Here is a 115,343-nt window from a genome sequence, read left to right on the forward strand (position 1 = left end):
ACCATCCTGCTGCTTCCCGTGGATGAGACGACGGTCTACGGCTGGGTCGCCGTGAGCTCCCCGAACGTCGCAGGCGACGACCTCAAGCAGCTGGACCACGCGTTCCGCAACTTCCCCGAGCGGGTACGCAAGGCACTCGCCTGGGCGCTGGCTCATCCGGAGTCGCTGTACCACTCGCCGATCGAGGAAGTGCGCCTTTCCCGTTGGCACGAAGGCCGCGTGATCCTTCTCGGCGACGCGGCACACGCCACGGCGCCTGTCTGGGCCGAGGGCGCTGCCCTGGCGATGGAGGATGCGCTTGCCCTCGCCGCTTTCGTTGCCGAGACCGACGATGTCGCAGCCGTCGGGCGCCGCTTCGAACAAGCGCGCCAGCCGCGCGTGGCGCATGTGCAGGCCATGACCGATCGCCTGTCGAAGTCGGCGCGACTGCCCTATCCGCTTCGCCGCTTCATCATGCCCTTCGTCGTCCCGCGCAGCTATCGGGCCACTTACTCGCCGCTCAAGCCGACCGACGCCTGAGCGGACGACTCACCGCACGCCGGCGACCACCAGATACAGCCCGACGATCACACCCGTGGCCAGAAGATTGGCGGCCGAGGCCGTGGCCACGGCTTTCCACCACGAGATCTTCAGGATCCGCACGTAGATGGCCGTCTGCGCCCAGGCGTACCAGAGGCAACTGAGGAGCAGCAGCGCCCCGCCCAGCAGGATCCAATGACCTTTCGCGAAGGTCATGACGGTCGACGCAACGGCGAGGCCAAGGGCGAACGGCGCGAGCAGGTAGCAGTGGATATAGAACGGCTTCCGGAGCGAGTCACGGTTCGTCGGCTGGCGCTGATGCCTGAGCATGCTCATGGCACCGAACAACCCGAAGAAGCAGAACACGACGCTGCGCGTCGCGATGACCATCTGCTCTGAGGAGAACAGCTCCTTACCCAGCACGGTGTCGATCGTCGAGGTGCCGTTCCGCGTACCCAGTTCGACAAGGTGCGCGAGGACGATCGTCAGGATCAGCATCAGCGGCGGGCTCACCATCTCGGTGAACTGCTCGTCCCGGGGCTGTTTCAGCTGCTCACCGGTGTAGACCGCGACGGCGACCGGGCGGGTGAGCGTCCTCCATAGCGCGCGTGGATAGAACACCAACCAGCCCATGATCTCGTAGAGGAACTCTTCGAGCGACTGCAGAATGCGCATGAAGTCCATCGGACACCCTCGCCTGACTTGCCGGAACAGTGGCTCGGACTGTACCGCTATGCCGGCCTGCGCGTTCCGATATAAAGTCGCCAGGCACTGACAGGGGAGCGCGCACGATGCGGGCAGGTCGCAGGTGGATAGCTGGCATAGCCGGCCTGTTTTTTATCGTGGCCGCCGCAGCGCAGATGCCGCCGGAGCCGACGACGAAGGGCGACTATGGGAACGGCGAGGATTTCCGTTTGACCCCGATCGTGGCCAAGGACGGAGCCGGCAAGCCGATCACCGATATTCCCGCGTTCGAGCTGGGGTTTCGCGACACCGATGGCGCCTGGACCGAAGGCGGTCCGCCCGTTCCGTTTACCGGCGTCATTCCCGACGCACTTCGCGGCAGGGTCATGCTGGTGCTCGATGGTGACTGGTCCCTGGTGCCGCGCGGCTGGAAGATGTCGTACGCCATGCTCACCTCGGACACGACCCTCGCCGTGGGCTATGAGGCTCCGGGCGGCAAAGCGTCCGGGTGGATGAACTCGGGCATGGTCGTTTGCGCCGGTTGCGCCCTGGAGTACGCGGCGCCCTACTTCCCCCGGTCGATGCAGGATTGGCGTGCCGATGCCGACGAGGATTGGCCGCGGCCTCGCGCCGAGCATTCTCCACTCCACCTCTCCCGCCCGGACGGATGCACCGTCGTCTTCGACTACCAGATGCCGCACTCACCGCCGGTCCATGAATGGATGAACTACATCGGTGTCCGATATGGCGTGCTGCTCTCGTTCGAGATCGCCATGCCCGACGCCGACAAGGACCTGCGTGACCTGATCTTTGCAGATCACACGAGTGATCATCAGAAGTGCGTGGTGCGACAGGATCGCGTCAAAGGAAAACACCATGGCAGAAGTCGCAGACGAAGTACTGCTGCGTGAACGACATCGGTGCGGACCGCACGGAGCCATTGGTCGTCGAGGGCATCACCTGCAATCTGGTCGCCGACGCAACGTAGCCAGAGACCGATCGCGTCCGATGGGCGTTCGACAGAGGGGCGGGCGCGGGTTAAGATTAATCGGTAAACGTTTATATATAAACGGGTGACCGATATGGCTGAACCGATCAAGCTCGAAAACCTGCGCGATCTCATTTCTATGGGCGCCGTGAAGACGGCGACCATCCTCGGCCAGAAAGGCGGCTTTGCCGTGTTGGCGAGCACGGGATTGCAGGAACGCATCCTGGCGAACAAGGTAGGTCAGGTGAAAATGTTCGCGACGACGGACACCGCCGTGAAGGAGCTGGCGCGACTGGGCCTGTCTTCCTTCCTCGTAGACATCTCTCACTACGAGAAAGGGCTGCTCCGCGCGCCGCGAACCGATGTGACCGAACGCGCCAAGCGCGCCGCTGCCGCACTGGAACACGAGCAATGGTTCCGAGCACAGGTCGATGAAGCCATACAGCAGGAAGAGTCGGGTGTTGCTACTTTGCACGCTCACGACGACGTGTGGGCGGAAGTGAAGAAGGCCACCGCGGCAACGCTCGCCCGGAGGAACACGGGTCCAGCGGCGCGCGCCCCGCGAAATACCGCCGCACCGTCGCGGGGGCGAAAGAAAGGATTGTAAGAGTGGCGCTGATGCAAAGATCTATCGCGTGCTTCCGTCGGCGAAAATGAAGGTATCCCGCCCGAGAATCCTAGGTGGGCTCCTCCGGTGGTCGTGAGCTAGAGTAGGTTCGATTCCACCGGGGCGGGAGTGACAAGCGTGGCGGGATTCCGATGGACTCGCTGATCACCGCAGCGGCGCGGGCCCTCGCCGCGGGCGATCCCTTGGGTGCCTTGAAACGGGTCGCCTTGCGCGACGACGCGCCTGCCCTCGCCCTCCGCGGGATCGCCATGGCGCAGTTGGGTGATTTCGCCAAGGCGAAGGTGCTCGTCCGGCGCGCCGCCCGGGCCTTCGGATCGAAAGAGTCCATCGCTCGCGCCCGTTGCGTGGTGGCCGACGCAGAGATCGCCCTCGCATCGCGTGACCTGGGATGGCCGACCGAGACGCTCGACGCCGCACGGATAACCCTCGAAAACCACGGCGATCGCACGAACGCCGCGCATGCACGCTATCTGGAAAGCAGGCGATGGCTTCTCATCGGCCGGCTCGACGAGGCCGAGCGTGCCCTCGCAACGCTGGCCCTGGACACCCTGCCGCCTGCCTTGATGACTGCATGCGAACTCGTGACCGCCGGGGTGGCGATGCATCGCCTGCGCGCAGGCGATGCGCGTGCCGCCCTTTCGCGCGCCGAGTGCGGAGCACGTCTCGCGGGAATCCCCGCACTCATCGCGGAAGTCGAGAGTGCATGGCTCACGCTCGACACGCCCGTGGCTCGTCTGCTGGCGCGTGGCTCGGAGAGAAACCTTCTGCTCGATGATGTCGAAGCCTTGATGGCCTCGCACGGCCTCATCATCGATGCCTGCCGAAACATCGTGCGCCACGCAGGCGTCTTCACCTCCCTGGCGACACGACCCGTCCTGTTCTCTCTTGCGCGTGCGTTGGCGGAAGGCTGGCCCGCCGATGTTCCTCGCGAGGCGCTGATCGCCCTGGTGTTTCGTACGAAGCATCCGGATGACTCCCATCGCGCGCGGTTGCGCGTAGAGATCGGTCGGTTGCGTGACCTGCTGCGACCGCTCGCCGACGTGGAAGCGACGCCACGTGGCTTCATCCTGATACCGCGCGACGCCGACGAGGTGGTCGTGCTGGCCCGTCCCGTCGAGGAAGTGCACGCCAGCCTGCTCGCCTTCCTGGCTGACGGTGAGGCCTGGTCGAGCTCGGCCCTCGCGCTCGCGCTCGATACCAGCCAACGGAATGTGCAGCGCGGCCTCGAGTCGCTTCACGCGTCGGGCAAGGTGCAATCGTTCGGGCGCGGGCGGGCGCGCCGGTGGATCGCGCCACCCATGCCGGGATTCACGACGAGCTTGTTACTCACCACCCCGCTACCGGGTGACTAGGATGAGCCCATGAAGACGAAAACAGCTCAACTCATACGCGAATACGGTCCCTTCCCGGGTGTCGACAAAGTCGCCGGCGTGACGTTCGACGGCAAGCAAGTGTGGCTCGCCTCCGGCGACCATTTGCGAGCCCTCGACCCCGACAGTGGCGAGATCGTGCGATCGATCGATGTGATGGCGCATGCCGGCACCGCGTTCGACGGCACGCATCTCTTCCAGATTGCCGAGGACCGCATCCAGAAGGTCGACCCGAAAACCGGCGAAGTACTGGCCTCGATCCCGGCGCCCGGTAACGGTGGCGACTCCGGCATGGCATGGGCCGAGGGCACGCTATGGGTCGGCGAATACCGCAACCGGAAGATCCATCAGGTCGACCCCGAGACCGGCGCCGTGCTTCGCAGCATCGACTCCAATCGCTTCGTCACGGGCGTCACCTGGGTCGACGGCGAGTTATGGCACGCCACCTGGGAAGACGATGTCAGTGAGTTGCGGCATGTCGACCCTCGATCCGGCGAGGTACTCGAGAGCCTGGACATGCCGACCGGGGCGCACGTGTCCGGCCTCGAATCCGACGGGAAGGACGGCTTCTTCTGCGGTGGCGGCAACAGCGCCGTGGTTCGGGCGGTGAAGCGCCCGCGATAACCTCCGGGCGCTAGGCGCCGGCGTCCAGCTCCGCGGCGATGAAGTCGACGAAGGTCCGCGCCGCCATGCGCGTGGCACGGCCCAACGGGAAGTACGCATGGACCGGCAAGTCGGCCATCTTCCACTCCGGCAGCAGCTGCGTGAGCGCACCACGGTCGAACTCCCGGCGGCAGGCCCATGAGGTGGTCGAGGTAATGCCGAGGCCACCCACCGCTGCCGCCAGCGCCCCTTCCGTGTCATTCGTGGAGACGTTCGGCTGCACGTCGATCGAGGTCGATTCGCCATCGCGCTCGAACTGCCACGAGGTCACGGCCATGCCTGCCGGCCCACGAACGATGCGATGGCTCACGAGATCCTCGGGCCGCTGCGGCGTGCCGCAACGAGCCAGGTAGGTCGGCGAGGCGACGATGACACGATGCATCTTGCCGATCAGCCGGGCGGTACCACCCGAGTCGGGAAGAGGCCCCACGCGGATACCGACGTCCACCGCCTCGCGGACCATGTCCTGGCGCTTGTCGTCGAGCAGCAACTCGACCTGGAGCGAAGGGTGGCGCTCGGTGAAAGTGGACAGCCGCGGGATCACCACGCGAATGGCCAGCGTCGACGGCATGCCGACCCGCAGCACACCACGCAGCTCACCGGTCTCGCGCACGCTGTTCTCGGCATCCTCAATGGCCGCAAGGATCGGCTCCATGCGCGCAAGAAATTCCAGGCCAGCCTCGGTCGGCAGGACGGCGCGGGTGGTCCGCGATAGCAGGCGCACGCCGAGGCTGGCTTCCAGCTCGGCCACCATGCGCGAGACCTGCGATTGCGCCAGGCCACTCTCGCGCGCGGCCGCGGAAAAGCTGCCGAGCCGGGCGACGCGGGTATAGAGCCGGAACGTAAGGATGTCCTTCAAGCGGCCCCCGGCATTTATGCTCAACCAGCATGGATGCTAGCGGGCGCACGTCCGCCTTGCCAAGTCGAATATGCAATTTCGGCAAGGGCGAACGAGCGTGCTTCTGTCGCAGAACTTCGCCTACTATCACAAGATGAACACACCTCTCGTGGCACCTCCGAAGGATACGCGCCAAGGCAGCCTCGCCGTCGTCGGCATGGGCATGACCCTGGGTTCCCATCTCACCCCGCTGTCGCGCAGCCACATCGAACAGGCTGACGTGATCTTTGCCGGGCTCTCCGACAACATCGTCGAGCAGTGGCTCCAGCGCATGAACGCCGACGTGCGTAGCCTGCAGCCCTATTACAAGGAAGGTAAGTCGCGCCGGAAGACCTACGAGGAATGGGTCGACCTGATGATGACCGAAGTCCGCGCGGGCAAGCGCGTCTGCGGCGTCTTCTATGGCCACCCGGGCATCTTCGCCTGGTCGCCGCACAAGGTCATCGAAGTCGCCCGTGCCGAAGGCTTCCAGGCTCACATGGAACCGGGCATCTCCGCCGAAGACTGCCTCTACGCCGACCTGGGTATCGACCCGGGCACCGTCGGCTGCCAGCACTTCGAAGCCGGCCAGATTCTTTTCTATGAACGCCGCATCGATCCCAGCGGTTATCTCGTCCTGTGGCAGGTCGGCCTGGTCGGCGATCGTTCGCTCGCCCGCTTCACCACCAGCGGCGCCTACCGCCAGGTGCTGGTCGACGTGCTGAGCAAGGACTACCCGCTGGATCACGAGATCATTCTGTACCGCGCGGTCACCCTGCCGATCCAGAAGCCGCGCATCCGCCGCATCGCCCTGCGCGACCTGCCGTTTGTGGACGTGCCGACCGAAGAGACGGTGATCCTGCCGCCGGCCGCCACGCTCAAGCCCAACCACGAAATCCGCGAGCGCCTGGCTGCGCTGGACAAGCTGGAAAAAGAAGCATCCGTGGCATAAGCCACTCATTCAACTACCACATCAACAACCGCAGGAAGGGGAAGGTCATGCTGGACACGATTGATATGTTGGAAGCCATCGGCAGCGATGCGTCGTTGCGCTATGCGTCGACGGTGGAACTTACGACTGTGCTCGAGCAGGCCAAGGCCTCTGATGCACTGACGGCGGCCGCGATCACCGGTGATGCCTCTCATTTGGCGCAGGAATTTGGTAGCCGGAGAATGTACGACCCTCAGGCTACGCAGAGTTTCTTCTCTGCGGATCAAACTCCGTTCTCCTGACGGACTAGCTTCGCAGGTAACGACCTTGGTGTGACGCCAAGGTCGGCACTTAGCCAAATCGACAAGCGCAGGAGACCCAAGGTCATGCTGGACACGATTGAAATGTTGGAAGCCATCGGCAGCGACGCCTCGTTGCGTTATGCGTCGACGGTAGAGCTCACTCACGTTCTCGAGCGCGCTCAGGCCACCGGCGCCCTGACGGCCGCCGTGGCATCCGGCGATGTTTCTCACCTGGCTCCCGAATTCGGCCATGCGAAGAATTTTGCGCCTCAGGCCACTCAGACGTTCCTTTCGTCCGACCTGGAGTGATTCCTCTGCTCAATAAGTAAGCAGCACGCGACCATCCAGGTTGAGCCGGATCGTCATCATCGCTTTACCGAACCCACAACCACAGGAAGGGCAAGGACATGCTGGACACGATTGAAATGCTGGAAGCCATCGGCAGCGACGCCTCGTTGCGCTATGCGTCGACGGTGGAACTTACGAATTTGCTTGACCAGGGTCAGGCAACGACGGCCCTTACGGCAGCTGTTATGTCGGGCGATGCCTCCCACCTGGCACGGGAGTTCGGTGACATGACGAACTTCGTGCCTCAAGCCACGCAGAGCTTCGTTTCGTCGGATCTCAACTAAGACGTCTACGCAGACGATATTGTCTCTTTAGGCGGCCCCAAGCGGGTCACCCGGTCGACGAGCGAGTCCAATGTCGACCGTCTACGCGATAACCACAGGAAGGGAACTGTATGACGGACACACTAGATATGCTGGAAGCTATCGGAAGCGATGCCTCACTGCGTTACGCGTCCATGACAAACCTGGCGAGCGTGCTGGACAGAGCTGACGTTTCTGAAGCTCTCGCGGCAGCGGTCGCATCTGGGGACTCCTCCCACTTGGCCCGAGAATTCGGCCACAGGCAGATGTTTCTACCTCAGGTCATACAGAGCTTTTCCTAGTTGATCCAGACCTGTCCCACCCTTCACGACGAGTTACCGCTGGCACACAGTTAGAAACGACACCCAAAAGGGGAATAAAGATGGACACGATTGAAATACTGGAAGCCATTGGCAGTGATGCCGGCCTGCGCTACGCGTCGACCGAAGAACTCACGAATCTGCTTGAATCGGTGCAGGCCACCGACGCCCTCACCGCGGCCATCGCATCTGATGATACGTCACTGTTAGCACGAGAATTCGGTAACAACACAATGTTATTGCCACAGATCGTCCAAACTTATTCCTAGTCGAAGACAATCTGGTCGTGTCGGTCTGTGAGAGGATTCACCGTCATGCGGGTTGACAACGACCACCGGTAGAGGACGAATGATGGACACGATTCAGATGCTCGAAGCGATTGGCGGTGACGCCTCGCTACGTCATGCACCATCGAACGAACTCAGCACGGCCCTTCGACGAGCGAGTGCGTCCCCAGCACTGACCTCCGCCGTTGCTACTGGCGACAGCTCCCGATTACTGGCAGAGCTTGGGCATAAGCCTATGTGGGCACCTCAAGTTGGACAGTTCTTCTCCGATCTAGAGCTCTGAGGAAGTCCACCGGACGCCAAGCGTGCCATCGCGACCTGGAACACAGTCCACCGGGAGCAGCATACCGCTCCAAGTGGACTGCGAAGAATCTGAGGAGTGGCAGGATGCCTCGACAGGACGCCTCAAGAAACGGCGGCAGCTGCCGTTACCATGCCTTATACAATCACGCAAACAGGGGACTACATGTCAGACACCATTGAACTGCTTGAGGCCATTGGCCGCGATGCATCTCTACGACACGCCTCGTCGGAGCAGTTGGCAAACGCTCTCCATCATTCGCAGGCCTCCGACGCCCTGACGGCTGCGGCAGCCTCAGGGGACAGCTCACTCCTCGCAAGAGAGTTCGGTCAGAGCCCCAACTATCTGCCTCAGGCCATTCAGACCCCGGGCCATGAGGAAGACGAGACCGATCAAGACGACGACAAGTCAGACGTCCCCTCGACGCCCGATGACGGGAAATCGCCGACCGAAAAGCCGAACAAGTAAAGATGGCCTGGCTGCCAAGCCGCCTCGTGTCACGGGCTGTAGGAACGGCCCTGACACTTTGCGTGCTTGTGCAGCCCTCTATCGCTGCAGATTTGGGCGATCATGCTGCGTTTCTCGACGTGACCGAAAGGCTACGCGCGAAGGACCACCCGCAGTTTGTTGAGCGACTTTCACAGATTCGACAGGACGCCGCCAACCTTACCAATACCGAGAAATGGCATTTGCGTTATCTCGAAGCGTGGGAAGCGATGTTTGAGGGCGGTTACGCAAAATCAGAAGAGCAGCTTAACGAAGTCATCAAACGCTCTGGCGATCCCGTCCTCGCGACAAAAGCGTCGGCCCTCCTCTTAAGCAACCTGGCATTCAATCGACGCTACGAAGAAGCGTTCGCATTGGCCAATCGGCTGGCAACCACTTTGCCTTCGGTGACGGATCCGTTAGCCCGATCGATGCTTCTGACGAATCTCTCGCAGATGATGAATTTTGCGGGCCAGACCGATCTCGCTCTCAAATATGCGGACATGATCGAAAGCGATTCCCCAACAGGCGAGGCGGCGTGCCAAGCCGTTTGGCTTAAAGCCGCGACCCTCTACAGCGGAAGTCGCCTGAAGTCATCCAGCCCTGAGCTCACGCGAGCCGTGGATACGTGCGTCGCTGCGCGGGAAACAGTGATCACGAACAGTGCGCTCCTCCTAATGGGAAGCTTATTCCTAAAGGAAAGCCAACCACTGAAGGCAATGTCGCTTTTGGATCGAATCGATCCAAGCATACGTATTAACCATTATTTTCCTCACGTGGAATTGGCGCACCTGGAACGCGCTCAGGCCTATGCCCAACTTGGAAACGATGTCGAAGCAAAGAAGGCTGCGCTATCCGTCGTAGCGATGAATAAGCCAGACGACATAAGCGATTGGCTAAAGGATGCTTACGAAGTTCTTTACCGTGCTGAGAAGCGCCAAGGCAACGCGCTAGCCGCTCTTTTGAGCTATGAACACTTTGTGGCGCAGGACAAGGGCTATCTCAACGACATTAGTGTCAGGAGCCTCGCCTACGAAGTGACCCAGCAGCACGAGATGGTGGAGAATCTCGCAACGGAGAGCCTAAGCAAGCAGAACAGAATTCTTCGCTTGCAGCAGGCGCTCGACGCCGGCGCAGTCGCAACGAGCCGACTCTATATCGCGCTTCTTACGGTGGTCCTTGCATCTATCGGCCTGTTGCTTTTCCGCGTAAAACGCTCGCAACTCCGCTTCAAACGAATGTCCTCCCTGGACGGCCTAACCGGCATCCTCAACCACCAGCATTTCATGAGCGAGGCCGAACGCGTTCTTCGCATCCAGGAGAAGAAACTCGGCAGCGCCTGCCTGATCTCCATCGACCTCGATCACTTCAAGCAAGTCAACGACACACATGGCCACGCCATGGGCGACGTCGTGCTCAAGCGCACTGTAGCGATCCTCAAGCAATTCCTGCGCCCGATCGACCTGTTCGGTCGCCTCGGTGGCGAAGAGTTCGCCATTCTCCTCGTCGGCTGTTCAAGCAGCCAGGCAGTGGCGACAGCCGACCGTCTGCGCGTCGCCATCGAAGCGACACCGGTCGAAGACGACGGGCGCATCGTGTCGCTGTCGGCCAGCGTAGGCGTCGCCTCGACGGATCGATGCGGTTACGAACTACAGCGCCTCTGTCGTGAAGCCGATGCCGCGCTCTACCGTGCGAAACGCGCCGGCCGTAATCGCGTCATCGCCGACTCCGAGAACGACACCGCTACGGCGGCCTGAGTCGCGCTAGAGCTTGCTGTGCTCCACCTGGCGCTCGCGTTGCATCAAGGTCCACTCCGCATGTTCCGTCAACGCCGCATCGCCCAGCGACAGCAGGATCGCACGCTGTTGCGCGGGGTCCTGGGTGCGGTCGAGTGCGGCCCGCGCGCTGGCGAAGATGCGTTGCATGAAGCGGTACTGACGAATCAGCTCGCGGTCGGCTTTGCGATAGGAATAGGCCTCGCGCACGGCGGCGATGATCGACAGCACGGCCATGATGGTGACCAGGACCACCTTGGCTTCCTCGCCCAGTTTCAGGGCGAAGGCGGCGAGGAATACGCTGATGGTAATGCCGCCCCACAGACTCACGCGCCCGATGGTTTCCGTCATGTGGTGCACACCACTGCGTTCGGCACTCTTGCGCTCGTAGTAGTAGAGCTGCCCCGATGTTCCGGATTCGCCCACCCATTCGGCGATGACAGCGGCGAGATCCTCGTTGGTCGGGACATCCGGATGGGTCGACGGGTGGAGGCTGGCGGCGCGCATCACATTGCGTATCCAGCCGAGCTCGATGTTCTGCTTCTGCAGGAAGTTGTCGTGCGCGAACTCGTGGTCCGCACTCGCGACGATGCCCGCACGGCGCCAGCAGGACTGGATACGCAGGCCTTCCGCCAGCGCGCGATAGTCGAGGTACTTTCGATGCCAGCCGTGGCGATGCGCGAGGATGGCGACAGCGCCGCCCGTGGCAAACATGACGAGGAACAGGTAGATCAGGAAGTTGTTTCCCGGCAGGTGCGCGTAGAAGGTAAAGGCGATACCCATGAGACCGGCCAGCGTATAGGTGAGGCGCATGGCCATGATGACGCGACGGCGGAAGTGCACCGCCAGCCAGTCGGCGGCGTGAAACAGCTGGTCGATCTCGGCCGTCGAGCCAGTGGGTGCGCCTGCCATCTCGCGCGGTGCATCATCGATCGCCGCTGCGTGACGGGCGCACTCGTCGTTGAATTCCGCCATGCGCGAGAACATCAGCCGGAAGTCGTCCGGCAGCTTTGTCTGGAACGCCATGTTCTCTGCGCTGCGCCAGCCTGCCTGCAGCGGTTGGAGGCCCGACGCCGGTCCCTCGTCGTCGCGCGAGCAGACGATGTGATACAGCAGGCTTTCGTCGCTTCCCGTGAGCACGTGACGCGAATGCGCGTGTCGCAGCACCAGGCCCGGCGGTGTGCCGGTGAGGTGGTAATGCACGATCTGTGCGGTGCCACCGAGCCCGGCGGCTCCGTTGCCGTCCCAGATGGTGAGCAGCACGTGGCAGTGACTGGCGATGTAGACCCCCGCCTTGGCGTACTGACGGTCGCGCGCGGCGCCGCGGGATCCGATCACGTGATGAGGCTGTGCCATCAGACGGGGAAGGAGCACCACCTCGGCATGGCTACACAGGACGTCGAAGTTGGCGCGGACAGCCGGCGTCGAGAAGTCGTCGACGTAGAGCGCAGGAGGTAGAGGCAGCGGGGCAATCAAGCGTGCGCCGCAAGACAGGGCCTCCTCGGCGATCAACTGGTCACCTCCCTCGGCCAGCGCCGAAAGCACCACCAGCGGCAGTTCGGGAAATTCCTCGCGTACCTGGGTAAAGAAGGCACGCACGCGCTGCCGGATCGGCTCGAGTTCGTCGGCGGGGATGTCGCGGTGGCCCGTAACGCCGATGACCAGTGGGGTCATGGCGGATTTTGCGTGTACATGCTCCCCAGGCGGCGACCGTCGCCGGTCACCACCGAAGGAACCGATCGGGTCCCTGCCGCCTGGATCGGTGTGCTGTCGCATGGGCTCAGGTGTTCTTGATGCCCGGGTTAGTGGTCACCCTGGACGGGCCGCCTCCCCGCTCTTCGTCGGCGTCGTGCTCGCGCGAGGTCTCGGTCTCTTCGTCGAGGGGGTCGTTCGGTTCGTCCTGGTCTTGCGGGTTGCCAAGCTTGGACATGACGTACTCCCGTTGAGTGCATGGTGATGTGGGACGGCCCTGTTACTCCTTCTCTTGCGGTGGCCCGCCGCCGGTGGCCACGAGTAGTTCGTGTTGGAACGCCTGGTTGACCGGGTAGTCGATGTGCTCGCGCCGGAGTACGCGCAATAGCCCTGCGTCGCGGTACCCGCTGGCCCAGAGGCGTTGAATGACGGGTGTGGCATCCGGCCTGCGCGTCAGTGCCAGCAAGGTTTCGGCGCGAAGCGCCTGCAGGCGCGGATCACCCTGGCCACTCTTCGCTGCCTGCACCCTGTCCAACGCTTCCGTACGGAGTTGCCGGGCAGCCAGCGTGTCCGTGGTCACGGCTGCGAGCGAGAGTCGTGCGGCGACACCCGCCAGTAGCGTCGAACGGTCGTCAGGCAGTTTTGCCATCAGCGGATCGAGGGCACGCAATGCCATCGCTGCGTGGTCGCGCGCGTCATCTTGCTGCCCGGCGTCACCCAGTTGCGCCGCGTGCTCCAGCTGGGCTTCGGCGTATTCACGCTGCCACGCGGCGTTATCGGGGTCACGCCGAGTCAGCTCGGCATAGATTGAGAGCGCCTTTGAGGTAAGCGCGTTGGCGGCGGGAAGATCGCCCGTGAGGCGACGAAGGCGCGCCAGCTGCGTCGCATACAACGCCGCGTGATCCTGGAAGTCGGTATTGCTCGGGTCGAGCGCACCCAGTTGCGTCGCCATATCCACCGCTTGCTGCAAACGCACCATCCCCGCGGCCACATCGCCGGTGAGCGCCTGTGTGCGTCCGAGGATGGCGTGGACGGTGAGCAGGTTGTCGCGGCGGCTCATGTTCTTCGGATCCGAGGCCGAGAGCCCGGACTGGATGCGCTCGTCCGCGCCGTACTGGGCAACGGCCTCGGCGAGGTCACCGCGCATGAGGGCGAGTTTGCCGAGGTTGTTGTAGGCGGAGCCGAGATACTCGAGCCAGTCGGGGTTATGCGGCTGGCCCGTCACAAGATCCTGCATCTGGGCGAGCATGTGCCGATACTGGGTGGCGGCCTGGTCCAGCTCGCCACGCGCTTCCATAACGTGGCCGATATTGTTGTCGAGCGTGGCCCGCTGGAAGGCCAGCTGTGTCTTTCCCGGCGCATGCACGGCGGCCCGCTGCAACGTGGCCTGGGCGCTGGCGAAGCTTCGCTGGGCGTCATCGAGCTTGCCCTGTCGCCACTGCGTCATGCCGATGTAGGCCCAGACATCGGCGAGCGCCAGCTGCCGGTCGACGTTCGTCGGCGCGGCGTCGCCCAGACGCGTGGCCACGGCAAGCGCAGCCCGGTACGAGGTCATGGCGGCGGCCAGTTGGCCCTGGTCGAGACGTACGCTGCCGATCTTCTCCAGTGCCGAGGCACGCTGCTCCAGGGCCCGCTCGGTCACTTCGTCGAGCGGCTGGGCCTGGAAATACTTCATGGCCTGGTTGTCGACGGCTTCCATGATGTCCAGGCGCGATACCTGGGCCAGCTTGTCGTTGAGGTCGCCGAGCATGAAGCTGACCAGGTCCTCCGCTTCTTTCTGGCGACGTTCGGCGACATGGCTGGCGACCACCGCCGCATGCCGCGAGATGAAGGCGCTGATCGCCAGGCCCGTGGTCACGGCCATCACAACGAGGGCGACGGCGGCGAGGATCGTGACGCGGCGCATGCGTCGGTGCATCTCGCGTTGCTTAAGGTCGTCGAAGCCGAGGCAGAGCATGCCGGCGACGAGTTTGATGAGGGCGTTGAGCTTGCCGTCGCTACCCTGACGCACATCTGCCGCGATGGGCTCGATGGGCGCGCCATCCAGTCGATGGCGCAACGCCGGGACCAAGCATTCCTCGGCTTCGCGTCCCGGCAGGTCACTGGCGTTCGGTTCGCCGGCGACGATAAGACAGAAGATCCGCTCGTCGCGGCCGAGGCGCTTGAACGAGAGCACTTCCTCGTTGACCCAGCGCGAGGAAGCTGCGTGCGGCGAGCAGATCACCAGCAGGCATTCCGATTGCGCGAGTGCGGCGTTGACCGTGCGGCCGAGGTCGCCGGCACTGGCCAGTTCGTCGCGGTCACGGAACACAGGCGTAAGGCGTCGCGGGATGACACCTGCCGCCGTGAGCTGGCCGACGAGATGGTCCGGTATGGCGTAGGTTTCCAGGGCGCGGTGCAACCACGCCGCCCAGGGGGTGTCCTGGTGGCTGTAGCTGATGAAGGCGCGGTACCGGTAGTCCGGTCCCATGAAACCTTCGGTCGACACGCGCAGTACCCCGCAGGTCGGAAGCAGCCTCCCCCAGCGGCCCGAAAACACACGCTAGCACCGAAGTGTGACGTAGCGCACATTTTCACGTCGACTGAACAACCCGGACCGTCTCCCTGCTTCCACGCCTTCGTCACGCAGCACCCTTCGCCAAAAGCCGGCCGAACCCTGCTAGCCGGCCCCCCATGGCCGTCTGACACTCAGGTTGCCGTTGCACCCTCGCGACGGGGCGGAGTGGGGAACGCAACATGGTTGGCATACGTCTCATCTTTCCGGTGGCCTGCGCCCTGGTTCTCGCCGCCTGCAGCGGACACGGCGCGGCACCCGCTGCCGGCCCGGCGGAGGTCGACGCGGCCGTGGTGGTCTACAAGCCGATCACCGACTGGCAGAGCTACTCCGGCCGCCTGCAGGCGATCGATCACGTGGACATCCGGGCCCTGGTCCCGGGCACCATCATGGCCGTCTATTTCAAGGACGGGCAGATGGTCAAGAAGGGCGACCCGCTCTTCCTGATCGATCCCCGCACGTATACGGCCGCGGTGGACCGCGCCTCCGCGCAACTCGCCGCGGCGCACGCCCATGAGAAGTTCACCTCGGCCGATTCCCAGCGAGCGCAAAAGCTCCTGCAAGGCAACGCGATCTCCAAACGCGACTTCGACGACCGCTCCAATGCCGCCCTCGTCGCCACCGCCGACGTCAAGGCGGCCGAGGCCGCCCTCGAGGATGCCAAGGTCAACCTCGGTTACACGAGAATCTTCGCGCCGGTCGATGGGCGCATGTCGCGTGCGGAACAGACCGTCGGCAATATCGTCGCGGCGGGCTTCAGCTCGCCACCGCTGACCACCCTGGTCTCGGTCAATCCCATCTACGCCGGCTTCGACGTGGATGAGCAGACCTACCTCAAATACCTCAGCCGGGCGGGCGACCACGATGTCGCGGTGCGCCTCGGGCTTGCCAACGAGACGGGCTTCTCGCGCACGGGCAAGATCTCCTCCGTCGACAACCAGCTCAACAGCACCACGGGCACCATCCGTGTACGTGCCTCCTTCGATAACGCCGATGGCGTGCTGCTTCCGGGCATGTTCGCCCGCGTCGCCGTGGGCGGTGGCGCGGCGCATCCGGCCGTCCTGATCGACGACCGCGCGATCTCCACGGACCAGGCGAAGAAGTTCGTGCTGGTACTCGACGACAAGGACCACGCGCAGTACCGGGAGATTTTCCCTGGCCTGATGGTGGATGGCCTGCGCGTGGTCGATTCAGGCCTCAAACCGGGAGAGAAGATCGTGGTGAACGGCCTGCAACGCGTGCATCCGGGCGATCCGGTACACGCCAAGGTCGTTCCCATGGCGGGCGAAGATGCCGTGGCGAGTAGCCCCTGATGAATATCTCCCGCTTCTTCATCGACCGGCCCATCTTTGCCGGGGTGCTCTCGACGCTGATCCTCCTGGCCGGCGTGATCGCCATGTTCCAGCTGCCCATTTCCGAGTACCCGGAAGTGGTGCCGCCCTCCGTCGTGGTCTATGCCTCGTACCCGGGCGCCAACCCTAAGGTCATTGCCGACACGGTCGCCGCGCCGCTGGAAGAGCAGATCAACGGCGTGGAAGGCATGCTCTACATGCAGTCCCAGGCCAGCAGCGACGGCAACATGGCGCTGACGGTCACCTTCCGCCTGGGTATCGATCCGGACAAGGCCCAGCAGTTGGTGCAGAACCGTGTGTCGCAGGCACTCCCTCGCCTGCCGCCGGATGTGCAGTTGCTCGGCGTCACCACCATCAAGTCGTCACCCACGCTGACCCTCGTGGTCCACCTGATTTCACCCGACGCCCGCTACGACCAGACCTATCTGCGCAACTACGCCCTGATCAACGTGAAAGAGCGCCTGGAACGCCTCAATGGCATTGGCCAGGTGGTGCTCAAGGGATCGGGTGACTACGCCATGCGCATATGGCTGGACCCGAAGAAGCTGGCGGAACGTAGCCTCACGGCGTCGGATGTCGTGGCCGCTATCCGGGAACAGAACGTGCAGGTCGCCGCCGGTGTCATCGGCGGGTCGCCCATGGCCGGTGCGGTGCCTTTGCAATTGAGCATCAATGCCAAGGGCCGTCTGCAGAGTGAGCAGGAGTTCGGTGACATCGTGCTCAAGAGTACGAACGGCGCACTGACCCATATCCGCGATGTGGCCCGCGTCGAACTGGGCGCGGCGGAATTCGGCTCGCGTGCGTTGCTCGATAACAAGCAGGCCGTGGCAATGTGGATCTTCCAGCTGCCGGGTGCGAACTCGTTGCAGCTGTCCGAAGATGTTCGCACGGCGATGAAGGACCTGCAGAAAGACATGCCGCCGGGCGTCGAATACAGCATCGTCTACGACCCGACCACGTTCGTCCGCTCCAGCATCGAGGCCGTGATTCATACGCTGATCGAGGCGATCTGCCTTGTGGTGCTCGTGGTGATCCTGTTCCTGCAGACCTGGCGCGCGTCGCTCATTCCCCTGCTTGCGGTGCCGGTGTCGATCATCGGCACGTTCTCCCTCTTGTTGTTACTGGGCTACTCGATCAACGCTTTGTCCTTGTTCGGCATGGTCCTGGCGATCGGTATCGTGGTCGACGACGCCATCGTGGTCGTGGAGAACGTCGAACGAAACATCGAGTCGGGGCTGTCTGCGCGAGAGGCCACTTACCAGGCCATGAGCGAGGTGAGTGGACCGATCATCGCCATCGCGCTGACGCTCGTCGCCGTGTTCGTGCCGCTTGCCTTCATGTCCGGGCTCACCGGGCAGTTCTACAAGCAGTTCGCCATGACGATCGCCATCTCGACGGTGATCTCGGCCTTCAACTCGCTGACACTTTCACCGGCACTGGCCGCCCTGCTGCTGAAGGGCCATGACGAACCGAAGGACTGGCTCGCCCGCGTGATGGATCGCGGACTGGGCGGATTCTTCCGCGTCTTCAACAAGGGATTCCATCGCGCGTCGGAAGGGTACGGTCATGGCGTGACCCGGGTCATCGCACACAAGGGCAGCATGCTCATTCTCTACGTGGTGCTGCTTGCCGGCGCGGTGATGATGGGACGAATCGTGCCGGGTGGCTTCGTGCCTGCGCAGGACAAGGAATACATCATCGCCATCGCGCAGTTACCCAATGGCGCCTCGCTGGATCGGTCGGAGGTCATCACCCGGGAGATGGGCGAGATCGGCATGAAGCAGCCGGGCGTGGACCACGCGGTGCAGCACCCGGGCCTGTCGATCAACGGCTTCGTGAACTCGTCCAGTTCGGTCGTGATGTTCCTCGCCCTCAAACCATTTGCGGATCGCCACGGCACGGGCGAGTCGGCGGGCGCGATCGCTGCGGCATTGAACCAGAAGTACGCGGCTATCAAGGGCGCCTACATCGCCGTGTTCCCACCACCGCCGGTGCTCGGTCTGGGCACGCTGGGTGGCTTCAAGTTCCAGATCGAGGACCGGGGTGCGCAGGGCTATACGGCGCTCAACGATGCGGTAAAAGCCTTCCTGGCAAAAGCGGCAAAGGCACCGGAGCTCGGCCCCACGTTCACCAACTATCAGATCGACGTGCCGCAGCTTAAGGTAGACCTGGATCGCGACAACGCCAAGCAGCTCGGGGTGGCGGTCACCGATGTGTTCAACACCATGCAGGTGTTCCTCGGCTCGCAGTACGTCAACGACTTCAACCGCTTCGGTCGCGTATTCCAGGTGCGCGTGCAGGCCGACGCGCCGTTCCGCGCCCACCCCTCCGATATCGGCCTGCTGAAAACACGCAATGCGGACGGCGAGATGATTCCCCTGGCGTCGCTGGTGAAGGTCTCGACCACGTTCGGTCCGGAATCCGTAGTGCGTTACAACGGCTATACCGCGGCCGACATCAACGGCGGCCCTGCTCCGGGGTACTCGTCCGGACAGGCGCAGGCCGCCGTTGAGCGCGTGGCGGCCGACACGCTGCCGCGCGGCTTCAAGCTCGAGTGGACCGACCTTACCTACCAGCAGATCATCGCCGGCAATGCCTCGCTGGTCGTCTTCCCGGTCAGCCTGCTGCTGGTCTACCTCACGCTGGCCGCGCTCTATGAAAGCCTGACGCTGCCGCTGGCGGTGATCCTGATCGTGCCCATGAGCCTGCTCTGCGCGCTGATCGGCGTGTGGCTGGATCGCGGCGACAACAACATCTTCACCCAGGTGGGCCTGATGGTGCTGGTGGGCCTGGCGTCGAAGAACGCGATCCTGATCGTGGAGTTCGCCCGGGAGCTGGAGATACAGGGCCGTTCCATCGTCGACGCAGCTATCGAAGCGAGCCGACTGCGTCTGCGACCGATCCTGATGACATCGATCGCTTTCATCATGGGTGTGCTGCCGCTGGTGCTTTCCTCCGGCGCGGGCTCGGAGATGCGGCACGCCATGGGCATTGCGGTGTTCTTCGGCATGCTTGGCGTCACCTTGTTCGGCCTGATGCTGACGCCGGTGTTCTACGTGATCCTGCGCCATCTCTCGGGCGGCCATCGTCTCGAGGACAAGCACGGCAAGAACGGGCGCGTCATCGGCATCGAAGACGCCGGTCCGGGGAGTCCGACATGAAAACCCTGCCCACGTTCGTCTGTTGGGGTCTACTGCTGGCTGGCCTGAGCGGCTGCTCCCTGGCTCCGAAGTACAGCGTGCCGCTGGCGGCGGAGTCGCAGGCATTCAAGGAAACCCTCAGCCCCGCCGACGCCGGCACCTGGCAGACCGCCGTACCCGCCGAAGATGCCGCACGCGGGGAGTGGTGGAAGGTGTTCAACGACAGCCAGCTCAACGACCTCGAAGGCCAGGCACTGGCGGCGAACCAGAACCTCGCTGCGGCCGCGGCGCGCGTGCAGGAAGCGCGTGCCATCGAGGGCGTGACCGGTGCGGCGCGCTTTCCCAGCCTGTCCGCCGGCTTCGGTCCATCGCGCCAGCAGAACGCGCCGGACTCGCTCGGTGTGCCGCCCGGCGGCCCGCGCCCCGACGCGCAGACGGTATGGCGCGCGCAGGCCAACATCTCGTATGAAGTCGACCTGTTCGGCCGCGTCGCTTCCTCAGTGCATGCAGCCCACGCGGATACACAACAGAGCGAGGCCTTGTTCCGTTCCGTGCAGCTGGCCCTACAAGCGGATGTGGCCCAGAACTATTTCAACCTGCGCGAAACCGATGCGGAACTGGCCGTGTATCACCGCGCCGTCGAGCTGCGTAACGAGGCGCTCACCTTCGTTCAGCATCGTGCGGAGGCCGGCGAGGTGAGCGATCTGGAACTTGCGCAAGCGAAGGCGGAACTCGCCTCCGCGACCTCGGACGCGATGACCGTGGAGCGGCAGCGTGCGGCGTCGGAGCACGCATTGGCCGTCCTGCTGGGTAAGGCGCCTTCCGAATTCTCGGTCGCGCCGCGGCCGCTCGAACCGGTGGTGATCCATATCCCTCCCGGCATGCCGTCGTCGCTTCTCGAACGGCGCCCTGATATCGCCGCCGCGGAACGGGCGATGGCCGCGGAGAACGCCCGCATCGGTGTCGCCCGCGCGGCCTATTTTCCTTCCATTGTGCTGACCGGTACCGGGGGTTACGAGTCGTCCGCCTTCAGCGATCTGTTCAAGTGGTCGAGCCGCAGCTTCCTGCTCGGTCCACTGGTCGGCACAGCCGCCAACCTGCCGATCTTCGACGGCGGCGTGCGCAAGGGCAACCTGGCCAATGCGAAGGCGCGCTACGAGGAGGACGTGGCGAAATATCGTCAACAGGTGCTGGTGGCCTTCCAGGAAGTGGAAGACAACCTCGCCAACCTTCGCATTCTGGAAAACCAGACGCGCGTGCAGGGTGACGAGGTCGCCGCCTCGACGCGGGCGGCGGAACTGTCGAAGACACAGTATGAAGACGGCTCCGTGGCCTATCTCAACGTGATCGATACGGAGCGCGTGGTGCTTCAGGCGCGCCTCACTGCCGTGCGTCTGCGTGGCACCCAGGCGACATCAACAGTCAACCTGATTCGCGCGCTGGGTGGCGGTTGGGGCGACGCGCCGACAACCGCATCGCCCGCGACGGAATGATGCGACGCGGCAATGCCGATACCCCGATGATGTCCGTCCTATAATCAACGCATCCGCTTCAGGAGACCGCCACCATGGCTGCAACGACGTTGGGTGCGATGCTTCGCGTCACTGAGAGATGCGCGAAAGCCGACTGCCTGCGCGACCTCGAGCAACAGGCGAACCTGCAGGGTCCCTCCGCCGAAAAAGACCTTCGCCTGGTCCAGGAGTTTCTCGACACGGCGAAGACCCAGTTCACCACGCGCATCCTCGCCGGTACGGAGGTAAAACCTATCCAGCTGGGTGCGGGCCAGAACACCACGGTCGCGCTGATCCTGCAGACGTTCCGCTGGGCGCCGGATTACGACATCCGCAATCCTTTGCACCCGTACAACGCCGCGTGGAAACCCTTCGTGACCTGGTGCGAGGAGAACGACCTCGAGCCGGTTCTTCGCAAGTACCACGACGCCAAGGGCAAGGAACACTGGTACACCCTCAGCGTGCGCTCCGCGCCGGAACGCGCGGCGGATCACGTCGCGGCCGCTGGTACCTGACGAGCGACCTTTCGTTTCCGACAAAACCGTGGCATTCGAGAAGGCAGCCGGGCGGACGGCGGCCACCATAAGCTGCGCGGCAAACCGTCGACGTCTTAAGGGGAGCACCATCGATGTACGCGATCGTCGTCTCGCTTGCCGTACTGGTGCTGGCGTGCGGAAGCCTCATCCTGGGTGGCTGGATCGCCCGGCGCATGCCGGAAGATCACCTCGTCTACGAAGCACAGAAAGCCGCCCAGTTCGGCATCAGCATGATGGCCACGCTGACCGCCCTGGTCCTCGGTTTCATGGTCACCTCGGCGCGTGCCACCTTCGACCGCGCCAATGACGACATCGTCGGCGTGTCCACGTCGATCCTCCTTCTCGATCGCGCGCTCTCCGGCTACGGCCCGGAGACGGTGCAGATCCGTACGGACCTCCGTGCGTTCCTGGCTCATGCCACGGAGCGGGTCGCGCCCGATGGTGAGATGCAGAAGGTGGTGTTCCGCCTGCCGCATACCAGCCTCAGCCTGATCACCCAGCTGCAGGCTTCCATCCTCAACCTGAAACCGGATTCAGACGCGAAGCGTTGGTTTCAGCGGCGTGCGCTCGACATTACCGCCGACCTCGGCAAGCAACGCATCCTGACCTCCGAGCACGAACGCTCGTCCGAACCCACGTTCCTGCTCGTCGTGGTCACGGCGTGGATCGTGCTGATCTTCATCGGCATGGGTACGTTCGCCATGCACAACGCGTCCGTTCGCCTCGTGTTGTTCTGCGCTGCGCTGGCGTTCTCCGGCTCGATCTTCCTGATCATGGAGCTGGAGGCACCGTATACCGGCGTTCTGCGCGTATCCGGCGAACCCCTGCTCCAGGCCGCCACGGAGCTTGCCCTGCCATGAAAGCCCTCCTGTCCGCCGCCTTCCTGCTTGTCGCCACCGGCGCCGCGTCGGATTCGCTCATGGTTCCGCAGGTGACATTCAGTCCGCCCGTGGTCGCCACCTACCACTGCGCCACTGGCAAGCCGTTCACCGTGACCTATTGGAACGGCGATAACGGACAGAGCTTCGCCCTGATGCCGATCGCCGGCAAACCGAGGTTACTGGTCGACACGATGGCCGCCGATGGCGTGCGTTATGCCGCCGGGTCGATCGTGTGGTGGACCAAGGGCCGCGAAGGGAATCTCTACGATGCCCGCGTGGATCCGGACAAGCCCACGGTCGCAGGCTGCAGCTCGCGCTAAGCCAAGCCCGTAGAAGCCCAAGCCCGTAGAAGCCCAAGCCCCGTAGAAGCCCAAGCCCCGTAGAAGCCCAAGCCCCGCAGGAGCCCAACCCCCTGTGGGAGCCGCTTCAGCGGCGAAGCTTTACTCTTGCGCAAAAAGCCACGTATAAGCGAACCAGCCTTTCGCGAAAATCAACGATGAACATCACCCTCGACGAGATCCAGAACTTCATCGCGGTCGTCGATACCGGCTCCATCACCAAGGCGGCGCAGCAACTGGACCAGACCGTATCGGCGGCAAGCCGAACGCTCGGCCGGCTGGAAGAGAAGCTTCAAACCACCCTGCTCCGTCGCACCACGCGGCGCATCGAACTGACCGACGAAGGTGAGGCCTTTCTCGAACGCGCGCGCGATATCGTCGCTGCGGTCGAGAACGCCGAAGAGCAGATGGCGACGCGTCGCAGCCGTCCGGCCGGCCGACTGCGCATCGACGCCGCGTCACCCTTCATGCTGCACGTCGTGGTGCCCCTGATCGCCGGCTATCGCGAACGCTTTCCCGATGTCGACCTCGAACTGCACAGCAACGAGGGCTATATCGACCTGCTCGAACGCCGTACCGACGTGGCGCTACGCATCGGCCGGCTCAAGGATTCCACGCTGCACGCGCGCCCTATCGGCAGCAGCCGTATTCGCTGCCTGGCCAGCCCCGCGTACCTCGAAGCACGCGGCACGCCACGCAAGGTGTCCGAACTGGCGAAGCATTCGCTGCTCGGCTTCACCGAACCCGACACCTTGAATGACTGGCCGCTGCTGGACGAGAAAAAGCAGCCGGTACACATCAGGCCGACTATCAGCTCGTCCAGCGGGGAAACGCTGCGCCAGCTCGCGCTCGAAGGCAACGGCATCGTTTGCCTTTCCGACTTCATGACGCGCGAGGATCGCGACTCAGGGCGTTTGGTGCAGGTGCTGCCCAAGCACACCATCGAGTATCGCCAGCCGATCAACGCGGTGTATTACCGCAACACGGCGATCTCGGCGCGCATCGCCTCACTGGTGACGTATCTCGTCGAGGCGATCGGCGAGAACGGCTTCGATCACTGACGCCTTCGTGCCGTGGGCGAGCGGCCCATGACGCGCTTGAACGCGTGGCTGAAGGCGCTTTCCGAGGCATAGCCCAGCGACTCGGCCAGTTTCGCCAACGGCACGCGACCTTCGGCCAACGTCCGCTGCGCAAGTCGCATGCGCCATTCCGTGAGGTAACGCATTGGCGCGATGCCTGCGACCTTATTGAAGTACGCGGCGAAGGCGGCGCGCGACATGGACGCTGCCGCCGCGAGTTCGTTGAGTGTCCAGGCGCGCGACGGATCGGCATGCATCAGCCGCAACACCGGTGCCAGGCGCGGATCGTTCAACGCACGAAGCCATCCCGGTGGCATGCCCTCGGTTGTCGCCATATAGACGCGCAGGATGTGCACGAACATCAGCTGGATCAGCTGCGCGGACGCGGCGCTTCGTCCGGGTCGATCGCCTTCGCGCTCGTGCAGAAGTTGCCCGAGAAGCCAGCGGATCGGCTCGGCCTCCGCCGAGTCGCCGCGCAGGTGTACGAAGGGACGGAGCACATCGCGCAGCAGGCGTTCGCTCTCTTCGCCCAGTTCGACCATACCCCCGATCATAAAGAAGTCGTCACCCAGCCCTACCTGTGTCACCGCATCGCTGCTGTCGCCGCGAATGTCGGCGAGCCAGACGGGCGGGACGTCCCGGGCGCTGCACAACCTTGCACGCAGCGGCGCGATGCGTAAAAGCACGTCGCCCTGCACGAGCTGCAGCGGTGCCGTGTCGTCCTCACTCACATGCCAGCAGCTGCCGCGAACCACGCCCCAGAACTTGATCCGGTCCGAACCGGGGAAGGCCACGGCCCAGTCGCCGCCACCGACGAGGCCACCCGCGACCACCGCACGGGCGTCGAGCAGCTGGAGCAGGTCGGAGAGAGGATCGACGGTCATGCGTGGATTTTCACGCATGAATGGTGGACCCACAAGCATTCATCGTCTCGCCTCTCGCGACTACGCTGGGTGCATCCCCCACCGAGACCCTGACCATGACCCGACGTAACTGGCTTATCACCGGCGCCAACAGCGGCTTCGGCCGCCTCATGACCGAACAGCTGCTGGCACGAGGCGACACGGTGGCCTGCACCGTGCGCGACGTGACCAGCATGAATGACCTGAAGGCGCAGCACGGCGATGCGCTGCGGGTACACCGCCTGGACCTGACCGACTTCGCCGCGATTCGGCCCACGGTGGATGCAGCCTTCGCCGCACTGGGGCGAATCGATGTTGTCGTCAGCAACGCGGGATACGGCCTGCTGGGCGCTGCCGAGGAAGCAACCGACGACCAGGTGCTGCACCAGCTGCAGACGAACCTGACCGGTTCAATCCAGCTCATTCGCAGCGCACTCCCGCACCTGCGCAAGCAACAGGGCGGTCGCATTCTCCAGCTCTCCACCGTCGGTGGCCAGGCCACCTTCCCCGGCGGCTCGATGTATCACGCGGGCAAGTGGGGCATCGAAGGCTTCGTGGATGCCGTGGCGCAGGAAGTGGCTGTCTTCAACATCGGTTGCACGCTGGTCGAGCCCGGCGGCGCACGAACCAACTTCCGCTACGGAAGCTCGCGCGTCGGACCGAAGATCGCCGCTTATGACGCATCGCCGTCGCGACACGTCAATCGCATGCTCGAGGAAGGCACGGCCGTGGCCATCGGCGATCCTGCAAAGATGGTCGAATGCATGATTGCCTCCGTCGATCAGAACCCCGCACCGAAGCGCCTTGCCCTGGGTTCGGACGCTTACACGGTGATGCATAAGCAGCTCACCGAGCGCCTTGCCGCACTCGAAGCGCAGCGCGACCTCGCCTACTCGACGGACGGCTGACTCAAACGCCCGGCGGGTTCGAATCGATCACCTGCACCTTGCCACCCGTAGTTTCCGGCTGCACGCTTTCGTCCGTGGCCAGCAGCACGGAGCCCGGCGCCAGCAGAGGCACGATCTTCTCCATGAACTCGCGTGGCACGGAGACGCGGTCGACCAGCGCTTCATCGACCACCTTGCCCGCTTCGTCGCCGTGGCCAGGAATGCCAATGGTGATCCAGTTCGGCATATGCAGCCCGGCGCGCTCCGGCGCGTCGGGCATATAGCCGGAAGCGACGATGAAGGCGTGCGTGCCGATCAGCGGATCCTTCACTTCGACACGGCTACGGCCGATCTCGATACCGTTGCGGAAGACGATGACGCGGCTGTCGGCCACGCTGAGTACCATCGAGATGGGACCGATGGGCGAAGCGTCCGGATTCCAACGGTACGGCACACCATCGGCCAGCGGTTCCAGTGGCAGGTCGCTGCCGTTGCGTGGGTCGATAGGGATCACCGCGCTGGGGTGAACCACGGTGACCGGCGCTGTACCCGCCTCAGCGACGACCACCGTCATGCCCATGTTGGTCGCATCGAACAGCAGCCGCGCAAACTCGGTGGGCATGTGCACGCAGCCGTGCGATTCCGGGTAGCCAGGGAGGCCGCCCGCATGCAGCGCCACGCCGTCCCAGGTCAGGCGCTCCTGGTAGGGCATCGGTGCGTCGTCGTATTTCTTGGAGTGGTGGTCCTTGTCCTTCTGCAGGATGGTGAACACACCGGTGGGCGTTTCGTGACCCTTCTTGCCCGTGCTGACCGTGCTCACCCCGATGAGGATGCCGTTGCGGTACGCGTAGGCACGCTGCTCGGTGATGCTCACGATCACCGCCATCGGGCCGGGCGAGGCACCCCGCCCACCCCATATCCACTGCCCCGGCTTGAGGTCGCCCGGACGGGTATCGGCGGGGCTGGACTGCCTGGCGCCCCAGACCGGAATGGGATTGGCGGCGAACGACGCCGTGGTGAGCGACACGAGCAGTACGACGGCGGCGGCAACGCGTTTCATCCGGATCTCCGAGGTTCCCCTTCGCGCAGAGCGTAAACCGAGTGTGGCCGAACGCGCGAGTATGGTTTTTTGCGCATCCTACGGAGCGGGAAGCTCCTGCGCTTGCATGTCCTCGCCTCCCGGCGTTCGCCGATGGCCAGCCTCGCCGGTGAGGATGCTCAGCATCGGCCCGCGCGCGCCGGGCATCTTGCCCAACGGGCCGAACAGCACGTCGCGACACCAACCCAGCGCCGTGCGATCCGACTGGAACAGCGGCGTCAGCCAGCGGCTCATGCGCTGGTAGATGCGCACGTGGCCATGGCGATGGCGCCGGTAGATATCGAGGGCACGATCGAGGTCGTCGTGCTCGCCCAGCGCGTCGGCCAGCGCAGCCGCGTCCAGCAGGGCCATGTTCACGCCCTGCCCCAACTGGGGGCTCATGGCGTGCGCGGCGTCTCCGATGACGACGAGACGATCGTGATGCGGCCGGCGCAGCACCACGTCGCGATAGCGCGCACGGTTGAGCTGCTCGGAATGCTCCAGATGCGCCAGATGCGGTGCGAGCTCGGGCCAGATGCCGGCGACGGTGGACTTCATCGCCGCGACAGCGAGGTCGTCGAAGCTATCGACCTGCTCACCCGGCAGGCTGAAATAGAACGTCACCCACCGACCGTCATGGCCTGGACGCGTGCCGACCGGCAGCATGCCGATCATGGCGCGGGTGCCCGCATAACGTTGCAGCAGGTGGGTGGGCGTGGCCCAGTCGTCGATGCGCAGCAGGCACCACACGGCGCCCCACGGATAGAGCGATTCGCGGCTGACCTGGCTCTCGCAACGAGCGCGCAGCACCGAGTGCGCCCCGTCGGCTGCAATGGTCAGGTCGAAGGGGCCATGCGGCGTGCCATCGTTGTCGACGACACAGCGCGTCGCTGCGTCGTAGCCGGCGATGAAAACGCCCGTGCGCACCTGCGCTGCCTCGTGGTGCGCCTCGCGCAGCAGCTCGAAGAGCGCGCCTCGCGTCATGCCCAGGCCGAAGCAGCCGGCGCGGCGGTCACGGTAACGCATGGCCATGACCGGACGGCCCCGTGGCGTGGCGCCGTGCAACTCGTCGATGCGTTGGCCCAGCGCCATGGCGCGGCCGGCCAGACCCAGGCGGTCCAGCACGGCGATGCCGGTGGGTTGCAGCAGGAAACCCGCGCCAACCGGTCCCAGCGCTGGGCTTTTCTCGAAAACGGTAACGTCGTGTCCCTGCGCGGACAGCAGGATGGCACTTGCCTGCCCTGCGGTTCCGTAGCCTACGATGGCAACTTTCATCCGTGGTCCTCCTTGATACCGGAGGATAGCAAGACCGATCCAGCGGCGATGCCCGCCGCGTGTCGAAATGCCCGCTTCCCGTTCGACGTGAAGAAGAACCCTGCCTTCACGTCCCCGACCGAGGTGCATGCGATGCCCCTGAAGCTCTACGCCCACGCCTTTTCGTCGTACTGCCAGAAAGCCCTCGTGTCCCTCTACGAGAACGGCACGCCGTTCGAGTGGAAGATGCTTTCGCCGGAGCAGCCCGAGGTTTACGCGGAGTTCGCCGATCTTTGGCCGCTGCGCCGCTTTCCGATCCTGGTCGACGGCAAGCGCACGGTCACCGAGGCGAGCACCATCGTCGAGTACCTCGACCTCTATCACCCGGGTCCTGCGCCGATGCTGCCGGAGGACCGCAAGGCCGCACTGGAGGTGCGCGCCATGGACCGGTTCTTCGACAACTACATTTCGACGCCGCAGCAGCGCATCGTGTTCGACGTGCTGCGCCCCGGCGGCCAGCGCGACCCCTGCGGCGTCACCGATTGCCGGCAGATGCTGGACACGGCCTATGCATGGCTGGACAAGGTCATGGCCGACCGGGAGTGGGTGGGCGGCGGGCACTGTTTCCCCTTGGCGTACCTGACCGCGACTGATTCCGGAGAATGCTCATGAGCACCCAACCGCTCACGCCCGCCAGCGAACTGGCGAGCCGCAACACCGTCCGCATGCCGAACGAAAGCGACGAGTACCGCAGTGCGCGTAACGCACTGCTTGCCGAAGAGATCGAATTGCGTCGGCACATCGAGCGTGTCGCAGCCATGCGCCGCGCACTGCCGCCAGGTGGTGAGGTGCGTGGCGATTACCGGTTTGAAGGCATCAACGGTCCGGTCGACCTCGCCGGACTGTTCGGCGACAAGCAGACCCTGGTCGTTTACAGCTACATGTTCGGCCCGGAACGCGAGCGCCCCTGCCCCATGTGCACTTCGTTGCTGAGCGCGTGGGACGGCGAAGCCCGCGACATGGAGCAGAACGTGGCGCTGGCAGTGGTGGCGCGTTCGCCGCTATCGAAGCTACTGGCCTTCAAGAAGGAACGTGGTTGGCAGCATCTGAAGCTGTACACGGACCTCAACGGCAGCTTCAGTCGCAACTATCACGCCATCGGCAAGGATGGCGGCGATATACCGGCGTTCAACGTATTCACCCGCCGCGACGGCACGATCCGCTTGTTCTGGGCCGGGGAAATGGGCGGTGACTCGGCGGATCCCGGCGAAGACCCGCGCGGCGCACCGGACCTCATGCCCCTGTGGACGGTGCTGGATTCGACGCCGGAGGGGCGGCGACCCACGTGGTATCCGAGCCTTGACTACACCGGCTGAAAAAACAGGAAGTCCATTCTGGACAATCCGTATAAAGGCCCCGATGATCGGCGCATGGTCGATTACCTTGCCCCCTACGTCCCCGTCGCCGACGCGATAGCCACCGTGTTCAAGCCGCATGCCGAGGTGGTGATCCACGACCTCGGCAGCGGGACGATCCGTCATATCGCCAATCGGATGTCGCCGCGGAAGGTTGGCGACGATTCGCTGGCCGAGTTGGAAGACCTTGGCGCGCTGGACGAGGCGGTGATCGGCCCTTACCCCAAGAGGAACGCGGACGGCCGGTCGTTGAAATCGATCACGGCCGTGTTGCGCGATGGCCGTCGCAAACCCATCGGCCTGCTCTGCATCAATGTGGACGTGAGCATGTTCGAGGCGATGCAGGCCATGTCAAAGGACTTCCTGCGCTTTGCCGAGTCAGCGCCGCGTCCCGCAGCACTGTTCCGCAATGACTGGCGCGAGGAGGTCAATGACATCGTCGGCCAGTTCCTCAGTGACCGGGGTACGACGCTAACCGGCATGGGTATCGTCGACCGCGAGGCCCTCGTTACGCTGCTCGAGGAACGGGGCCTGTTCGATGTTCGCCACGCAGCAACGTACATCACACAGTTGCTCGGCCTTTCGCGCGCGACCTTGTACAAGACACTCAAGGCCGTGCGCGAGGCGATATAGCCCTCAGGCTGCCTCATCCTCCAACACGAAGTAAGCCACCTCCTGTCGCAGGATCTCCGCGCTTTCGCGCATGGCGCGGCTGGCTGCGGCGGCTTGCTCCACGAGCACCGCGTTCTCGCGAGTGGTTTCATCGATGCCGTGGATGGCGCCGTTAACGCGGGCAATGCCGTCATTCTGGCTCCGTGTCGCGTCCATGACCGAGCCGACCAGGCCGGACAACTCGTTCACACGCTCGCCGATGCCGGTGAGCACGGCACCCGCGCGGTCGACGGAATCCACGCCGGCCTGGACGGCTTCGTCGCTCTCGGCGATCAGGCTGCGGATGTCACGTGCCGCAGCGGCGCAGCGTTTAGCCAGGTCACGCACTTCCGAGGCGACCACCGCGAAGCCGCGACCGTGCTCACCCGCGCGTGCGGCTTCAACGGCCGCGTTCAGTGCGAGCAGGTTGGTCTGGAAGGCGAACTGGTCGACCACGTCGAGCACTTCGGTCATGCGTTCGGTACTGCGACGAATCTCGCGCATGTTGCCGATGGCGTCCATCGCCACGCGGTGGCCTTCGTCGGTCATGGAGCGCGTCTGCGCTACGGCGCTATGCGCGGCCTTGGCATGGCTGAGTCCGCCGGCCACCGCGCTGGCCATGTCGTTCATCGATGCCGAGGTGGAACGCAGGTGCCCTGACTGGGTGCGCGTACGGTCGTTCAACGCATCGTTACCACGCTCGATACCGCTGGCCGCCTGGGCCACGTGGTCGGCGCGATCGCGCACCTGCACCACGACGTTGCCGAGCTGGGTATCCATGGCCGCCAACGACGACAGGAGACTACCGATCTCGTCGCCGCGTCCCACGTCGATGCGGGCGCCCAGCGTGCCGCGCGCAATGGCGGCTGCGACCCCGGATGCCTGGCGAAGCCGACGGCCCAGCGAACGGATGATCGCGAGGTCCACGACGCTGGCCAGGAGCAAGGCGATACCGAGCAGGATCGCCGAGGTGATGCCACCGCGACGGATGTCCTCATGCTGCGCCTGGGCCTCGGCCTTGCCGCCATCCAGCGCCAGCGCGAACAGATTGGAGAAGTCGCTCTTGAGCGGACCCACGGCGGACTGCACATCGTTTGACAGCTGCAGTTGTGCGAGATCGTACTGCTCCGCCTTGAGCAGCTCGATCACGTCGTCCACGGCCTTGTCCGCCGCCTTTCGGTGCTCGGCAGCGAGTGCCACTCCCTTGCTCTGCGCCTTGCCCAGGCCGCTGGCTACCAGCGACTTCCATTGCTTGTCGATGTCGTGGCGATCGCTGCCGATGGCGGTGACCGCATCATCGACCGAGGACGGCAGGCGGGTGAGCGTCGCATGCACGAGGGCGTCGAGCAGATCGTTGTAATCGTTCTGGATGCGGCCGACGTCGGCCACAGGCGCAAGCGTCTCGTCGACGACGGATTGCAACCGCTGGTCGGCGGTGCGTAGCTGCAAGCCACCGACGATCCATAGGGCGAGAAGGAGAAGGATGGTGCCAGCCATGCGCATCAACAAACGGGCGCGGAGCGTCAGCACAGGCAACGGGATTCGGGGAAATCGCATGGCGTACTCGGGGGACGGGGATGCCTCCCTGTCGGCCGCCTGTTCGCCAACTTTAGCGTTATTTTTTGCAGGTTATGCTTTTATTTCAGTGGCTTGAATATCTCGTTACACGCCAACAGGAAGCTGCGCTTCGTAGGTCACCATGTGTAACCCGGTGCCCGTGTTTTTAGCCACGCGCTTCGCCGACGCCGCGAGACTCGCCACGGTCTCCGGGTCGACCGGATAGGCATCGACGAAGCACGCCACGCCGACCGCCACCGTGGTGACCGGAAAGAACCGCTGATGCCCGTGGCGATCCTCGCTGTCGATGCCTCCGCGCACGCGATCGGCCTCATCGAAGAGGTTGCCGCTCATCGCATTGAACCGCAGGCGCATGCCTTCGCAACGTGCGACCCAATCGTCACCCTGGAAGATGACGAGGAAATCGTCTCCACCGATGTGCCCGACGAAGTCGGCGTCCTGGCGAAGGTCGCCCGTGAGTGTGCTGGCGAGGAGGCGGATCATCTCGTCGCCGCGAAAGTAACCGTACTGGTCGTTGAAGGGTTTGAAGTTGTCGAGGTCGAAGTACGCAGCGGCGAACGGACGGCCTGTCTGCAATAGACGCACGATATGTTCGGTGACCGGCAGGTTGCCCGGGAGAAAGGTCAGCGGATTGGCATAGCGTGCGGCTTCCACGCGAATTTCGGTCACACGGCGCACCAGCGCTTCGCCGGTGCCCAGCCCGAGATAGCGCCCGTGCGAGGTAATGATGAAGCCGTCGCTCAGGTATCGCTGGTCTTCACCGCGCAGGATATCGGCCATGCTTTGCAACGACATCTCTTCGTCGCAGAGCAGTGGCTCCGGATGCATGAAGGTTGTGCATGGCTTGCGCCCGAACAGCTCGCGCGCGAACGGCTGCGCCATGCGCTCGGTGAACGTGCGCCGGTTGACGATGCCGACGGGCAGTCCGTCCTCGACGACCGCGACGGCATGCAAACGCGGATGGGCCGCGAACAGATCCACCACGTCTTCGTTTGATTGCGTCGGCGAAACACACGGTGCATCGATCAGCATGTGGCCGGCGGTGAACGGCCGTGCCGAGACCGGACCGCGCGGCCGCGGTGGCACCGGCACGTGGGTGACGGACAGCGCAGCGATAACGTTCGCGGGTGCCTCGATGGTCGACCCGGCGGACGGCCGTGCTATCAGGAAGCCCTGCGCATAGGGAATGCCGAGCTCACGAAGCATGAGAAGGTCCGCTTCTTCCTCGACACCTTCACCCACCAGCTCCGCGCCCAGCGTTTCAGCCACCGAGATCAGGGCACGCACAATGGCGAGGCGCTCGACGCTGTGCGCCAGGCCGTTGATGAGGTAGCGGTCGATCTTGACGATTTCCGGATGCACCTCGTTCCACATCTCGAAGTTCGAATGCCCGTTACCGAAGTCATCCAGCGCGACGCGAATGCCGCGTGCGCGCAGGAAGCCGAGCGCGTGGGCCAGCCTCGCCGGGTTATCGACGATGTCGCGTTCGGTGATTTCGATCGTTACCCTGCCCAGGTCGAAGCCCGGAATGGAGAGTGCTTCGAGCACGTCCTCGGCACGTACGCCGTCCTGCATGATTGCCTGGGCACTGAGATTCACGAGCAGGCGACCGGTGAGCGCACGCGCCGCAAAGCTCGTGGCGACGCAATGCGCCGCCGCGAGCTCGAACTCGCCGAGGCGCCCGCGCGCGCGCGCAAGGTCAAGCAGGTCCGGCGGGGTGAGGTTGAAGTGAGGCAAGGACGAACGAATCAGCCCTTCGTGCGCTACCACTTCACCCGTATCCACACGAATCACCGGCTGGAAAACCGCCGTCAGCGAGTCTCCCGCCAGGGCCTGCTCGATCAGCGACGGTTCGCGACCGCCGGTAGGGGTGTTCATAGGCATCGTCATCGGAGGGCCGGGGAACTGCGAGGGGTAACGGCCGAGCGCGGCAATACTTTAGAAAAACCGTTTGCAATCAGTTATTTCGCTTTTATTACAAGCGACGTTACGCATCGTCGTCCGCCGCGGCAATCAGGCGCCGACGAGCACCTGGCTGTCGACGTTCCAGCGGTCGACCACATAGGCCCCACTAGCGACGGTAAGCGGGGTGTACGCGCAGTTGCCATGGCGATAGCTCGCGTAGTCGCCGCCGTCGCGCAGTGCGCCGAGGAGCGCCGTCAGGCAATGACCATGCGTGATGACGGCGACGCGGCGATAAGGCAGCACATGGAGGGCCTCGAGGGCCGGCAGTGCGCGTTGTGCGACATCGCGCAACGATTCGCTGCCGCCGGCGGCAGCGAGCGGATCGTGACCGCGAACCACCTCCGCCCATTGCGCGTTCTCAACGAGCGCCTCCGCGACGAAACGGCCTTCGAGTTCACCAAAGGCGCGCTCAACGAAGCGTTCGTCGACGCTGACTTCGCAGCCGATGATCTCCGCAACGACTTCGGCGGTATGCAATGCGCGACCGAGTGTCGACGAGACGATGTGCTCAATGCCCTGTGCGGCGAGGGTGCGACCCAGAGCCTGCGCCTGCTCGATGCCTGCGGCGGTGAGTGGACTATCGGCCCGCCCTTGCGCGCGGCCCGCGATATTCCATTCCGTCTCACCGTGGCGGGCGAGGATCACATGTTCGAGCATCGCGCGGGTCGTCCGTGCAGGTGTGGGGAACGGCATAGTCTAGAGGTTTCAGCGCAGCTGGCTGTCTTTGCTGCCGCGGCGGTTGTAGCCGCTGAAACTGGCGTCATCGCGATCGGCCTGTTCCTGGCAGGCGACACACAGCCGCACGCCGGGCACCGCCTTGCGGCGTGCTTCGGGAATGGGCTTGTCGCATTCCTCGCAACGCTCGAGGCTCGGCCCCTTCGGTAGGTGGCTGCGCGCTCGCTTCACCGCGTCCTCGATGGTCGCGTCGATCTGGTCCTGCACGGCGGTATCGCCCGCCCATCCGGTTGCCATGGGTCACCTCCCGGCGGCTAGCCTCAGAGTACCGATATGGTGGCAAGCCGTTGGTTTCAAAGGGCGTGAGGCGATCAGCCGGGATGGGCCCGCGCGAAGTCGACGAACGCCTTGAGCACGGCAGGCATCTGGCGCCGGCCCGGGTGGTAGAGGAACAGGCCAGGGTGGTACTGGCACCAGTCTTCGAGGACGCGAACCAGACGTCCCGACGCCATGTCCTCTTCAACGGCTTTCTCGAAGACGAAGGCGAGACCGGCACCGTCCAGCGCGGCCTGCACACACAGGCTCATCTCACGCAGGATCAGGGGTCCGTCGACATGAATCTCAAGCTCGATACCACCCCGCTCGAAATCCCAGTGATACATCGCGCCGCTGGGAAAGCGCTGTCGAATGCACGGCATCCCCCGCAAGTCCTGTGGCGTGATCGGCTTGCCGTGCTTCGCGAACACCTCGGGAGTCGCCACGACCGCCGAGCGCATGCGCGGCACAAGAGGCACGGCGATCATGTCGCCTTCGATACGTTCGCCGAAGCGGACGCCGACATCGAAGCCTTCGGATACGACGTCGATCAGCGCGTCGTCGCTGACGATTTCCACCTCGACGTCCGGATGAGTGGCAATGAAGCGGGTGACCAGAGGCATGACTGCCAGCCGCGCGGCGATGAGACCGACGCTGATGCGCAACTTCCCGGCGACGCGCCCCTGGGAGGCGTTGAGGTCGTCCAGTGCATCGTCGATGTCGCGGAACGCAGGACCGATCCTGCCGGCAAGGCGCTCCCCGGCCTCGGTGAGCGCGACGCTACGCGTGGTGCGGTTGAGCAGGCGCACGCCGAGGCGCTCCTCGATGCCACGAATGGTGTGACTCAGTGCCGAAGGCGACACGCCGAGGTCCGTGGCGGCGCGGCTGAAGCTCAGCTGCCGGGCCACGGCGAGAAAGCTCATGAGGTCAGCCGGCTTGATGCCACGCATTACTGAATTCCTCTCATAAACCCATGCGATTCTTTTGGGATTATCACATGAAAGCCGCCGGTCCAGACTTCTCCCACGCAGTCACCCCACCCGCTAGGAGAAGTCATCATGCGTACCTGGTTCGTTACCGGCGCCGGCCGTGGTTTTGGCGCCCTCATCGTCGAAGAAGCCCTTTCCCGCGGTGACAACGTGGTCGCCACGACCCGCGATCCCTCCGAGCTGATCAGCCGCTACGCCGGCCAGTCGCGCCTGCTTGCCCTGCCTCTGGATGTCACCGACGAAAGCCAGGCTCACGCGGCCGCCGCCGAGGCCGTGCGCCGCTTCGGTCGCATCGACGTGCTGGTCAACAACGCCGGCTATGGCCTTCTCTCGGCCGTCGAAGAGGCCAGCGCCGAGGAAATCGTCAACCAGTACCGCACCAACGTGTTCGGCGTACTCGCCGTGACCCGCGCCGTGCTCCCGCATATGCGCCGCCAGCGCTCAGGTCACGTGATGAACATCTCGTCGATCGGCGGCTACAGCGCCTACCAGGGCTGGGGCGTCTACGGCTCGACCAAATTCGCCATCGAAGGCATCACCGAGGCCATGGCCATGGAACTGAAGCCGCTGGGGATTCACGCCACCGTTGTCGAGCCCGGATTCTTCCGTACGGACTTCCTTGACGAGCGTTCACTGCATCGTTCGGCCAACGTCATCGACGATTACGACGAGACCGTTGGTGCGATGCGCCGCCTCGCGACCGACGTCAATCATGCACAGCCGGGCAACCCGGCGATGCTGGCCAAGGCGCTGATGGTGTTAGCGGATGCGGAACATCCGCCGGTGCGACTGCCGCTGGGTAGCGACACGGTGGCGCGTATCGAGGCGAAGAACCGCTCCGTCGCGGAAGAGTTGGCGCAGTGGCGTGAGCTGGCTTTGTCGACGGATTTTTGAGGGGGCTTTGCTAGCACCCTTCGCCGATGAATCGGCTCCTACCAGGCAGAGCCGACCTGCTCGGCAGGAGCCGATTCATCGGCGATCCAGGCGCCCGCCGGCGCGCGCGGTCCCTGTCACCTCACCCGCGCGGTTCATCGTAAATGCCGAACTCGGTAATACCTGGCTGCTGCCCGGTCACACTCAACCTCACCCGGCTGCCCGTCGTCCGAGGCACCTCATGGAACTGGTAGTGCGAGGGCTTCTCACCCGACACCAGCGCGATCCACGCACCATCGCGCTCCACTTCAACTTTGTAGCTGGCGATGCGACTCGTCTCGCCGTATCCCTCCGCGCCCACCGCTTCGACGATGCACAACGTATTGAATGCCACCGGCTGCTCGAAACGCACTTCGATCCAGGCGTCGGTCTTGCCGCGGTCGGCCAGCCAGTAGCTGCGGAAGTTGTCGTCAAATGCCTGGTCGGGGCCGACGGCCTCATCGCTGGCACTGGCCCAGGCGGGCTTGCCGGCGGCGAGATCCGGCGTGGTGATCGTCACCGAGCGGCCGATCTTCGGCGCCGGACCCGTGTTTTTCCACAACTGGCCGATCTCGGCGAGGCGGGCCACCGCGTTGTCGTCGAAGCGGCCATCGCGGTTGGGCGCGACGTTGAGGATGAGGTTGCAGTGGTTGTCGTTGAACGGGACAAGCCACTCGTCGACGATGGTCTTCGCCGAAGCGAGTTCCGAGGTCGGATACGCCTTCTTCCAGAACCAGTCGCTCTGCAATGTCGTGCCCGATTGTGAGGGAACGGGGCTGTTCGGCGGAATCTTCTGGCCCGCGTGCTGTTCGTACTGCTTGATGTCCGTGTAGTAGAGGGCCGTACCCGGGTAGCTGCCCGCGTTGTGGTCGGTGACCAGGCAATCGGGCTGTAGCGTTTTCACCAGATCGTAGATGTCACGGTAAGGCAGCTCGGCGTAGGAAATGCGCGACCACGATGCGTTCCAGCCATCGAGGATGAGCGCCGTGAGCGGGCCGTACTGGGTAAGGATCTCGGTGAGCTGCGCCTTGATCAGCGCGATCTTCTCCGGCGTCACCGTGCGTGCGCGGATATCGGCACGCAGGTCGAGGATGGAAAAGTATAGGCAAACCTTGAGGCCCGCCTTGCGGAAGGAGTCCACGTAGCGGCGCACCACGTCATGCGGGTACGACGACTGCATGACGTTGGCACTGCCGGTTTTCGTCGGCCACAGGCAGAAGCCGTCGTGATGCTTGGTGGTGAAGCACGCGTAGCCCATGTTCGCCGACTTCGCCGCCCGCGCCCACTGGTCGGTGTCGAGGTGCTTCGGATCGAACAGTTTGGGCGACAGCGCGGGGTCGCCCCATTCGCGCTCCTCGAACGTGGCCATGTTCAAGTGGATGAACATGCCGAAGCGCAGGTCGAGGAAGGCCTGCTGCAGCATCTGCATCCGTTGCGGATCCACGGCGACATGCTTGCCTGCCGTCGTGGCGATCGCTCCTGCCGAGGCTGCGTCGGCCCGCGATGCGGACCACGATCCACTTCCGAAGACACTGGCCACGGCCAGTGCCTTGGCGAACTCACGTCGATTCAACGGCCGCGCTCCACATGGGATGACGACCGACTTTCGCTGCCAGCGTCGCGCCTGTCAAACGGTAGCGACGCGTTCCGTGAACTCAGTGGAACATTTGCAACGCGACGACAGCCACCATGGCGAACAAGACGAACACGACGGCATAGAGGGTCCAGAAGATGCTTTTCGGCGCCTCTTCGACCACGCCCGTGCGCTGCCAGTTGGCGAGTCGGGTCAGCTGGCCTTGCAGGTAGAAGGTAGTGAAGAAGAACAGCGTGATGCCACCGATCGCCATGGGCAGCCCCCGTTCGATGCCGAAGCGCTTCAGCGATGCGGACATCGAGAAGTAGCCGATGACGACGAAAGCGACATCGATCAGCTGTAAGACGTAGTAGAGCTGCGAGTCGGGGCCCGCGAAGGCGCCGCTGAGGCCGACGACCAAGCCGATGGCAAGGTACGTCGTCGCGCGGCTGGCCGGATCGATCTTCTTCACCCACGTCGACTGGATGAACATCCAGACCAGGATGAAGATGCCCAGCGTCAGCACACCGAACAGGAGGACCAGGCCCCAGTGAAGCGAGGGAGCGACGGGAGCGGTATCGCGTGCCGCGACGGCGACGGCGACGGCGACGGCGACGGAGGCGCGAGGCGCGAGGCCCGGCGGAGGTACCTCGAACGAGGGAGGCTCGTTGAAGGACGCGGCTGCAACGTTCTCGCGCAGGAAGGTCTCCAGCGGCGACCATTCGCTCATCCCCTCACGCCAGCACAGGCTGCCGTTGTCGAGCATGCCCTGCTGATGCCAGCGCTGAACGAGCGCCAGCGCATACGGCCCGAATCGTTGCCCGTTCAGGCCCAGCCAGATCTGTACGTCTTCCAATGCCCCGCCCCTGTTTCCGCGTGATGAATCACCGCGCGGCCATCATACAGAGCCACGACTACCCCGTCAGAGGGTGTCGAAATGCGCTGGCGATCCGCCGTGGAAGTGTTCGACGAGCATGTTCACGAAGGCCGACACCTTGCCGGACACGTGACGCTGCGGCGGATACAGCGCCCACACTTCGATGGAGCGGCCGTCCACCTCGCCCCACGATGCCAGCGTGCCGGCGGCGATGTCGTTGCGAATGAGTGAGGCCGGCATCATGGCCGCACCGGCACCTTCACGCACCGCGTCATACACCAGGGCCATGGAGGAAAGACGGACCACCTCGTGCGGCAGCACCGTCTTCGTCCGGCCTTCGGTGCCCAGCCGCCATGCCGACAGTTGACTGCCGCCGAGCACGATCGCCGGAAAGGAGCCGCCGTCGGCAGGTTCGGCAAGCGATGGCGCCGCGGCAACCACGAGCCGGTCGCGAAGAAAGCATCGGCCAGCGAGCTCGGTCGAAGGCGCGGGGTTTGCACGAATCACGACATCGAAGCCCTCCTTGAGCGGATCGACGAAGCGGTCGTCCACCACCACCTCGAGGTGCACGGCCGGAAAGTTCATGGCGAAACGGGCGGCGAGACGTCCCAGGCCCCGGTGCGCGAAGAGCACCGGGGCGCTGACGCGAAGCGCGCCCTGCGGGGCGCCCGCGCGGGCGACCAGTCCCTCGGCCACGTCCTCGATGCGGCCGAGCATCGCGTGGGCCTCGGCGTGCAGGGTCGCGCCTTCCTCGGTCAGCCGGAACGGGCGAGCGCCGCGCTCGATCAGGCGTACGCCGAGTGCGTCCTCGAGTTCACGGACATGCCGCGAGAGCGTGGCCTTGGGGCGCGCCGTGGCGCGGCTGGCCGCTCCGAAGCCGCGGTGAAGCGCGACGGCATCGAAATCCGCGAGAGCGAGGAGGTCCATGGTCGTTCCACCGATGAGACGAGGTGTCCCGATTCTGCGGCTTTCGTCCCCCCGATGGAACGCCCAATCTAGGTCTCATCCACTCACGCAAGGCCATCGATCATGAGCATTCTCGTTACTGGCGCCACAGGCAACATCGGCTCCGCCGTCACCGCGCGACTGGCCGAAGCAGGCGCCGATGTGCGCGCCCTCACCCGCAGCCCGGACACGCTGAAGGCACCCAAGGGCGTTCGCGCCGTGGGCGGCGACCTCACCGACATCCCCTCGGTGCGCGCCGCACTCGAGGGCGTCGATACCCTCTTCCTGCTCAATGCCGTCACCGCCGATGAACTGACGCAAGGCCTGGCGACCCTGGGACTCGCCCGTGATGCCGGCATCCGCCGCATCGTCTACCTCTCGGTCCTCAATGGCGACCGCTTCGCCGACGTACCGCACTTCGCCGGCAAGTACACGATCGAGCGCGCCATCGAGCAGTACGACCTGCCGGTGACGGTGCTGCGCCCGTCCTACTTCATGCAGAACGATGCGAGCCTGCAGGTGCCACTCACCGAGCATGGCGTCTATCCGATGGCGCTAGGTCAGGTCGGCGTGTCGATGGTGGACATCCGCGATATCGCGGATATCGCCGCCGCGGCCTTGCTGCGTCGTGAGCGGTCGCCGGGGGCACTGCCGCGCGAGGTCATCGAACTGGCGGGACCGGATGCACTCACCGGTGAGTCGGCTGCACGCATCTGGAGCGACACGCTGGGCCGTCCCGTCGCTTATGGTGGCGACGATCTCGATGCCGCCGAGGCGGCGATCGCCCGCAACGCACCGTCGTGGGCCGCGTACGACCTGCGCCTGATGCTCGCCCGCTTCCAATCCGAAGGCATGCTGGCCAAAGCCTCCGCCACGGATATCATGACCTCGCTGCTCGGCCGCGCACCGCGGAACTACCGCGACTTCGCACGCGAGACCGCGGCCGCCTGGAAGCAGGCGTAACGCGAACGGCTCAGGCCGCCGCCTTCATCGCCGCGATGTCGATCTTCTTCATCTGCATGAGGGCGGCGACCGAGCCGGGGCTCTGCACCAGCGCCTCGATGTCGTCCGGCACGATCTGCCAGGACAGGCCGTACTTGTCCTTGAGCCAGCCGCAGGCCTGGGCGCTCGGATCGCCGCCGGCAGAAAGCTTGCTCCAGTAATGGTCGATCTCGGCCTGGTCGTGGCAGCGCACGACCAGCGACAACGCTTCGTTGAACGTGAAATGCGGCCCGCCGTTGAGCGCCGTGACCTGCTGGCCGTCCAGCTCGAAGGCCGCCGTCATGACCGAATCCACCGCTCGACCGGAGGCCTCGGACGACTCTTTCGTGTATCGGGTGATGCTCGTAACCCGTGAATTAGGGAAGATCGAGACATAGTAGTTCGCGGCTTCCTCGGCCTGGGTATCGAACCAGAGGAAGGGCGTGATGCGCTGGAAGCTGCCTGACATGGTGACCTCCTTCGTTGGGACGATCGGGCAGGCCCGGTGTCAGTCAGCCTGCTCGGCCTTGTGCTGCGGGTCGCCCGAGCCGGTATTGACCGGCTCGACCGGCTTGGGACCCTCGGCGTGGCCGGGATCGCCGGATCCGGTGGTCGGTTCGTCGTAGGGGTCGCGCTCTTTCATGAGGGGCTCCGCATTCCGAACGCCTAGCAGACCACCACCGCCGTCAAAGCAACGTTCAAGGCGGCGGGCTCATGGTCGCGCTACGCTGTGGCGATGACGCCTCCCGAAAGCGAAGCCGCACGACGTTGGACCCTGGTCGCCGCGGTCGTCGGCTCGGGAATGGCCTTCGTCGACGGCACGATCGTCAACGTCGCCCTGCCGGCCATTCAGCGGGCCATGAATGCGACGACGGCGGATGCCCAGTGGGTGATGGAAAGTTATGCGCTGCTGCTCTCGGCCCTGTTGCTGGTCGGAGGCGTGCTTGGAGACCACTACGGAAGGCGCCGGGTCTTCATCATCGGTGCGGTGGTTTTCACCCTCGCGTCGCTGGGCTGCGCCGCGTCCGAAAGCATGACGTGGTTAATCGGCATGCGCGCGCTGCAAGGCTTTGGCGCCGCCTTGCTCATTCCGGGCAGCCTCTCGCTGATCACCTCGGCCTTTCCGAAAGAGCGTCGCGGCGCCGCCATCGGCACATGGTCGGCATTCAGTGGCATCACGGCAGCGATCGGACCCGTGCTAGGCGGCTTCCTCGTCGAGCATGTGTCCTGGCATTGGGCCTTTCTGGTGAATCTGCCTTTGGGCATCGTGCTCATCGCGATCTGCTACTGGCGGGTACCGGAAAGCAAGGGGGTCGATGCCGGTCACATCGACATCGTGGGCGCCGTGCTCGCGACGATCGGGCTGGCCGGCGTCATCTACGCGCTCATCGAAGCGCCGCTGCACGGTTGGGTCTCGCCTGCCGTACTGACGTCCGCCGTCGTCGGCGTCGCGGGACTGGCGATCTTCGTCGTGGTGGAGATGCGCATCGCCGCGCCCATGCTGCCCCTGGGCCTCTTTCGTGATCGCGACTTCGCCGGCGCGAACGTGCTCACCCTGCTGCTCTATGCCTCGCTCGGCGGCAGCCTGTTCTTTGTTCCGCTCAACCTCATCCAGGTACAGGGCTACGGCGCGACCGGGGCGGGTGCCTCCCTGCTGCCCTTCATCGTGATCATGTTCGCGCTGTCGCGATGGACCGGTCGGCTGGTCGACGTGGTCGGTGCGCGCCTCCCATTGATCGTCGGGCCGACCCTTGCCGGCGCGGGCTTTGCGCTCTATGCGTTGCCCGGCGTAGGCGGTTCTTACTGGACCACCTTTTTTCCGGCCGCATGCGTGCTGGGTCTCGGCATGAGCATCACCATCGCGCCGCTGACGACCACGGTGATGAATGCTCTGAGTCCGGACCTTGCCGGCACGGCGTCGGGGGTGAATAACGCGGTGTCGCGCGTAGCTGGCCTGCTGGCCATCGCGGTGTTCGGCATCGTGCTGACGCAGGGCTTCGACGCGGCACTGCGGGAAGGCCTTGCTTCGGGCATACCCGCGGACGTGGTGCAGAGCGTGATGGCGCAAAAGGCGAAGCTGGCCGGCATCGAGGTGACGAACGAGGCAGCGCGGCACGCTATCGATGGGGCGTTCGTCGCGGGGTTCCGGCGCGTGATGTTGCTTTCGGCGGGGCTGGCGGTGCTATCGGCCATCGCGGCCGGGTTGATGATCCGACCCTCCCCAAAACCAAAATCCATGTAGGAGCCGATTCATCGGCGAATGGGTACTCGCGGCACCCTGGCCCGCTGCCGCGGGATCGCCGATGAATCGGCTCCCACGAAAGCGGGACGACGATCTCGATCAGAAGCCTTTCTGAATCTGCACCCAGGCGCGTGTGTCGTGAGTCTCGCCGGCCAGCGCTGGACGCACGCCGATCGGATGCGAAACATCGGCGCTCAACGACCACTGGTCGTCGCCCTGCCAACGCATGCCCAGGCCGACGTCCTGCATGTGGGCGCTGTTCGTACCCGGTGCGAAGCGATCCTTGTAGAGGTTCACGCGGCCGGCATCGGCGAAGGCCAGCGCCGTCCAGCTGCCGGGAAGACCCAAGTGCAGGCTGCGACGGAACTCGAGGTTGACCATCTGCCCCTGGGAGCCGGCCAGCACGCCGGTGTCGTAACCGCGGACGTTGTTGGCGCCGCCCAGATAGAACTGCTCGGCCGTGTCGAGATTCTTGTTCGCCCACTGGCCCTGGAAACCAAGGTAGATCGCATTGTTCTCCGACAGCTGCTGCAGGCGCGCCACCGAGACGGTGTACTTCAGGTAGTGGCCCCGGGTCTGCGCACTGATCGCATCGATGAACTGCGCGAAGGCGTCATCGAAACCGAGCAGGCCGTAGGTCGCGGCGACATTGAAGTTGGTCACGCCGTGTGCATCGCGCTGGTCGCCGGCCAGCGTCGCGGTCCAGCCGTAGGTGTGACGCAACGTGCGCACGCCAACGATGTCGATCGAATCGTTGAGATGGCGGCGGTCGTAACCGAGCTGGCCGTAGAGGTTGCCGTCGGTGGAGCGGATGATCGGCTGGCTGACGAACAGGCTGGCAACCTGTGCCGTGCCATGCGCGTCGAGCACGCGCAGGTCGCCCTTGAGCTTGTAGTCGAGCGAGGAGACGGAAGCGCCGACCACCGTACCTTCGCCGTTGAGGAGATAGCGATAGCCGAGGCGGCCGTAGTTCATGTTCGAGCCCGCCGAGAGCGCCGTCGCATCGAGCAGGTCGCCCTGGTGCAACAGGCCGTTGACGTTGAACGTGCCCGTCAGCCGCGCGCGGCCGGTGTACTGGTTGCCGTAGTCGTCGAGCGCGACCAAGCCCGTATAGCGCGGACGGTCGTCCGTGCGTACGGCAAGGTCCGAGGTACCCGGCTCATCGCCCGGGCGAAGCGCCGAGGTTTCCATCACGCCCGGAATATCACCCAGCAGGAGCAAGCTGCGATCGAAGCCGTGCGAGGTGATCGGCGCGCCGCTCGTGAGCGGATCCAGCGTCGCCTTCAGGGGGCCGTCGTGCGTGGCGCTGTGATTCTCGAGCACCACCTTGCCCAGGCGCGCTTCCTGCACGGCGATGCGTACCGTACCGCCGCTGAGCGTCTGCGCGGGCACGTAAGCCAGGGTCAGCGGGTAACCCTTGGCCCGGTACTCGGCGGTGATCCGGTCGGCGAGCGCATTGAGCTCGCGCAGCGTGATGTCCCTGCCCTCGCCGGACGCGACCAGTGCGTGCAGGGTCTCGACGGGAATCAGCGTCGCACCCGTGATCTGGATGGTCGTGACGTGAAATGGCGCGCTGTCGCCCTGGTCGGCCGCGGCCTGCGGTACGACCTTGAGCCCCGTGTCGTCAGCCTTCTTCGGCTGCGGCGCCACCGGCACCTGGCGAAGCAGGTCACCGCTCTGCGGCGGGCGCACCTGTGCCGTGGCCGTGGCGGTCAGTGCAAGGAGGATGCATGCGCCAAGAAGGTTTGCGGCGCGCTTGGGAAGATTTGCCATGGTCATCAGGAAGCCGATACGAAAGAGTGAATGAGGTCATGCGCGACGGTGCGATGCGTCACTGCATCGCGTCCGCCGGGAGCCGCACGCCGCCATCGACGACCTGCAAGGAGAGGCCGGGCACGAAGTCCGCGCGCTGGATGTTCTTCTCGATCGGCTGGCGGGTCTTCTTGTGGTTACCCGAGAACGGGCCGACGGTCACGTTCGAGGCGACACCGTAAGGCGTCGCGATGACGTCCGGGCCCAGCACCGCGTCGAGCTGCGTCAACGCGATGGCCGATGCACCCTGCGACGAGCTCTGGTTGATGTTGGCGGTGGTCTGCGCCGAGGTGTTGAACGCGTAGTTACCGGCATCGGCGCCCGTGGCATAGATGCCATCGACCGAGACGGCCTTGCCGCGGCCCACCGCCGGGTCGCCAAACAGCGCAGTCGCTGCGCCGAAGGCGATCACGTCGCCAGGAAGGATGCCGTTGCTCGACAGCGTGGCGCGATCCGTCGTGTTGCCGTCGAAGAACTTGTCCGTGCCCTGTGCGTCGACGATGACCGGGCGCTTGGTGATGCTGGCCGTGGTGGTGGGATTGACGACGAGGGTGTAGTTGCCCGCATCGCCACCGGCGATCGTGCCGTCGACGTTCACCGTCTTGCCATTGGCCGCATTCTTGTCGCTGAAGGTGCCATGGGTCGCGAGGCTCACCTGGTCCCCGCCGAGCACGCCGTTGAGCACACCGTGCGTCGCGGCGCCCGTATTGCCGTCGTAGACCTTGTCGTCCGCCGTGATGCCGGCGCTTATGCCCAACGGCGTCACCGTCGCGATATGGTTTCCGCCGACGAGGGTGTAGTTGGAAGCGAGACCCGCACCGTCGTCGTTCAGCGCCAGCGAGCCGAGACCCGCCAACGGACGATTCGTCGCCACGTTCTTGCTGGCCAGCACGCCCTGGCCGCTGAGAATCAGGCTCTCGCCGGCCACACCGGCGATCACGCCCGCGCTGCCGAACATGCCGGACGAGGCCACCGTACCGCCGTCGTAGACACGCGTGCCATCGAGGTTCAGCACGACCTTGTACACGTCGGCTGTCGTGGTGGCATTGGTGGTCAAAGTGTAGTTGCCCGCATCCGCGCCGGTGAGTACGCCAGCCACGTTCACCGTCTTTCCGTTACCGGCGTTCTTGTCCGCGAAGCTGCCACTGCTGCTCACGCCGAGCTGGTCACCGCCGATCACGCCGGCCAGCGTGCCGCTGGTCTGCGCACCGGTGTTTCCGTCGTAGGTCTTGCTACCCGCGACGATGCTGCCGACGATCGCCAGCGGCGTGATGTTGGCAGTGGTCTGCGCGACGTTGTTGAAGGTGTAGTTGCCGGCATCGGTGCCGCTGCCGACGATACCGCCGACCGTGACGGTCTTGCCGTTGGCGACGTTCTTGTCGCTGAAGGTCGCCGGATTGCCGGTGAAGTTCACCATATCGGTACCGAGGATGCCGGTACTACCGAGCGTTGCCACCGCCGAATTATTGCCGTCGTAAACCTTGTTGCTCGCGCTGGCACCGACCACGATGTTCAACGGGGTGATGTTCGCCGTCGTCTGCGCCGCGGTGTTGAACAGGTAGTTTCCTGCGTCGGCGCCCGAGGCGGTGATGCCGTTGACGTCGACCTGCTTGCCGTTCGCCACGTTCTTGTCGACGAAGTTGGCCGAACCCGCGGCGAAGTCCACCGTGTCTCCCGTCAGCACGCCGCTGCTGCCTACCTGGGCGTTGGCGGTCGTGTTGGCATCGTAGACCTTGTTGTCGGCGGTGGCGCCGACGACGATGGTCAGCGGCGTGATGTTGGCGGTGGTCGTCGCGGTGTTGACGAAGGTGTAGTTCCCCGCGTCGGCGCCGCTGGCCACGATATGGTTCTCGGTGACCGTCTTGCCATTGGCGACGTTCTTGTCGCTGAAGGTGGCCGGGTCACCGCTGAATACGACCGTATCGGTACCCAGGACGCCTGCGCTAACCAGGGTTGTGACGGCCGTCGTCGTGCCGTCGTAGATCTTGTCCTGCGCCGTGAGATCGAGCGTGATCGCCAGCGGTGTGATGTTGGCCAGGGCCTGCGCAACGGTGTTGAACACGTAGTTGCCGGCGTCCGTGCCGGTCGCCGTGATGCCGTTGACGGTGACGGTCTTGCCGTTGGCGACGTTCTTGTCGCTGAAGGTGGCCGGATTGCCGGTGAAGTTCACCGTATCGGTGCCAAGAATGCCGCTGCTGGCCAGGGTGGCCACGGCGGCGTCGTTCCCGTTGTAGACCTTATTGTCGGCGGTGGCACCCACGACGATCGTCCGTGGGGTGACATCGGCCGTCGTCGTGGCATTGGCCGTGAAGGTGTAGTTACCGGCATCGCCGCCGGAAAGCGCACCGTTTACGGTAACGGTCTTGCCGGTACCGACATTCTTGGTATCGAACAGGCCGGATGTATTGAAGGCGACGACATCGCTGCCAATGACGCCGGTGAGCACGCCATGAGTGGTCGCTGCGGTGGTGGCGTCGTAGATCTTGCCATCGGCCGTGATCGCGCCGGTGATCGCCAGCGGCGTGATGTCCAGCGTGGACGTGCCGATCACGTAGTTGCTGGCCAGGGAGCCGGCGAGGTCGCCCAGGGCCATGTCGCCTACCCCGTTGAAGGCTTTGTTCACCCCGACATTCTTGTTGGCAACGTTGGAGTTGCCGCTGAGCGTGAGCGTCTCACCGTTCGTGCCGTTGACCACGCCACTGCCGAACAGTAGCGAGCTGACATCGGTCTGGCCGTTGTACACGCGGCTGCTGTGCAGGTTGATCACGAAGGGCGTGATGTTCGCCGTGGCGGTGGTCGTGGTGTTCTGCAGATCGTAGTTACCCGCGTCACCGCCGCTTACGGAGATACCACCGACGTTGATCGTCTTGCCGTTACCCACGTTCTTGTCGGTGAACGCGACGGACGTGTCGCCAAGGGTGATGTTGTCACCGGCGATCGCATTGCTGGTCAGCTTGAGGCCAGGGTCGCTGGTCGTACCGTCGTACACCTTGTCCTTACCCTGCGCGCCCACCGTCAGGGCGAACTTGGCGATATCGGCCAACGCGGTCCCGTTGGTGAAGGTGTAGTTGCCGGCGTCGCTCCCGGCGATATTCATGTTGCCGGTGACGGTCTTGCCGATGCCGACGTTCTTGTTGTCGAACGTACCGACGGTCGGATTCGTCAGCGAGACATGGTCGCCCGCGATCAGGCCACTCGTCAGCGAGCCGTTGGCCAGGACGAGTGCCGCGTTGGCCAGCGTGGCGGCTCTTGTGCCGTCATAGGTCTTGTCGTTGGCGTCAAACGTGGAGGTCAGCGCGCGAGGCGTGATGGTGATCTTGTCCGTACCGCCTGCCAGCGTGTAGTTGCTGGAAAGGCCCCCGTTTCCGCCGTCGGCAATATTGAGCGTGCCGAGGGTGAAGATCTTGTTGTTCCCAACGTTCTTGTCGGTCACGCCGATTCCCGTGAGGGTCAGCGTCTCGCCCGCGAAACCCGTCGACAGCACGCCGCCGGAGGAAAACAGGCTGGCATCGGCGTCGGTCGCGCCGTCGTAGATGCGCGTCCCGCTCAGGTTGATGACGAACGGCGTGATGTTCGCCGTGGTCGTCACCGTGGTGTTGTCCACCACGTAGTTGCCGCCATCGGTGCCGCCGCTGGTGACACCGGTTACCGTCACGGTCTTGTTGTTGCCGACGTTCTTGTCGCCGAACGTGGCCGGGTTGAAGCCGAACGCGACGGTGTCGCCGGCAATCACGCCGCCGCTGTGTACCGTGGCACCCGGATCGGCCGTGGTCGCGTCGTACTGCTTGTCCTTGCCCGTCGCCGTGACCGTGATGTGCAGCGGGTCGATCGACGCCGTCGTCGTGCCCTGGGTGAAGGTGTAGTTACCGGCGTCATCGCCGGTGATCGACATGTCACCCGTCACCGTCTTGCCCGTACCGGCGTTCTTGTCCGAGAAATGCGCGGCGGTCGGATTGTTCAGCGTGACGAGATCGCCACCGACCAGGCCATCGAGCGTGGCCGGACCGTTCAGTGTCGCGGCATTGTTGGCGTCATAGGTCTTGTCATGGGCGAGGAAGTCGGCGGTCAGTGCCCTCGGGGTGATCGTCACCCAGTCGATACCGCCGACCAGTGTGTAGTTGCTGGCCAGGCCGCCGTTACTCCCATTGGCGAGTGCGAGGCTGCCCATGGCGAAGAACGACTTCTCGTCACCCACGTTCTTGTCGACCAGCGTACCGCTCCCCGTGACGCCGAGGGTCTCGCCGTTCACACCTTGCAGGACGCCGAACAGCGAGCTGTTAGCCGTCGCGGTGCCGTCGTACACGCGCGTGCCGGTAAGGTCGATGACCTTCGACTGGATCACGCCATTGTTGCCCGCGCCCGTGGTCGGCAGGATGTAGTTGGAAAGATCGGTCCCCGCGTTGGCGACGAAGTCGGAGGTCACCAGGGTGGATGCGACGCCCAGGCCGGTGCCGACATTCTTCGTGACGTAGTTGGCGGTAGCCGATTGCGGGATGGAAGCGCCCTGCGTGCCCACGAAGCCCTGCAGGTCGTAATCGGTCGCAATCAGCGTGGCCGAATCGGTGCCGTCGTAGACCTTGGTCGGGCTGCCGGTGATGACCGCGGTCAGCTGCTTGGGGTTGATCGTCGCGGTCAGGCCGGTCGGCTGCTGCAAGTGATAGTTGCCGGCGCTGCCGCCGTTCAGGGTAAACCCGCCGACCGTGACGCCCAGGTTGTTACCGGCGTTGGACGTGCCGAACTGGCCCGATGCGCTGCCTCCGTCGAAGCCCACGGTGTCACCGGCAAAAATGCCGTCCAGCGCCGCGTTGCCCGCGATCGTAAGCGTCGCACTGGCATTGCCGTCGTACGTCTTGTCGTTTGCCGTCACACCGCCGAGCGTGAGCGTGGCGCGGGTGATGTTGGCGATCAGGCCGGCGACCGGCTGCAGGATATAGTTCGCCGCCTCGCTGCCGGTGATACCGAAGCCGGCCGCGGTGACCGTCAGGCCATTGCCCACATTGCTCTGGCTGAAGCTGCCGGTCACACCGGACAGGTTCAGCGCGACCCTGGAGGCGTTACCGGCGTCGGTATCTACCAGACCGGCGAGGCCCGCCCTTGTCAGGTTGAGCGTGTCGGCCGCGGTCGTGTCGTAGGTCTTGTTCGTCGCGAACACGCCGGTGACGAAAAGCGGCGCGCGGTTGATCGTGCCCGTGCCGGTGGCGACCAGATCGACGTTGTAGTTGGAAAGCAGCGTGCCGTTGCCGAGGACATAATTACCCGGCGTCAGCGTTGCGCTGATGGTACGGCCGTTGAGCGCGCTCGCATTGGCGCTGTCGTAGCTGGCGGTCGCGCTGGGATTGATCGTGCCGCTCTCGCCCGAGACCCAGCCACCGACACTGAAGTTGCCCGAGGCCAGGGCGGCATCGATGCTTCCGTTATAGGTCTTGGTCGGATTGCCGACGATCGATACCGTCAACTGTGCCGGCGTGATGTTGCCGATGCCCAGGACCGGTGTGTTGATGGCGTAGTTCGAGAGGTTGGTGCTGCCACCGGGCGTCAGATCGGCCGTGGAGAGCTCGGCCGATAGCGGAAGGTCCGTGCCCACGTTCTTCTGGCCGAAGGTGCCATTGATCGTGTGCGATACCACGCCACTGTCGCTACCGACCCACCCGCTCAGAGTGAAGTTGGCCGGCAGCAAGCCGATGTTGAAGTTGCCGTCGTAGACCTTGCTCGCGTTGACAATGCCGACATTGAGCACGGTGAAGGCACCGGTCAGCGGCGCCGGCGTGATCGAACCCGAGCCCAGGTAACTGGTCGGCAGGATGTAGTTGCCCAGCAGCGTGCCGCTACCGGCCGTAAAGTCTGCGCCGGGAAGTACTCCCGCGGTGGCACCGCGCGCGCCTGCGTTCGGATTGTCGTACTGGCCCGGCACCGTGCCGCTGAAGCTGGCAGTGATGCTCTGGCCCGACAGCAGGCCAAGCACCTGCAGGTTCGACGCCGTCAGGGCGGCGTTGGTGTTGCCGTCATACACCTTGGTCGGGTTACCGACGATCTGGCCGGTCAACTGCAGCGGATTGATCACGCCCAGGCCGAGGCCGGTCACGGTCCGCGCAAACGTGTAGTTGGACATCGAGGTGCCACCGACCGGCACGAAGTCCGACGGCTGCAGGGTGGCGGTGACATCGATGCCATTGCCGGCATTGGCGGTGGCATAGGTGGCCGAACTCTGGCCCACCGTGCCGCCCTGCCCGGAGACAAACCCGCTGATGGAGAAGTTGCCGCCACCCAGCGTGACGGCATTCGTGCCGTCGTAGGTCTTGGTCGGATTGCCGGTCATGACGATGGTCAGCAGCTGCGGCGTGATGCTGGCCGTCAGCACGGGCGCGGCCAGCATGTAGTTGCCAGCGGCCGTTCCCGCTAGCGAGAAACCGCTGGCAGTCACGGCAAGGCCGCTGCCGACGTCGGTCTGGCCGAACGTGGCGGTGGCGCCGGCCGTGTTGAGCGTCACATTGTCGCTGCCCACCGTGCCATCCAGCGTGGCGGCACCCGTGTTCAGCGTGGCGGCTTTGGTGTTGTCGTAGATCTTGTCGTAGGCGGTGACCTGGTCGATGGTCAGCGTCTTGGGTGTGATATTCGCGCTCAGCCCGGTCGGCGCCTGCAGCACGTAGTTGCTCGCTTTGTCACCGGTCAACGCATAACCGCCGACTGTCACGCCGATACCATTGGCGACGTTGGGTCCGGCGAAGTTGCCGAAGATGCCGGTGGTGTCGAGCTCCACATGGCCACTGTCCGGCTGGATCACACCGAACAGCTTGGCGCCGCCGAGAAGGATCATGTCGCTCGTCGTGCCGTCGTAGATCTTGTTACTGGCCAGCAAACCGCTGATCAACAGCGGCGCCCGGTTGATCGTGCCCATGCCGGTGGCGACGGTCGGCAGGATGTAGTTCGCCAGATTGGTGCCCCCGTTGGCGGTGAAGTTGGTCACCGAGAACGTCGCGTTGAGCGCCACGCTGCCCGCGTCGGAGCCGGCATAGGCGATCGAGCTGGGCTGCTTCACGGTGACGCCTTGCCCACCGACGAAGCCGTCGACCTGGTAGTTGCCTGAGCCGAGCGTGGCCGTGGTGGTGCCGTCGTAGGTCTTGGTCGGATTGCCGATGATCTGCGCGGTCAGCGGCGCAGGCGTGATACGGCCGACCTTCGCGCTGACGACCGAACCGCCCAGGGCGTAGCCGTACACGGCGATTGCGCCCGTGCTGTCGGTGATGCTGAAGTTGCCGATCGCGCCCGGCGAGGTCACCGAGATGTTCGATGCCGCGTTGACCGTCGCGTACGTGCCGCCGGTGGCCTTGGTGATCTTGTTGCCGTCGACCAGGCCGGTGCTGGTGAAGTTCGCACCCGAGAAGCTGGCGGCGTTCGTGTTGTCGTAGACCTTGGTCACCGTGCCGGTCAGGCCCGTGATGGTGAGCGACGGCGCCAGCTTGTAGAGGAAGCCGTTACCGTTGCCCAGCGGGGAGGCGCCCGCATTGGCCGCGTACTGGATGAATTGTGGGGCGAGTCCGCCGCGCGTATCCAGCGACGGGTCCGAGGAGTAGACGAGCCACTTGCCCGAGGTCGAACTCAGCGCCGCGGCGCCGGCGTTGTTGATGAAGTTGTTCGCCGCGGTCAGCGTCACGCCGGTGCCTCCGGCGATCGTGCCGCCGCCGGCAAGCGTGATGTTACCGCCGGTACCGCCCGTGCCGTTGGCCTTCAGTACGACGCCACCCGCACCGGAAATCGCCGCGTTGACGTTAATGCCACGGTACGCGTCGAGCGTGAGCGTCGTGGCCGCGTTGTTCCATGAGATGGCCGAGTTGACGTTGATGTCGCCGACCCCGGAAGCGTTCTGGATGCCGTCGCCGCCGGCACTGTTGGCCGATGTCGTCTCGGTGACGTTGGAACCCCCGTTGAGCGCCGCCGAGATGGTCGCCGCCGCCGTCGCGTCGATGGTCAGGTCATACGGGTCGACAAGCCATGTGCCGGCCTTGCCTTGGGGTGCGCTGGCATTGATCGATGCCACACCGATATGCGCGAAGGCCGCCGAGGTTTCGATGCTGCCGCCGTTGCCGCCGTTCGGTGCGCTCGCATCGAGCGTCCCTTCGACATTCACGTGACCGGCCTGCATGCCACCGAGCAGCACGATCTGGCCGTTGTGGTTTTCCACCGTCTGCGCACGGACGACGCCGGTGTTGTTGACCGTGCTGGCCAGCAAGGAATCCGCCGCGCCCGCCGTCATGAACACACGGCCGCCATCGGCCTGCACCAGCTGGCGGTTCTCGACGAGGTTATCCAGCGTGCTGCGGTCCACCTGCAGGTGAAGCAGCTGGCTGCCGTCGAACGTCAGCGTGACCGCACTGCCGCCGCCCATGGCGACCGTGCCGAGTTGCGCACTGATCGTGCCCTGGTTGGATACCGTGTTGCCGAGCAACGCGACATAGCCGCCGTTGGCCGCGCGGATCGAACCCTTGTTGACGATGCTGCCTTTGCCGTTACCGCTGAAGCTGCGTGAGTTCGACGAAAGCGAGTCGTCGGAGGTGTCGAGTGTGGATGCCACCAGGCCACCCACGTTCACCTGCGAGCCCTGGCCGAACAGCACGCCGTTCGGATTGATCAGCCACACCTGGCCGTTGGCGTTGAGATGACCGTAGATCTCCGACGCGCTGTTGCCGAGGATCCGGTTGACCGCGATCGCATCCCTGCCCGGCTGCACGAAGTTCACGGTCTCGTTGGGCGCGATGTCGAAGGTCTGCCAGTTCAGCGAGAGGTGCTGGCTGTTCTGGTTGATCGTGGTGATCGCACCGTTCTGGTTGATCGCACCGCTGCCGGAAACGACCTGCCCGCCGGTCTGGCCGGCATGGACGGTGCCAGCGGCGCCGAGCGCCATTGCGATGCTGGCGGCGATCGAGGCGGCGCGAAGGCCCTTCGACGCCGAAGCGGACCGCGCCGCGGGACGGCTGTTGCGAGCAAGTTCGCTGGCAGCGACCCACTGCGAAGTGGCGGCGTTCCAGCACAGACGGTAGATACGATTCATTCGAGCAACCTTCGGTCGTGAGCGCGTGCGATAAGCAGAGGCGTACCCAGCGTCAGCCGAGTCGAGATGGTTGCTATAGGGCCCCCCTGCGGGCCGCGCCGTGCCGTTTCGACACATGCGCGTTTGCGGCATGCTAGCCGATAAGTGTGATGTGCATCACATTTAAGTTGTGAAGATGGTCGCGTTCTTCATGTATTTACCCGGGTGTAATGGGTGGCCAGTGACCGATCTGGCTCAGTGCGGGGACGCGAGCTCGACGCAGAAGTCGACGAAGGCCCGCACCTTGGGCGGCGAGTTTTTCCGCGAGGGGTAGAAGGCGTACAAGGGAAAACGCTCCTCTGCCCAGTCCGGAAAGAGCTCCACCAGACGACCATCGGCCAGGGCGTCCTGCACGCTCACCGCGAGCACCTGCGCGATACCCGCGCCGGCAATGCACACGGCGAACATGATTCCCGAGTCGGTGACCAGCAGGGGGCCGGTCGTTTCGACGGGCACGACCTTGCCCTTCCGGTGGAACTCCCATTCAAACGGACGCCGCGTGACCGGGTCGCGGAACTGGATGCAGCGGTGGTTCACGAGATCCTTCGGTGCCGCCGGCCGGCCATGCACGGCCAGGTAGGCCGGCGCCGCGACCGTGAGCACCCGGGTTTCGAGCAGCTTGCGGCCGATCAGCGACGACGAGGGCGGGACGCCAAAACGGACGGCCACATCGATACCCTCGGCGACGAGGTCGCCAAGCTCGTCGCGAGTGACGATCTCCAGCTCCAGGGCCGGATGGCGGGCCAGGAAGGCGGCGAGCTGCGGCGCGATGACCTGGCGAGCGAACATCGCGTCCAGGCTGACCCGGAGCCGGCCACGCACCGCTTGCGAGTCGCCGGCGGCGGCGAGGGCCGCGTCCTCGATGCCCGACAGCAACGGTCCCACCTGCGCATACAGACGCTCGCCTTCATCGGTCAGGGTCACCGAACGGGTGGTCCGGTGAAGCACGCGCACGCCCAGCCGCTCTTCCAGCCGACTGATCGCGCGACTCACCCCCGAGGGGGAAAGCCCGAGGGCGTCGGCCGCACGCGCAAAGTTGCCCGTCTCGACGACGGAGACGAGAACGCTGAGGTTGCCGAGCAGGCGGCCATCGGAGGACATAAGGGGACGACTCGTGATCGTGAGTCACGAAAGATCTGCCTCGGCGCATATTCCGTCAATAGATCGCGGCGTCTAAGCTGTCCATCATCCCTTCCCCGGAGTCTCCCCCATGAACGCCTCACACGCACGTATCGCTCTTATCCTCGGCGCGAGCCGCGGCCTGGGGCTCGCCCTGGTCGAGGAATACCTGCGCCGGGACTGGCATGTCGTCGCGACCGTTCGTGGCGACACCCCGGCCGCGCTAGCCGACCTCGTTACCGCGTCGGATGGCCGCCTTCGCGTCGAGCACGCCGATATTGCGCGTGGCAGCGACATCGATGCGCTGCGCCGCACGCTGGACGGGACGGCCTTCGACCTGGTTTTCGTCAATGCCGGCGTGATGACCCAGGCGCGCGACGCGAACGGCGCCAACATTTCCGACGAGGAGTTCGCCCATGTGATGGCGACGAACGTGCTCGGTCCAATGCGCGTGCTCGAGGCGTTCGAATCCCTGGTGCCTCGTTCGGGCACGCTGGGCGTGATGTCGTCCGGGCTGGGCAGCATCGAGAACAACGTGGACGGCGCCTGGACGGTGTATCGCGCCAGCAAGTCGGCCCTGAACCAGATGCTGCGCAGCTTCGCCAATGCCCGCAAGGGCGACCCGCGGGCGGTGCTTGCCATCGCGCCCGGTTGGGTGCGTACGGACATGGGCGGCGCCGATGCGGCGTTGTCGATCGAGGAAAGCATTCCGCGCGTGGTCGACGTGATCGAGGCACACCGCGGCAAGGCCGGCGCGCATTACGTCAACTACCAGGGCCAGACCCTGCCCTGGTAAGGGCTCAGAGCCAGATACGGATGCCTGCCACCCAGCGACGGTCGGTGATACGACGACCGTCGTTGCGCGCCAGGTCGGCGGTGCCGCTGGTGAGATGTTCCCAGGACACGCCAACGTAAGGCGCGATAGTGCGGCGGATTTCGTAGCGCAGGCGTAAACCGCCTTCAACGCTCGACACGCCCGAGCGAAGCTGCCGCTGCTCATCGTCCTTGCCGTACGCGTTCACTTCAATCTCGGGCTGGAGAATCAGGCGCTGGGTAAACAGCAGCTCGTATTCCGCGCGCACGCGTGCGGCGGTACGACCGCCCTCCCCCGCATACGCTGTCGCTTCCAACTCGAACCAGTACGGTGCGAGACCCTGTACGCCGAACGCGGCCCAGTTTCGTTTCGGACCTTCGCCGACATCGCGCCGCACGCCCAACTGGGTGTCCCAGAACGTCGCCACCGCGTGGCTCCAGAACAACTCGGCATCGCCGTCGCGCAAGCGGCGCCCTTCGCGATCACCCTCGCTACGAAACCAGAGCTTGTCACTGTCGTTGCCGTACCAGCCCTCGGCTTCCCAGGACTGGCCGTGACCTCCCTGCCCCGCGAATGACTCCAGGCGATCGAGCAACAGCATGCCAACGGGGGCGGTGTCGTCCATGTCGTCCATGTCGTTCATGGCCATGCCGTGCATGCTGCTGGACGGCACACCGTCGGACCAGTCGGGGCTGCGCGCGTCGGCGGGCGCCTTGCCACCCTGCATCGGTCCCATCGTCATGCCGGACATGGGTGCCATGTCGTGCATGCCTTGCGCATCCTGCGCCATCACCGATGCCATCGCACCCATCGTTGACAGGGCAAAGACGAAGCGCTTCACGACACCACCACTTCGCGGAACATGCCCGCTTCCATGTGATACAGCATGTGGCAATGGAAGGCCCACCGCCCCGGATTGTCGGCGTTCACCGCATAAGTCACCTGCTGGGCGGGCTGCACGTTGACCGTGTGCTTGCGCACCTGGAAATCGCCATCGGGCGATTCGACCTCGCTCCACATGCCGTGCAGGTGGATCGGATGGTTCATCATGGTGTCGTTGACCAGACGCACGCGCAGGCGCTCGCCGCGACGAAAATGCACGGGCGTCGCCGCGGAATACTTCACCCCGTCGAACGACCACGCGAAGCGCTCCATGTTGCCGGTGAGGTGAAGCTCGATCGTTCGTCCGGGCTCGCGCGTGTCGAGCGCACCGCCGACGGTGTGAAGGTCGGCATAGGTGAGTACGCGGTGGCTGCGCTCGCGAAGCCCCACACCCGGATCGTCGAGGTTGGTTCGCGGCATGTCGACGTGCATGTCCGTGCCCGGACCGTATTCGGTGCTTGCGTGATTGGCCATCACCATCGTGCCGCCGGCATCGCTGTCCTCACCCATCGAGCCCATCATGTCGCGCATGGCCAGACGCGGCCGTGGATCGAGTGCCGGCACATCGGCCCGCATGCCTTCGCGCGGCGCAAGCGTGGCGAGCGCGAAACCGGAGCGGTCGATCGACTGGGCGAAAATCGTGTACGCCTTGTCTTCGCGCGGCTCGACGATGACATCGTAGGTTTCCGCCGCCGCCAGACGCAGCTCGTCCACCCCTACCGGCTCCACGTCCTGGCCATCGGCGGCCACGACGCTCAGGCGCAGTCCGGGGATGCGCAGGTCGAAGATCGAATTGGACGAGCCGTTGATCAAGCGCAGGCGCACCCGTTCGCCGGGCTTGAACAGGCCGGTCCAGTTGCCCGCCGGCGCGGTGCCATTGACCAGATAGGTGTACGTCGCGCCCGAGACGTCAGCGAGGTCGCTGGGATTCATCCGCATACGATTCCACATGCGACGCATCGCGATAGCGTCGCCGAAGCCCTTCGCACGCGCGTCGCGCAGGAAATCGGCAACGGTGGGCTGACCATAGTTGTAGAAGTCGCTTCGCGAGCGAAGCCGGGCGTAGACGCGCTCGGGGTCTTCGTCGGTCCAGTCGCTGATGAGGATGACGTGCTCACGATCCGCAGCCTGTCGCTCACCGTCCTTCGGCGCGATGACGATCGCGCCATAAAGACCACTCTGCTCCTGGAAACGACTATGCGCGTGATACCAGTACGTGCCTGATTGCCTGACCGGAAACCGATAGGTGAATTCGGTCCGCGCCGGTATGCCGTCGAAGCTCAGGCCCGGCACGCCGTCCTGGTCGAACGGAACCACCAGACCGTGCCAGTGAATCGACGAGACGGTGTCGAGCTGGTTGCGCACGCGCAAGGTGATGGACTGGCCCTCTCGCCAGCGCAGGGTCGGACCAGGCACGCCACCGTTCACCGTGACGGCGGTGCGGGCGCGACCGGTAAAGTCGACGGCGGCCTGACGAATGTCGAGCGTCATGTCGGGGCCGGCCAGCTCGCCCGCATGCCGCATCGGCTCTGTCGCGGACGCCGGACGCACGACGCCGAATCCGAGCCCGACACCGGCAACCGCCAGCCCCTGAACGAAACGGCGGCGCGGTAGATGGATCGTCGGTTCGCCGTGGTCGCGCATATCGTTTTCCGGGCCCGCAACGCTGAGAAGAAGCCGAGCGTAGCGACCATCGTCGGTGGGCGACAACTCTGGAGGAGGCTCCGTGCGGCCTATCGGTAGCTCACGTTGACCACGATGGAGGCATTGGCCTCGCCGGGCGCCACCGTCTGACCGACGCGGCGATAGCGGGCGCGAAAGCCGTAGCTGCGTCCTTCGCGCACCGCTGGCAGGACAAGCGGTGACGGGCTATTGGGTATGACCTGTGCGTCGGGTTCGTCGCTACGCAACTCCACCGCGACACCCGTGGCGGGATGGACACCTGTGACCTTGAAGAGCGAGCTGTCCTGGTCGTCCGCAAGAGCGCTGAAGCTCATGAGTATCTGGGTGGCGTTCCTGCAACCTGTCGAGACCAGCGCCTGCGTTACCCAGGGGCTACTACCCGCCACGAGCAGATCGCGACCGTCGACCTTGTTCAGGGCGAAGGTCAGTCGGGGTGTGACGAAGGCACACGTGGGCCGCTCGGGTTCGATCTGCGTGTTGGCGAGGTCCACCCAGACCTGGGCGTGATCGTCATAGCCGCCGCGCGCCAGCGTTCCCGGGGTCAGCAGGCCGCCGACATCGACCGCGTCCGTCTTGATGAGCTGCACGCGGTAGTGCGTGTTGGCGAGGGTCGCGTCGAAGATGAAAGGGATGGACGCACGCTCCGGGACGAGCCGTTCACCGTGGTTACCGTTGTCGAAATAGGTGCGGATGCCGATGCCGGGCAGGTTGGTCTGGTAAATACCGTCGCCGCGCGCGCTGGGCGTAGTGAAGAGGCCGAGACTCGAGGTGCGCGTCGGGTAGAGGCATTTGAATTTGGACGAGGTCCATGCCGGCGTGAGCTTTTCCGCAAGCACCGTCCCCACGGGCGCGTCGACAGGCACACGAACCGTGCCGAAGGAGAGCATCTGTGCGGCACCCTGGGAAGGATAGCCAAGACACCCTGCATGGGCCGGCGCGGCAAACGACAGGATAAGCAGGCAGGCAAGGCGGACGACGTAGCGGCTGGGCATGACGGTGGCTTCGAGGGGGGGGCTGCGTCGAGTCTGCTGGCGGCGCCACACGGTGCCCATCGGAGGATTCTGAAAAGGCGCCGTCAGCGCACCACCAGAGATGCACGGCTTATTCACCGTATCCCGCCAATGATCGCGCCATGAGCCTGCAGGAATATCGCCGCAAGCGGAACTTCGCCAAAACACGCGAGCCCTCGCCCGAGGGCTCCTCGCGCGGAAAAGGGCGGGCGATCTTCGTTGTCCAGCTTCACCATGCGTCACGTCGGCATTTCGACTTCCGGCTGCAGGTTGGCGATGTCTTGCGAAGCTGGGCCGTGCCCAAGGGACCGAGCTTCGACCCGAAGGTAAAAAGGCTCGCGGTGGAAGTCGAAGACCATCCCGTGTCCTACGCCGATTTCGAGGGCGATATCGACGAGGGCTACGGCAAGGGCCATGTCGACACGTTCGACCGCGGCGTGTGGTCCACCAGCGGCGACGCCGAGGCGCAGCTGCGTAAAGGTCATCTCACCTTCGAACTGTTCGGCGAACGGCTGAAAGGGAGCTGGCACCTGGTGCGCAGCGGAAAGAAGGAGCGCCAGCCCTCATGGTTCCTGATCAAGGCGAACGACGCTTACGTGAGCGATGTCGAAGCCGATGATCTGCTCGACGCGACGATGCGCGAGAGCACTCATCGTGCGACGAAGAAGGCCCCGGCCAAGGTCGTTGCGAAGAAGGCCCCGAAGAGCCGTCGTGTACCGACGGCCACCCTGACCCGGGCCGCAGGCGCGCTCGACGGCGCGCGCAAGGCGAAAGCGACGACCGCGTTCTTCGCACCCCAGCTCGCGCGTCTGCGCGAGGCACCTCCGCAAGGCGACGCATGGCTTCACGAGGTGAAATGGGACGGCTATCGCATCCTCGCCGGCGTAGCCGGAGGCAAGGTGGCGCTGTGGTCACGCAACGCCCTGTCCTGGAACGATCGGCTGCCGGAAATCGTTGCCGCCATCGAAGGACTCGGGCTGGAGAGCGCGCGCCTCGACGGCGAACTCATCGCGCTCGATGCGCAAGGCCGCAGCGATTTCAACGCACTGCAACGCACACTGTCCGGCGAAATGCAGGCGCCGCTGGCATATATGCTTTTCGATATGCCATACCTGCAGGGCTACGATCTCAGCAAGGTCGTGCTCACCGAACGCAAGGCCTTGCTCGAAAGGTTGCTTTCGCATGCACCCCATCTGCTGTCCTACAGCGCACACAACCTCGGCGACGGCGACCGGGCGTTCGCCATGGCGATGGAGCAGAAGCTCGAAGGGATCATCTCCAAGCGCGCCGATGGTGGCTATCGCAGCGGACGCAACGACGACTGGCTGAAGATCAAACGGTTGGAAAGTGACGAGTTCGCCGTCGTCGGCTACACGCCGGCAAAGGGTTCGCGGCTGACCTTCGGCTCGCTGCTCCTGGCCCGGCCCGACGCCGACGGGGGCTGGACGTATGTCGGACGCGTCGGTACGGGCTTTACCGATGAGATGTTGCGCGAGCTTGGCAAGACGCTCGCCAAGGGTGGATCGACAAAGCCCACCGTGCGTATCGACGCCATCGACCCGACGCTGCGTGGCGCGCTCTGGGTACCGCCGACGGCGGTCGCGGAGGTCTATTACCGCGGCATCGGCAACAAATCCCTGCTACGCCAGCCCAGCCTCAAGGCACTGCGCGTGGACAAGGCGCCCGCCGACCTGCGCGATTCCGACCGCAGGCCGACGACGAAACGAGTGGCAAAACGTCCCGCCGTCGACAGCGCCGTCTCGATGGTCATTACGCATCCCGATCGCGTCGTGTTCCCCGACGACGGCATCACCAAACAGCAGGTCGTCGATTACTACCGTGCCGTGATGCCATGGCTCCTGCCGGCGATCGCCGACCGGCCCACCTCGACGATTCGCTGTCCCGGAGGCATCGGCTCGCCGTGTTTCTTTCAGAAGCACGTGATGGCCGGCCTCGAACACGTCGGCACGGCGAAGCTGAAGGAGGAGACCGGCGCCCAGGCGGTGTACCTGTATCCCAAGGACGAGGCCGGGGTGATCGAACTGGTCCAGTTCGGCGCGGTGGAGTTCCATCCCTGGGGCTCGCACATCGGATCGCCGGACATCGCCGACCGCGTCGTCTTCGACCTCGACCCGGGCGAGGATGTCGAGTGGCGTCGCGTCATCGCAGCGGCGCGCATGGTCCGTGGTTTTCTCGAGGAACTCGGACTGGTCTCGTTCGTGCGGACCACCGGCGGCAAGGGACTGCATGTGGTCGTGCCACTGAATCCGGGGGCGGATTGGGCAACGGTGAAGGGCTTCGCCCGCGGCTTTGCCGAAGCGCTGGCTCAGCTGCATCCGCTGGAGTTCGTCGCCACGGCGAGCAAGCGCTTCCGGCGCGGCCGGATCTACCTGGACTACCTGCGTAACGGCCGGGGCGCGACGGCGGTGGCGTCCTATTCGCTACGGTCGCGGCCAGGTGCCCCGGTGGCCGTGCCGCTGCGCTGGGACGAACTGGGAAGACTCAAATCCGGCAGTGCCTTCGACCTGGCGACGGTGCCGAAGCGGCTCGCGCGCCTGAAAAAGGATCCCTGGGAGGGCATCGACGAGATCACGCAGGACCTGGCAGCGGTCGACGAGGTGCTCGCGGCACGCTGAAGGGACGATCCAAGTAAACTGCCGGTTCATTCTTCCGTGACGACCCTATGTTCGTTTCGCTCCCCCGATTCCTGCGCATCCCCCTCGCCTGCGTGCTGCTGTTCGTCAGCACCGTGCTGCATGTCGGGCCGCTCCTGCTGCTGACGGCGGTCCGTCTGGTCATCCCGCTGCGCTCGATGCGCGATGCCTTTGCCCCCGTCCTGGTGCATATCGCCGAGAGCTGGCTGAGCGTCAATGCCTGGCTGTTCGGCGCCTTCACGCGCACACAGTGGCAGGTGGAGGGCCTGGAGGGGTTGAGCACACGTGAGAATTATCTTGTGGTGTGCAACCACCAGAGTTGGGTGGATATCCCCGCGCTGCAAAAAATCTTCAACCGGCGCATTCCCTTCATGCGCTTCTTCCTGAAGAGTCAGCTGATCTGGGTGCCGCTGCTGGGCCCAGCCTGGTGGGCGCTGGACTTCCCCTTCATGAAGCGTCATTCGAAGCAGGAACTGGACGCCAGGCCGGAGCTGCGCGGCAAGGACCGCGAGGCAACGCGCCGCGCCTGCGAGAAGTTCAGCCATGTGCCGGTCTCGGTCATGAACTTCACCGAGGGCACCCGCTTCACCAAGGCCAAGCACGATGCGCAGCAGTCGCCCTATACGCACCTGCTGCGACCCAAGGCCGGCGGCGTCGCCTTCGTGGTCGACGCCATGGGTGACGCGATCCGCCAGATGCTCGATGTCACCATTGTCTACCCGGCGGGGCCGGGCACGATGATGGATCTGATCGCCGGCCGCATCCGCGACATTCGCATCCACGTGCGACGCCTGTCCATCGATCCGTCGATGCGCGGCGACTACGAGAACGACGCGGTGTACCGCGAACGCTTCCAGAACTGGGTGAACCAGCTCTGGGCGGAGAAGGATGCGCGAATCACGGCGATGCTCAGCCGCTAGTTCGGGCCCGCTGCCGTGGGATCGCCATTGAATCGGCTCCTACGGGGTTGAGGTTTCCTTGGTGAGGACGTCGTCGAGTCGTTTACGGCCGGCATCCGCGTAGGTCTTGCAGGTTTCGCCTTCGCCCTGTTCGGGGTGTGGCGTGATCAGTACATCGCAGGGCAGCGCGGCGACGCGATCGAACGTCTTGCGGTAGTCGGCGACATACACCGGGTGGTCGCTGAAGCGATAGCCATGTGCCGAGAAGGCATACAGGCTGTCGGCGAACGCGATGTTCTTGCACGACGTGCCTTCGCATGACTGCCACGTCCATGCCGTGCCGCCAGGGGTATGGCCCGGGGTGATGTGCGCCGTAAGGGTCAGCTGTCCCACGTGCACCACCGTACCGTCGACGATGTCGCCGATCGCATCGACTTTCGGATACGCCTTGTCGCTCGGGTTGTACTGCGGGTCCTCCGGATAGCGGCCACCCAGACGCATGGCTTCGGCGCCCTTCGCGGTTGCCCTCACGGACGCTTTGCTGTCCTTTGCCAGCTGGGCAATGCCTCCCGCATGGTCGATGTGCGCATGCGTATTCAGGATCATCTTGATGTCTTCGACGCGAAAACCGAGCTTGCGGATATTCGCTTCGATGAGTCCGGCGTTGCCCGGCAATGTCCCGTCGATCAGCACATGACCCTGGGGCGACGTGATCAGGACCGACGACAGTCCCTTGGTGCCGACGAAGTACGTGTTCCCGTAGATCACGTGGGGTGGCACGGGCTGTGTCCACGTCGGATTGGCGCCGATCGTCACGGGCGCGGCATCGTGTGCGACGACGGGCAGGGCGATGCAACAGGCGAGGGCGAGCAGGGTACGGCGCATAACGGTCTTTCCCGTTGGAAGGCGGGAAGCAGGATAGGCGGGCGGGTAGGGCGTTGAGGTGTCGGGTTGAGGGCGACGGTGTGGCTAGCGAGCGTTCGGCGATGAATCGGCGCCTGCGGCAGAGCGTCGCCGGCGGGCACGCCAGAAGAGGAAGCCGGTGATGAGCAGGAACAGGGGCAGCGTGCCGGTCAGGCAGGCCACGATGCGCCAGAGCAGGCCGCCCACCGCCGCCGAATGGATCGGGAACAGGGCGTTGGCCAGACGCAGGCCCGGACCGAGTCGCGTCGCGTCATCGCCACCGATGACGCGCGCGGCCACCGGATCCATCCACAACGAACTACGGCCGTCCTTGTTCCATTCGCCGGGCCGGCGAACGCGCAGGACAAGCGTGCCGCTGTCCTTCTGCGGAAGCATCAGCCGCGTGATCTCGGCGTCCGGCGCGGCGGCCTGTGCCGCGGCCAGCACGGCCGGCCAGTCGATGTTGCCGTGCGCGGGCGGCAGCTTCGGTGGCTTCGCCGGCGGCGCTTCGCTGAAGGCCGACGCGAGGCCGTTACGTACCGCGCCGCGATACGCCATCGTCGTGCCGGTGCCGATCATGACGATGAGCAAGGGCAGGGCGGCCACGCCGACGAAGCGGTGAAAACTCGCCCAGCGCAGCACCGGCGGGTGGGTATGTGGCTTGAGGTGCCTCAGCGCGCGTCGACGGCCGGGCCAGTAAAGCCACACGCCGGAGAACAGCATGAAGAGACCGGTGCAGGCGACGACGCCCAGGATGGTCTCGCCCACTTCGCCGCTCAGCAGATGCGTATGCCAGTCCATCAGCAGCAGCATCACGTCGCCGGTCTTCTCGCGGCGCAATAGCAACTCGCCCGTGGTCGCATCGAAATAGCTACGGCCGCCGGCACGCGACTGCGCTTCCCATACCGGCAGTTCGTCGTCCGGGAGGGAAAGGCCGCGCAAGCCCTTGCCGTCCGGCGAGGCCAGCAGGGTTGCCAGCGAGCGCCCTTGCGTCGCCAGGTCCGGCAGGGGTCGCGAGGTGAGCTGAGGATGCCCGGCGGCGAATAACGGGTCCTCCCACAGCAGGATGCTGCCGGAGAGGGTGACCAGCGCCAGCACGAGGCCGAGGCTGAGGCCGAGCCACAGGTGCATCGTTTTCAGTGTGGAACGGAAACGGCGCGCGTGCGGCATGAAGACGGCCTTGCGGGAAGCGAAAGGCCGTCATCGTAGGTGCGAATGATTATCAGATCAATTACTGATTTCTTACGACGGCCAGTGATTGTGCAGAATGCACTGCGTGAAGTCGGTGCGCTGGAAGCCGGGCTGCTTATAAGCCATGACGTCCGCTTTCACGTTGCCGAAGGTGGTTTCCGGCTTGTTGCGCACGCCATTGTAGAAGGCGTCGATGATGCCCTCCTTGAAGGCACCGCCCCGTGGGTGGACCTGCGCCACGGTCTCGCGGTCGCTGGTGGCCACGTTCTCGAAGCCAAGGCCGAGCACGTCCATTTCGACACCGGCGGTCAACAACGCGATTTCAGGCTTCATGTGCTGCGGCACGCCGGGCGTGGTGTGCAGCGCGATGGAAGCCCACACGATGTCGATCTGCGCCTCGTCGATGCCCTTCGAGCGCAGGAAATCACGCGCTACGTTGGCGCCGTCGACTTCGAAGCGCTCGGTCTTGCTGGAGTAGGCAGGCACCAGGCCCATGTCATGGAACATGGCGCCGGCGTAGAGCAGCTCGGGATCGAAGGCCAGGCCCTTGGCCTTGCCGGTGAGGGCGCCGAACAGGAAGACGCGGCGCGAGTGGTGGTACAGCAGATCGCTTTCCGTATCACGGACCAGATCGGTGATCTCGCGGGCGAGGGCGCTGTCGGGAAGGGCGATACCGGCAATGGTGGTGGACATGGCGTTGGGCCTCATGCGGTGGGTAGAGCTATTTGACGCCCTGACCCTCCCGTCTTCATTTGACGCGCGGTAGCAATTTCTGCCATGTTGTGCCCCATGCAGTCGCCGCCTCCCCTCACGATCGTCATCGTCGCCCCACCCGGGGTGCAGATGCTCGACGTTTCCGGGCCCGCCGACGTGTTCGCCGAGGCCAACCGGCAGGCGCGGCGCGAGGTGTATCGGGTGCTCACCGTCGGCACGGCCCCGCTGGCGGTCACGGCGTCGTCCGGCATGCGTTTCCTGCCGGATCGAAGCACGCTCGAGAACCTCGACCGTATCGATACCCTGCTCGTTGCGGGGTCGCCCGACCTGTCCCGTGCCGCCACCGATTACAGCCTGCTCGACTGGCTGCGCCGGCACGCGGCCGTGTCCCGCCGGTATGGCTCGATTTGCAGCGGCGCCCTGCTCTTCGCCCAGACGGGCCTGCTGGACGGCCGGCGCGTCACCACTCACTGGAAGGTGGCTGGCCTGCTCGCCGAGCGGCATCCGTCCTTACGCGTGGAGGCGGATGCCTTTGTCGTCCGCGATGGCCCGGTATGCACGGCGGCAGGCGTCACCGCCGGCATGGACCTGGCCATCGCCCTGGTCGAGGAAGACCTCGATCGCGACATCGCGATGGCCGTGGCCGCCGAGCTGGTGGTGTTCTACCGACGCCCGGGCGGGCAACTGCAGTTCAGCCGCCACGGCGAGGCGGCACCCGCCGGCCGCGGTGCATTGCAGGAATTGCAGCGTTACGTGGCCACGCATCCCGCCGAAGAACACTCCGTGACCGCCATGGCCCAACGTGTTGGCATGAGTCCGCGCCACTTCGCACGGATATTCCGCCACGAGGTCGGCATGACGCCGGCGGAGTTCGTCGAGACGATGCGCGTGGAAGCCGCACGGCGCCTGCTCGAAGAAGGCCACGAAACACCCAAGCGCGTCGCGTCGCGCTGCGGCTATGCCGACCCCAACGGTCTGCGGCGCGCCTTCATGCGCCGTGTCGGCGTCACGCCCGCCGAGTACCGCAAACGGCACGCGCACGCCCACACGCCATAACTTCAGAGTTCGATGATGCCCCGGCGCAGCGCGATGGCCACCGCGTGCGTGCGGTCGTTCGCGGCCAACTTGGACAGGATGCTTTTCATGTGAGCCTTGACCGTCTCCTCGGCGATACCCAGCGCCAACGCGACGTTACGGTTGGCTTCGCCCATGGCGACATGGGTGAGTACTTCGGTTTCGCGGGGGGTCAGTTCGTCGTCGTTTGCGTGGCCTGCCATTTCGTGCGCTATCTCCTCGGGTATGCGGCGCTTGCCGTCCATGATTTGTCGAATGGTGCTGAGCATTTCCTTACGCAGTTCGCTCTTGAGCAGATAACCCTGGGCGCCTGCGCGGAAGGCACGTAGTGCCTGTACGTCGCCGCGGTAGGTGGTCAGGACCAGGATGCGTGCATCCGGGAATTCGCTGCGAATCGCTTCGATCGCGGCAATACCGCCGATGCCCGGCATCTGCAGGTCCATCAGGGTGAGGTCCGGGCGATGCCGGCGATAATGGTCGATCGCCTCCTCGCCCGTGCTCGCCTCCGCAACCAGTTCCAGCTCGTCCTGACCTTCAATGACGGCGGCGATGCCCTCGCGTAGCAGGGGATGGTCGTCGACGGTCATGATACGGATGGACGGCATGGGCGCAGTATAACGACACCGCCTCCACTCCGACCTTGCGAGCATCGACCGATGATGGCGACCCGGCGCGACAGCAAGAAAACCCTCACTCCCGGACACATCCGCACCGGCATGGGTGGCTGGGTGTTCGCGCCCTGGCGTGGCGTGTTCTATCCGGACGACCTGGTGCAGAAGCGTGAGCTGGAATACGCCAGCCGGCAGGTCACGGCCATCGAGATCAACGGCACCTATTACCGTGCGCCCGACGCGGCGACGTACCGCAAATGGGCGGCGGACACACCGGAAGGCTTCGTCTTCTCGGTCAAGGCACCGCGCCATATCGTGCAGACGAAGCAACTGGCGACCGCGGGCGAACGTATCGACCGTTTCGTCGAGGGCGCCAGCGCGCTCGGCGACCGTCTCGGACCGATCCTGTGGCAGTTCCTGGCCACCCGCTCCTTCGACCCGGACGACATGGCGGCCTTTCTCGACCTGTTGCCCGAGAAGGCCGGCGGCATCGCCCTGCGGCACGCCGTGGAAGTGCGCAACGAGAGTTTCATGGATGAGCGCTGGCTCGAACTGGCACGGGCGCGCGGCGTAGCCACCGTGTTCACCGACTCGGCGGAACATCCCTCCTTCGCGGATCTCACCGGGCCCTTCGTCTATGCGCGGCTGATGCGCAGCCGGGCTTCCGAAAAAACCGGCTATCCGGCGAAGGAGCTGAAGGCCTGGGCGAAGCACTCCACCACCTGGGCTTCCGGCGGCGATCCCCTCGACCTGCCCCACGTCGGCGACGCTCTGGCCAACGGCGCGCCCCGGGATGTCTTCGTCTATTTCATCTCGGCGGCCAAGGAACGCAATCCGTCGGCCGCCGTAGCGCTCGGCAAGCTCGCCGACAACGCGTAATCTCCTCTTTTTCATAATGGACGACCCATGGACCGTCTCATCCAGAACACCCTCATCGACCTTTTCGCCGAGCATGGCGTGGAACTCGAGCCCGACGAAGACTGGCTGCTCACCGAAGGCGATGACTACCCCGCCTTGCGCGGCATCTGGCACGAAGGCAAGGAAGGCGGGATGGGTCGCCTCGACCTGGATATCGTGCTCGACGAGGAGCGCACCATTGAGGAGAGCTTCGGCGGCATCGGCACCGGCAAGGCCGGCTGTCGCGACGCGCTGGACAGCTTTGCGCGCAACGATTTCCACGTGGTGTTGGCCGCGTGCTGGCACGCGGTGAACAAGGAAAAGCTTGCCGTGCACGAACTCACCGCCGGCGTGCATCGTTTCACCGCCTACATCGGTGATTTCACGCTGCGAGGTGAGAAGGACGCCCCGATGGAGATTCCCGAGGACGGCCTCTCCGCCCTCGAAGCCGCGATTTCCACGGCGCCGCTAACCAACGACGTGCACTGGATCCGCGTGTTCTACGGCAATGTCGGCGACGGCAAGACCCAGGTCGAAGTGTTGCTCGACAACGAGCCCTGGGCCGCCGGGCACAAGGCCGTCGCGTCGGTGGAGTGGCCGCAGCACGATCGCTACTACAGCATGCGTAACTTCATCGCGCTGGTGCCGGTGGACTGAGGCAACCGGGCCTCAGGCGATCGAGCCTCCACCATCGACGACGATCGTGGAGCCGGTCGTGAATGGCGTCGCCGCGGCATAGAGGATCGCGTTGGCAATGTCCTCGGGCTCGCCCGCACGCTTCGCCGGGAGCTTCTCGGCCACGGCGGCGAACATCGCCTCGCGCTTGTCCTCATCCATGCCACTCCACAGGGGCGTGCGGATCATGCCGGGCGACACGGCGTTGACGCGGACCGGCGAGAACTCCAGGGCCATGCCGCGCACCAGGCTTTCCAGCGCGGCATTGATCGCGCCCTGCAGCACGGACGTGGCGCTCGGGCGCACCGAGAGAAATCCCGAGACGATCGTCAGTGAGCCACCCTCCCTGATACGCGCGGCGCGGGCGACGCGATAGGCGCCCCAGAACTTGCTCTCCATGGCCTTGTGCGCGTCTTCCAGCGAGAGCTGGCGAATGGGGCCGCTGGGCGTTTTCGCGGCCGAGACGACCACATGGTTCCATGTGTGCCCGGACAGGAAGGCCTCGACGGCTTGCGCGTCACCGGTGTCGAGCACCTCGGACCGCGCGTCGCCGCCGAGTTCCTTCAGCGCAGCCTCGAGCTTGTCGCTGGAACGCGAAGCGATCGTGACGCGCGCTCCGGCGGTGGCGAAGGCTTTCGCGGTGGCCAGGCCGATACCGGAGCTACCGCCGACCACAAGGACATCCTGATTCGTGAAAGAGAACATGGTGAGCCTCTACAAGCGGGAAGAAGGTGGGATCACTATGATCCTTGCCCAGGAGCCGACAAAGGCTTGTGAGGCTGAAAGACTCTTGCCCGGGACCGAAGAATGATCGACAACCTGCTTGAGCTGACCGTGTTCGCCCGGATCGTTTCCGCCGGCAGCCTCTCCGGCGCCGCGCGTGAGCTGGATCTCTCCCTGGCGGTCGTCAGCAAGCGCCTCAGCGCGCTGGAGACCCGGCTGGGCGTTCGCCTGTTACAGCGCACCACGCGCCGTCAGTCGTTGACCGAAGAGGGCGAGGCGTTTCACGCCCGTTGCGTGCGCATCCTGGCCGAAGTGCAGGAAGCCGAGGCAGCGGTATCGCGCAGCCGTGACGCCGTGGCGGGCGTGTTGCGAGTGACCGCCCCGCGTGCCTTCGGGCGCCGTCGTATCGCCCCGCTCACCGTCGCGTTCCGCCTGGCGCATCCCGAGCTCAACGTGCATCTCACCCTTACCGACGCGCTGGTCGATATCGTCGACGAAGGTGTGGACCTCGCGATCCGCTTCGGCAACCTGGCCGACTCCTCGATGATCGCCCGCTCGCTGGCACCGAACTTCCGCGTGTTGTGCGCGGCGCCATCCTATCTTGCCCGGCGTGGCATGCCGGCCGAACCGGTGGCCCTGGCGGGTCACGACTGCATTGTGTTCGGCGAGCAACCGACGCGCGAATGGCATTTCCAGCACGCCGGCGAATCGGTCTCGGTGCGCGTCAATCCGGCCTTCATCACCAACGACGGCGAGGCCGCTCACACCCTCGCGCTGGCAGGCGGCGGCATCGTGCAGAAGTCCATCTGGGACGTGGGCGACGACCTCGGCAACGGGCGCCTGGTGCGCGTGCTTCCGGACTGCACCATTCCTGCCGCGCCGCTGCAGGCGGTCTATGCGAATGCGCAGCATCTGGCGCCGAAGGTGCGGCGCTTCGTGGAGTTTTGTGCGGAGAGGCTCAAGGAGGACTGGCGGTGGGGTGGGGAGTAGAGCATCGCCGATGAATCGGTTACACAGACCCCGCCCAATCCTCAGGCTTCAGAATCCCAAACAACCCGTCACGCACCGTACGCCGCGCCAATCGCAGCACTTCGGCATCCCGTGAAAACAACACCGACGCGCCCGACGCCTGGGCAAGTTCGAGAAACTTCTGGTCGTCAGGATCGCGACAACGCGGCAGCGGTACACGTGGCACGGCATCCCGACCGCCGTCGGCCGTCACCTCACCGGCGGCGACGCCATCCAGTAACGTAACGACACCGTCGAAACGCGTCGCCGCTTCCGCACGACGCGCTTCATCCAGCTTCAGCGCGGGATACGCCAACACGCCGAGCCACTCATCCCGGCAATCGGCCCGCGTCACCGCTTCGACGTCACCGGCGACAAGCGCCGCGACGAGCGTCGCGGCGCGTGGATCGTCGAACACGAACGCGTCCAGACAGACATTCGTGTCCAGGACGACGCGCACGCGATCAGGCCGCCGAACGCTCAGCGAGCTTCGCGTGCTGCGCGGCGACGATCGAATACGACTCCTTGCGGGCCGCATGGTCGAAGATCTGCGCCGTGATGATGAGTTCGTCGGCGCCCGTGCGTTCGATGAACTCCGCAAGACCGTCGCGCACGGTATCCGGCGAGCCGACCACCGCGCAGGACAACGCATGGTCGACCTGCGCCTTCTCCATCGGCGTCCAGACGCCGTCCATCGAGTTCACCGGCGGCGGGAGCGTACCCGGTGCACCGCGGCGCAGATTCCAGAATGCCTGCTGCTGCGAGGTGAACAGGCGACGCGCCTCTTCATCGGTGGCCGCAGCCACCACATTGATGCCGAGCATGGCGTAAGGCTTGTCGAGCACCTCCGACGGACGGAACATGTGCCGGTACACCTCGAGCGCCTTCATCATCATGTCCGGCGCGAAATGCGAGGCGAAGGCGAAGGGCAGGCCCAGATGCGCGGCGAGCTGCGCACTGAACAGGCTCGAGCCCAGCAGCCACAGCGGCACGTTGGTATCCATGCCCGGCACGGCGCGTACGGTCTGGCCCGGCTGCTGCGGGCCGAGGAAAAGCTGCAGTTCCTGTACGTCGTCCGGGAAACGGTCGTCACTGGGCCCCATGGAGCGGCGCAAGGCGCGCGCGGTGCCCTGGTCGGTGCCCGGCGCCCGGCCAAGACCAAGGTCGATGCGACCCGGATACAGCGAGGCGAGGGTGCCGAACTGTTCGGCGATCACCAACGGGGCATGGTTAGGCAACATGATGCCGCCCGAGCCGACACGAATCGTCTTCGTGCCTTCGGCGATGAAACCGATCACGACGGACGTGGCGGCGCTCGCGATGCCGGTCATGTTGTGGTGCTCGGCCAGCCAGTAGCGATGGAAACCGAGCGCTTCGGCGTGCTGGGCGAGGTCGCGCGAGTTACGCAGCGACTGGCCAGGGGTGGAGCCGCGCGCCACCGGGGACAGGTCGAGTACCGAGAACGGAATCATCCGCAGACACCTCTTGAAAGGGGGAGGCGGGCGAACCGCCAATCCGTAGCAGATGGGCGGGAGAGGGGCGTTTTGCAACCCTCACAAGCTATCCCGGGGAAACAATCCGTTCGGCGGAACGATGCTCCACAGCCCGCGACGGGGGAGGAAAATACACCCATTCACTCACCCAGTCCGGTAATTCCGGGGGAGCACGACATGATCGACGTCCGCAGCTTCAACAGTCTTGGCGGTGCCAACCACGGCTGGCTCGATGCGAAGCACCACTTCTCCTTCGCCTCGTACAGTGACCCGAAGCGGATGGGCTGGGGCGCGCTGCGCGTGTGGAACGACGACACGATCGCCGCCGGCACCGGCTTCCCGGCGCACCCGCATTCGGACATGGAAATCATCACCTATGTCCGTGAAGGCGCGATCACCCACGAGGACAGCCTGGGCAACAAGGGTCGCACCGAGGCGGGCGACGTGCAGGTGATGAGCGCAGGCACCGGCATCCGCCACGCCGAGTACAACGCCGAGCCGGAAGCCACCCGGATCTTCCAGATCTGGATCATTCCGGACGGCGAGCGCAAGGCACCGTCGTGGGGCACCCGTCCGTTTCCGAAGGGCGAGCGTTCCGGCCAGTTCGTCACCCTGGCCAGCGGCATGGCCGGTGATGGCGACGCGCTGCCGATCCGCACGGATGCCCGCGTCCTCGGCGCCAGCGTGAAGGCCGGCGAGACCGTGGAATACACGCTTGGCGAGGGTCGCTTCGCGTACATGGTGCCGGCCGAAGGCTCGGTGCAGGTCAACGGCAAGACGCTCAACAAGGGCGACGGCGCCGCGATCCGCGACGAGACCACGCTTCGCATCACGGCCTCGGCCGATGCCGAACTGGTGCTGGTCGACAGCGCGGCATAAGTCACACCAGGGGTATGCTGTGGGTCATGACGACCCACGGCATGTCCTACCTCGACAACCCCATCCTCGACACCGACAGCTACAAAGCCAGCCACTGGCTGCAGTACCCGCCGGGAACCGACGCCACCTTCTTCTACGTGGAATCGCGTGGCGGCACGTACGAAAGCACGGTGTTCTTCGGCCTCCAGGCCGTCCTGAAATCACGCCTCGGCCGCGCCGTCACGCATGCGGACGTGGATGCGGCGCGTGACTTCTTCGCCGCCCACGGCGAGCCCTTCAATGAAACCGGTTGGCGACGCATCGTGGATGTCCACGGCGGCAGGTTGCCCGTGCGCATCCGCGCCGTAGCCGAAGGCTCCGTCGTACCCACACACCAGGCGCTAGTCACCATCGAGTCGACCGACCCCGAGGCTTTCTGGCTACCGTCGTACCTCGAAACCCTGCTGTTGCGCCTCTGGTACCCGGTAACCGTGGCGACGATCAGCTGGCAGGCACGCCGGACCCTGCTGCAGTACCTGGAAAAGACCTCGGACGATCCTGCCGGACAGATCCCCTTCAAGCTGCACGACTTCGGCGCGCGTGGCGTCTCCAGCGCGGAGTCCGCCGGCCTTGGCGGCATGGCGCATCTGGTCAATTTCATGGGCACCGACACCGTTTCCGGGGTGCTCGCCGCACGGGCGTTCTATGGCGAGCCGATGGCCGGCTATTCGATTCCGGCCGCCGAGCACAGCACGATCACCAGCTGGGGCCGCGAGCATGAAGTCGATGCGTACCGGAACATGCTCAAGCACTTTGCCAGGCCTGGCGGCCTCGTTGCCGTGGTGTCCGACAGCTACGACATCTTCCACGCCATTGCCGAACACTGGGGCAAGACGCTGCGCGACGAGGTCATCGCTTCCGGCGCCACCGTCATCGTCCGTCCCGATTCCGGCGACCCGGTCGACGTCGTGCACCGCTGCGTGACCCTGCTCGACGAGGCCTTCGGCAGCACGGTGAACGGCAAGGGCTTTCGTGTACTGAACCACGTGCGGGTGATCCAGGGCGACGGCGTCAATCCGGAAAGCATCCGGGCCATCCTCGAACGCATCACCGGCGCCGGCTACGCCGCTGACAACCTCGCCTTCGGCATGGGCGGCGCACTGTTGCAGAAGCTCACCCGCGATACGCAGAAGTTCGCGCTCAAATGCTCGGCGGTGCGCATCGAAGGCGAGTGGCGCGACGTCTGGAAGGATCCCGTCACCGACCAGGGCAAGACATCCAAGCGCGGCCGCATGACCCTCGTGCGCCATCGCGAGTACGGCAGCTACCGTACCGTGGCGTTACCGGACGATGCGGTGTCGCTCGCACCGGAGGATCTGGAGCCCGGCTGGGAAGAAGCGATGGTCACCGTGTGGGAGAACGGCGAGCCTTTGCGCGACTGGACGTTCGCAGACGTGCGCGAACGCGCTGCCGCGGGTCGCTAGATAGCGGGATCGGTCATCGCAAGCACCCATTCGCCGATGAATCGGCTCCTACAGGACGTTTAGGGGGGCGTTGTCGCAGCGCTGCCCTTCTTCGTCATCAGCCCATGCGTAAACAGATAAGCGGCCGTCTGGTAATACGTGATCGCATCCTTCGCATCCACGGGGTCGGCCTTTGCCACGGTCGCATCGCCCGAGACCAGATCAGGCGTCATCTCCTTCACCGGCTCACGCGGAATGAGTGAGGTGAGGCGACCATCGCGCATGTAGCCGAGCTCCTGGTAGGTGCTCATGAAGGTGCGCTCGCGGCCCGGCTCGAGCTTGAACAGGTCGTAGCCGTAGAAGTGCGAGGTGTAGCTGAAGTTCAGCAGGCCCAGCACGGTCGGCGGGATGTCGATCTGGCTCATCAGGCGATCCACGCGACCCGGTGCGATGTGCTTGGGCGAATAGATGAAAAGCGGGATGTGGTACTTGTCCACCGGCAGGCTGGTCTTGCCCGCGCTGCTGGCGCAATGGTCGGCGGTGATGACGAAGACGGTATCGTCGAACCATGGCTTGGTCGACGCGCGCTTGAGGAAGTCGGCCAGGGCCCAGTCGGTGTAACGCACCGCCGAATTCCGCGCACCCTGCTTCGCATTCACGCGACCTTCGGGGAAGGTGTACGGACGATGGTTCGAGGTGGTCATGACATGGCCGAAATACGGCTTGCCCTTGGCGTACGACTCGTCCATCCGCTTCATGACAAGGGTGAACAGGTCTTCGTCGGCCACGCCCCAGACGTTCTCGGCGTGGATGTCCTTGTTGTCGATGACGTTACGGTCCACCGCTGTGTAGCCGTTGCTGGCGAAGAAGTGGTTCATGTTGTCGAAGTAGCCGTAACCGCCGTAGACGAACTCGGAGGTGTAGCCCTTCGCATTGAACACGTCGGCCAGCGAATTCAGGTTCTCGTTACCCGGACGCTTGACGATGGACTCGCCGGGCGTCGGCGGCACCGACAGCGACAGCGCTTCGAGGCCGCGCACCGTGCGCGTGCCGTTGGCATAGAGCTGGGTGAAGAACAGGCTCTTCGCGGCCAGGGCGTCGAGGTTCGGCGTGAGCCCCATGTGCTTGCTGACGTTGAGGCCTTCGACGTAATCGCCGGACAGGCTCTCCACGCTGATCAGCACCACGTTGAGCTTCTTCTCGGTGCCGTCGGCGACGATGGTGCGAGTGATGTCTTTCGGGTCGTTGCTGGTGAACGTGGCGTTGGGCGTCTTCACCAGCTCGCGCAGGTTGCTGAAGGCCTGGTCGTCGGGAATCGTCGGGTAGTACTTCGCGTAGTCCAGCTCGTTGTTCCGGAACGCCGCGAAGAACTGATAGATGCCGTTGCCGGCCAGCTCGTTGACGTAGTTGTTGGTCGAACGGTCCTTCATGGAGCCGTCGACGGCGAAGCTCACCGCCACGGTCAGTACCAGCCAGACCCCGACCACGGCCGAGCGGCCGGCGAAGCGCGAGCCCTCGTCGCGCGCCTTCAGGGTGCGCCGACTGAAGAAGATCACCAGCACCGTCGCCAGCAGCAGCAGCAACGACCAGGTGACGATCGGGTACGACTCCTGGATGTTGCCGACCACTTCGTGCGTATAGACGAGGTAGTCCACCGCGATGAAATTGAAGCGGGCACTGAACTCGCCCCAGAAGACCAGCTCGGCGGCACCCAGGTACAGCACGGCGAAGGTCAGCACGAAGCAGAAGCCAACGAAGATCCGGTGACCCCAGCGCGACAGGTAGGCCCGGCGTGGCAGCAGCCAGAGCACCAGCAGCATGGGCCAGGCGAAGTAGAGGAAGGTGACCAGGTCGTAGCCCAGGCCCACGGCGAACAGGTAGAGCCACTTGCCCGGTTCGGCAGGAATATCGTGTCCGGTCTTGATCAGCAGGATCAGGCGGACCAGGAAGGCCACACCGACGAAAAGGACGCCGAACCAGAGGAGGGGCCGGAAACGCTGGCGCAGGACGCCTTGTGCCGAAGGATCTGAACGCATGGTGCCTCGCGTAAGGTCGCCAGCCGGAAAGCGGGCAGAGTGTGCCAAAAGGGTAATTAAGGCAGCTTACGTAAGGCTTTCCCAGCCCCCACCGCAAGCTTCCGAAGCCGCCCGGGCCCCATAATGAACGCCGTGCACGTGGCGACCTGCCGCCTGAACGCGCTCTGTGGCACCCTACACGACCTTACGATAACCAATGGAGCCGCGGACGCAGTGGAGCACGAGACGAGGGCGGAGCTGCCAATGAACGACACGCCCCTGACGAAGCCCGCGATGTACGCGACTTTGCTACGTCGAGCGGGCGGCCCGTTGCTGTCCCTCCTGCTCCTGTGCCTGGCGCTGTGGGCGTTGCACGCGATGGCCACGGAGGTCACGTACCGGCAGATCGGCGCCTACGTGCACAGCCTGCCCAATGCCGACATCGCCCTGGCCATCGTGCTCACGGGCGCCGGCTTCGCCGTGATGACGCTCTACGACTGGTTCGGACTGGCCAGCATCGGGCGGCGCCTGCCGGCGAAGCGCGTCGGCTTCATCTCCTTTATCAGTTACGCCTTCTCCAATGCGCTGGGCATGTCCCTGTTGGTGTCCGGCTCGATCCGCTATCGCTTCTATGTGCAGGCTGGACTGAGCACGGGCGAAGTAGCCCGCGTGGTCCTCTACACCACCTTGAGTTTCTGGCTCGGCCTTGCCGCCCTGACCGGCGTGACGCTGTTGATCGTGCCGATTCCGCCGGAAGTGCCGCTGTCGGGCCTGCGTATTCCGCTGGCGATCCTGCTCACCCTGGTTCCACTCGCCTGGTTCGCCGCCGCCGCGCTGGTGCGTCGACCCCTTCGCATCGGGCGCTGGGCCTTCCATACGCCGACCCCACAGGTCGCGGCCCGGCAGATCCTCATTGGCGCGCTCGATTGGGGCCTGGCTTCGGGCGTGCTCTACGTCCTCATGCCGCAGGAAATCGTGGGCGGATTCGGCCACTTCCTGGCGATTTTCGTGCTGGCGCAAATGGCCGGACTGATCAGCCACGTGCCGGGTGGCCTGGGCGTCTTCGAGGCGGTCATGCTGGCTGGCTTCGGTGCTACCGGAAATCATGGCCTGGAGGCCCCGATCCTCGGTTCACTGACGGCCTTCCGTCTCGTCTACTACCTCCTGCCGCTTGGCGTGGCCACCCTCATGGTCATCTGGCGCGAGATCCGCGGCCTGCGCCAGACGGCGTTGATCACGCCGTGGTTCAGTAGCCTGCTGCCGCCGTTCTTCGCCGGCCTGACGCTGCTTGCCGGCGCCGTGCTGCTCTTCTCGGGCGCCACCCTGGCGATACCGGGGCGCATGGAAATCCTGCGTGGCTTCGTGCCGCTGCCCCTGGTCGAGGTCTCGCATTTCCTCTCCAGCGTCGTCGGCATGCTCCTGCTGATCCTCGCCCGCGGCCTGCAGCGCCGTCTCGACGCCGCCTATGTGTTGACCCTCGTGCTGCTGATCGTCGGCGCCGTCCTGTCGCTGCTCAAGGGCATCGACTACGAGGAAGCGACCCTGCTATCGCTGCTGGCACTCGCCCTTGCCCCGGCACATCGCCACTTCTACCGGCGTGCCTCGCTGTTTCGCGCCAGCTTCTCGGTAGGCTGGATGGCGGCCATCGCCGCCGTGCTCGGTTGCGCCACGTGGCTGGTGTTCTTCAGCTTCAAGCATGTCGAATACAGCAACAACCTCTGGTGGGAATTCAGCTTTCACCACGGTGGCGCCCCGCGCGCGCTGCGCGCGCTGGTGGGCGCCACGGCGGTGGTCATGCTGTTCGCCCTGGCCAACCTCATCCGTCCCGCACGCACCCGCCGTGCGCTGCCGGGCGACGCCGACCTGGCGCGCGCCATGCCGCTGCTGAAACATTTCTCCTCGGCCCAGGCCCACCTCGCCCTGGTCGGCGACAAGATGCTGATGTTCGCGCCGGACGACCGCGCCTTCATCATGTACGACATCGAAGGCCGCAGTTGGGTGGCCATGGGCGACCCGGTCGGTGAGAACGAAGATGCGCGCCGTGAACTGGTCTGGCGCTTCCGCGAGGAATGCGAACGCGCTGGCGGCTGGCCGCTATTCTACCAGGTCCGTCCGGAGGACCTCGACCTCTACCTCGAGGTCGGCATGAGCCTGCTCAAGATCGGCGAGGAGGCGCGCGTGCGCCTGGAAACCTTCAACCTCGACGGTAAGTCGAAGAAGACCCTGCGCGGCACCGTCAACAAGCTCGCCCGTGACGGTCTGCGCATGGAAATCGTTCCCGTCGAAGGCGTTCCCGCGCTGCTGCCGCGCCTGAAGCTGATTTCGGACGCCTGGATGCGCGACAAGAAAGTGCGTGAAAAGCGTTTCTCGCTCGGCCTGTTCGACGAGCGCTATCTCGCGCGTACGCCCATGGCGGTGGTATGGCAGGGCGATGAGCCTGTCGCCTTCGCCAATGTTTTCGTGACGGCGACGAAGGAAGAAGCCTCCGTCGACCTGATGCGCCACCTGCCCGACGGACCCTCCGGCATCATGGATTTCCTGTTCATCGAACTGATGGTCTGGGCGAAGGCCGAAGGCTATCGTTGGTTCAACCTCGGCATGGCTCCGCTATCGGGTCTGCAGAACCGTCGCACCGCGCCGCTGTGGAGCCGTTTCGGCGCCATGGTGTTCGGCCGCGGCGAACGCTTCTACAACTTCCGCGGGCTGCATCGCTACAAGGACAAGTTCGATCCCGAATGGGAGCCGCGCTACATCGCCGTCGGCGGAGGCATCGGCCTGCCGCTGGCACTGGCCAACGTCGCCAGCCTGATTTCCGGTGGTCTGGGCGGCGTGGTGCGTCGATGAAAAAGGTCCTGCGTTACATCCTGATCGTCCTCGTTGCGGCGGTCGTGCTCGGCCTGCTCGCCTGGCATCCGTGGACACACGCTTCGATGGAAGTATCGACCGTCGAACTGCCGGCACTGAAGGCCGCGCCGGCCGGCGAGGAAGACCTGCTCGTCGTCATCTACTCCGGTGATGGCGGCTGGTGGGATCTCGACCAACGCCTGGGCGCGGTGTTCACGCAACGCGGCATCCCCGTCGCCGGCGTGAGCACCTTCAAGTACTTCTGGCGCTACCGCTCGCCCGATGAATCGGCCCACGACCTCGATCGCCTGCTGGACCGCTACACCGCCCAGTGGAACAAGAAGCGCGTGCTCCTGATCGGCTATTCCTTCGGTGCCGACGTGCTGCCGACCATCGTCGGCAAGCTGCGCCCGGATAACCGCGCGAAGCTCAGCCAGCTCGTCCTGCTGTCCGCCAGCCGTGACGTGAACTTCGAGATCGAGCTCGAGGGCTATATGCAGCAGGGCTGGTGGACGACGCACACGCACAACCTCCTGCAGTGGCTCAATCCCGTGGTCCATACCGACGCGGTCCCGCCGATTTTGGCGCTCGGCGGCAAGCCGCCGATGGCCTGCTATTACGGAACCGAAGATGCGAGCGACAGTGGCTGCACCGATCCGAAGCTGCCTTCGTTCGTCACGGTCTACAAGAAAGCCGGCTCGCACCATTTCGACGAGAACTACGAGCAGCTCGCCACGGAGTTGATCGAGCGGATGCCCGCTGCCGCGGCATCCGTCTCCACGCCGCCTTAACGGTTCCCGGGCCTCCGGGCCCGTGAAGACCTGTCACGAAACGTTCACCGCCGCGCCACCGGAATTTTCTCTTTTCCGGATCACGCTGTTTGCTCGGGGGGACGAAGGCAGGAGACGATCGATGCAACGAGAACCGGGAAAACGAGACTACGGGTCCTCCGATTGCGCGCGGCTACGCAGCCTCGCAAGCCGTGGCACGCCCATGGCCCAGGCCGTACCGAAACCGGCGCCGCCGACACCGGCGCGCGATGCGCACGATCGCCGCGTCCGACCGCGACCTGAGCGCCACGCCAGCGCCTGACATAACACGCAGGCAGCATCGACGTCAGAAATGAGCGGACGTTTTTAAGAATCCTCCTATATCCGTCGTCGGCGCACCTACGCACTATAGATCCCGTGTCCCGCCTGGCCAGAAGCCAGTCGGGACGACCGAATCGCCGATGACCGATCCGATGGCAGGATGCCGTCAGTCCCTGGTAACAGGATCGATCCCCCCTTCATCGGCGATAACGCCGCGCCGGCTTTGTCGGGCCGCGTTTTGGTGTGGCTCATGCCACCGGACCAAGGGACGTCCGTCATGGCCCTCCGCGTGAGCGCGAGGGCCATGTTTTTATCTCGGGTGGGTTTCTCGGTAGCATCGAGCCATGGGATGCCTGCCTCTACCACTGTTCATGTTGATGGGCTTCGGGATCGGTTACGCGATCGACTCGCGCACGGGCGCCGTCTGGGGTGGTGGCATCGGGCTGGTCATCGGCCTGGTGCTTACGGCGCTGCTGGTGCGCGCCATGCGTAGAAGCAATCGCTAGCTCTTCTTGCCGAAGAAGATCGAGACGCCGAGGCCGGCGACTACTGAAGGGCCGTGCGTGCCGATGCGGTGCAGGGCGTAGGCGTCGAGCTGGGCATGGTCACCGATGCTGTATGCCACGCCTCCGCCTGCCTGCAACTCGTTGCCGTCCTCGGCATCGTGGATCGCATCCGTTTCCACGTAAGCCATCCAGTTGTCGCCAAGCTTGCGCCCGAAGGTCGGTGCCAGGGTCCAGGTGTTGCGGCCCTGCAGGCGATCGACGTTGGCGAACAAGGTGCCTTGCCAGGTGTCGTTCGGCTTCCACTGGCCGGTGGCGCCAAGGGTGTACTCCTTCGCGCCGTTGCTGAAATCCTGATCGCCGTTGGCGAACGTGACCTGACCCAGGGCAGCCCAGCTGAACGTGCCCGTCTCACCGGAACCCCCTGGCGCGATCTTGAGGCCGACGCTGGTGTCGCCGTGGCCAACGGCATGACGGCGGGAGCCACCGCCGCTTTCTTCCAGCCGGTTCCACGTCGAGCCACCCACCTGTAGTTCCGCGGGGCCGCCCAGCCCGATGCGGACCAGGCTATCGGCGGTGTAGGTCTTGTCGAGCAGCCCGTCCTGACGCTGGCGCTCATAGGTCGGCAGACCCTGTTCGAGCGCCAGCGTGCCCACGGGGAGCACGCTGGTGGCGAAGCCTGCGCCGGGCCGGTCGAAGTCCGGCGGGTCGGCGAAGGCAGGTGCCGAGGCAAGGCACAGGAGGGTGGCGACGATCGGGGCGGGGCGCAGGTTCATGCGCGCATTGTGGCTATCCCGTGTCGCCGTGTCGTGCAGGCGCCTAGGGCGCCTTCACCACCGGGAAGCTCTCGCCCACCGTGACCGTGGCCTCGGCGGCGATATCGCTGGCCGAGCGGCCGAGCTTCACCGCGTACGTACCCGGCGCCACGCGCCAGCGCTTGCCTGCATCGTCGTAACGCGCCAGGGCGAGCGACTCGAGCGGAATATCGACGCGGCGGCTCGCGCCAGGCTTCAGCGACACCTTGCTCCAGCCGGCCAGACGTCGCGTGGCGGCGCCCGGGGCGGTGACGTAGACCTGCGGCACATCGGCGCCAGCGGTCTTACCGGTGTTCTTCACCGTAACGTGGGCGACGGCGTGGCCCCTGGCGTCCTTATCCACGGCAAAGTCGCTGTACGCAAAGCTCGTATAGGTCATGCCGTAGCCGAAGGCGAACAGCGGCTCGCGCCGGGTTCTCTCGAACCAGCGGTAGCCGACATCGGCGCCTTCGATGTTGTAGTCGACGTTGTCCGCCGGCTTCTCCTTCGAGTACAGGCCGGCCGCCTGGATGGTCGGACGCGGAAGCTGGGTTTCGTCTTTCGGCCAGCTCATCGGCAGGCGACCCGAGGGCGCGGTCTCGCCGTACAGCAGGCGCGCGATGCCTTCGCCGCCGCCCGAGCCGGGATACCAGGCCTGCAGCACGGCACCGACGCTGTCGAGCCAGGGCATCTTCACCGCGCCGTTGGTTTCCAGCACGACCACCGTTTTCGGATTGGCCTTCGCCACGGCGGCGACGAGCGCGTCCTGGCCATCGGGTAGCGCCATGTCGGCGACATCGAAGGACTCGGCGGCCCACTGCGTGACGAAGACCACGGCGACGTCGGCGCCAGCGGCGGCCTTCGCCGCGGCGGCGGGGTCGGTGCCCGGGTCGAAGCTCACCTTCGTCCCCAGCTTCTGCATGAAGGTCAGCGGTGCGGAGGCGTGGTAACGCACCGGCCCCGGCCATCCCGTCGGCTGCAGCCCCGGCACGGGGTCGCCGCCTTCGTCGGTGACAGTGGACGAGCCACCGCCGGCAAGCACGCCCTTGTCGGCGTGCGCGCCGATCACCACGACCGACTGGCCCTGGCGCGCCAGCGGCAACAGGCCGCCCTGGTTGCGCAGCAGGACGGCACCGGCCTCGAGCGTGTCGCGGGCGACCTTGCGGTCGGCGTCGTAGGGCACGGGCGTGGTGGGCTTCGTCGGGATGGGATCGTCGATGACGCCGTGCGCGATCAGGCTGCGCATGATGCGCCGGGCCATGTCGTCCAGGCGCGTCTTCGGCACCTCACCCGAGGCGACGGCGGCACGCAACGGCTTGTCGAAGAACACCTCCGCGTCGAACACCTCGCCCGCCGATTCCTGGTCGAGGCCGGCCAGCGCCGCCTTGGCGCCGCTGTGCACGCCACCCCAGTCCGACATGACGAAACCCTTGAAGCCCCATTCCTGCTTCAGCACCTGGTTGAGCAGCCAGTCGTGTTCGCCGGCGTAGGTGCCGTTGACGCGGTTATACGAGGACATGACCGAACCGGGGTCGCCATGGGCGATCGCGATCTGGAACGCGAGCAGGTCGGATTCGCGCAGGGCGACCGGATCGATGTCCGAACTGAGCGTGTTGCGACCGGACTCGAGGTCGTTGATGGCGAAGTGCTTCACCGTCGCGACGATCTTGCGTTCCTGAATGCCCTTGATGGTGGCGCCGACGATGCTGCCGGCCAGGATCGGATCCTCACCGGCGTATTCGAAGTTACGACCGTTGCGCGGATCGCGCAGCAGGTTGACGCCACCGGACAGCAGCACGCCGTAGCCCTTACCGCGGGCCTCACCGCCGATCATCCGGCCGCCGGCGTGGGCCACCGCCGTGTCGAAGCTGGCCGCCGTGGCCAGTCCGGCCGGTAGCGAGATGGCACCCTTGCCGTCGATACCGGGTTTGTTCACGCCCAGCCCGGCGTCCGTCTCATTGATGGCGGGCAGGCCGAGACGTGGCAGGGCGGGCACGTAGCCTGCGCCACCCACGGCGCCCTCGGGCACACCGTGCTTATCGCTGACAAGGCCGAAGTCGGAGCGGATCAGGCGAAATTTCTCATCGTCGGTCATGGCCGCGACGACGAGCTCGGCCCGGCGATCCACCGACAGCGAGCGATCCATCCAGGGCCGGGAGGGCGGCGGCGTGGCCGCGCTGGCGGTGGCGGCGAGACCTGCGGTGATGGCGAAGGCGAGGGCAGTGCGGCGCGCGGTATCGGGCATGGTCACGAAGTCGATCCGGGGGGAAAGCGCCACGTTCCCTCAGTAACGTTTTCATCGCAACCCACGAGACCGCTTCGCGTTAGGCTGGAACTTGACCCGTGGACCCCTGGACCCCACTTAAGTGATTCAATGAATTCACAAAAGTCGACAACGCTAGACGCCTTTCATCCGGCGGTTGCCGCCTGGTTCGGGAACACGTTTCCGGAGCCCACGGCCGCGCAGGTGGCTGCGTGGCCGGCGATCCGCTCCGGCCGACACACCCTCGTCGCCGCACCCACGGGGTCCGGCAAGACGCTCACCGCCTTCCTCTCGGCGATCGACATGCTGGTGCGCGAGGGCGTACGCGACGGCGGCCTGGCGGACCGGACCACCATCCTCTACGTCTCGCCGCTCAAGGCGCTCTCGAACGATATCCGCATCAACCTCGAGGCCCCGCTGGCCGGCATTCGTGAGGAGCTGCGCAAGCAGGGGCTACCGGATCTCGAGATACGCACCGCCGTGCGCACGGGCGATACGCCATCGTCCGACCGCGAGCGCATGAAGAAGCGTCCGCCGCACATCCTGGTGACCACGCCGGAGTCGCTCTACGTGCTGCTCGGCTCGGCGTCGGGCCGCGCGATGCTGGCCAACGTACGCGAAGTGATCGTCGACGAAATCCATGCCGTGGCGTCGAGCAAGCGTGGCAGTCACCTCGCGCTGTCACTGGAGCGCCTCGAATCGCTGGCGCAGCGTCGTATCACGCGCATCGGGCTTTCGGCCACGCAGAAGCCCATCGTGAAAGTGGCCGCCTTCCTCACCGGCAGTGCGAAGGAAGACTGCGCCATCATCGACATCGGCCATACGCGCAAGCGCGATCTCGCGTTGGAGGTACCGCCGGTGCCGCTCGAAGCGGTGATGTCCAACGACATGTGGGAGCTGGTCTATAACCGGCTTTCGAACCTGATCGAGCAACACAGCACTACCCTGATCTTCGTCAACACGCGGCGCATGGCTGAACGCGTGGCGCGACACCTTTCCGAGCGGCTCGGGCGCGAGGCGGTCACGGCCCACCATGGCAGCCTGTCCCGCGAACAGCGCCTGGACGCGGAGCAACGCCTGAAGAAGGGCGAGCTGCGTGCCCTGGTCGCCACGGCCTCGCTCGAACTCGGTATCGACATCGGCGATATCGACCTGGTCTGCCAGATCGCCTCGCCACGTTCCATCGCCGCCTTCCTGCAACGAGCCGGTCGCGCCGGCCATGCCGTCGGCGGCACGCCGAAGGCGCGTCTGTTTCCGACATCGCGCGACGACCTGGTCGAATGCACCGCCTTGCTCGACTGCGTGCGTCGCGGCGAACTCGATGCCCTGGTGATGCCCCTTCAGCCGCTCGACGTACTCGCCCAGCAGATCGTTGCCGAAGTCGCGTGCCAGGAATGGGACGAGGACGCGCTGTTCGACCTCGTGCGTCGCGCGTATCCGTTCCATGCACTCAGGCGCGAGACCTTCGACGAGACCGTGCGCATGCTGGCGGAGGGCTTCACCACGCGTGTCGGCCCGCGCGGTGCGTACATTCACCGCGATGCGGTCAACAAGCGCCTTCGTGAGCGACGCGGGGCAAAGCTCACCGCGGTGACCTCCGGCGGCACCATTCCGGACACGGGCGACTACAACGTCCTGCTCGAACCCCAGGCGATCGTGGTCGGTACGGTGAACGAAGACTTCGCTGTGGAAAGCCTCGCGGGTGACGTGTTCCAGCTCGGCAACCGGTCCTATCGCATCATGCGCGTGGAAATGGGCCGCTTGCGTGTCGAGGATGCGCAGGGGCAGCCACCGAACATTCCCTTCTGGCTGGGCGAAGCGCCTGGACGCACCGACGAACTCTCGATCGGCGTGTCCCGCCTGCGCACGGATATCTCGGAGAAATTCGACGAAGGTGGCCGCGAGGCAGCGCTCGACTGGCTGACCGGCGATCTGGGCCTCAGCAAGGCGGCGGCCGAACAGGTCGTCGACTACCTGTTCCGTGCACGCGCGGCACTCGGCGCGCTGCCCACGCGCGACACGCTGGTGATGGAGCGCTTCTTCGACGAATCCGGCGGCACGCAGCTCATCATCCACACGCCGTTCGGCAGCCGGATCAATCGCGCCTGGGGCCTCGCGCTGCGCAAGCGCTTCTGCCGCAAATTCAATTTCGAACTGCAGGCTGCCGCGACCGAAGACGCCATCGTGCTGTCACTGTCCACCAGCCATAGTTTCCCGCTGGAAGAAGTGGCGCGTTACCTGCACTCGAACTCCGCGGAGCACGTGCTGATCCAGGCCCTGCTCGACGCGCCGCTGTTCGGCGTGCGCTGGCGCTGGAACGCGACCACGGCACTGGCGCTGCCGCGCTTCACCGGCGGCAAGAAGGTCGCTCCCCAGCTGCAACGGATGAAGAGCGAAGACCTGCTCGCCACCGTCTTTCCCGACCAGGTGGCGTGCGCCGAAAACCTCGTCGGCGAGCGCGAGGTTCCCGACCATCCGCTGGTCAACCAGACGCTCGACGACTGCCTGCACGAAGCGATGGACTGCGAAGGTCTGCTCACCATCCTGCGCGGACTGGAATCGGGCGCCATCCGCATGCTTTCGCGCGACCTCGCCACGCCGTCGCCGCTGGCTGCCGAGATACTCAATGCGGCGCCGTATGCCTTTCTTGACGACGCGCCACTGGAAGAGCGCCGGACACAGGCGGTGCAGTCGCGCCGCTGGAACGAGGCGGAGACGGCCGACGATCTTGGCCGGCTCGACGCCGAGGCGATCGCGGCCGTACGCGAGGAAGCATGGCCGGAAGCCCGTAACGCCGACGAAATGCATGAGGCACTCATGCTCCTTGGCGCGGTGACCGGGGACGACATGCGCGAGCATCCTTCGTGGACGGGGCTGTTACGCAGCCTGGCCAGGGACGCGCGCGCGACCGAACTTGCCAACGGCGAGGTGTCGCTGTGGGTGGCCGCTGAGCGCCTGCCGACGTGGCGCGCCATCCACCCGGACGCATCGCTCTCGCCCGCGATGGCCGCCCCGGCTGAGTTCGAGGTGCAGGCATGGACGCCGGAATCCGCACTCGTCGATATCGTCCGAGGGCGCCTCGGCGGGCTTGGCCCCGTGCCGGCCCGCGTGCTCGCCTCGTCGCTCGGTGTGGATGCCGGCGCTCTCGACCTCGCGCTGACATCCCTCGAGACCGAAGGCTATGTCATGCGCGGACCGTTCTCGCCGGGCACCACGGAGGTCGAATGGTGCGAGCGCCATCTGCTCGCCCGTATCCATCGCTACACGATCGGGCGCCTGCGCCGCGAGATCGAACCGGTCGCCCCGCGCGACTTCATGCGCTTCCTGCTCGACTGGCAGCACGTGACCCGCAACACGCAGGTCGCCGGGCCCGACGCGCTGGCCGGCGTGATCGCGCAGCTCGAAGGTTTCGAGGCCGCCGCGGGTGGCTGGGAGGCCGAACTTCTGCCGGCCCGTGTCAGCGACTACAGCATCGGCTGGCTCGATGACCTTTGCCGGGCCGGTCGCGTGGTATGGAGTCGCCTTCGCCTGGGTACGGGCAGCGGCGGGCCCGTTCGTTCCACGCCCATCGTGCTGTTGCCGCGCCGGCAGTTGCCGATCTGGTCGGCGGCGGCACCGGCGATCTCCGACGAATTGCCGCTGTCGTCGCGAGCGCAGGCCGTGGCCGATGCGCTTCGCGACGAAGGCGCGCTGTTCTTCGATGAGCTCGCATCGACCACGCGCTTGCTGCGCACCGAACTCGAAGACGCACTCGGCGAACTGGTGGCTGCCGGCCGCGTCACCGCGGACAGCTTTGCCGGGTTGCGGGCCTTGTTGCTCCCGGCGTCCAAGCGCAACGGCAGTCGCCAGCGCCGCGCGCGACGGCACATGATGAGTGGTATCGAGGATGCGGGGCGCTGGTCGCTTGCGCGTCGGCCGACCGAACAGCGCAACGATGCCGATGGGCTCGACCATATGGCACGCACACTGCTGCGCCGCTATGGCGTGGTCAGCTGGCGCATTCTCGAACGTGAGGCGGCCTGGTTGCCGGCATGGCGAGACCTGCGCCGGGTGTTTCATCGCCTGGAGGCACGCGGCGAAATCCGCGGCGGCCGTTTCGTCGATGGTCTGGTGGGCGAGCAGTTCGCGCTACCGGAAGCACTCGCAGCCCTGCGGCAGATCCGTCACCGCGAGCATGACGGAGAGATGGTCTGCATCGCGGGCACCGATCCGCTGAATCTTGTCGGCACGATCATCGCAGGAGCCGCAAAGATTCCTGCGGTGCTTGGCACACGTATCGCCATCCGTGACGGCATGCCCCTGGCGGCGATGATCGCCGGGAAGTTCGTCACGCTGATGCCACTCGAGGGCGATGACGAACGGGACGCGCGTTCGGCATTGCAGAGGCACGCGACATTTCCGACGGCGATGTCGTTTTGAGGCAAAGGCATCGCCGCTGAAGCGGCTCCCACACAGAGCGGGCTGTCGCTCCCTGTGGGAGCCGCTTCAGCGGCGATGCTCCTCAGCGCAGCTGCACATCCCCGATCACCCAGATCTTCGGCCCCGGCTTACCGGTGATCACGAAGCACAGGTCGTGCACGCCCTCGCGCTTGGGCAAGATGCCTTGCAACGTCGCCCGCCCGTCCTTCGCCTTGTCCAGCGCGATGGTCGAGATCTTCGGGCCGTCGCACGAATCCTGATGCACCTCGATCTCGCCGGCACGCGAGCGGGCCTTGCGTGAAACGATGCCCACCGTGTCCTTCCACAGCGCGTAGTTGTACGGCAGGCGGTCCACGGATACGTCAACGCCATAGCGACCGTCGAGTTTCACGCCCTTCCACACCCAGCAGGTGTTCATGATGTCGACCTTGTACACCGGTCGCGCACCGTTGACCGCGTCCGGCGACTCGATGCGCAGGACGAGCTTGTCGCCACAGGTATCGAGCTGGTCGCTGCTGCGCCGCAGGAGTGACTTCGCGTCGACGGTTTCGTCGCGCGGGCCGGCAAGGGCGAAGCTGTTGTCGAAGGCGTTCGCGCGGATCGTCGTCGGCAGCGGTACGTCGAAGGGCGCCGTATAGGCCGTGGACTGAGCGGTCGGGGCTGAACCATCCGTGGTGTATCGGATCGTGCCGTAGCCATTCTGGGTGGACAGCGTGACCTTCGCCTTGTCGTTATCCGCGGCCGCCCTGGCGATGGCCACGGCATACGCGCCATCGGCAGGCACGATGCCCGCGGCACGGTAACGCGACATCTCAGCGGGCATGCGCGCCACGAAGCTGTTCCAGTCCGCCTGGGGTGACCATGTCCGCTCGGCGAGCGCGGCAATGCGCGGGAAAACGGCGTGCTGCGTGCGATACCAGTTCGGCAGGTACTCGGTGAACACCGTGGCCTGCGCGCCGAGCACGTGGCTCGCCTTGTCCGCGGCGATATCCGACGGCACCGGATCGAAGTCGTACACGTTCTTCAGCGTCTGCACCTGGGGGCTGCCCGGCTGCTCGTCGGGAAGGGTGGACTGCAGGCGGTCCAGGTAGAGCGTCGGCGAGGGTGCCATCACCACGTCGTGCCCTGCGTTGGCCGCCTTGATCGCGCCCTTGGTGCCGCGCCAGGACATCACCGTCGCACTCGCCGGCACCTTGCCGTCGAGGATCTCGTCCCAGCCAATGATCCGACGTCCGTGCTGGTCGAGATAGTTGCCGATACGTTCGACGAACCAGCCCTGCAGCTTCTCCTCGTTGTCGATGCCGAGCGATTTCATCTTCGCCTGGACCGCTTTCGAATGCTCCCACTCGTCCTTGGCAGCTTCGTCGCCACCGACATGGATATAGGTCGACGGGAAGATCGCCATCACTTCGTCGAGCACGTTCTGCAGGAAGGTGAAGGTGCCATCGTCCACGTTGAATAGCGCCGTATTGACGCCCCAGTCCGTCGAGACGCCGAGCTTCTTGCTGCCGGCGCCGAACTGCGGGTACGCCGCGACGGCCGCCTGCGCATGTCCCGGCATTTCGATCTCCGGTACCACGGTGATGTGTCGCTCTGCGGCATAGGCGACGATCTGTTTCGCCTCGTCCTGCGTGTAGAAGCCGCAGTACGGGCGTTCCGGGTCCCCGGTGAGGGCGACGTCCGGACCCACCGGCTTGCGGCAGGCGCCGACCTCCGTCAGCTTCGGATACTTGAGTATCTGCAGGCGCCAGCCCTGGTCATCGGTGAGATGCCAGTGGAAGGTGTTGAGCTTGTGCAGGGCCATCTGGTCGAGCAGGTGCTCGATCTCGGTGACCGACTGGAAGTGACGGGCGGAGTCGAGCATCAGGCCGCGCCAGGCGAAACGCGGCGCGTCGACGATGTGCACGGCGGGCACGCCATTCTGCGATGCCGGATCGGTCAGCAGCTGCCAGTAGGTCACCGCACCGTAGAACAGGCCGGTTTCATCGTTGGCGGCGATCCGCACGCCATTGCTGTTCACGTCGAGCGTATACGCCTCGCGGCCCTTGGTCGTCGTGTCGGTAAGCAGGACGATCGCTCCGTCGCGCGGCTTGCCCTCGGCGATGGCGATCTCCGTGCCACGCGCCTGGCGTATCCAGCCCTGCAGTTGCGTGGCGACTTTCTTAGCCGCGGCGTTACCTGTCGGGACGACGATGGTGGTCGAGGTATCGAGCCTGAAGTGTCCCGGCAGGCGCTGGAGCGAGGCAGGCTGTGGAATGAGTGAGAGCGGCACGTTGTCGACGGGCCCGGTTTCGTGCCTCGGCTGGCTGGCGCAAGCGGTAAGGCCAAAGGCCATGGCGAGGAAGAGAGTTCGGCGCATCGACAGCTCCTGTGAATTCGGGCAACCGCCCGATTGTGCCGGAAACGCACAAAAAAAAGCGGGCCCGATAATGAGTAGTCGGGCCCGTGGGGAATGAAGCTTCGAGGGGTTTGCGGCCTTCCGTGGCCGCGTATCCATGACGCTTTATCAGAGGTCGAAGTGCACCGAAGCCATGTAACGGCGACCGGTGGTGTACTTCGCAACCGGCAAGTCCTTCGTGCCGATGTACTGCTTGTACTGCTCGTTGGCGAGGTTCATGCCCGAGAGCGTCACCGAGATCTGCTTGTTGAACTTCCAGCCGATCGTCGCGCCGAGATCGGCGTAGGCCTCGGTGGTTGCGGGCGGCGCACCGGCCACGTAGCCACCGGCGAGGTACGCGCTGCGCCAGTTGTAGTTGATGCGGGCACTGAACGCGCCGAACTCGTAGTACGGGCTGATGGAGTACGCATTCTTCGAGTTGTACGGCAGCTGGCCACCCGAATCGAGCGTGCCCTTAGCGTACGTGTAGTTCGCCGTGACACCGAAACCGGTATCCCAGAATGCCTGCTGGAAGCTGGCGTTGCCACCCCTGACCTTGCCGGAGCCGACGTTGACCGGGCGGGAGATGTCGTAGGTGCAGAAGCCATCAGCCGTGCAGAGGCCGGCTGCGAGCTCCTTGGCGAACTGAACGGGATCGGTAGAGGTCGCGGAGTTGAAGTGCTGCTCCTGCACCACGTCCTGGAAGATGTAATCGTCGATCTTCTTGTAGAAGCCGGTGATCGCAAAGTAGGACTGCGGTGCGAAGTACCACTCGCCGGAGAGCGAGAAGTTCTTCGACTTGTACGGCTTGAGGTCCGGCGTTCCGCCCGAACCGGTCAGGACCGTGTCGTTGAGGAACAGGTTGTTGACCTGCATGTTGTACGGCGCGCGGGCGATGACCTTGGCGGCCGCGGCACGCAGGATGATGTCGTCGGTCAGGTCGTAGGCCACGTTGAGCGACGGCAGCCAGTTCTTGCTGGTCTGCGACGCCTTCTGGTAGCTGCCGGCCGGAGCGGGAAGCACCGGTGCACCCGAGTAGTTGTAGCCGAAGCCGTCGGTCTTGGTGTCGACGTAACGCATGCCCAGGTTGCCGTGGAAACCGCCACCGGCGAAGTTCAGCTGTGCGTAGGCGGCGTTGGTCTTCTCGATGAGCTTGTACGTGCCGTTGAGGAACGTACCCGGATCCTCGTTACCGCCGTTGGTCGCGCGAACCCAGGCGTACTGCGCATTGGGATCGGCACTGACGTGCTGCGAGGAGCCGTCCCAGCCACCCACGCTGCCGAGAACGTTGGTCAGGCCGTCGGTGCCGAGGTCGGCGAGCGAGGTCGGACCATTGCCGCCGTAGACGTGCGCGTTCATGCCCTCTTCGTGACGGTTCCAGCGGTAGCCGACCTGGAGCTCGTTGAAGAAGTTGTCGAAGTACTTGCTGAAGTCGAGCTGGGCGTAGGTGTCACGCGAATTCGCGCTGTAATCACCGTAGTTGCCGGGCCAGCCACCGAGGCCGTCCGCGTCACCCATGTGCCAGTTGGCCGGGTTCTTCGCCGCTGCCGGGCTGTCGAAGTTGAAGCCGTGGTTGATGTCCCAGGTGTAGCCGCCCGCGTACTGCGGCTCGATCACGGCCTGCGAGATATCGTCGTTGCGAGCCTTGCTGTAGCCGGCTGCGCCACCGAGTTTCCAGCCGTCGCCGTCGTAGCTCGACTTCAGGTCGAACGCCGACGTGCGGACCACGGACTTACGGACGTTGCTGTCCATCAGGGTCGGGCCGATGGCCGGGCAACCCGCATTGTCGTTACCGCAGACATGGCCGCCGGTGACGACGCCATTCGGGCCCTGGGTGAAGCTCGTCACGTTGCCTGGCGCGTTACCCGTGAACGGGTACATCGACTGGTTCCAGTTGTCGAAGTTCTCGCGGATGAACAGGCTATTGAAATCGACGTTCCAGTTATCCACCGGCTTCAGCTGGAAACCGAGGGTCGCGGTGTCACGCTTGCGGTTCTGCTGGAACCAGGCGGAGTTGACCTCGTCGGGCACCTTCGCGTTCGGGTTGAGCGAACCATTGGCGATGCCCGCGGCGACGGCCGGGCTCGCTGCCCACTTGGAAACCGGGCTGTAGCTGAAGATTTCCAGGCCCTGGCGGTCGATCTTTTCCTCGTAGTGCTGTGCCGAAGCGATCACGCCAAAGGTGTTGGACGTGTTCTTCCAGCTGTACAACGCCGACGCGGTGGGACGCGAGCCGCCACTGCCCTGGTCGTTGTAGTTCAGGCCGAACGAACCGCGCACCGTGTTGGCCGGCAGGTCGAGCGGTTCCAGCGTATGCAGCAGCACCGTACCGCCGAGGCTGCCTTCGGTCAGGCGCGCTTCGGGCGACTTGTAGATTTCCAGGCGACCGATGATTTCCGGCGCGAGCATGGTGAAGTCGAAACCACGGTTCGGCTGTGCACCGTACTGCCACGGCGTCTGCGAGATCGGCTGGCCGTTGAGGAAGGTAAGGTTGAGGCTGGGGTCGGTGCCGTCGATGGAGACGCGGTCGCCCTGGCCGAACTGACGGTCGATCGTGACGCCCGGGATCTGCGTCATCGCTTCGGCGACGTTGGTGTTCGGGAACTTGCCGATGTCTTCGGCGGTGACCGCTTCGACGATGGCGTCGGCATTGCGCTTGGTGTCGAGAGACTTCTCGAGACTGGCGCGGATGCCGGTAACGGTGATGCCCTCGAGCTGGGCTGCCTTGGCGGCGTCAGCTTTTTCCTGGGCAGTCTGCGGCTTTGCCGGCGGCGGCGTCGCGTCTTGCGCGGCGGCGTATCCGGTGAAACAACAGAGTCCGGCGATGATGCTCGCCGTCAGCAGGTTTCTACGATGCGACATGGTGTCCTCCCCTCAGAGGATGTAGCAGTGACGGGTTTCGCGGCCGCGTCATGCTTCGTTGCTATCGAAGGGTCTTTCGACCCGGTTGTTGTACTGAGCCTGCGTTCCTTTCCCGCTCTTCAATGAGCGTTCGAACCGTGCAGGTAGAGACCGGCGGCACCGATCACACCCAACTGTCCGTGGTCCATCAGACGTACCGGTACTTGCTGGAGAAAGGCGCGCATAACGCCCTTGTTGAAGAACCTGGTGGCGAAGCTGCTGGCGAGGAGGCGGTCGCGAACCTGGGGCAGGATGCCGCCCGCAAGGAACACGCCACCGCGGGCGCCGTAGAGAAGGGCGAGATCGCCGACGAAACTGCCGAGCAGGCCGCAGAAAACATCCAGTGCTTCCACGGCGGCGGGATCGTTCCCGTCGAGCGCGGCGCGTGTGACGGCGGCAGGTTCGGTCAGCGTCGCGGGGGTGCCGCGCAGCGTCGAAATGGCTTCATAAAGATGGACAAGACCCGGACCCGACAGGGCCGTCTCGTAGGAAACGTAGTCGCGGCCGCGGGCAAGTTCGCCGAGGATCGCGACCTCGCGCTCGTTACCCGGCGCGAGGGAAATCTGGCCGGCTTCGGTCGGCAGCACGGTGGCGTGCGGCGAACCCGGCAGGAGGACGGCGGAACCCAGGCCCGTGCCCGGCCCCATGACGAGGATCGGACCCACGGCCGGTGTGGCGGCGGTTTCGATGATCGGCGTGGTCTGGTGGTTCTCGAGGAACTGGCAGGCGTAGGCGACGGCTTCGAAGTCGTTGACCACGGCCAGGCCGAGCAGCCCGAGGCTGTCGCGGATATCGCCGATCGAGACCGGCCAGGGCAGGTTCTCGTTGACGATGGCGTCGCCGAGCACATAGCCCGCACTGGCGACGGCGCAATGTTCGATGTGGTGCTGGCCATCCAGCCGGCCGACGAAGTCCTGCAGGACGGCGGTCAGGCTCGGCCAGTCGGCGCAGGCGTAACGCTCGTAACGAAGCACGTCGATGGCGGTGGAACCGGCGGCGCGACGCACCAGACCGATACGGGCATGCGTCCCGCCCACGTCGGCGGCGATGAACGCCCCGGAACGCGAAGCACGCACGATTTCCCGTTGTTTGGCCGATTCGCCCACGCCCCGCCCCTTATGACTTTTCGTTCGTCGTCACATGAACTTTCTGTGACGCCCCTGATTTGAGCGGAGTCTGTGAGTCAAATGACAACGTTGTCAACAGGACAAATGGCTAGGACATCCACCATTCCATCCTGCGCCGCAGCAGGAAACGTTTGCGGCGACCCGTCTTCGTCGGCGATTCGCCGCCTGGTGCGGCCTGCGGCACGGGGAATGCATGGGCGATCAGGGGTTTGACGCGCCGCGACATCGAAAGTCACAAACGGGGGTGCGCTGGGTGGGGTGGCGTAAAAAGCCAATTGACAACGTTACGCACACGAGTCAATAAAGGCGACAAATCGGGGCGTATCCGGCGGTGCCGCCGCACGGATACCGAAAACAACACGAGGGGAAGCACCCATGTCATCCACCGCGGTCGGCGTCGAAGAGACACGGCAATCCAGTCTGGTACCGATGATCATCATCGGCGTCCTGTTCTTCATATTCGGCTTCGTCACCTGGCTCAATGGCCCGCTGATCACCTTCGTGAAGCTCGCTTTCAACCTGGACGATGTCGGGGCCTTCCTGGTTCCGATGGCGTTCTATCTGTCGTATTTCTTCCTTGCCCTGCCCTCGTCTTTCATCCTGAAGAGGACCGGCATGAAGAAAGGCATGGGCCTGGGTCTGTTCGTCATGGCGATCGGTGCCGTGTTGTTCGGCCAGTTCGTCACGATGCGCGTCTATCCGGGTGCGCTGACCGGCCTGTTCGTCATCGGTGCCGGCCTTTCGCTCCTGCAGACGGCCTCCAATCCGTACATCTCCATCCTCGGCCCGATCGATAGCGCGGCGCAGCGCATTGCGTTCATGGGCATCTGCAACAAGGTGGCCGGTGCACTCGCGCCCTTCGTCTTCGGCGCAGTGGTGATGAGCAATATCGGCAGCTTCGACAAGCAGATCGCCGCCGCCGGTTCGCCGGGCGAAAAGGATGCCCTGCTCGCCGCATTCGCCGCCAAGGTGCACATGCCGTACATGGTGATGGCTGGCCTGCTGGTCGTACTCGCCATCTGGGTGGTTCGCTCTTCGCTCCCTGAAATCAAGCCTTCCGGCGCGAATTCCGAGCGCGCCATCGGCCATGCCAAGGGCAGCATCTTCAGCTTCCCGCACCTGTGGCTCGGCGTGCTCTGCCTGTTCGTCTACGTCGGCGTAGAGGTGATGGCCGGCGACGCCATCGGCACGTACGGCCAGGGCTTCGGCATGACCCCGGAAGACACCAAGCACTTCACCTCGTACACCCTGTTCGCGATGTTGCTGGGTTACATCGCCGGCCTCCTGCTGATCCCGAAGTTCGTCTCGCAGCAGAAGTACCTGGCGCTCTCGGCCATCCTCGGCGTGATCTTCTCGATCGGCACCTACATGACCACCGGGTACACCGCGGTGGGCTTCGTCGCCGCGCTGGGCTTCGCTAACGCCATGATGTGGCCGGCGATCTTCCCGCTGGCGATCAAGGGCCTGGGCGCGCTGACGGAGTTCGGCTCGGCCTTCCTGATCATGGGCATCGCCGGCGGCGCGATCATTCCGGTCGCCTTCGCCCACCTGAAGCAGAGCTACAACTTCCAGGCGGTGTTCCTCTGCCTGATGGTCCCCTGCTACCTGTACATCCTGTACTACGGCGCCGCCGGCCATCGGGTCGGCCAGCACATCAAGGACTAAAGTCCGCCTTCGCTACGTAACGGCCATCCGCTAGGATGGCCGTCTTGCTATTGAGGGTCCGAGATTGCGTAGCCCTACCATCAAGGACGTGGCCGAGCGGGCCGGCGTGTCACTCAAGACCGTCTCCCGTGTCATCAACCACGAGCCATCCGTTCATGCGCGCACCCGTGACAAGGTGCAGCGCGCCATCGATGCACTCGACTACCAGCCCGACCAGGCGGCGCGCAGCCTGCGCAGCGCCCGGACGTACGCGCTGGGCCTGGTGTATGACAACCCCAACGCCCACTACGTCATTGCCATGCAGAATGGCGTGCTGTCGGTGTGCCGGGAGCGTGGCTTCGGCCTGCAGATCCATCCCTGCGACTCGTCGGCGCCCAAGCTGGCCGAGCAACTGAGCGACCTGGTGCGGCGTAACCGCCTGGCCGGCCTCGTGCTCGCCCCGCCCATGTCCGAGCAGCCGCAGTTGCTGGCGACGCTGACCGAACACAAGATTCCCTTCGTGCGGATCATCTCCGCGCGCCAGGATCCCAAGGACGGCTGGCCCTGTGTCTTCGTCGACGACCGCGATGCCGCCTACGCGATTACCGAGCACCTGATCCAGCTGGGTCACCATCGGATCGGCTTCCTCTGGGGCGGCAAGGAGCATCGTTCCAGCCCCGAGCGGTATCAGGGCTACGAGGACGCGCTGCGCGAATACGGGCTGCCGGTCGACAAGAAGCTGGTGGTCGAGGGCGATTACTCCTTCGACGACGGCTTCCGCGGGGCGCGCAAGTTGCTTGCCCTGAAGGAGCCGCCCACCGCCATCTTCGGTTCGAACGACGAGATCGCCGCCGGTGTTCTTGCGGCGGCACGCTCCGGTGGTGTCGACGTGCCGTGGGAGCTTTCCATCGCCGGTTTCGAGGACAGTCCGTTCTCCAAGCAGTCGTGGCCGGCGTTGACTACCGCGCGGCAGAACACCGAAGAGATTGGTCGCCACGCGGCGCAGCGTCTCATTGCGGAACTCGAGCGGGATGGCGACGAGCACATCATCGAGAACGAGGGCTTCAGCCCCGATCTTGTGGTGCGTGGGTCGACGGCGCCGAGGCGGCTGTGAACCTTACCCATCCTGTCGGCGAGGACAGCTCCTTGTAGGAGCCGATTCATCGGCGAAAGCGCTGGACTCAGTCTTTGTCCTGATCGGACTCCTGCACCCCGATCAGGCGATCGTCATAACACCGATCGCCGCAACGGCGATCGCGAGACCTAGCCAATTCAACCACGACAACTTCTCGCGGAATGCCAGCGCACCGACAAGTGCGCCGAGCAACACGACACCCAGATTCATCGACGCGAACACCAGCGACGGATCATTCGGTAGCGCCTGATGGCCACGGATGTAGAACAGGATGTTGGCGAAGTTGGCCGCACCGAGGACCACGCCGAAACCGATGCTACGCAAGGACAACGGCGTCTGGCGGGTCAGAGCGCGCGCGAACACGGCTATCCAGCAGAGCACCAGCGCGATCAGGAACGAGGCGAGCAGGGCGCTCGGGAAGGGCGCGTGTGCCTGGGCAACCAGCTTGAAACAAATGTCGATGGCGCCGAAGCCGGCGAACACGGCGAGCGGCGCTAGCCAGCCTGCGCGTTCTACGCGCTCCTTGCGCCAGAGGATGCATGCCACGGCGACGAGTGCGAGGCCGATCCCGAGGACCTTCAACGGGACGAGCGCTTCGCCGAACAGGAGGAAGGCGGCGGCCAGCGAGAGGAACAGCGACAGGCGCTGGGCCACGTCGGTGCGCACGATGCCCGCACTTCTCACCGAGCGCGCCAGCATGACGAAGATGGCGGGGAGTAGCACGCCGAGCAGGATCAGCGGCGTGCGGGCATCGGACTGGAGGGCCGCCTGGGGCGTCGCTCCGAACAGCCATGCGGCGAGCCCGGCGGCAACGACGTAGTTGGTGGCGACGGCCTGGACGATGTCGACGTTCGCGCGGCGCGAGAGTTTTAGCAGGACCGAGACGGCGACGCTGAAGGCGACGGCGAGGAGGATGTAGAGCATGGGGGTGGGTTACGCGGTGGGGCGAGACTGAGAAGTTTCGCACAGAGCATCGCCGCTGAAGCGGCTCCCACAAGAGCGGCTCGCTTTGTGTGGGAGCCGCTTCAGCGGCGATGCCTTTCACCCACGCGACAGGCTCAACGACCCAGCTGCGACGCCTCGCGCGCCAGCTTCTCGATCGCCGCAAAATCACCCGCAGCCAGCAGATGCGCTGGCGTCAGCCACGAACCACCCACGCAGACCACGTTCGGCAACGCGAGAAATTCGCCCGCGTTAGCGAGGCTGATACCACCGGTCGGGCAGAAGGTGATCTGCGGCAGTGGGCTGGCCCAGGCGCCGATCAGCTTGCTGCCGCCGGCCGGTACAGCCGGAAAGAACTTCTGGAAACGGTAACCGCGCTCGAGCAGGTTCATCGCCTCGCTGGAGGTCGCGGCGCCGGGCAGCAGGGGCAGGTCGTGGTCGGCGGCGGCGTCGAGCAGCCGCGGCGAGCTGCCCGGCGAGACGGCGAACTTCGCACCGGCTTTATAGGCGGCTTCGAGATCGCGCGCCGTCAGCACGGTGCCGACGCCGACAAAGGCACCTTCGACTTCCGCGGCGATCGCACGCACGGCATCCAGCGCAGCCGCTGTGCGCAACGTGACTTCGATCGAGGGAATGCCACCGGCGACCAGCGCACGCGCCATGCCGACAGCCTTCGAGGCGTCTTCGATGATCACCACGGGAACCACCGGCGCGAGACGCAGGGTGGATTCGACGAGTTGCTGCTTGGCTTCGTTGCTCATCAGGTACTGCTCCGGAAAATCAAAAGACGCCCGCACCGAGATCGGCCGTGACGGCGGACTGGCGGAACATGGCGAAAAGCTCACGACCCATGCCCGTGTGGTGCATGGCAAGATCGACGTTATCGGGAATGCGCGCATTCCATTCATCGGCATCGACCAGTACTTCGATCGTGCCGGATACGGCATCCAGACGCACGAGGTCGCCCGTGCGAATGCGCGCGATGGGGCCGCCGGCTTCGGCTTCCGGGGTCACGTGGATAGCCGCCGGCACGCGACCCGAGGCGCCGGACATGCGGCCATCGGTGAGCAGGGCGACGCGGTGACCACGGTCCTGCAGCAGGCTCAACGTCGGCGTGAGCTTATGCAGCTCCGGCATGCCGCGTGCACGCGGCCCCTGAAAACGCACGACGGCGATGAAGTCGCGATTGAGTTCGCCGCGGTCGAAAGCCGCTTTCACATCGTCCTGTTCGTCGAAGACGATCGCCGGGGCTTCGACGATCATGCGGTCGTCGGGCACGGATGACACCTTGATCACGGCACGACCGACGTTGCCCGACAGCATGCGCAGCCCACCGTCGAGGCGGAACGGTTCGCTGATCGATCGAAGCACGCCGCGGTTGCCGCTCTCCTTGGAGACGCGTTCCCAGGCGAGCGCATTGCCCTCGAGCCGCGGCACGTGACGATAGGCTTCCAGACCATGCCCCATGATGGTGTTGACGTCGCCGTGCAGCAGGCCACCATCGAGCAGCTGGTCCATCAGGAAAGCCATGCCGCCGGCTTCGTGGAAGTGATTCACGTCGGCGTAGCCGTTCGGATAGACGCGCGCCAGTAGGGGAACGACCGCCGAGAGGGCGTCGAAATCGTCCCAGCGCAGCTCGATGCCCGCGGCACGCGCGATGGCGACAAGATGGAGCAGGTGATTGGTCGAGCCGCCGGTCGCGTGCAGGCCGACCACGCCGTTGACGATGGCACGCTCGTCGATAATGCGGCCGATCGGCATGTAATGGTCGCCGAGGCAGTCCGTGGCGAGCACGCGCTCGACAGCGGCTGCCGTGAGTGCCTCGCGCAGCGGTGTGTCTGGTGCCTCGAAGCTGGCACCCGGAATATGCAGACCCATGATCTCCATCAGCATCTGATTGGAGTTGGCCGTGCCGTAGAACGTGCAGGTGCCGGCGCCATGATACGAACGGGCTTCCGCATCGAGCAGTTCCGCGCGCGACGCCTTACCCATGGCGAACGCCTGGCGGACCTTCGACTTCTCTTCATTCGGAATGCCCGAAGGCATCGGACCCGAAGGCACGAAGGCGCTGGCGAGATGACCGAAGCTCAGTGCGCCGATCAGCATGCCCGGTACGATCTTGTCGCAGATACCCAGGTAGAGCGCGCCCTCGTACATGTCGTGCGAGAGCGAGACGGCGGTGGCCATGGCGATGAGGTCGCGCGAGAACAGCGACAGCTCCATGCCGGGCCGTCCCTGCGTCACGCCGTCGCACATGGCCGGCACGCCACCGGCGACCTGCGCCGTGGCGCCGAACATGCGCGCGGTGGCGCGAATGCGCTCCGGATAGCTTTCGTACGGCTGGTGCGCGGAGAGCATGTCGTTATACGACGTCACGATGGCGATATTCGCGGCGTGGCCGTTGCGCAGTGCATCCTTGTCGTTCTCGCCGCAGGCGGCGAAACCGTGGGCAAGGTTGCCGCACGAAAGGTGATGTCGCTTCGCACCTTTGCCGCGTGCGCCTTCGATTTTCGTGAGGAAGGCGGCGCGCGAGGCGTGGCTACGCTCGACGATTCGCTGAGTTACCTCGGCGAGGATAGGGTGGATGTTCATGGCAGTCCCGCGTGGCTACGTAGTGGGGTCGCCGGCCCCCGCCGGGGCGACCCGGGCCGCGCGTATCCCGCGCGGCACGATGGCTTGCAAAGCTCAGGTAAAAAGCAGGCTCAGGGCGACCAGTACACGTCGACGGCGACACGGTCCTGCTTGAGCACCGCGGCGATCGGGAAATCTTCGCCGGCAAGCGCCTTGCCGAGGATCTCTTTCTTGTCGTTGCCTTCGATGTGCAGGTAGAGCGCGCGCGTATCGAGTACACGGGGAAGGCTGAGCGTGATGCGCGGCTCACCGGCACCGTCGGCGCGCATCGACAGGACGCTCTGCTTGCCGTCGAGGTCGAGCGCCTGGGCGAGATGGTCGCCGCCGGGGAAGAACGAAGCGGTATGACCATCCGGACCCATGCCGAGCACGACGACGTCGAACGGCTTGCCGAGTGCGTCGACCTTTGCGCCGACGCCCGCGAGCGCGGCGTCGACATCGTCCGCATGCGCCTTGTCGAACAGCGGCTGGAAACCGGCGACGTGTGCTTCGTGCGCGATCAGCGTTTTCTTGACGAGGCGCGCGTTGGAGCGCTCGTTGTCTTCATCCACCCAGCGCTCGTCGACCAGGGTGATCGTGACCTTGGACCAGTCGATTTCCTGCTCGGCCAGCACGGCGAACATCAGCTTCGGCGTGCTGCCGCCGCTGACGGCGAGACTGGCTTTGCCGCGTGCCTTGACGGCGGCATCGAGCTTGCTCGCGATATCTTTGGCCAGCGTGTCGCCGAGGGTCAGGCGATCGGCGAATTCATGGCGGTTCACTTTTGCGTTCATCAGGCAGCGTCCTCGGCCCAGGTACGGCCATCACGTTCGATGAGCGCCACGGCGGCGCTCGGACCCCAGGTACCCGCGGTGTACGGCTTCGGCGTCTCGCCGCCGCCTTCCCACGCCTGGAGGATGGGACCGGCCCAGTTCCATGCGGCCTCGACTTCGTCGCGACGCATGAACAGGGTCGGGTTGCCGCGCACCACGTCGAGGATCAGGCGCTCGTAGGCATCCGGTTGCTGGATGCCGAACGCCGCCGCGAAGCTCATGTCGAGCGGCACGTGACGCAGGCGCAGGCCACCCGGACCCGGATGCTTGATGGTCAGCCACAGCTTCACGCCTTCGTCCGGCTGCAGGCGCAGCGTCAGGCGATTCGGCAGCAGCGGACCATTGGCGGGATCGAAGATGGAATGCGGCAATGCACGGAACGTCACCACGATTTCCGAAACGCGACTGGGAAGGCGCTTGCCGGTGCGCAGGTAGAACGGCACACCAGCCCAGCGCCAGTTACCGATCTCCGCCTTGAGGGCGACGAAGGTTTCGGTCTTGGACTGGTCGCTGCCCAGTTCGTCCAGGTAACCCGGGACGCTCTGGCCTTCGGCCGCGCCGGCACGGTACTGGCCGCGCACGGTGAGTAGGCCAGCATTGCTCGCATCGATCGGACGCAGCGACCGCAGCACCTTGAGCTTCTCGTCGCGCACGGCGTCCGGCTCCAGCGACGACGGCGGCTCCATGGCGAGCATGCACAACAGCTGCAGGATGTGGTTCTGGACCATGTCGCGCAGGGCGCCGGCACGGTCGTAGTAGCCGGCGCGATGGCCGACGCCCACGGTTTCGGCGACGGTGATCTGCACGTGGTCGATGTGCTGTGCATTCCACAGCGGCTCGAACAGCGCGTTGCCGAAGCGCAGCGCCAGCAGGTTCTGCACCGTCTCCTTACCGAGGTAATGATCGATACGGTAGGTCTGCGATTCGGTGAAGTAACCGGCGACCGCGTCGTTGATCGCGTTGGCGCTCTGCAGGTCGCGGCCGATCGGCTTTTCCAGCACCACGCGCGAGCGTTCGCCGTTGAGGCCCAAGGAACCGAGGCGCTGGCAGATGTCGGTGAAGATGTCCGGCGCGGTCGAGAGATAGAAAACGCGGATATGCGTCGGCTGCGCGGCCATGAGGGCCGAGAACTCGTCCCAGCCGTCGGCCTTGCGGGCGTCCAGCGAGCGGTAGCCGATCATCGCGATGAAGGCGTCGAGCTGGGCCTTGGCCACGTGGGCCACGCCTTTTTCGATGGCGACGCGGACCTGCTCACGATACCCGGCGTCGTCGAGACCTTCGCGGGCGACACCGATGATCCGGCTGCTCGGCTGGATCTGGCCGTCGACGAACCGGTGGTACATGGCGGGGAGGAGCTTGCGGACGGCGAGGTCGCCGGTGCCGCCGAAAATGACCAGATCGAACGGCTCGATCGGCAGGAGTTGTGCGCTCACGACAGTGGCCTGTTCAACGTCGAGGGAAGATGCCACCGGATCGTACCAGTGACATACCAGGTCATACCAGCCCCGTACCAATCGCCGCGGCGTTTCGCCGCCATTGGCGGCACGATTACCCAACGGAAACGTTTCCAGCGCCCATTTGGATCGTGCAAACGACTGTTTGAATCGTCCGGTGGTATGGACGAACTTGCACGCGCTTGCCCCAGTGGTCAGGTATTGGTATCTTCAGGAAATGGAAATCGCCCTCGTCGCCGAATACCAGCGCCTGCAGCACGACCCGGCCGCCCGGCTGCCGCTGGCGTACATGCGCCTGCGTCGGGCTATTCGCAACGTGATCGAGAACGGCGAGGTGCAGGTCGGCCATGCGCTGCCCAGCGAACGTGATCTCGCCAGGGCCCTCACCCTGTCCCGGGTCACCGTACGCAAGGCCATCGGTGGCCTGGTCGAGGACGGCCTGCTCACCCAGCGCCACGGCGCCGGCACCTTCGTCTCCGAACGTATCGTCAAGCCGCTCTCGCGGATGACCAGCTTCACCGAGGACCTGCGTGCGCGCGGCCTCAACCCGCGCTCCGAGTTCTTCGAACGGGCGATCGGCGAAGTCACCCCCGAGGAATCCATGGCGATGAACCTGTCGCCGGGCACCCAGGTGGTCCGCCTGCATCGCTTGCGCTATGCCGGCGACGAACCGCTGGCCATCGAGCGCAGCGCCGTGCCGTTGTCGCTCCTGCCCGACCCGAACCTGGTCGAGGATTCGCTCTACGAGGCCCTGGACAAATTGGGCAACCGCCCGCTTCGTGCCCTGCAACGCCTGCGTGCCGTCGTGCTCGGCCCCGCGCAGACGCGACTGCTGCGCCTGAGCGCCGGCAGCGCGGGACTCAGCATCGAACGCCGCAGCTTTCTCGACGACGGCCGGATCGTCGAATTCACCTGTTCCTGGTACCGCGGGGACATCTATGACTTCGTCGCCGAACTGCAAAGCGACTAACGAGCCAACCAGACCATGACGATCCAGCCGCAAGACACCCTGATGTTCCGCGAAGCGCACGAGACCGCCGAGGTCGTCGAGCGGCAACTCGCCAACAACGAAGCCGTGATCGGCGCGCTCGCCGAGCGCCTGCGCGCCACACCGCCGCGCATGGTCATCACCTGCGCACGTGGCAGCTCCGATCACGCGGCCATGTACGCCAAGTACGTGTTTGAAACCCAGCTCGGCGTCGTCACCGCGTCGGCCTCGCCGTCGGTCACCTCGATTTACCACGCGGCGCAGCGCCTCGACGGCGCGCTCTATGTGGCCGTCTCGCAGTCCGGCAAGAGCCCCGACCTGGTCCGCAATGCCGAGGCCGCGAAAAAGGCGGGTGCCTACGTGGTCGCCCTGGTCAACGTGGTGGATTCGCCGCTTGCCGATGTCGCCGACGTCGTCGTGCCCCTGCACGCCGGGCCGGAAACCAGCGTCGCCGCGACCAAGAGTTATCTCGGCGCGCTGTTCGCCATCCTGCACATCGCCGCCCGGTGGAGCGGCAAGCCCGAGATCGCCGATGCGATCACCGCGCTGCCCGCCCAGCTTCGTCACGGTTGGAACGCCGACTGGTCGGCACTCACCGACGGGCTGGTGGATGCGCACAACCTGTTCGTCGTCGGTCGCGGTTTCGGTTTCGCCGGTGCGCTCGAGGCCGCGCTCAAGTTCAAGGAAACCTGTGGGCTGCATGCCGAAGCCTTCAGCGCGGCCGAAGTGAAGCACGGCCCGATGGCCCTGGTTGGCCCCCATTTTCCGGTGCTGTTCTTCGCGCAGAACGACGACACCCTGCCCGGCGTGCTCGAGGTCGCCGCCGAGTTCCGCAAGCGCGGTGCCAAGGTGTGGGTGGCCGCGCCGGGTGCCACCGGTGACGACATCCTCCCGCTCGTCGCCACGGCACCCATCGCCGCGGTGCTGGTCACCGTGCAGAGCTTCTATCGCGCCACCGCCGCCCTCGCACTGCGCCGTGGCTTCAATCCCGACGTCCCGCCGCACCTGAACAAGGTGACGGAAACCGTCTGATTCATGGAGTTCCTGGTATGACCCTCGCCCTCGTCAACGGCCGCGTCCTTACCGATAACGGATTCCAGGGTGGCTTTGCCGTCCTCATCGACGACGGAAAAATCACCGGGCTCGCGCTGCCCTCCGATCCGCGCGTGCGCGCGGCCGAGCGCCACGATCTCGGTGGCCGCACCCTGCTGCCCGGCTTTATCGACTGCCAGGTCAACGGCGGCGGTGGCGTGCTGTTCAACGACGTACCCACCGTCGATGCGATCCGCAGGATCGGCGAGGCGCATGCGAAGTTCGGCACGACCGGCTTCCTGCCTACCCTCATCAGCGACGATGTCGACGTCATGGCGAAGGCTATCGACGCCGTGAACGAAGCCGTGGCCCAGGGCGTGCCCGGCGTGCTCGGCATCCATCTCGAAGGCCCGTTCATCGCGCCCGAACGCAAGGGGGTGCACGATCCGGCCAAGTTCCGCATCGCCGATGCGAGTGACGTGGCGATGGTCGCGCGCCGCCATGGTGGCGTCACCTTGCTCACCCTCGCACCGGAACGCGCCAGCGCCGCCGTGCTGCAGGAGCTGGTCGCCAACGGCGTCATCGTCGCTGCCGGCCACACCGCCGCCGACTACGACACCACGCGTAACGCGCTGGCCACTGGCATTCGCGGCTTCACGCACCTGTTCAACGCCATGACCCCGTTCACCAGCCGCGAACCTGGTGTGGTCGGTGCCGCACTCGAGGATCCCGCCAGCTGGTGCGGTCTGATTGTCGACGGCCACCACGTGCATCCGGCTTCCTTGCGTGTCGCCATCGCGGCGAAGGCGCGCGAGAAGATGATGCTGGTGACCGATGCCATGCCGCCGGTCGGCTCCGACGACCCGACCTTCGTGCTGAAGGGCGAGACGATCACGGTGAAGGACGGTGTCTGCCAGACCGCCGACGGCACCCTGGCCGGCTCCGCGCTGGACATGGCCACGGCCGTACGCAACACGATCAACATGGTCGGCGTGCCTTATGACGAAGCCGCCCGCATGGCCTCGACCTACCCGGCCGCCTTCCTCGGCCTCGGCGCCACACACGGTCACATCGCCGCCGGCTACCGGGCCGACCTGGTCGTGATGGACCACAACCACGAGGTCGTCGAGACCTGGATCGGTGGCGTCCGCGTCGTCGGCTGACAGCGTAACATTTGTTAAATCCGCGTGACATGAACCCGGCGGCCCGCTAGAGTGGCGCCGTTCGGGTGTCCCGGCCGGCGGTCGCTGGTGGGATGAAACGGGAAGCCGGTGCGTCGCCTCGCGACTATTCCGGCACTGCCCCCGCAACGGTAAGCGACAGGAAGGCCTGAAGGTCTTTACGGAAACCGGCCATACGCCACTGCGAAAGCGGGAAGGCGCCGGGTTCCGCCACGGCAGGTGGCTGACGCGAGTCCGGAGACCGGCCCGATGCATTCGCCTCGCGACACTCGCGGGGCGTTTTATGTTGGGCGATTCGCGGAGGGCGGATCCGGACAGCGTTCCGGGTCGATCCGTGCCCGCATGCCGTTCGCCGTTTGTCCTCCGTGTCGTCTTTAGCGACGCACTAAGGAAACGGCTCCATGAAGAAGACCCTGCTCGCGATGGCCCTGCTGTCGTCCATCGCCGCCGCCCACGCGGCCGACGCTCCCGCCGAGAAGCTCGATCCGGTGGTGGTCACGGCCAACCGTGCGGCCACGCCGCTCGACGAAGTGCTCGCCCCGGTCACGCTGATCACCCGCGAGGACATCGAGCGCCTGCAGCCGGTCAGCGTGCAGGACCTGCTCACCGGCCTGCCGGGCATCGTCATGGCGAACACCGGTGGCATCGGCCAGCAGACCTCGCTGTTCATGCGCGGCACCAACTCGTCGCACACCCTGGTCCTATTGGACGGTGTGCGCGTCGGCACGGTCGGTGCCGGCATCCCGGCCTACGAGCAGCTGCCGGTGGACCAGATCGACCACATCGAGATCGTTCGCGGCCCGCAGTCGAGCCTGTATGGCTCGGACGCCATCGGTGGCGTCATCCAGATCTTCACCCGCCACGGCCAGGCCGGCGAAGCGCCCACGCCTTCGGTGTCGGTCACCGGTGGTAGCCACGGCTACACCGACGGCCAGTTCGGCCTGTCCGGTGGCACGCAGCACAGCTGGTACAACGCCAGCCTCGGCGGCCAGTACACCTCGGGCATCAATGCCTGCCGCGTCGGCGCGGGCGAGGCCTTCAAAGGCTGCTTCACCGACGAGCCCGACCATGACGCCTACCGCACCTATAACGGCGCGCTCTCCGGCGGCTACCGCTGGGACGACGGCACGGAGCTCACCGGCAGCTGGCTGCGTAGCAAGGGCGACATCGAATACGACGGTGACTTCCAGAACCTGACCCGCCGCTCGCAGCAGGTCGCCGGCACCAAGCTCGCGTTCAACGCGCTGGAGAACTGGCGCATGTCGATCAGCCTGGGCCAGAACCAGGACCGCGCCGACAACTACCTCAACGGCGCCGACAAGACCCTGGACTTCGTGAACTACGGCGTCGACAAGGCGCGCGTGGGTTACCTGTACTCCAAGCGTAACCAGGCCTCCTGGCAGAACGATTTCACGCTCGCTCCGGGCCAGACGCTCAGCGTCGGCGTGGACTTCCAGCAGGAAAAGCTCAAGAGCGACACGGATTACCTGAAGGACACGCGCGAGAACACCGGCGTGTTCGCGCTGTACCAGGGCATCTTCGGCGCCAATGAGATCCAGCTGTCGGCACGTCACGACCACAACAACCAGTTCGGCAACCACACCACCGGCCAGGCCGCGTACGGCTTCCGCTTCGACAACGGCATGAAGGTCACCGCCTCCTACGGCACCGCGTTCCACGCGCCGACCTTCAACGACGAGTACTACCCGTACGGCGCGCCGGTGAACCTGAGCCCGGAGAAGTCGCGCACGGCCGAGATCGGCCTGTCGGCCCGCCCGGGCATCTGGAACTGGGCGGTCAACGCCTACCAGACCCGGGTGAACGACCTGATCGGCTTCGATGCGAATTTCCTGCCGATCAACGTCAGCAAGGCGCGCATCCGTGGCGTTGAAGGACAGCTGGGCGCGGACGTGGACGGCTGGCACCTGCGCGGCTACGCCACCCTGCAGCAGCCGAAGGACCGTGACAGCGGTGACGAGTACAACAACCTCCTGGCCCGTCGTCCCAAGCGCACCGCCCGCGTGGACGTGGACCGCGATCTCGGCGCCTTCACCGTGGGTGGCTCGGTCTACTCCGCCGGTTACAGCTACGACGATGCCGCGAATACGACACGCCTGGGCGGCTACGCGACGGCGGATGTTCGTGCCACCTGGCACGTGGATAGCGACTGGAGCGTCCAGGGTCGCCTGGCCAATGTGTTCGATCGTCGCTATGAGACCGCCGCGTATTACAACCAGCTGGGGCGGACGTATTACCTGACCGTGCGGTATTCGCCGGCGCGTTGAGGCACCCCCATCGCCGATGAATCGGCTCCCACAGGAGAACTGCTGGCCCCTTCAAGGTGGCAAGTCTTTTGTGGGAGCCGCTTCAGCGGCGATTCCCTATGTTTTGCCTCGATATAAATGAACGCGACACCCCTGCCTTCCGGCAGGGCCCCCACTAAAGGCACACGCGACACCGTCGCGCTGCCGTCATAAAGTCCACGGGCGCGGGTATGCTTCCCGCGATCACAGGAAGTGTCGTGAACTTTTTTGCACCATTCATTCGCCGGCCGAGAGGTACGTCGCTGCTTGCGGCGGGCCTGACCCTTGCCGGTGCGATCGCATACATGCTGCTTGGCGTGGCCGCGCTGCCCTCGATCGAGGTGCCGGCGGTATTCATCCAGACCCAGATGCCGGGCGCCAACGCGCAGACCATGGCGTCGACCATCATCGCGCCCCTGGAACGCCACCTCGGCCAGATTCCGGGCGTCGACCAGATGTACTCGAACAGCTCCGAAGGGGCTGGCTTCGTTCGTGTCCGCTTCACCATGGACCGCAGTACTGACGCTGCCGCACGCGACGTGCAGGCGGCCATCAACGCGGCCGCGGCCGATCTGCCGGCCGGCATGCCCTCGCCGCCGCAGTACTTCAAGTTCGATACCGGGCAGATTCCCGTCCTCCTCGTCGCCTTCACTTCGAAGACGATGCCGCCGGACAAACTGTTCGACGTGGTCAATACGCTGATCATGCCCAGTGTGAAGCAGATCGACGGCGTCTCGCGCGTGCAGGTGTTCGGTGGCACGCCGCATGCCGTGCGCATCGAGCTGGATACCAATGCGCTGTCGTCCAAGCAGCTGACGGCCAACGACGTTTCCAATGCACTGAACGCGGCCAACGTGAATTCCCCGCAGGGTGTGCTGTCCGACGGCGTCACGCAGATGACCGTGACCGCCAACGACGGACTGCGCGAGCCGGAAGATTTCGCCAACATCCTCATCGCCGTGCGCAACAACGTACCGGTACGCTTGTCCGACATCGCCAAGGTGACCAGCGGCGAGCAGGATCAGTACCAGGCGGCGTGGTTCCAGGGCGACCGCTCGGTCACCATGCAGATCAGCAAGCGGCCGGAGGCCAACTCCATTGCCACGGCCGAGGCGATCCGCGCCGCCTTGCCGCGCTTCCAGTCGTCGTTGCCCGCCGATGCCGTGGTGACGCCGATCTTCGACCTCACGCAGACCACCCAGTCGGCCCTGCACGAGGTAAAGGTCGCGCTGCTCATCAGTATCGTGATGGTGGTGCTGGTGATGATGGTGTTCCTGCGTCGCCTGGGCCCCACCCTGATCGCCACGCTCAGCGTGCCGCTGTCGCTGGCTGGCGCGTTCGTGGTGATGTGGATCCTCGGTTACACGCTCAACACCATGTCGCTGATGGCGCTGGTGCTGTGCATCGGCTTCGTCGTGGACGATGCGATCGTGGTGATCGAGAACATCGTTCGCCATATGGAGAATGGAACGGGCCCGATGCCAGCCTCGCTGGAAGGCGTACGCGAGATCGGGTTCACCGTCGTCTCGATCACGCTGTCGCTGATCGCCGTGTTCGCGCCACTGCTGTTCGGCAACAACATGATCACCAAGCTGCTGCGCGAGTTCTCGGTGACGCTTGCCGCCGCCGTGGTGATCTCGGCCGTCGTCTCGCTGACCCTGACGCCGGCGTTGTGCGCCAGGTATCTCAAGCACGACGATGCCGATCGCAAGGTAAGCCGCTGGGAGCGTGCGCTCGAGCGCTTCGATCGTGGCCTTCTCGGCACGTACGAACGCGCGCTCAACTGGGCTATGCGGCATCGGCGGGTGATGCGCTGGCAGCCGCTGATCCTGCTGTTCGCGACGTTTGCGCTTGGCTTCGCGGTGGTGAAAACCGCTGGCGGCAATTTCATGCCCGACGAAGATACCGGCATGCTGCAGGCCGAGGTGACCGCGGACGCGAACATCTCGCCAGACGAAATGTCACGCCGGCTCAAGCGCGTCGGCGACATCATGCAGAACGACCCCACGGTCGCCGATGTAAACACCATCCTCGGCAGCGGCAATGACGGCGCGGCCGTCGGCAACTCCGGCCTGATGTTCATCGACCTCAAGCCGAAGGGCAGCGGGCCGGACCATCGCAAGGAATCGATCAAGGAGATCATGGAGCGCCTCGGTAAGCAGTACGAGAAGCTCTCCGATGTCCAGGTTTTCATGAGCCCCGTGCAGTTCCTCGGCGGCGGTGGGAATAACGGCAACCGCGGGCAGTACTCGTTCCAGCTGATCAGCACCGGCGGCGAGAACCTCCAGCCCTGGGTGATGAAGCTGGTGCGCAAGATGCGCACGATTCCCGAGTTCAAGGATGTCGGAAGTGACTTCGACGTGGTCGGCAAGCAGCAGATGCTTCAGGTGGACCGCGATTCGGCGGGGCGTCTGTCGGTTGGCATGGGCATGGTCGATTCCGCGCTTTATAACGCCTTCGGCCAGCGTCAGGTCTCGATCATCTACTCGGATATCAACCAGTACTGGGTGGTGCTCACGGCAGCCGCGGCGCAAACGTTGAGCCCCGACGCCCTGTTGAATACCTACGTGAAGAGCGGCACAGGCGTCATGGTGCCACTGTCCGCGCTGGCAAAGATCGCCCCGGTCGCGACGCCCACCACGATCACTCACCAGAACCAGCTCGAATCGGCCGACATCACCTACAACCTTCCGCCGAAGATCGCCCCGGACAAGGGCAACGCCATGGTCGAGGAGGCCGTGCGCCAGCTCAACCTGCCCGAGGGGATCCGCATGGACTTCACTGGCACGAACCAGCGGCTGAAAGATGCTCAATCCAATGGCATGGTGTTGTTGATCGGGGCGATCCTCGCCGTCTATATCGTGCTGGGCATTCTCTACGAGAGCCTCGGGCATCCGTTGACGATCATCTCCACACTGCCGGCCGCGGGCGCGGGTGCCTTCCTCGCCATGCTGATCACGCAGCAGCAGCTCACGCTGATGACGATCATCGCGGTGCTGTTGTTGATCGGCATCGTGAAGAAGAACGCCATCCTGATGGTCGATTTCGCGCTCGTCGCGCAACGCGAGTACGGGATGTCGCCCGTGGAGGCGATCCGTCAGGCCGCGCTGGTGCGGTTCCGACCCATCACCATGACCACCCTGGTGGCGATGGGCGCAGCGCTTCCGCTGGCGATCGGCTTCGGCGTGGGTTCGGAGATGCGTCGCCCGCTCGGTATCGCGATCGTCGGCGGCCTGCTGGTATCGCAGCTCCTGACCTTGCTCAGCACGCCGGCGATCTACCTGTGGAACCACGATCGCAAGATTCGCGTGGCACGGCGCAAGCACCGTCGCATGCTCAAGCGCCGCTACAAGAACTGGTTGAAAATCCGCAAAGCCTGACAATCCCGCTCCTACACGTTGCGGACAGCGTTGGGATTACACCGCGGGTGTGGCGTCCACGACCGGTGCTGTGGCGGGCAACATGTGCGCCTTTTTCCAGCTGCCACGACGGTAGTACACCGTCGTGATCACCAGCGAGACGAGAGAGCCGACGGGGAAACTCCACCAGATCGCATCCGCACCGATGACCGGTTCGAGCAGCGCCGCGAAGGGATAACGCACGAGCCACATCGAGATGATAAGCACGACCAGCGGCAGCATCACCGCACCCGTGGCGCGCACCACACCGAACATCACGAAGGTCACGCCGAACAGCAGGAAGGACCAGACCACGATGTGGTTGAGGTGCTGGGCGATACCGATGGCCGAGCTGTCACTGCCCAGGAACAGCACCAGCGCCGCGCGGTTGAACAGGTAGATGATGAGCACCAGCGTGCCGGTCAGTGCGAAGTTGGTCAGCACACCGGCGCGCCCGATGCCCGCGACGCGATCCCAACGCTTCGCGCCGACGTTCTGCGCCACCATCGAGGACACCGCGCTGCCGATCGCCAGTGCGGGCATCTGGATGTACGTCCACAGCTGCGAAGCAGCGCCGAAGGCCGCCGTGGTCTGCGAGCCGTGCCGATTGACCAGCGACATCATGATGATGGCCGACGACGCGATCACGACCATCTGCGCGCCCATGGGCAACCCTTTCGCCAGCAGGCTTTTGAGGATGGCGACATCGGGTACGAGCAGACGCAGTTCGTGACGGTGGATGCACAGGAAATATTTCTTCCGGTAGAGCCAGACGAAAAGGGCGAGCAGGGTGGTGGTCTGCGCGATGAGCGTCGCCACCGCGGAGCCGGCAATGCCCATGTGCGGCACCGGGCCGAGACCGAAGATGAAGAGTGGGTTGAGCGCGATATCGAGGATCACCGAGATCAGCATGAAGATGAAGGGCGTGCGTGAATCGCCCGCGCCTCGCAGCGTCATTCCGAGGAAGGTATAGAGGTACATCGCAGGCAGCGCGACGAAGATGATGCGCAGGTACTCGATCGCATAGGGCTGCGCGTCATGCGGCGTGCCCATGGCGCGAAGCATCGCGGGCGTGGCGATGAAGCCGCCGATGGCGACCAGCAGCGAGATCGCAACGAAGAACCCGAGGCCCGTGCCGACCACGCGGCGCGCTTCCGGAATGTCGTGCGCTCCGACCGTCTGTCCGACCAGGATCGTCGTGGCCATGCCGATGCCGAAGACCACGCCCAGAAGGAAGAACAGGATCAGGTTGGCATTGGAGGTTGCGGCGAAGGCGGCCTCGCCAAGGAAGTGACCGACCCAGATGGCATTGATCGACGCGTTCAGCGACTGCAGCACGTTCGCGCCGAGGATCGGCAGCGAGAAGAGCAGCAGCGTGCGGGCGATCGGACCTTCGGTCAGCGCAGCGCGCCTGGCCGGGAGTGTCATGCTTCACCACCCGCACGCGCAGCGAGAACACGTACGTAATCGCGGATATCCGGCGGCCATGCTTCGGTCAGCGTATCGAAGCGGACCCGGTCACTGCGGTGGAACGCACGCGATGCTTCCTCGTAATCGGGCAGGTTGCCGGCCAGCGCCATCATCACGCGGTCCACCGCTTCGCTGGCCTGGCGCAGGCGATCCGCGGGAGCCTGCTGGCGACTCGCGGTTTCGACCAGACGGCGCAGGGCGACGGACGCGCCACCGGGCTGGGCCGAAAGCCAGCCCCAATGTCGCGGCAGAAGGGTTACTTCCCGCGCCACGACACCCAGCTTCGGCCGCCCGGGCCCACGTTTGGCCGGCGGCTCGTGGCCCGGCAGTCGCGCCAGTACGTCGTGGGTGGTGCCGCGGTAGTCGATGTCGACGGGGCGGCCTGTACTGTCGTCGTAGATGATCGGCGAAGCGTCAGGACGCGCGTCGAGCAGATGCTTGCAGCGCTCGACCACAGCCGCGAGCGATCCCGCAGCCAGGCGCGTCATGCCATCGAAGGCGATAAAGGTGGTCATCGGTGTCTCGGGAAGCGGGTGCGATGCCGCCATATTACCCGGATTAAATAAACCGTCAATCTCCCCGGGTAAAACCCTCTTCGGTAATCCACTCGATGAAGGCGCGAAGACGCGCATTGTGCCGTCGGTCGGGGGGATAGACGAGATACACCGGGAGCGGCGCGGGCTGCCATGGCGCCAGCACCGGGACCAGCTCGCCCTTGGCAATGTGGTCCGCCACGGTGAAACCGAGCGCCTGCACGAGTCCGAGACCGGCAATCGCTGCCGCGGTATGCGCGTTGCTCTCGTTGACCTCCACGGCAGCCGTAAACTCGATCTCGAACGTCCGCCCGTCTTCACGGAATCGCAGCGGGTGCATGCGACCGCTGTGTGCGGAGAAATAGCCGACCACGTCATGACCGTCACGGACGATGTCTTCGGGTACCGCAGGCGTGCCGCGACGGGCGAGATAGGCCGGCGTGGCGCAGAGCGTCCACGACAGCTCGGCAATCTGGCGCGTGACCAGGGCGGGGTCGTCCCCCGTGCTGCGGATCGCACAGTCGATGCCTTCGCTGATCAGGTCCACGGTGCGATCCGTCACGCCCAGCTGCACGCGTATTCCGGGGTAGCGTGCCCGGAACCCCGGCAGCGCCGGAATGATCAGGCCCGCCGCGACCGACCCGCCCGTGTCGATACGCAGGTTCCCTACAGGGTTATTGCGGCCGCCGGCCAGGGTGGTCTCGAACTCGTCGAGCTCGGCGAGCCATTGGCGGGTACGCTCGTAGTAGGCAGCTCCCTGGGCGGTCACCGTCACGCGCCGCGTGGTCCGCTCCAGCAGGCGTACACCCAGTTCG

At 65.1% G+C, this 115,343-nt stretch carries 91 protein-coding genes and 1 riboswitch (2 of these 92 cut by a window edge); of the genes, 46 read left to right on the plus strand and 45 right to left on the minus strand.

Annotated features, from left to right (window positions below; all coding sequences use genetic code 11):
* Positions 1 to 519 carry the end of an NAD(P)/FAD-dependent oxidoreductase gene (locus HB634_RS20200; RefSeq protein WP_213949895.1) on the plus strand. 612 nt of this gene lie to the left of the window's left edge, so 519 of the gene's 1,131 nt are visible here — the last part of the coding sequence; the start codon falls outside the window, past its left edge; it ends in the stop codon at positions 517 to 519.
* 9 nt (positions 520 to 528) lie between these two features.
* On the opposite strand, the gene HB634_RS20205 is transcribed toward HB634_RS20200, so the two are convergent.
* Positions 529 to 1,194, minus strand: coding sequence for a hypothetical protein (locus HB634_RS20205; RefSeq protein WP_213949896.1), 666 nt, complete (start codon positions 1,192 to 1,194; stop codon positions 529 to 531).
* Between the two features lie 116 nt (positions 1,195 to 1,310).
* Between HB634_RS20205 and HB634_RS20210 the strand changes: the two genes are divergently transcribed.
* The 4 genes from HB634_RS20210 (at position 1,311) to HB634_RS20225 (ending at position 4,813) form a co-directional block, all read left to right on the plus strand.
* The gene (locus HB634_RS20210; RefSeq protein WP_213949897.1) at positions 1,311 to 2,114 is read left to right on the plus strand and encodes a DUF4850 domain-containing protein; all 804 of its coding nucleotides are present in this window, start codon (positions 1,311 to 1,313) and stop codon (positions 2,112 to 2,114) included.
* Between the two features lie 171 nt (positions 2,115 to 2,285).
* Positions 2,286 to 2,798: a hypothetical protein gene (locus tag HB634_RS20215; protein WP_213949898.1), complete on the plus strand. Its 513-nt coding sequence runs from the start codon at positions 2,286 to 2,288 to the stop codon at positions 2,796 to 2,798.
* A gap of 152 nt (positions 2,799 to 2,950) precedes the next feature.
* Positions 2,951 to 4,171 carry a helix-turn-helix domain-containing protein gene (locus tag HB634_RS20220; RefSeq protein ID WP_213949899.1) on the plus strand — a complete coding sequence of 407 codons (1,221 nt, stop codon included), beginning with the start codon at positions 2,951 to 2,953 and terminating at the stop codon, positions 4,169 to 4,171.
* Positions 4,172 to 4,180: 9 nt separating this feature from the next.
* Complete coding sequence (locus tag HB634_RS20225) at positions 4,181 to 4,813, plus strand: PQQ-binding-like beta-propeller repeat protein (protein ID WP_213949900.1); 633 nt, start codon at positions 4,181 to 4,183, stop codon at positions 4,811 to 4,813.
* 10 nt (positions 4,814 to 4,823) lie between these two features.
* On the opposite strand, the gene HB634_RS20230 is transcribed toward HB634_RS20225, so the two are convergent.
* Positions 4,824 to 5,711, minus strand: coding sequence for a LysR family transcriptional regulator (locus HB634_RS20230; protein ID WP_063570803.1), 888 nt, complete (start codon positions 5,709 to 5,711; stop codon positions 4,824 to 4,826).
* A gap of 133 nt (positions 5,712 to 5,844) precedes the next feature.
* Between HB634_RS20230 and HB634_RS20235 the strand changes: the two genes are divergently transcribed.
* The 7 genes from HB634_RS20235 to HB634_RS20265 all read left to right on the plus strand — a co-directional run bounded on the left by HB634_RS20235 (position 5,845) and on the right by HB634_RS20265 (position 10,763).
* A complete protein-coding gene (locus tag HB634_RS20235) occupies positions 5,845 to 6,681 on the plus strand; it encodes an SAM-dependent methyltransferase (RefSeq protein WP_213949986.1) in 837 nt (278 codons plus the stop codon).
* A gap of 47 nt (positions 6,682 to 6,728) precedes the next feature.
* A complete protein-coding gene (locus HB634_RS20240) occupies positions 6,729 to 6,962 on the plus strand; it encodes a hypothetical protein (protein ID WP_213949901.1) in 234 nt (77 codons plus the stop codon).
* Positions 6,963 to 7,046: 84 nt separating this feature from the next.
* The gene (locus HB634_RS20245) at positions 7,047 to 7,271 is read left to right on the plus strand and encodes a hypothetical protein (RefSeq protein WP_213949902.1); all 225 of its coding nucleotides are present in this window, start codon (positions 7,047 to 7,049) and stop codon (positions 7,269 to 7,271) included.
* A gap of 98 nt (positions 7,272 to 7,369) precedes the next feature.
* Complete coding sequence (locus tag HB634_RS20250; protein ID WP_213949903.1) at positions 7,370 to 7,594, plus strand: hypothetical protein; 225 nt, start codon at positions 7,370 to 7,372, stop codon at positions 7,592 to 7,594.
* A gap of 400 nt (positions 7,595 to 7,994) precedes the next feature.
* Positions 7,995 to 8,201, plus strand: coding sequence for a hypothetical protein (locus tag HB634_RS20255; protein ID WP_213949904.1), 207 nt, complete (start codon positions 7,995 to 7,997; stop codon positions 8,199 to 8,201).
* 484 nt (positions 8,202 to 8,685) lie between these two features.
* A complete protein-coding gene (locus tag HB634_RS20260; protein ID WP_213949905.1) occupies positions 8,686 to 8,988 on the plus strand; it encodes a hypothetical protein in 303 nt (100 codons plus the stop codon).
* A gap of 2 nt (positions 8,989 to 8,990) precedes the next feature.
* The gene (locus HB634_RS20265) at positions 8,991 to 10,763 is read left to right on the plus strand and encodes a diguanylate cyclase (protein ID WP_255548712.1); all 1,773 of its coding nucleotides are present in this window, start codon (positions 8,991 to 8,993) and stop codon (positions 10,761 to 10,763) included.
* Positions 10,764 to 10,769: 6 nt separating this feature from the next.
* Here HB634_RS20265 and HB634_RS20270 read toward each other — a convergent pair whose 3' ends face one another.
* The 3 genes from HB634_RS20270 to HB634_RS20280 form a co-directional block, all read right to left on the minus strand.
* Positions 10,770 to 12,455, minus strand: a complete 1,686-nt coding sequence (locus HB634_RS20270; protein WP_213949906.1) for a hypothetical protein — start codon at positions 12,453 to 12,455, stop codon at positions 10,770 to 10,772.
* A 106-nt stretch (positions 12,456 to 12,561) separates the two neighbouring features.
* The gene (locus tag HB634_RS20275) at positions 12,562 to 12,711 is read right to left on the minus strand and encodes a hypothetical protein (protein WP_157503858.1); all 150 of its coding nucleotides are present in this window, start codon (positions 12,709 to 12,711) and stop codon (positions 12,562 to 12,564) included.
* 42 nt (positions 12,712 to 12,753) lie between these two features.
* Positions 12,754 to 14,961 carry a toll/interleukin-1 receptor domain-containing protein gene (locus HB634_RS20280; protein ID WP_345777519.1) on the minus strand — a complete coding sequence of 736 codons (2,208 nt, stop codon included), beginning with the start codon at positions 14,959 to 14,961 and terminating at the stop codon, positions 12,754 to 12,756.
* Positions 14,962 to 15,209: 248 nt separating this feature from the next.
* Here HB634_RS20280 and HB634_RS20285 point away from each other — a divergent pair, with 248 nt between their 5' ends.
* The 7 genes from HB634_RS20285 to HB634_RS20315 all read left to right on the plus strand — a co-directional run bounded on the left by HB634_RS20285 (position 15,210) and on the right by HB634_RS20315 (position 23,846).
* Positions 15,210 to 16,340, plus strand: coding sequence for an efflux RND transporter periplasmic adaptor subunit (locus tag HB634_RS20285; protein ID WP_213949907.1), 1,131 nt, complete (start codon positions 15,210 to 15,212; stop codon positions 16,338 to 16,340).
* Positions 16,340 to 19,540: a multidrug efflux RND transporter permease subunit gene (locus HB634_RS20290; RefSeq protein WP_213949908.1), complete on the plus strand. Its 3,201-nt coding sequence runs from the start codon at positions 16,340 to 16,342 to the stop codon at positions 19,538 to 19,540. Before HB634_RS20285 ends, HB634_RS20290 begins: the two co-directional genes overlap by 1 nt.
* Complete coding sequence (locus tag HB634_RS20295; protein ID WP_213949909.1) at positions 19,537 to 21,012, plus strand: efflux transporter outer membrane subunit; 1,476 nt, start codon at positions 19,537 to 19,539, stop codon at positions 21,010 to 21,012. Before HB634_RS20290 ends, HB634_RS20295 begins: the two co-directional genes overlap by 4 nt.
* 74 nt (positions 21,013 to 21,086) lie before the next feature.
* Positions 21,087 to 21,545 (plus strand): hypothetical protein, encoded by a 459-nt coding sequence (locus tag HB634_RS20300; RefSeq protein ID WP_213949910.1) that lies wholly within the window; start codon positions 21,087 to 21,089, stop codon positions 21,543 to 21,545.
* 113 nt (positions 21,546 to 21,658) lie between these two features.
* Positions 21,659 to 22,426 carry a hypothetical protein gene (locus HB634_RS20305; protein WP_213949911.1) on the plus strand — a complete coding sequence of 256 codons (768 nt, stop codon included), beginning with the start codon at positions 21,659 to 21,661 and terminating at the stop codon, positions 22,424 to 22,426.
* The gene (locus tag HB634_RS20310; protein WP_213949912.1) at positions 22,423 to 22,767 is read left to right on the plus strand and encodes an MliC family protein; all 345 of its coding nucleotides are present in this window, start codon (positions 22,423 to 22,425) and stop codon (positions 22,765 to 22,767) included. The genes HB634_RS20305 and HB634_RS20310 overlap by 4 nt, the downstream gene beginning before the upstream one ends.
* A gap of 176 nt (positions 22,768 to 22,943) precedes the next feature.
* The gene (locus tag HB634_RS20315; RefSeq protein ID WP_213949913.1) at positions 22,944 to 23,846 is read left to right on the plus strand and encodes a LysR family transcriptional regulator; all 903 of its coding nucleotides are present in this window, start codon (positions 22,944 to 22,946) and stop codon (positions 23,844 to 23,846) included.
* Here HB634_RS20315 and HB634_RS20320 read toward each other — a convergent pair.
* Positions 23,840 to 24,748, minus strand: a complete 909-nt coding sequence (locus HB634_RS20320; RefSeq protein WP_213949914.1) for an AraC family transcriptional regulator — start codon at positions 24,746 to 24,748, stop codon at positions 23,840 to 23,842. The two genes, HB634_RS20315 and HB634_RS20320, sit on opposite strands and share 7 nt — an antisense overlap.
* Before the next feature lie 95 nt (positions 24,749 to 24,843).
* Here HB634_RS20320 and HB634_RS20325 point away from each other — a divergent pair, with 95 nt between their 5' ends.
* The gene (locus HB634_RS20325) at positions 24,844 to 25,674 is read left to right on the plus strand and encodes an SDR family oxidoreductase (RefSeq protein ID WP_213949915.1); all 831 of its coding nucleotides are present in this window, start codon (positions 24,844 to 24,846) and stop codon (positions 25,672 to 25,674) included.
* Position 25,675: 1 nt separating this feature from the next.
* On the opposite strand, the gene HB634_RS20330 is transcribed toward HB634_RS20325, so the two are convergent.
* Both HB634_RS20330 and HB634_RS20335 read right to left on the minus strand, forming a co-directional pair.
* Positions 25,676 to 26,713 carry a L,D-transpeptidase gene (locus HB634_RS20330; RefSeq protein WP_213949916.1) on the minus strand — a complete coding sequence of 346 codons (1,038 nt, stop codon included), beginning with the start codon at positions 26,711 to 26,713 and terminating at the stop codon, positions 25,676 to 25,678.
* 78 nt (positions 26,714 to 26,791) lie between these two features.
* Positions 26,792 to 28,006: an NAD(P)/FAD-dependent oxidoreductase gene (locus HB634_RS20335; protein WP_213949917.1), complete on the minus strand. Its 1,215-nt coding sequence runs from the start codon at positions 28,004 to 28,006 to the stop codon at positions 26,792 to 26,794.
* A 132-nt stretch (positions 28,007 to 28,138) separates the two neighbouring features.
* Between HB634_RS20335 and HB634_RS20340 the strand changes: the two genes are divergently transcribed.
* From HB634_RS20340 to HB634_RS20350, 3 genes are read left to right on the plus strand one after another with little or no spacing between them, the layout of a single operon-like run.
* Complete coding sequence (locus HB634_RS20340) at positions 28,139 to 28,657, plus strand: glutathione S-transferase family protein (RefSeq protein ID WP_213949918.1); 519 nt, start codon at positions 28,139 to 28,141, stop codon at positions 28,655 to 28,657.
* Positions 28,654 to 29,361: a DUF899 family protein gene (locus tag HB634_RS20345; protein ID WP_213949919.1), complete on the plus strand. Its 708-nt coding sequence runs from the start codon at positions 28,654 to 28,656 to the stop codon at positions 29,359 to 29,361. Before HB634_RS20340 ends, HB634_RS20345 begins: the two co-directional genes overlap by 4 nt.
* A 54-nt stretch (positions 29,362 to 29,415) precedes the next feature.
* Positions 29,416 to 30,033: a PAS domain-containing protein gene (locus tag HB634_RS20350; RefSeq protein WP_213949920.1), complete on the plus strand. Its 618-nt coding sequence runs from the start codon at positions 29,416 to 29,418 to the stop codon at positions 30,031 to 30,033.
* Between the two features lie 3 nt (positions 30,034 to 30,036).
* Here HB634_RS20350 and HB634_RS20355 read toward each other — a convergent pair whose 3' ends face one another.
* The 5 genes from HB634_RS20355 to HB634_RS20375 form a co-directional block, all read right to left on the minus strand.
* A complete protein-coding gene (locus tag HB634_RS20355) occupies positions 30,037 to 31,608 on the minus strand; it encodes a methyl-accepting chemotaxis protein (RefSeq protein WP_213949921.1) in 1,572 nt (523 codons plus the stop codon).
* A gap of 105 nt (positions 31,609 to 31,713) precedes the next feature.
* Positions 31,714 to 33,507 carry a GGDEF domain-containing protein gene (locus HB634_RS20360; protein ID WP_213949922.1) on the minus strand — a complete coding sequence of 598 codons (1,794 nt, stop codon included), beginning with the start codon at positions 33,505 to 33,507 and terminating at the stop codon, positions 31,714 to 31,716.
* A gap of 135 nt (positions 33,508 to 33,642) precedes the next feature.
* Positions 33,643 to 34,251: a histidine phosphatase family protein gene (locus tag HB634_RS20365; RefSeq protein ID WP_213949923.1), complete on the minus strand. Its 609-nt coding sequence runs from the start codon at positions 34,249 to 34,251 to the stop codon at positions 33,643 to 33,645.
* Between the two features lie 48 nt (positions 34,252 to 34,299).
* On the minus strand, positions 34,300 to 34,566 hold the full coding sequence (locus tag HB634_RS20370) for a DksA/TraR family C4-type zinc finger protein (RefSeq protein WP_213949924.1): 267 nt from the start codon (positions 34,564 to 34,566) through the stop codon (positions 34,300 to 34,302).
* A 74-nt stretch (positions 34,567 to 34,640) separates the two neighbouring features.
* Positions 34,641 to 35,534 carry a LysR family transcriptional regulator gene (locus tag HB634_RS20375; RefSeq protein WP_213949925.1) on the minus strand — a complete coding sequence of 298 codons (894 nt, stop codon included), beginning with the start codon at positions 35,532 to 35,534 and terminating at the stop codon, positions 34,641 to 34,643.
* Positions 35,535 to 35,642: 108 nt separating this feature from the next.
* On the opposite strand from HB634_RS20375, the gene HB634_RS20380 reads away from it, so the two are divergent.
* Positions 35,643 to 36,467: an oxidoreductase gene (locus HB634_RS20380; RefSeq protein ID WP_063571292.1), complete on the plus strand. Its 825-nt coding sequence runs from the start codon at positions 35,643 to 35,645 to the stop codon at positions 36,465 to 36,467.
* A 121-nt stretch (positions 36,468 to 36,588) separates the two neighbouring features.
* Here HB634_RS20380 and HB634_RS20385 read toward each other — a convergent pair whose 3' ends face one another.
* The 3 genes from HB634_RS20385 to HB634_RS20395 all read right to left on the minus strand — a co-directional run bounded on the left by HB634_RS20385 (position 36,589) and on the right by HB634_RS20395 (position 39,862).
* Positions 36,589 to 38,058, minus strand: a complete 1,470-nt coding sequence (locus HB634_RS20385) for an alpha-L-fucosidase (protein WP_213949926.1) — start codon at positions 38,056 to 38,058, stop codon at positions 36,589 to 36,591.
* 82 nt (positions 38,059 to 38,140) lie between these two features.
* Positions 38,141 to 38,914: a DUF4339 domain-containing protein gene (locus tag HB634_RS20390; protein ID WP_063571293.1), complete on the minus strand. Its 774-nt coding sequence runs from the start codon at positions 38,912 to 38,914 to the stop codon at positions 38,141 to 38,143.
* A gap of 66 nt (positions 38,915 to 38,980) precedes the next feature.
* Positions 38,981 to 39,862, minus strand: a complete 882-nt coding sequence (locus tag HB634_RS20395) for a LysR family transcriptional regulator (RefSeq protein WP_213949927.1) — start codon at positions 39,860 to 39,862, stop codon at positions 38,981 to 38,983.
* 102 nt (positions 39,863 to 39,964) lie between these two features.
* Here HB634_RS20395 and HB634_RS20400 point away from each other — a divergent pair, with 102 nt between their 5' ends.
* A complete protein-coding gene (locus HB634_RS20400) occupies positions 39,965 to 40,843 on the plus strand; it encodes an NmrA family NAD(P)-binding protein (RefSeq protein ID WP_213949928.1) in 879 nt (292 codons plus the stop codon).
* A gap of 10 nt (positions 40,844 to 40,853) precedes the next feature.
* Here the strand turns inward: HB634_RS20400 and HB634_RS20405 are convergent, their stop codons facing one another.
* The gene (locus tag HB634_RS20405; RefSeq protein ID WP_213949929.1) at positions 40,854 to 41,330 is read right to left on the minus strand and encodes a VOC family protein; all 477 of its coding nucleotides are present in this window, start codon (positions 41,328 to 41,330) and stop codon (positions 40,854 to 40,856) included.
* 39 nt (positions 41,331 to 41,369) lie between these two features.
* Positions 41,370 to 41,504 carry a hypothetical protein gene (locus tag HB634_RS22960; protein ID WP_255548713.1) on the minus strand — a complete coding sequence of 45 codons (135 nt, stop codon included), beginning with the start codon at positions 41,502 to 41,504 and terminating at the stop codon, positions 41,370 to 41,372.
* 93 nt (positions 41,505 to 41,597) lie between these two features.
* On the opposite strand from HB634_RS22960, the gene HB634_RS20410 reads away from it, so the two are divergent.
* Positions 41,598 to 43,103, plus strand: a complete 1,506-nt coding sequence (locus tag HB634_RS20410; RefSeq protein WP_213949930.1) for a DHA2 family efflux MFS transporter permease subunit — start codon at positions 41,598 to 41,600, stop codon at positions 43,101 to 43,103.
* A 99-nt stretch (positions 43,104 to 43,202) separates the two neighbouring features.
* On the opposite strand, the gene HB634_RS20415 is transcribed toward HB634_RS20410, so the two are convergent.
* From HB634_RS20415 to HB634_RS20425, 3 genes are all read right to left on the minus strand, one after another.
* The gene (locus tag HB634_RS20415; RefSeq protein WP_213949931.1) at positions 43,203 to 44,876 is read right to left on the minus strand and encodes a ShlB/FhaC/HecB family hemolysin secretion/activation protein; all 1,674 of its coding nucleotides are present in this window, start codon (positions 44,874 to 44,876) and stop codon (positions 43,203 to 43,205) included.
* Positions 44,877 to 44,934: 58 nt separating this feature from the next.
* Positions 44,935 to 53,961 (minus strand): YDG domain-containing protein, encoded by a 9,027-nt coding sequence (locus HB634_RS20420; RefSeq protein ID WP_213949932.1) that lies wholly within the window; start codon positions 53,959 to 53,961, stop codon positions 44,935 to 44,937.
* Between the two features lie 234 nt (positions 53,962 to 54,195).
* Positions 54,196 to 55,101, minus strand: a complete 906-nt coding sequence (locus tag HB634_RS20425) for a LysR family transcriptional regulator (RefSeq protein WP_063571570.1) — start codon at positions 55,099 to 55,101, stop codon at positions 54,196 to 54,198.
* Positions 55,102 to 55,210: 109 nt separating this feature from the next.
* On the opposite strand from HB634_RS20425, the gene HB634_RS20430 reads away from it, so the two are divergent.
* Complete coding sequence (locus HB634_RS20430; RefSeq protein ID WP_063571571.1) at positions 55,211 to 55,915, plus strand: SDR family NAD(P)-dependent oxidoreductase; 705 nt, start codon at positions 55,211 to 55,213, stop codon at positions 55,913 to 55,915.
* Between the two features lie 4 nt (positions 55,916 to 55,919).
* Here the strand turns inward: HB634_RS20430 and HB634_RS20435 are convergent, their stop codons facing one another.
* The 3 genes from HB634_RS20435 to HB634_RS20445 form a co-directional block, all read right to left on the minus strand.
* Entirely contained in the window at positions 55,920 to 56,774 is an 855-nt protein-coding gene (locus tag HB634_RS20435; protein WP_345777520.1) for a copper resistance protein B, read from the minus strand.
* Positions 56,771 to 58,459, minus strand: coding sequence for a copper resistance system multicopper oxidase (locus HB634_RS20440; RefSeq protein WP_213949933.1), 1,689 nt, complete (start codon positions 58,457 to 58,459; stop codon positions 56,771 to 56,773). Before HB634_RS20440 ends, HB634_RS20435 begins: the two co-directional genes overlap by 4 nt.
* 89 nt (positions 58,460 to 58,548) lie before the next feature.
* The gene (locus HB634_RS20445; protein WP_213949934.1) at positions 58,549 to 59,490 is read right to left on the minus strand and encodes a fimbrial protein; all 942 of its coding nucleotides are present in this window, start codon (positions 59,488 to 59,490) and stop codon (positions 58,549 to 58,551) included.
* Between the two features lie 140 nt (positions 59,491 to 59,630).
* On the opposite strand from HB634_RS20445, the gene ligD reads away from it, so the two are divergent.
* Together ligD and HB634_RS20455 are read left to right on the plus strand one after the other, a co-directional pair.
* On the plus strand, positions 59,631 to 62,144 hold the full coding sequence (gene ligD / locus HB634_RS20450; RefSeq protein ID WP_213949935.1) for a DNA ligase D: 2,514 nt from the start codon (positions 59,631 to 59,633) through the stop codon (positions 62,142 to 62,144).
* 47 nt (positions 62,145 to 62,191) lie between these two features.
* Complete coding sequence (locus tag HB634_RS20455; protein ID WP_213949936.1) at positions 62,192 to 63,082, plus strand: acyltransferase; 891 nt, start codon at positions 62,192 to 62,194, stop codon at positions 63,080 to 63,082.
* Positions 63,083 to 63,121: 39 nt separating this feature from the next.
* Here the strand turns inward: HB634_RS20455 and bla are convergent, their stop codons facing one another.
* From bla to HB634_RS20470, 3 genes are all read right to left on the minus strand, one after another.
* Complete coding sequence (bla, locus tag HB634_RS20460; protein ID WP_213949937.1) at positions 63,122 to 63,946, minus strand: subclass B3 metallo-beta-lactamase; 825 nt, start codon at positions 63,944 to 63,946, stop codon at positions 63,122 to 63,124.
* A gap of 84 nt (positions 63,947 to 64,030) precedes the next feature.
* Positions 64,031 to 65,134: a PepSY-associated TM helix domain-containing protein gene (locus tag HB634_RS20465; protein ID WP_213949938.1), complete on the minus strand. Its 1,104-nt coding sequence runs from the start codon at positions 65,132 to 65,134 to the stop codon at positions 64,031 to 64,033.
* A gap of 72 nt (positions 65,135 to 65,206) precedes the next feature.
* Positions 65,207 to 65,848, minus strand: a complete 642-nt coding sequence (locus HB634_RS20470) for an HD domain-containing protein (RefSeq protein ID WP_213949939.1) — start codon at positions 65,846 to 65,848, stop codon at positions 65,207 to 65,209.
* A gap of 96 nt (positions 65,849 to 65,944) precedes the next feature.
* On the opposite strand from HB634_RS20470, the gene HB634_RS20475 reads away from it, so the two are divergent.
* Entirely contained in the window at positions 65,945 to 66,925 is a 981-nt protein-coding gene (locus HB634_RS20475; protein WP_213949940.1) for a GlxA family transcriptional regulator, read from the plus strand.
* A 2-nt stretch (positions 66,926 to 66,927) separates the two neighbouring features.
* Here the strand turns inward: HB634_RS20475 and HB634_RS20480 are convergent, their stop codons facing one another.
* Positions 66,928 to 67,548, minus strand: a complete 621-nt coding sequence (locus tag HB634_RS20480; protein WP_063572950.1) for a response regulator transcription factor — start codon at positions 67,546 to 67,548, stop codon at positions 66,928 to 66,930.
* 51 nt (positions 67,549 to 67,599) lie between these two features.
* On the opposite strand from HB634_RS20480, the gene HB634_RS20485 reads away from it, so the two are divergent.
* Together HB634_RS20485 and HB634_RS20490 are read left to right on the plus strand one after the other, a co-directional pair.
* Positions 67,600 to 68,433, plus strand: coding sequence for a DUF72 domain-containing protein (locus HB634_RS20485; RefSeq protein ID WP_255548714.1), 834 nt, complete (start codon positions 67,600 to 67,602; stop codon positions 68,431 to 68,433).
* A 27-nt stretch (positions 68,434 to 68,460) separates the two neighbouring features.
* Positions 68,461 to 69,108 carry a DUF6348 family protein gene (locus tag HB634_RS20490; RefSeq protein WP_213949941.1) on the plus strand — a complete coding sequence of 216 codons (648 nt, stop codon included), beginning with the start codon at positions 68,461 to 68,463 and terminating at the stop codon, positions 69,106 to 69,108.
* 12 nt (positions 69,109 to 69,120) lie between these two features.
* Here the strand turns inward: HB634_RS20490 and HB634_RS20495 are convergent, their stop codons facing one another.
* Entirely contained in the window at positions 69,121 to 69,831 is a 711-nt protein-coding gene (locus tag HB634_RS20495) for an SDR family oxidoreductase (protein ID WP_213949942.1), read from the minus strand.
* Between the two features lie 102 nt (positions 69,832 to 69,933).
* Between HB634_RS20495 and HB634_RS20500 the strand changes: the two genes are divergently transcribed.
* The gene (locus tag HB634_RS20500; RefSeq protein WP_063572953.1) at positions 69,934 to 70,839 is read left to right on the plus strand and encodes a LysR family transcriptional regulator; all 906 of its coding nucleotides are present in this window, start codon (positions 69,934 to 69,936) and stop codon (positions 70,837 to 70,839) included.
* 19 nt (positions 70,840 to 70,858) lie between these two features.
* On the opposite strand, the gene HB634_RS20505 is transcribed toward HB634_RS20500, so the two are convergent.
* On the minus strand, positions 70,859 to 71,317 hold the full coding sequence (locus HB634_RS20505) for a putative toxin-antitoxin system toxin component, PIN family (RefSeq protein ID WP_345777521.1): 459 nt from the start codon (positions 71,315 to 71,317) through the stop codon (positions 70,859 to 70,861).
* A 4-nt stretch (positions 71,318 to 71,321) separates the two neighbouring features.
* Positions 71,322 to 72,329, minus strand: a complete 1,008-nt coding sequence (locus HB634_RS20510) for an LLM class flavin-dependent oxidoreductase (RefSeq protein WP_213949944.1) — start codon at positions 72,327 to 72,329, stop codon at positions 71,322 to 71,324.
* A gap of 198 nt (positions 72,330 to 72,527) precedes the next feature.
* Between HB634_RS20510 and HB634_RS20515 the strand changes: the two genes are divergently transcribed.
* Together HB634_RS20515 and HB634_RS20520 are read left to right on the plus strand one after the other, a co-directional pair.
* Entirely contained in the window at positions 72,528 to 73,229 is a 702-nt protein-coding gene (locus HB634_RS20515) for a pirin family protein (RefSeq protein WP_063573042.1), read from the plus strand.
* A gap of 41 nt (positions 73,230 to 73,270) precedes the next feature.
* Positions 73,271 to 74,692 carry a nicotinate phosphoribosyltransferase gene (locus tag HB634_RS20520; protein ID WP_213949991.1) on the plus strand — a complete coding sequence of 474 codons (1,422 nt, stop codon included), beginning with the start codon at positions 73,271 to 73,273 and terminating at the stop codon, positions 74,690 to 74,692.
* Positions 74,693 to 74,751: 59 nt separating this feature from the next.
* On the opposite strand, the gene HB634_RS20525 is transcribed toward HB634_RS20520, so the two are convergent.
* Positions 74,752 to 76,707: an alkaline phosphatase family protein gene (locus HB634_RS20525; protein ID WP_213949945.1), complete on the minus strand. Its 1,956-nt coding sequence runs from the start codon at positions 76,705 to 76,707 to the stop codon at positions 74,752 to 74,754.
* A gap of 243 nt (positions 76,708 to 76,950) precedes the next feature.
* On the opposite strand from HB634_RS20525, the gene mprF reads away from it, so the two are divergent.
* The 3 genes from mprF (at position 76,951) to HB634_RS20540 (ending at position 81,127) form a co-directional block, all read left to right on the plus strand.
* Positions 76,951 to 79,530, plus strand: a complete 2,580-nt coding sequence (gene mprF / locus HB634_RS20530) for a bifunctional lysylphosphatidylglycerol flippase/synthetase MprF (protein ID WP_213949946.1) — start codon at positions 76,951 to 76,953, stop codon at positions 79,528 to 79,530.
* The gene (locus tag HB634_RS20535) at positions 79,527 to 80,321 is read left to right on the plus strand and encodes an AcvB/VirJ family lysyl-phosphatidylglycerol hydrolase (protein WP_063573503.1); all 795 of its coding nucleotides are present in this window, start codon (positions 79,527 to 79,529) and stop codon (positions 80,319 to 80,321) included. The genes mprF and HB634_RS20535 overlap by 4 nt, the downstream gene beginning before the upstream one ends.
* Before the next feature lie 644 nt (positions 80,322 to 80,965).
* Positions 80,966 to 81,127, plus strand: coding sequence for a hypothetical protein (locus HB634_RS20540; RefSeq protein ID WP_213949947.1), 162 nt, complete (start codon positions 80,966 to 80,968; stop codon positions 81,125 to 81,127).
* Here the strand turns inward: HB634_RS20540 and HB634_RS20545 are convergent.
* Both HB634_RS20545 and HB634_RS20550 read right to left on the minus strand, forming a co-directional pair.
* The gene (locus HB634_RS20545; protein ID WP_213949948.1) at positions 81,124 to 81,900 is read right to left on the minus strand and encodes a transporter; all 777 of its coding nucleotides are present in this window, start codon (positions 81,898 to 81,900) and stop codon (positions 81,124 to 81,126) included. The two genes, HB634_RS20540 and HB634_RS20545, sit on opposite strands and share 4 nt — an antisense overlap.
* A gap of 43 nt (positions 81,901 to 81,943) precedes the next feature.
* The gene (locus HB634_RS20550) at positions 81,944 to 84,196 is read right to left on the minus strand and encodes a glycoside hydrolase family 3 C-terminal domain-containing protein (protein ID WP_345777522.1); all 2,253 of its coding nucleotides are present in this window, start codon (positions 84,194 to 84,196) and stop codon (positions 81,944 to 81,946) included.
* A gap of 96 nt (positions 84,197 to 84,292) precedes the next feature.
* On the opposite strand from HB634_RS20550, the gene HB634_RS20555 reads away from it, so the two are divergent.
* Positions 84,293 to 88,600, plus strand: coding sequence for a DEAD/DEAH box helicase (locus HB634_RS20555; protein ID WP_213949949.1), 4,308 nt, complete (start codon positions 84,293 to 84,295; stop codon positions 88,598 to 88,600).
* An 82-nt stretch (positions 88,601 to 88,682) separates the two neighbouring features.
* Here HB634_RS20555 and HB634_RS20560 read toward each other — a convergent pair whose 3' ends face one another.
* The 3 genes from HB634_RS20560 to HB634_RS20570 all read right to left on the minus strand — a co-directional run bounded on the left by HB634_RS20560 (position 88,683) and on the right by HB634_RS20570 (position 94,984).
* On the minus strand, positions 88,683 to 90,959 hold the full coding sequence (locus HB634_RS20560; protein WP_213949950.1) for a family 20 glycosylhydrolase: 2,277 nt from the start codon (positions 90,957 to 90,959) through the stop codon (positions 88,683 to 88,685).
* A gap of 147 nt (positions 90,960 to 91,106) precedes the next feature.
* Entirely contained in the window at positions 91,107 to 93,839 is a 2,733-nt protein-coding gene (locus HB634_RS20565) for a TonB-dependent receptor (protein ID WP_213949951.1), read from the minus strand.
* 119 nt (positions 93,840 to 93,958) lie between these two features.
* Entirely contained in the window at positions 93,959 to 94,984 is a 1,026-nt protein-coding gene (locus HB634_RS20570; protein WP_213949952.1) for a glucokinase, read from the minus strand.
* A 396-nt stretch (positions 94,985 to 95,380) separates the two neighbouring features.
* Here HB634_RS20570 and HB634_RS20575 point away from each other — a divergent pair, with 396 nt between their 5' ends.
* A complete protein-coding gene (locus tag HB634_RS20575) occupies positions 95,381 to 96,670 on the plus strand; it encodes a sugar MFS transporter (RefSeq protein WP_213949953.1) in 1,290 nt (429 codons plus the stop codon).
* 64 nt (positions 96,671 to 96,734) lie between these two features.
* Positions 96,735 to 97,763, plus strand: a complete 1,029-nt coding sequence (locus HB634_RS20580; RefSeq protein WP_063573777.1) for a LacI family DNA-binding transcriptional regulator — start codon at positions 96,735 to 96,737, stop codon at positions 97,761 to 97,763.
* Positions 97,764 to 97,865: 102 nt separating this feature from the next.
* Here HB634_RS20580 and HB634_RS20585 read toward each other — a convergent pair whose 3' ends face one another.
* The 5 genes from HB634_RS20585 to zwf form a co-directional block, all read right to left on the minus strand.
* Positions 97,866 to 98,708, minus strand: coding sequence for a DMT family transporter (locus HB634_RS20585; RefSeq protein WP_213949954.1), 843 nt, complete (start codon positions 98,706 to 98,708; stop codon positions 97,866 to 97,868).
* Positions 98,709 to 98,842: 134 nt separating this feature from the next.
* The gene (gene eda, locus HB634_RS20590; RefSeq protein ID WP_197478285.1) at positions 98,843 to 99,487 is read right to left on the minus strand and encodes a bifunctional 4-hydroxy-2-oxoglutarate aldolase/2-dehydro-3-deoxy-phosphogluconate aldolase; all 645 of its coding nucleotides are present in this window, start codon (positions 99,485 to 99,487) and stop codon (positions 98,843 to 98,845) included.
* A gap of 19 nt (positions 99,488 to 99,506) precedes the next feature.
* Positions 99,507 to 101,318, minus strand: coding sequence for a phosphogluconate dehydratase (edd, locus tag HB634_RS20595; RefSeq protein ID WP_213949955.1), 1,812 nt, complete (start codon positions 101,316 to 101,318; stop codon positions 99,507 to 99,509).
* 110 nt (positions 101,319 to 101,428) lie between these two features.
* Positions 101,429 to 102,130, minus strand: coding sequence for a 6-phosphogluconolactonase (gene pgl / locus HB634_RS20600; protein WP_213949956.1), 702 nt, complete (start codon positions 102,128 to 102,130; stop codon positions 101,429 to 101,431).
* Positions 102,130 to 103,602: a glucose-6-phosphate dehydrogenase gene (gene zwf, locus HB634_RS20605; RefSeq protein WP_063571974.1), complete on the minus strand. Its 1,473-nt coding sequence runs from the start codon at positions 103,600 to 103,602 to the stop codon at positions 102,130 to 102,132. The genes pgl and zwf overlap by 1 nt, the downstream gene beginning before the upstream one ends.
* A gap of 238 nt (positions 103,603 to 103,840) precedes the next feature.
* Between zwf and HB634_RS20610 the strand changes: the two genes are divergently transcribed.
* The 5 genes from HB634_RS20610 (at position 103,841) to HB634_RS20630 (ending at position 112,507) form a co-directional block, all read left to right on the plus strand.
* Positions 103,841 to 104,593 (plus strand): GntR family transcriptional regulator, encoded by a 753-nt coding sequence (locus HB634_RS20610; protein WP_046969563.1) that lies wholly within the window; start codon positions 103,841 to 103,843, stop codon positions 104,591 to 104,593.
* Positions 104,594 to 104,608: 15 nt separating this feature from the next.
* A complete protein-coding gene (locus HB634_RS20615; protein WP_063571969.1) occupies positions 104,609 to 105,643 on the plus strand; it encodes an SIS domain-containing protein in 1,035 nt (344 codons plus the stop codon).
* 17 nt (positions 105,644 to 105,660) lie between these two features.
* Positions 105,661 to 106,806, plus strand: coding sequence for an N-acetylglucosamine-6-phosphate deacetylase (nagA, locus tag HB634_RS20620; RefSeq protein ID WP_213949957.1), 1,146 nt, complete (start codon positions 105,661 to 105,663; stop codon positions 106,804 to 106,806).
* A gap of 46 nt (positions 106,807 to 106,852) precedes the next feature.
* Positions 106,853 to 107,089, plus strand: a riboswitch (cobalamin riboswitch).
* 136 nt (positions 107,090 to 107,225) lie between these two features.
* On the plus strand, positions 107,226 to 109,109 hold the full coding sequence (locus tag HB634_RS20625) for a TonB-dependent receptor (protein WP_213949958.1): 1,884 nt from the start codon (positions 107,226 to 107,228) through the stop codon (positions 109,107 to 109,109).
* A gap of 236 nt (positions 109,110 to 109,345) precedes the next feature.
* The gene (locus tag HB634_RS20630; protein WP_063570582.1) at positions 109,346 to 112,507 is read left to right on the plus strand and encodes an efflux RND transporter permease subunit; all 3,162 of its coding nucleotides are present in this window, start codon (positions 109,346 to 109,348) and stop codon (positions 112,505 to 112,507) included.
* Between the two features lie 36 nt (positions 112,508 to 112,543).
* On the opposite strand, the gene HB634_RS20635 is transcribed toward HB634_RS20630, so the two are convergent.
* The 3 genes in view from HB634_RS20635 to HB634_RS20645 are tightly spaced (at most 55 nt apart) and all read right to left on the minus strand, a layout consistent with a single transcriptional unit that may run on beyond the window.
* A complete protein-coding gene (locus tag HB634_RS20635) occupies positions 112,544 to 113,953 on the minus strand; it encodes an MATE family efflux transporter (protein ID WP_213949959.1) in 1,410 nt (469 codons plus the stop codon).
* Entirely contained in the window at positions 113,950 to 114,510 is a 561-nt protein-coding gene (locus HB634_RS20640; protein ID WP_063570591.1) for a DUF2239 family protein, read from the minus strand. The genes HB634_RS20635 and HB634_RS20640 overlap by 4 nt, the downstream gene beginning before the upstream one ends.
* A gap of 55 nt (positions 114,511 to 114,565) precedes the next feature.
* Positions 114,566 to 115,343 carry the 3' portion of a LysR family transcriptional regulator gene (locus HB634_RS20645; protein WP_213949960.1) on the minus strand. It continues 125 nt past the right edge of the window, so the window shows 778 of its 903 coding nt (coding positions 126-903); its start codon lies off the right edge, out of view; it ends in the stop codon at positions 114,566 to 114,568.

The organism is Luteibacter sp. dw_328 (assembly GCF_018449605.1).
Classification (GTDB): domain Bacteria; phylum Pseudomonadota; class Gammaproteobacteria; order Xanthomonadales; family Rhodanobacteraceae; genus Luteibacter.

What these genes read in the sequence shown, in the direction of transcription:
- HB634_RS20205 (WP_213949896.1), bottom strand. Translation starts at nt 1,194, where the DNA reads ATGCGCATTCTGCAGTCGCTCGAAGAGTTCCTCTACGAGATCATGGGC.
- HB634_RS20210 (WP_213949897.1), top strand. Translation starts at nt 1,311, where the DNA reads ATGCGGGCAGGTCGCAGGTGGATAGCTGGCATAGCCGGCCTGTTTTTT.
- HB634_RS20215 (WP_213949898.1), top strand. Translation starts at nt 2,286, where the DNA reads ATGGCTGAACCGATCAAGCTCGAAAACCTGCGCGATCTCATTTCTATG.
- HB634_RS20220 (WP_213949899.1), top strand. Translation starts at nt 2,951, where the DNA reads ATGGACTCGCTGATCACCGCAGCGGCGCGGGCCCTCGCCGCGGGCGAT.
- HB634_RS20225 (WP_213949900.1), top strand. Translation starts at nt 4,181, where the DNA reads ATGAAGACGAAAACAGCTCAACTCATACGCGAATACGGTCCCTTCCCG.
- HB634_RS20235 (WP_213949986.1), top strand. Translation starts at nt 5,845, where the DNA reads ATGAACACACCTCTCGTGGCACCTCCGAAGGATACGCGCCAAGGCAGC.
- HB634_RS20240 (WP_213949901.1), top strand. Translation starts at nt 6,729, where the DNA reads ATGCTGGACACGATTGATATGTTGGAAGCCATCGGCAGCGATGCGTCG.
- HB634_RS20245 (WP_213949902.1), top strand. Translation starts at nt 7,047, where the DNA reads ATGCTGGACACGATTGAAATGTTGGAAGCCATCGGCAGCGACGCCTCG.
- HB634_RS20250 (WP_213949903.1), top strand. Translation starts at nt 7,370, where the DNA reads ATGCTGGACACGATTGAAATGCTGGAAGCCATCGGCAGCGACGCCTCG.
- HB634_RS20255 (WP_213949904.1), top strand. Translation starts at nt 7,995, where the DNA reads ATGGACACGATTGAAATACTGGAAGCCATTGGCAGTGATGCCGGCCTG.
- HB634_RS20260 (WP_213949905.1), top strand. Translation starts at nt 8,686, where the DNA reads ATGTCAGACACCATTGAACTGCTTGAGGCCATTGGCCGCGATGCATCT.
- HB634_RS20265 (WP_255548712.1), top strand. Translation starts at nt 8,991, where the DNA reads ATGGCCTGGCTGCCAAGCCGCCTCGTGTCACGGGCTGTAGGAACGGCC.
- HB634_RS20270 (WP_213949906.1), bottom strand. Translation starts at nt 12,455, where the DNA reads ATGACCCCACTGGTCATCGGCGTTACGGGCCACCGCGACATCCCCGCC.
- HB634_RS20275 (WP_157503858.1), bottom strand. Translation starts at nt 12,711, where the DNA reads ATGTCCAAGCTTGGCAACCCGCAAGACCAGGACGAACCGAACGACCCC.
- HB634_RS20285 (WP_213949907.1), top strand. Translation starts at nt 15,210, where the DNA reads ATGGTTGGCATACGTCTCATCTTTCCGGTGGCCTGCGCCCTGGTTCTC.
- HB634_RS20290 (WP_213949908.1), top strand. Translation starts at nt 16,340, where the DNA reads ATGAATATCTCCCGCTTCTTCATCGACCGGCCCATCTTTGCCGGGGTG.
- HB634_RS20295 (WP_213949909.1), top strand. Translation starts at nt 19,537, where the DNA reads ATGAAAACCCTGCCCACGTTCGTCTGTTGGGGTCTACTGCTGGCTGGC.
- HB634_RS20300 (WP_213949910.1), top strand. Translation starts at nt 21,087, where the DNA reads ATGGCTGCAACGACGTTGGGTGCGATGCTTCGCGTCACTGAGAGATGC.
- HB634_RS20305 (WP_213949911.1), top strand. Translation starts at nt 21,659, where the DNA reads ATGTACGCGATCGTCGTCTCGCTTGCCGTACTGGTGCTGGCGTGCGGA.
- HB634_RS20310 (WP_213949912.1), top strand. Translation starts at nt 22,423, where the DNA reads ATGAAAGCCCTCCTGTCCGCCGCCTTCCTGCTTGTCGCCACCGGCGCC.
- HB634_RS20315 (WP_213949913.1), top strand. Translation starts at nt 22,944, where the DNA reads ATGAACATCACCCTCGACGAGATCCAGAACTTCATCGCGGTCGTCGAT.
- HB634_RS20320 (WP_213949914.1), bottom strand. Translation starts at nt 24,748, where the DNA reads ATGACCGTCGATCCTCTCTCCGACCTGCTCCAGCTGCTCGACGCCCGT.
- HB634_RS20325 (WP_213949915.1), top strand. Translation starts at nt 24,844, where the DNA reads ATGACCCGACGTAACTGGCTTATCACCGGCGCCAACAGCGGCTTCGGC.
- HB634_RS20330 (WP_213949916.1), bottom strand. Translation starts at nt 26,713, where the DNA reads ATGAAACGCGTTGCCGCCGCCGTCGTACTGCTCGTGTCGCTCACCACG.
- HB634_RS20335 (WP_213949917.1), bottom strand. Translation starts at nt 28,006, where the DNA reads ATGAAAGTTGCCATCGTAGGCTACGGAACCGCAGGGCAGGCAAGTGCC.
- HB634_RS20340 (WP_213949918.1), top strand. Translation starts at nt 28,139, where the DNA reads ATGCCCCTGAAGCTCTACGCCCACGCCTTTTCGTCGTACTGCCAGAAA.
- HB634_RS20345 (WP_213949919.1), top strand. Translation starts at nt 28,654, where the DNA reads ATGAGCACCCAACCGCTCACGCCCGCCAGCGAACTGGCGAGCCGCAAC.
- HB634_RS20350 (WP_213949920.1), top strand. Translation starts at nt 29,416, where the DNA reads ATGGTCGATTACCTTGCCCCCTACGTCCCCGTCGCCGACGCGATAGCC.
- HB634_RS20355 (WP_213949921.1), bottom strand. Translation starts at nt 31,608, where the DNA reads ATGCGATTTCCCCGAATCCCGTTGCCTGTGCTGACGCTCCGCGCCCGT.
- HB634_RS20360 (WP_213949922.1), bottom strand. Translation starts at nt 33,507, where the DNA reads ATGAACACCCCTACCGGCGGTCGCGAACCGTCGCTGATCGAGCAGGCC.
- HB634_RS20365 (WP_213949923.1), bottom strand. Translation starts at nt 34,251, where the DNA reads ATGCTCGAACATGTGATCCTCGCCCGCCACGGTGAGACGGAATGGAAT.
- HB634_RS20370 (WP_213949924.1), bottom strand. Translation starts at nt 34,566, where the DNA reads ATGGCAACCGGATGGGCGGGCGATACCGCCGTGCAGGACCAGATCGAC.
- HB634_RS20375 (WP_213949925.1), bottom strand. Translation starts at nt 35,534, where the DNA reads ATGCGTGGCATCAAGCCGGCTGACCTCATGAGCTTTCTCGCCGTGGCC.
- HB634_RS20380 (WP_063571292.1), top strand. Translation starts at nt 35,643, where the DNA reads ATGCGTACCTGGTTCGTTACCGGCGCCGGCCGTGGTTTTGGCGCCCTC.
- HB634_RS20395 (WP_213949927.1), bottom strand. Translation starts at nt 39,862, where the DNA reads ATGGACCTCCTCGCTCTCGCGGATTTCGATGCCGTCGCGCTTCACCGC.
- HB634_RS20400 (WP_213949928.1), top strand. Translation starts at nt 39,965, where the DNA reads ATGAGCATTCTCGTTACTGGCGCCACAGGCAACATCGGCTCCGCCGTC.
- HB634_RS20405 (WP_213949929.1), bottom strand. Translation starts at nt 41,330, where the DNA reads ATGTCAGGCAGCTTCCAGCGCATCACGCCCTTCCTCTGGTTCGATACC.
- HB634_RS22960 (WP_255548713.1), bottom strand. Translation starts at nt 41,504, where the DNA reads ATGAAAGAGCGCGACCCCTACGACGAACCGACCACCGGATCCGGCGAT.
- HB634_RS20410 (WP_213949930.1), top strand. Translation starts at nt 41,598, where the DNA reads ATGACGCCTCCCGAAAGCGAAGCCGCACGACGTTGGACCCTGGTCGCC.
- HB634_RS20415 (WP_213949931.1), bottom strand. Translation starts at nt 44,876, where the DNA reads ATGGCAAATCTTCCCAAGCGCGCCGCAAACCTTCTTGGCGCATGCATC.
- HB634_RS20420 (WP_213949932.1), bottom strand. Translation starts at nt 53,961, where the DNA reads ATGAATCGTATCTACCGTCTGTGCTGGAACGCCGCCACTTCGCAGTGG.
- HB634_RS20425 (WP_063571570.1), bottom strand. Translation starts at nt 55,101, where the DNA reads ATGTCCTCCGATGGCCGCCTGCTCGGCAACCTCAGCGTTCTCGTCTCC.
- HB634_RS20430 (WP_063571571.1), top strand. Translation starts at nt 55,211, where the DNA reads ATGAACGCCTCACACGCACGTATCGCTCTTATCCTCGGCGCGAGCCGC.
- HB634_RS20440 (WP_213949933.1), bottom strand. Translation starts at nt 58,459, where the DNA reads ATGCGCGACCACGGCGAACCGACGATCCATCTACCGCGCCGCCGTTTC.
- HB634_RS20445 (WP_213949934.1), bottom strand. Translation starts at nt 59,490, where the DNA reads ATGCCCAGCCGCTACGTCGTCCGCCTTGCCTGCCTGCTTATCCTGTCG.
- ligD (WP_213949935.1), top strand. Translation starts at nt 59,631, where the DNA reads ATGAGCCTGCAGGAATATCGCCGCAAGCGGAACTTCGCCAAAACACGC.
- HB634_RS20455 (WP_213949936.1), top strand. Translation starts at nt 62,192, where the DNA reads ATGTTCGTTTCGCTCCCCCGATTCCTGCGCATCCCCCTCGCCTGCGTG.
- bla (WP_213949937.1), bottom strand. Translation starts at nt 63,946, where the DNA reads ATGCGCCGTACCCTGCTCGCCCTCGCCTGTTGCATCGCCCTGCCCGTC.
- HB634_RS20465 (WP_213949938.1), bottom strand. Translation starts at nt 65,134, where the DNA reads ATGCCGCACGCGCGCCGTTTCCGTTCCACACTGAAAACGATGCACCTG.
- HB634_RS20470 (WP_213949939.1), bottom strand. Translation starts at nt 65,848, where the DNA reads ATGTCCACCACCATTGCCGGTATCGCCCTTCCCGACAGCGCCCTCGCC.
- HB634_RS20475 (WP_213949940.1), top strand. Translation starts at nt 65,945, where the DNA reads ATGCAGTCGCCGCCTCCCCTCACGATCGTCATCGTCGCCCCACCCGGG.
- HB634_RS20480 (WP_063572950.1), bottom strand. Translation starts at nt 67,548, where the DNA reads ATGCCGTCCATCCGTATCATGACCGTCGACGACCATCCCCTGCTACGC.
- HB634_RS20485 (WP_255548714.1), top strand. Translation starts at nt 67,600, where the DNA reads ATGATGGCGACCCGGCGCGACAGCAAGAAAACCCTCACTCCCGGACAC.
- HB634_RS20490 (WP_213949941.1), top strand. Translation starts at nt 68,461, where the DNA reads ATGGACCGTCTCATCCAGAACACCCTCATCGACCTTTTCGCCGAGCAT.
- HB634_RS20495 (WP_213949942.1), bottom strand. Translation starts at nt 69,831, where the DNA reads ATGTTCTCTTTCACGAATCAGGATGTCCTTGTGGTCGGCGGTAGCTCC.
- HB634_RS20500 (WP_063572953.1), top strand. Translation starts at nt 69,934, where the DNA reads ATGATCGACAACCTGCTTGAGCTGACCGTGTTCGCCCGGATCGTTTCC.
- HB634_RS20510 (WP_213949944.1), bottom strand. Translation starts at nt 72,329, where the DNA reads ATGATTCCGTTCTCGGTACTCGACCTGTCCCCGGTGGCGCGCGGCTCC.
- HB634_RS20515 (WP_063573042.1), top strand. Translation starts at nt 72,528, where the DNA reads ATGATCGACGTCCGCAGCTTCAACAGTCTTGGCGGTGCCAACCACGGC.
- HB634_RS20520 (WP_213949991.1), top strand. Translation starts at nt 73,271, where the DNA reads ATGTCCTACCTCGACAACCCCATCCTCGACACCGACAGCTACAAAGCC.
- HB634_RS20525 (WP_213949945.1), bottom strand. Translation starts at nt 76,707, where the DNA reads ATGCGTTCAGATCCTTCGGCACAAGGCGTCCTGCGCCAGCGTTTCCGG.
- mprF (WP_213949946.1), top strand. Translation starts at nt 76,951, where the DNA reads ATGAACGACACGCCCCTGACGAAGCCCGCGATGTACGCGACTTTGCTA.
- HB634_RS20535 (WP_063573503.1), top strand. Translation starts at nt 79,527, where the DNA reads ATGAAAAAGGTCCTGCGTTACATCCTGATCGTCCTCGTTGCGGCGGTC.
- HB634_RS20540 (WP_213949947.1), top strand. Translation starts at nt 80,966, where the DNA reads ATGGGATGCCTGCCTCTACCACTGTTCATGTTGATGGGCTTCGGGATC.
- HB634_RS20545 (WP_213949948.1), bottom strand. Translation starts at nt 81,900, where the DNA reads ATGAACCTGCGCCCCGCCCCGATCGTCGCCACCCTCCTGTGCCTTGCC.
- HB634_RS20555 (WP_213949949.1), top strand. Translation starts at nt 84,293, where the DNA reads ATGAATTCACAAAAGTCGACAACGCTAGACGCCTTTCATCCGGCGGTT.
- HB634_RS20560 (WP_213949950.1), bottom strand. Translation starts at nt 90,959, where the DNA reads ATGCGCCGAACTCTCTTCCTCGCCATGGCCTTTGGCCTTACCGCTTGC.
- HB634_RS20565 (WP_213949951.1), bottom strand. Translation starts at nt 93,839, where the DNA reads ATGTCGCATCGTAGAAACCTGCTGACGGCGAGCATCATCGCCGGACTC.
- HB634_RS20575 (WP_213949953.1), top strand. Translation starts at nt 95,381, where the DNA reads ATGTCATCCACCGCGGTCGGCGTCGAAGAGACACGGCAATCCAGTCTG.
- HB634_RS20585 (WP_213949954.1), bottom strand. Translation starts at nt 98,708, where the DNA reads ATGCTCTACATCCTCCTCGCCGTCGCCTTCAGCGTCGCCGTCTCGGTC.
- eda (WP_197478285.1), bottom strand. Translation starts at nt 99,487, where the DNA reads ATGAGCAACGAAGCCAAGCAGCAACTCGTCGAATCCACCCTGCGTCTC.
- edd (WP_213949955.1), bottom strand. Translation starts at nt 101,318, where the DNA reads ATGAACATCCACCCTATCCTCGCCGAGGTAACTCAGCGAATCGTCGAG.
- pgl (WP_213949956.1), bottom strand. Translation starts at nt 102,130, where the DNA reads ATGAACGCAAAAGTGAACCGCCATGAATTCGCCGATCGCCTGACCCTC.
- HB634_RS20610 (WP_046969563.1), top strand. Translation starts at nt 103,841, where the DNA reads ATGGAAATCGCCCTCGTCGCCGAATACCAGCGCCTGCAGCACGACCCG.
- HB634_RS20615 (WP_063571969.1), top strand. Translation starts at nt 104,609, where the DNA reads ATGACGATCCAGCCGCAAGACACCCTGATGTTCCGCGAAGCGCACGAG.
- nagA (WP_213949957.1), top strand. Translation starts at nt 105,661, where the DNA reads ATGACCCTCGCCCTCGTCAACGGCCGCGTCCTTACCGATAACGGATTC.
- HB634_RS20625 (WP_213949958.1), top strand. Translation starts at nt 107,226, where the DNA reads ATGAAGAAGACCCTGCTCGCGATGGCCCTGCTGTCGTCCATCGCCGCC.
- HB634_RS20635 (WP_213949959.1), bottom strand. Translation starts at nt 113,953, where the DNA reads ATGACACTCCCGGCCAGGCGCGCTGCGCTGACCGAAGGTCCGATCGCC.
- HB634_RS20640 (WP_063570591.1), bottom strand. Translation starts at nt 114,510, where the DNA reads ATGACCACCTTTATCGCCTTCGATGGCATGACGCGCCTGGCTGCGGGA.